Origin of the sequence: Amygdalobacter indicium, assembly GCF_029101545.1 — a bacterium.
GTDB classification, from domain to species: Bacteria; Bacillota; Clostridia; order Saccharofermentanales; family Fastidiosipilaceae; genus Amygdalobacter; species Amygdalobacter indicium.
On the sequence record NZ_CP118866.1, the window covers coordinates 530,001 to 645,343 of the forward strand.

The following is a 115,343-nucleotide window of genomic DNA, read 5'->3' on the forward strand; positions in this document are numbered from 1 at the left end:
ACCCGGTTAAGTTAAGAGCTTAATCAGCATAACATGAATCAATAGTGTTATGTGGTGAAACGAGGTGAACTGAAACATCTAAGTAGCCTCAGGAAGAGAAATCAAACGAGATTCCGTAAGTAGTGGCGAGCGAAAGCGGAAGAGGCCAAACCAAGAAACTTCGGTTTTTTGGGGTAAGGACTACGATATTGACTGTAGGAGTTAGCCGAATGAGCAGAAGGAAAGCTGAGTCCAAAGAGCGTAATAGTCGCGTAGGCGAAAACAAATACAGCATAGTAGGATCCGGAGTACTGTGAGACACGAGAAATCTTGCAGGAAAGCGGGGGGACCACCCTCCAAGCCTAAATACTACATGGTGAGCGATAGAGAAGAAGTACTGTGAAGGAAAGGTGAAAAGAACCCCGGGAGGGGAGTGAAAGAGAACCTGAAACCCTGTGTTTACAAGCAGTTAGAGAGCGTTAAAGCTCGATAGCGTACTTTTTGTAGAACGGTCCAACGAGTTATGGCATTTAGCGAGGTTAAGGACTAAAGGTCCGGAGCCGAAGGGAAACCGAGTGTGATAAGCGCGTAAAGTTAGATGTTATAGACCCGAAACCGGGTGACCTACCCATGAGCAGGTTGAAGGAGAGGTAAAACTCTCTGGAGGACCGAACCCGTATCTGTTGAAAAAGGTTGGGATGACTTGTGGGTAGCGGAGAAATTCCAATCGAACCCGGAGATAGCTGGTTCTCCCCGAAATAACTTTAGGGCTAGCCCAGTGACAGAGTCTTACGGAGGTAGAGCACTGAATGGTCTAGGGGCCTTACCAGGCTACCAAAACTTATCAAACTCCGAATGCCGCAAAGATAGAAACTGGAGTCAGTCAGTGACAGATAAGTGCCATTGACAAGAGGGAAACAACCCAGATCGTCAGCTAAGGTCCCTAAATTACAGCTAAGTGGAAAAGGATGTGAGTTTGCATAAACAGCTAGGATGTTGGCTTAGAAGCAGCCACTCATTAAAAGAGTGCGTAATAGCTCACTAGTCGAGTGAATTTGCGCCGAAGATAAACGGGGCTAAGCTGTATACCGAAGCTACGGAATCGAAAGATTGGTAGGGGAGCGTACTGTAAGCAGGAGAAGCATGATCGTGAGGACATGTGGATGTATCAGTAGTGAGAATGTTGGAATAAGTAACGAGAGCAAGGTGAGAATCCTTGCCGTCGAAAATCTAAGGTTTCCCGGGGAAGGTTCGTCCGCCCGGGGTTAGTCGGGACCTAAGACGAGGCCGAGAGGCGTAGCCGATGGATAACAGGTCAAAATTCCTGTACCACCGTTTCATGTATAAGAGAAGCAGGGACACAGGAGGATAGTAACGCTCACTGCAAAAAGAGTGAGTTTAAGCAGAATAACCGGTATGTAGTAAAGTACGCATACGGAAGGTAAGCTGTGATGAGGAGGGAAATCAAGTACCGAAGGTTATGATTCCACACTGGCGAGAAAAGCTGCTATTTAGTGGAAAGGTGCCCGTACCGTAAACCGACACAGGTAGATGAGGAGAGAATCCTAAGACGAGCGGGAGAAGCGTTGTTAAGGAACTCGGCAAATTAACCCCGTAAGTTAGCGAGAAGGGGAGCCTAAGAAATTAGGCCGCAGAGAAATGGCTCGAGCAACTGTTTAGCAAAAACACAGGTCTCCGCTAAATCGTAAGATGAAGTATGGGGGCTGACGCCTGCCCGGTGCTGGAAGGTCAAGGGGAAATGTTAGAGCAATCGAAGCATAGAACTTAAGCCCCAGTAAACGGCGGCCGTAACTATAACGGTCCTAAGGTAGCGAAATTCCTTGTCAGGTAAGTTCTGACCCGCACGAATGGCGTAATGACTTGAGCACTGTCTCAACAACGTACCCGGTGAAATTGTAGTACTTGTGAAGATGCAAGTTACCCGCAACTAGACGGAAAGACCCCATGGAGCTTCACTGTAGATTGTTACTGGGATTCGATATTATCTGTACAGGATAGGTGGGAAGCTGAGAACTTAGCTCGTCAGAACTAAGGGAGCTGTCGGTGGGATACCACTCTGATGATATTGAGTTTCTAACCAGTTACCATGATCTGGTAATGGGACAATGGCAGTCGGACAGTTTGACTGGGGCGGTCGCCTCCAAAAAGGTAACGGAGGCGTTCAAAGGTTTCCTCAGCACGGTTGGAAATCGTGCAACGAGTGCAAAGGCATAAGGGAGCCTGACTGCGAGACATACAAGTCGAGCAGATACGAAAGTAGGACTTAGTGATCCGGCGGTAGAAAGTGGAATTGCCGTCGCTCAACGGATAAAAGTTACCCTGGGGATAACAGGCTGATTCCTCCCAAGAGTTCACATCGACGGGGGAGTTTGGCACCTCGATGTCGGCTCATCACATCCTGGAGGGGAAGTCCCTTCCAAGGGTTCGGCTGTTCGCCGATTAAAGTGGTACGCGAGCTGGGTTCAGAACGTCGTGAGACAGTTCGGTCCCTATCTGTTGTGGGCGTTGGAAATTTGAGAAGAGCTGTCCCTAGTACGAGAGGACCGGGATGGACAAACCTCTGGTGCACCAGTTGTCATGTTTATGGCACAGCTGGGTAGCTATGTTTGGACGGGATAAACGCTGAAAGCATCTAAGCGTGAAGCCTCCTTCAAGATGAGATTTCCTAAACCTTTAAGGTTATAAGATCCCTGAAAGATAAACAGGTTGATAGGTCTGGAGTGGAAGACAGTAATGTACGTAGCGGACAGATACTAATGATCGAAAACTTGACCACAATTTCAACTCAAGTAAATCGTAGATGAACTTGGACTGAAGTTTCAGAGTGCTTTGAGCTCTATGTAGTTTTGAGGGTGTTTCACCCTTACCATTCCGGTGAAGATTACGAGGAGGCCACACCTGTTCCCATTCCGAACACAGAAGTTAAGCTCCTTTGTGCCGAAGATACTTGGCTGGAGACGGCCCGGGAAAATAGGTTTTCGCCGGATTTTTTTATGCTTTGAATGTCATTATTTCAGCGGAAGATGTTATTTTCCTGTTGTTATAATGACTTTTTTTTGTTATTATTACCTTAATAGTAAGTGGGGTATTATTAATGAGTTTTAAGATATTAATTGTTGATGATGAGAAAAATATTGTTGATGTCTTGTCTTCCGAATTGACGCGTGAAGGTTATCAGGTGCGGGCAGCATTTGACGGAATTCAGGCTTTGGAAGCTATTGATAAGGAAATACCCGATTTGATTATTTTGGATTGTATGTTGCCAGGTATTGACGGCCTTGATGTTTGCCGTCGGGTTCGTCAAAAGCATCAAATGCCCATTATTATGTTGACAGCTAAGAGTGAGGAAATTGACAAGGTTTTGGGCTTGGAACTGGGTGCAGACGACTATATAACCAAACCTTTCAGTTTGCGTGAGGTACTGGCACGGGTTAAGGCAAGTTTGCGTCGCTCCAATTTAGGCGAGATGGAAGCCAACGATTCCCGTGTTATGGTTTTCGGTGATGTCGAGATTGATTCGGATTGTTATGAGGTCCGGCGTAACGGTGTTAACCTGCATTTGACTTTACGTGAATTTGAACTTGTCCGTTTTTTGGCGACGAATGCCGGCCAGGTTTTTTCCCGCGAGGATTTGTTGTGTAAAGTATGGGGCTATGAATATTACGGTGATGTTCGCACTGTCGATGTTACTATTCGTCGTACCCGTGAGAAACTGGAAGATGGTCAAGGCGATTATCGCTACATTATGACTAAACGCGGTGTCGGTTATTTCTTTGAGAAAAATCCTAAAGTTGATTAATTGCCGTTATGTTAGTTGTACCTTTTTTGACCGTATCTCTCCAAGCCGCCTTATTTCTTGCAGCTGTTGTCTTACTTTATTTTATCGGCAGTCATTATAAGCTTATAGGTAACTTTTTTACGTCTTTTTTCAGCGGTGGGATTCTGCATTTTAAGCATGGAGAAGCCAACAAAGATCTTAATATGGAGCTGGCGGCTTTTTCTTCGTTGCATCTAGGAGTACTTTACTTTGATACCAACGGTAAATGTCGTTTCCATAATCGTAGTGCTTTGGAACTTTTGGACCTGAAAGAACCTCCCGGCTCTGTTACTGATATTTTAACGATGTTCGGTCATATTCAAGGGATTAAGAGCCTTTTTTTAATGCCTGTTAACGGCAAGTCGGTGACATTTTCTATCAGACCCGACAGATCGATTAATTTTGCTGTAAAAGTTAATATGCAGGATACACGCATTCTGAATACAGTTATTGTTGTACAGGATTTTACGCAGGAAGAATTACAAAATAAGCAACGCAAAGAATTTGTTGCCAATGTTTCCCATGAACTGAAAACACCGATTACAACAATAAAGGCTTATACGGAACTTTTGTTGGATTGGGGTATTAAGGAAAAGTCGAAAGAACAGATCGCCGATGATATTAAGAAGATTCGTGATGATGCGATGCGGATGGAAGCTTTAGTGGGAGATTTGTTATTACTTTCAAGCATCGACGGCAATCGGCGGCAGCCTAAGGTTGAACTGATTGAAGTTGAACCTCTGATTCATGATTTAATCGAAAGATTTTCTCTGCAGGCTGTTGAAAAAAATATTAAAATAAATTGCTATATTTTAAATAAAGTACCGATGGTTTTTGCAGAGGCTGAGTCGCTGGAAAGAGCTTTCGGTAATATAATAAGTAATGGAATTAAGTATGGTGTGCCTAACGGTAAGATCGACATATATATCAGCTGCTTGATTGATGATGTTACAATAAAGTTTGCTGATAACGGTATCGGGATCGCGCAGGAACATCTGCCTTATATTTTCAACCGCTTTTATCGTGTTGATAATTCCGGTACCAGGCAGCATGGCGGCACAGGTTTGGGCTTGTCTATTGTGCAGGAGTTAATAAAAATGCATCATGGAGAAATTTTTGTCCAATCAGTATTGGGTAGCGGTACCGAATTTACCGTGATTTTACCTTCTGAAGGCAGTATGTACCGTTCGACCATTGCCGCTGCGCATGATCCGGATTTTGAAAATGACTTGTGGTACAAGGCTGCCAAGAAAGAATTGCTCATACAAGCCAAGGAGTACGGTGTTAAAATTGACGATATTGCGAATGTCAGTGAAGCTGATTTGAAAGTTATTTTGGAACAGTAAATGTGGGTGAATAAATGACCAGTTATTATGTAAAGGGTGGAAATAGATTAAAAGGTGAAGTTGTTGTCAGCGGTTCGAAAAATGCCGCGTTGGCGGTTATTTCAGCTGCAGTTTTATTGGACGGACCTTGTGTGATTGAGAATGTCCCGATGATTTCGGATATTGTTTCTTTGGTTGAAATTATTCGTGATTTAGGTGCTTCGATAGAATTTAAGGCCGGTACTTTGAAAATTGATCCGCGGACTATTAATACTCATATAGTTACTAATACGAGAGCCAGAGAAATTCGCGCTTCTTATTATTTGTGGGGTGCGATTTTGGGTCGTTGCGGTAAGGTGCAGTGCTTTTTACCCGGCGGCTGTAATTTCGGAATGCGACCGTTCGACTTGCATATTAAAGGGTTTAACGCTTTAGGTGCTGAACATAATATAAGTTACGGTAAAATTAATTTCTCCGTTGAGCGCTGTTTAAGCGGTAATAAAATATATATGGATAAGGTCAGTGTCGGAGCGACGATGAACTTAATGATTGCTGCGACCAAAGCTTTCGGACGCACTGTAATTGAGAATGCCGCCCGGGAACCGCATATTGTCGATACGGCTAATTTTCTGAATGCCATGGGTGCACAAATTCGCGGAGCCGGTACGGATGTTATCAGAATTGACGGTGTTTCAACTTTGCCGGGGAATGAGACTTACTCTATTATTCCGGATCAGATTGAGGCCGGGACATTTATGATAGCGGCGGCGATCACTCAAGGTAATGTTAAGGTGAAAAATTTGATTCCGAAACATATGGAGCCGTTGACTTCCAAGTTCAAGGAGATGGGAATTCCGGTAATTTCCGGCGATGATTATTGCCATATAATAGCTGATGCTAAAGAGAATTTTCGCGCTACTTCTTTTATGACTTTACCTTATCCGGGCTTTCCTACCGACTTACAACCGCAGACTGTTGTTTTATTGACACAGGCTACAGGTATCAGCAGAATGTTTGAAAATGTCTGGGATAATCGTTTCCAGTATGTAGCGTATTTACAACAGATGGGAGCGCATATTCAATTGGCCGACAGAATGGCGATGATTGAAGGTCCGGCGAATTTGACCGGAGCTGTTGTGGAAGCACACGATTTGCGGGCCGGCGCTGCTATGGTGTTGGCGGCGTTAATCGCTCAGGGAGAGACTGAGATATATAAAGTCAGCAGTATTGAACGCGGATATGAAAATTTTGTTGAAAAATTGCGGGCTTTAGGTGCCGATATTGCCATCCGAAATGAATCCGATGCGGCTTTTTATTCACAGGCAGGAGATTGACCGGTCGTGCAAATTAATATAATCGCACTTGCAGGTGTCAAAGAGAAGTTTCTGCTGCCGGGGATTGCAGAGTGTATTAAGCGTCTGTCACGGTTCGCCAATGTAAAGATCATTGAAATTCCCGCATTGCCTGATGAAATTGAAACTGATAAAGCTTTGAGATTGGAAGCGGAAAAGGTCAAAAATAAGTTGTCTGCCAAAGCTTGCCGTGTCGCGTTAACGCCGGCCGGTAAAATTTTAAGTTCCGAAGATGTAGCGGCAGCTTTGCCGAAATGGTTTGAACGCGGTCAGGCTCAAATCGATTTTATTATCGGCTCTTCCAGAGGTTTGGATCGGGATTTGATCAAAGCCTGTGATTACACCTGGTCTTTCGGTCCTTTAACTTTAACTCACGGTTTGGCCCGTTATATAGTTTTAGAGCAACTGTACAGGGCTTTTAAGATTAATGCGCATGAACCATATCATAAATAATTCTGCGTGCTGTATTTAACAACTTTTTTACTTTTTTCCAGCTTACATTTACTATTCAAAAAAATCTATCTGCGGTATAATTGAACAGATTGCTTTTATAAGCAAATTTTGTTTTCTTGTGAAAGGAGGAGTATTGATGCCAACGTTCAATCAATTAGTTAAGCAAGGACGCAGTTCAAAGACTTACAAGCCTAAAGCACCTGCTTTGCATGTTAAGATGAATACTTTGAAGAAACGTACTTCTAATGTAGTTTCGCCTCAAAAACGCGGTGTATGCACAGTTGTTAAGACAACAACACCGAAGAAGCCGAACTCAGCTATGCGTAAGGTCGCTCGTGTTCGTTTGACATCCGGTTTGGAAGTTACTTCCTACATCCCGGGTATCGGTCATAACTTGCAGGAGCACTCAGTTGTTTTAATTCGTGGCGGTCGTGTTAAGGACTTGCCGGGCGTTCGTTATCATATCATTCGCGGTACTTTAGATACTGCCGGTGTAGCTAACAGAATGCAGGGCCGTTCAAAATACGGTGCTAAACGTCCGAAAGCAGCTAAGGTTAAGAAGTAATCGGATCAGGTTGAACTCAGATCAGTACTCACATATAGATGTGACGGCCTGACAATTGCGTGAGCAATATGAGTACCTGTGATGGCGATTAAGTTCGCACTATCATATTAAGGAGGGAAGACAAGTGCCAAGAAAAGGACATGTCCCAACAAGAGAAGTTCTTCCTGATCCTCTGTATCATGATGTTAGAGTCAGTAAGCTGATTAATAATGTCATGTTGGACGGGAAGAAAGGTTTAGCCCAAAGAATAGTGTATGAAGCATTCGCTATGGTGAATGAAAAATCAAACACTGAGGGCTTGGAAATTTTTGAAAAAGCTTTAGAGAATACAATGCCTCAACTGGAAGTTAAAGCACGTCGCGTCGGCGGTGCCAACTATCAGGTTCCGGTTGAAGTAAGACCTGAGCGTCGCCAGACTTTATCATTACGTTGGATCGTGGATTTTGCTCGTAAACGTAGTGAAAAAACTATGGTTGAGCGTTTAGCCGGTGAGTTGTTGGATGCAAGTAATGCTACAGGCGGTGCTTTCAAACGTAAAGAAGAAATGCATCGTATGGCTGAAGCTAACCGCGCCTTTGCTCACTACAGATGGTAATTGCATTTAATAAAGGAGTAGAGATTAATGGCAAGAGAGTTCTCACTTGAGAATACACGTAACATCGGTATTATGGCGCACATTGATGCGGGTAAAACCACTACCACGGAGCGTATTTTGTATTATACGGGCCGTATTTATAAGATGGTTGAAACGCACGACGGCGGTGCTACCATGGACTGGATGGCACAGGAACAGGAACGCGGTATTACTATTACTTCAGCTGCTACAACAGCTCAATGGCGTCATTGCCGTATTAATATTATTGATACTCCGGGGCACGTTGACTTTACTGTTGAAGTTGAGCGTTCTCTGCGCGTCTTGGACGGTGCGGTTACTGTTTTGGATGCTAAGAGCGGTGTTGAGCCGCAGACAGAGACAGTTTGGCGTCAAGCTGATCATTACGGCGTTCCGCGTGTTGTCTATATCAACAAGATGGACGTTACGGGTGCCGATTTTTATAAATCGGTCAAATCTATTTATGATCGTTTGCATGCTAATGCTGTCGCCATTCAAATTCCTATCGGTCAGGAAGATTCCTTTGCCGGAATTATCGATTTGATGAAGATGAAAGCTTACATCAATGACGGTGAAGACGGTAAGGTTATTAAAGAAGTTGAAATTCCTGCTGATTATGCGGAAAAAGCTCAAGAATGGCATGATAAGATGGTTGAGCAGATTGCTGAGTCCGACGATGAGTTGACGGAGAAATTCCTTGACGGTCAGGAAATCAGCAATGATGAGTTGAAGAAGGCAATGCGTGCCGCTACCTGCCGCTGCGAAATGGTTCCGGTAGTTTGCGGTTCGTCTTATCGTAACAAAGGCGTACAGGAAGTTTTGGATGCTGTTGTCGATTTCTTACCTTCTCCTTTGGATGTCCCTCACATTAAGGGTATTAATCCGGAGACAGAAGAGGAAGAAGAGAGACCTTCTGATGAGAATGCACCTTTTGCAGGCTTGGCATTCAAAATTGCTGTCGATCCGTTTGTCGGTAAGTTATGCTTCTTCCGTGTTTATTCCGGTCATTTGACTGCAGGTTCATATGTATTGAATGCTACTAAAGGTAAACGCGAGCGTGTAGGTCGTATTGTGCAGATGCACGCCAATCACCGTAAGGAAATTGATGAAGTTTATGCCGGTGATATCGCCGCTATTGTCGGCTTCAAAGATACTACTACAGGTGATACGATTTGCGATCCTGATCATCCGATTATTCTGGAATCTATGGAGTTCCCGGAGCCTGTTATTTCGGTAGCTATCGAACCTAAGTCGAAAGCATCACAAGATAAGATGATGATTGCTTTGGGCAAGCTGGCTGAAGAAGATCCGACTTTCAGAACTTATACGGATCCTGAAACAGGTCAGACAATTATCTCCGGTATGGGTGAGTTACATTTGGATATCATTGTAGATCGTCTGTTCCGTGAGTTTAAAGTTGAAGCCAACGTCGGTGCTCCGCAAGTAGCTTACAAAGAAACAATTCGTAAGGCGGTCAGAGCTCAAGGTAAGTTTGTACGTCAGTCAGGCGGTCACGGTCAATACGGTGACGCTGTCATTGAAGTTGAACCGAATGAGCCGGGCGCAGGTTACAGCTTTGAAAATGTTACTGTCGGCGGTGTTGTGCCGAAAGAATACATTGCTCCTATTGATGCAGGTATTCAGGAAGCGATGAAAGCCGGTATTTTAGGCGGATATCCTGTTGTTGATGTTAAGGTTAAGCTGGTTGACGGTTCGTACCATGAAGTTGACTCTTCTGAAATGGCATTTAAGGTTGCCGGTTCTATGGCTTTCAAAGAGGCTATGCGTAAGGCGGATCCTGTTTTGTTGGAACCGATGATGCGTGTCGATATTGTTGTGCCGGAAGAATACATGGGCGATGTTATGGGTGATATCAGTTCCCGTCGTGGCCGTATCGAAGGCATGGAAGCTTTGACAGGTGCCCAAAAGATTAAGGCCTTGGTACCGTTGGCCGAGATGTTCGGTTATGCTACAGCGTTGCGTTCCAAGACTCAAGGTCGCGGAACCTTCCAGATGCAGATTGATCATTTCGAGGAAGTGCCGAAGTCAATAATGGAAAAAGTATTAAAACATTAATTTGACGCAGAGATATACTTGCAAATTTTGTAAAAATCTTTAATATTATGATATAGGCGTTTGCCGATTGTCATTTTAATTGCGTTTAGCAAAAGGAGGATCCTTCACATGGGTAAGAAGGTTTATGAGAGAAATAAGGACCACGTCAACATCGGCACAATTGGCCACGTTGACCATGGTAAAACAACTTTGACAGCTGCTATTACAAAAGTTTTAGCTCTTGCTGGTGATGCTGAATACACATCATACGATAACATTGATAAGACACCGGAAGAGCGTGAACGTGGTATTACTATTAACTCCACACACGTTGAATATGAGACAGATAAGCGTCACTACGCTCACGTTGACTGCCCGGGGCACGCCGACTATGTTAAGAACATGATTACAGGTGCTGCTCAGATGGACGGTGCTATCCTGGTTGTTTCCGCTTCTGACGGTGTTATGCCTCAGACTCGTGAGCACATCTTGTTGGCTCGTCAGGTTGGCGTTCCGACAATCGTTGTTTTCATGAATAAAACTGACCAAGTTGATGATGCTGAATTGTTGGACTTGGTTGAGATGGAAATTCGTGACTTGTTGAATGAGTACGATTTCGATGGTGATAATGCTCCGATTATTCGCGGTTCAGCTTTGAAGGTCTTGGAGAGCACATCCACAGATATCAATGCTCCGGAATACAAGTGCATTGTTGAGTTGATGAAGGCTGTTGATGAATACATTCCGACACCGGATCGTCCTATTGATCAACCGTTCTTGATGCCGATTGAGGAAGTCTTCACAATTTCCGGTCGTGGTACTGTTGCTACAGGTCGTGTTGAGCGTGGTCAAATCAAGTTGAACGAGCAGGTTGCTATCGTCGGTTTGAACGATGAGCCGGTTAATACTGTTGTTACAGGTATTGAGATGTTCCATAAGAGCATGGAGTTTGCTCAGGCCGGTGAAAATATCGGTACTTTGTTGCGTGGTATTGCCCGTGACGGTGTTGAGCGTGGTCAAGTTTTGGCTAAGCCGGGTACAATTCATCCGCATACCAAGTTCGAAGGTCAAGTTTACGTTTTGACACAGGCTGAAGGCGGTCGTCATAAGCCGTTCTTTGACGGTTATCGTCCGCAATTCTTCTTCCGTACAACTGACGTTACAGGTTCAATTAAATTACCTGAGGGCGTTGAGATGTGTATGCCTGGTGACCATGTTAACATGGATATCGAATTGATTTACCCGATCGCTATTGAGCAAGGTTTACGTTTCGCTGTTCGTGAAGGCGGTCGTACAGTTGGTGCCGGTACAGTTGCTAAGATTTACGGCTGATATCAATTGTAATTATTTCACAAGGGTGGCTTGCGCCACCCTTTTTTAGTATAGGTGAGAAAATGACGAAAAAGCAGGATAATTCTACTAATTTATTCGATGAATATGCGCAGAGAATGCAGGATACGGCCGACGGAGCTTGGGAAAATTCCGTACAGGACGGCGATGTTTCCGAAGTTTTTTATGATCGCGCTACTTTGTTGAAATCTAAGAAGACGATGGTGATGCCGCAATTGACCGTGCGGAATAATTGTTTCTTACCTGCTATATGTGCGTCTTTTGAGTGTAAAGATTCACTTTCCAATAATGCCGCAGCGCAGGCTTTTGCCAATAACGGGTTGGTTTTTGTCGCCACTTTGGTGAGTGAAGATGAATTAGTTGATTTGGACAATTTTATACACACGCAGCCGTTAACTCATACGGTTTTACCTTGCGCTGTTTCACCTTATAAGGATTCGAATTTTACGATGTTGCATACAGGTGTTATAGCTCAGGTTCTGTCTTTACAGATGGATGAAGATAATAATTCGACTCGTGTTTTGTTACAAGGCTTGGTTCGGGCCGAACTATTGGAAATTCAGAGTGATGATAATATGGATTTGGTCAAGATAAAAGTTCTTAACGATAATACCAATTTATCGCAGCTTAAATTGCCGATTTATAACGGCCGGACAGGTTTTACTTTAACTGCCGGCAGTAAACTTAAAAAGAGCGATTTACAGGCTGTGCGGGATGTGTTGAATTTATATTTTCATAAATGGTTAATGGAAAATCGCAATCGCGATGATGCAGCGAAGATTATCGGTAACGAGGAGCAAATGCCTTTGGCAACATATATTGATTATATTGCCGAGCAGGTGCCGCTTTTTCCGCGTGAACGTTTGTTTTGCCTGATTATGCGCAATCTTTTGCTGCGTGTGTATAGTATTGTCGATTTTATTCAACGTGATTTAGGCTTAGGTTTGTTGCGCTCACAATTGGATAAAAAAGTCGGAGATATGATCAAAAAGGAACAACGCGATTATGTTATTCGCAATACGATTAAAGCGTTGAAGCAGCAACTTTCCGACAATACCGAAACTGATGAACTGGATAATTATAAAAAGCGTTTGGCGGAGCTGAATTTGTTGCCGGAAGTGCGGCGGCAGCTGGAAAATGTTTTGCAGAAGATTGCTAAGGCAGCTCCGAATAATCCGGAAGTTGCCGGTTTACAGGATTATTTGGATCTGGTTTTAAGTTTGCCGTGGGGAAAGTTGGCGCCCGAATGTTTCGATTTGCCGAAAGTACAGGAGAGCTTGGATGCGAATCATTTCGGCTTGGTTAAGGTTAAGAAGCGTATCGTGGAATATCTTGCTATGCGTCATTTGAAAGAAGCTAAGAAAAATTCCGCCGGGACTGTGGAGCTGTTATGTTTGATCGGTCCTCCGGGTATCGGTAAAACTTCCATCGCCCGTTCAATTGCGGCAGCTTTGAATCGTCCTTTGGCGACAATCAGTTTGGGCGGTGTAGATGATGAGGCGGAGATTCGTGGACATCGTCGCACTTATATCGGTGCTATGCCGGGAAGAATTATTAAAGCTTTGCAGACGGTAGACTGTGACAACCCGGTTATCCTATTGGATGAGATCGATAAACTCGGTATCAGCAGTAAAGGCGATCCGGCTGCGGCCTTGCTGGAAGTGTTGGATGGAGAACAGAACGATAAATTTAGAGATAACTATGTGGATTTACCTTACGATTTAAGCAAAGTTCTGTTTATCGTTACAGCTAACAGTTATGACACGATACCGCCGGCACTTTACGATCGGATGGATGTTATTAATTTGGATTCTTATACGGAAAACGAGAAGTTACAGATTGCCAAACGCTTTTTGTGGCCGAAACTTTTGCGTTCTATAAATTTGGAAGTTAATCAAATTAAATTAAGTGATACCTGCTTAAGAAATATTATTTCAGCTTATACGGCGGAAGCCGGTGTCAGACAGCTGGAAAGATGCTTAAAAACTATATGTCGTAAGTTGGCGGCTGATTTGTTGCTGCGTGACTCTGCCGGCACCATAACCGATTTGCCGTCACTGAGCATAGGCAAGAAAGATTTAGTCAATTATTTGGGGACTGCTCCGTATCAGGATGATGAATTGCATCGTAAAGATCTGGTCGGTGTAGTTAACGGCTTGGCCTGGACTTATATCGGCGGCGTAACTTTGGAAGTAGAAGTTAAAATCTGTAAGGGCAGCGGTAAAATCAATCTTACCGGCAATTTGGGTGATGTGATGAAAGAATCGGCAACGGTTGCCTGGACTTATATTATCAGTCAGGCGGATACACTTAAATTGAGTGATACGAAATGGAATGAACTGGATGTGCATATTCATATACCGGAAGGTGCTACCCCGAAAGACGGCCCTTCCGCCGGTGTAACTTTGGCGACTGCACTTTATTCCGCTTTGAGCGGGCGTAAGGTAAAACATAAGGTAGCGATGACCGGTGAGCTGACTTTGACCGGCAGAGTTTTTCCAATCGGCGGATTAAAGGAGAAATTGATGGCTGCTTACAGGGCGAAGATGGATACGGTAATTATTCCTAAGGCTAATGTAAAAGACTTGGATGAAGTAGATAACGAAGTGAAAAAAGTTTTACATATTGTGCCTGTAAAACAAATTGAAGAAGTTTGGCAAACGGCATTATTACCTTAAGATTGGTTCTGAACATGGAAAACAGCGGTCTGTTGGCGGTAAAATCGATGGTTTGTGCCGAATATACGGTGAAGAAATCGCAGTTCTTCGCTTATGCTTTGCCGTTGTATTCTTTGGCCGAGATTCCTGAGCGCTTAGCTTACGTCAGGGATCTGCATAAGGAGGCAAGACATCACGTTTATGCCTGGCAATATTATGATACGGTAGCTAAGCAACAATACAGCAAATTCAGTGATGACGGGGAACCGGCGCAAACGGCGGGCGCACCGTTATTTCATGTCTTGACGTCGCACGGTATAAATAATACGCTGCTGGTTGTATCACGTATTTTCGGCGGTATATTATTAGGTGCCGGAGGTTTGGTCAGGGCGTACAGTCAGGCGGGAAATGCTGTTCTGCAGCTTGCTGAAACCGTGCAGCTTGTCAGTTGGGCCGAATTTGAGGTTATTATCGCCTATGCTGTGTATCAACAGTTGCTTAATTATTTGCAGAAACAACGGGCGGTAATTGTGCAGCAGGATTTTTCCGCAAATGTAAAATTACGCTTTTTATTGCCTTTTACGGAAAAAGAAGTGCTGAAAAGCTATTTGCAGGAATTGACGGCAGCGGATTTTCAACTGCTTTATTTAGGCAGGAAAGAACTGTATTTGGAAAATAATAAATGAAAACAGGCTTTTTTTCAGGAAAATGTGCTGAATAGAGGCTTTTTTAATTGCTTAAAATGTAAAATTTGAGTAAAATAGATAGGCTATTATGCTCGCAGAGTGTAGGAAAGGATTAAAAGCTATGGCTAGATCGAAAATACGTAAGTCCCATAGTTGGAGTTTTTTTGTCGCTGTATTAGGTGTTGCACTGGCAACTGTTATTTGTTGGACAGGTCTGACAATTCCGTCGCCTAAGGGCAAACCTTTACCGATATACGGCTCCAAGGATATTCGTTTGGGAATTGATATTCGCGGAGGTGTGGAAGCGGTTTTTGCACCTAAAGATTACAATGGAGTACCGACAGACAGAGAGTTGAAATCGGTCGTTTCAGTTTTGGAGAAACGTTTGGACGGCTTGCAGATTCTTGATCGTGATGTAATTCCGGTACCGCAGTCGGGAAGAGTTATCGTACGTTTCCCGTGGAAATCGACGGAGAAGAATTTTAATCCCGAAGAAGCTATGAAGGAATTGGGACAGACGGCTCAATTAACTTTTAAAGATCCGGACGGTAACGTGGTATTAACGGGCAGTGATATTGCCAGTGCCGATGCTTTGGCCGATACGCGGGACGGCAGCAGTTTCGTTTCTTTGAATTTGAAGGCCGACGGGGCGAAGAAATTTGCTGAAGCAACCGGTCGTTTGTTGGGTAAAACAATTTCCATCAACATGGATGATACTCAATTGTCCGCTCCTGTAGTTCAGGCGAAGATCCTTGACGGTAAGGCCCAGATTACGGGAATGAAAGATGCTCAGAGTGCTGCTAAATTAGCGAACCAGATTAATGCCGGTGCTTTGCCGTTTTCTATTACCGCCATCAGTTCCAATGCTATTTCACCTAAGTTGGGCAGTAATGCTTTAAGCGTGATGATAATGGCCGGCTTTGTTGCCATGTTGATAATTTTCGTCTTCCTCCTGGAACGTTACAGAATAGCCGGTATTGTGGCATGTATTGCTTTGATAGCTCAGATTGTCGGTATTCTGTTGGCTATTTCAATTCCGCAGCAGACTTTAACTTTGCAAGGTATTGCCGGTATTATTTTGTCTATCGGCATGGGTGTTGATGCCAACATTATTATTTGTGAGCGTATCAGAGAAGAATTGCGTTCCGGCACCCCGACTCAAACAGCTATCCATTACGGTTTTGATCGAGCTTTCGCTTCTATTCTTGACGGTAACGTAACCGTTGCTTTTGCTTCTATCTGCTTGATGGTTTTCGGTACAGGTTCCATGCTTTCATTCGGTTACTCTTTGTTGACCGGTGTTATCCTGAACTTGTTCTGCGGCGCTTATTTATCCAATACCATGATGCGTTCTCTGGCCAACTTCAGAGCGATGCGTAAACCGAGCCTCTATCGGGTCAGCGATAAGATGATCAAAGAAGAGAGCACGATTCGCAGTGAAGAAAAAGATATGTATACTATTGCCAATCGTTTGGCACCTTTTTACGGTTTCAGTTTCTATAAAAATCGTCACCGTTTCTTAGGTTTCTCTTTGGCTTTGATAATTATCGGCTGCTTGGCTTGGGTTATCTTCGGCGCTCAATTGTCGATTGAATTCAAGGGCGGTTCGATTATTCGTTATACAGTTACCGGTGAAGGTGAAATTAATACGGAGAAATTGTCCGATATTGCCAGCGATAAGTTGGGTGTACCTGTTGTTGTTCAGGATTCCACTTCGGTTACAACGAAGGAGAGATCATTAAGTGTCAGCGTTTCAGGTAATAAAGCTTTGTTACCGGAGGATTTGGTTTCTTTGCGTGATACAATTTCGCAAAATGCCGGCAAAGATATTAAGTTGACGTTGGCCGATTCCAATGTTGTTGATCCTTATATCGGCCGGGAAACACTTTTCAACGGTTTATTGGCTTTGGTAGTTGCCGCGGTTTTAATTGTCCTTTATGTGTGGGTCAGATTCCGGCGTATTTCCGGTTTGTCGGCCGGTGCCTTCTCGCTTCTGGCTTTGTTACACGACGTGTTGATTGCTTTCCTGACTTTTATTGTGGCTCGTTACGCTTTGAACGATACGGTTATTGCGGTGGTTCTCTCCATTTTGGGTTGGTCCGTTAATGATACTATTGTTATTTTCGACCGAATCAGAGAGAATTCCAAACTCTTCGGTTCGAAAGTTAACTTGCCTGATTTGGTTGATTTGTCAATCAGAGAGTCATGTTCACGTTCCATTTATACATCATTGTGTTCCTTTATCGCAGTTTTAGTGGCCTTCGTTTTTGCACTGTTGAACGGTATCACAAGTATCGTCCAATTCAGTTTGCCGATGATGGTCGGTATTATTGTCGGTTCCTATTCTTCTGTTGCTTTGGCTACAGTTTATTGGGCACAATACATTGTCACGAAGAAACGGCGTTAATTTATTCACAATACAAATTGCGCTATAATTAGTATTGAACTAGCTTGCAGCTTTGCTCAGGCTAGTTTTTTTGTTAAAGGATGTGAAAGAACGATGCACTTTTTACCGGTAAAACTACAAATGGAATCATTGAATAATTCAGATGCTATCGATGCTGCTTTAGCTTCTTTGCCGTCTGAGAATTGGCAGGACAGCTTATTGGACCCTTTTGCTTTACCGGATATGGCGAAATTTATTACGGTATTGCAGCAGGCTTTAATAGAAAAGCGGAAAATTTTAATTTACGGTGATTATGATTTGGACGGTATGTCGGCGGCGGCAACGTTGTATCTGACTTTGTTACGGTTGAAATATGCTTTGCAGGAACTGCAGAATGCCGGAGAACTTGAAATAAATCCTAAATTGGCTGAATTTTTACAAAATTTGCAAAGCAGCGGGGATTTTTCCCAAATAGTAGCTCAGACGCGAACGGATGCCGGGCCGATTATTCAGGCTGATTATAATTTAGCCGTTTATATTCCCGACCGTTTGCAGGAAGGCTACAGTATCAGTGAAAAAGCTGTAAATTATATTATTTCGGAGAAATATGATCTTGTAATTACTGTTGATTGCGGCGTTAAATCGGCGGCGGAAATTGCAAAATTGAATAATGCCGGTATCACAGTTTTGGTAAGCGATCACCACGAATGTCCGGAGATTTTACCGCCGGCTGCAGCAGTAGTTAATCCGAAACGGGAAGACAGTGCTTATGAGAATCGGGATTTGTCAGGTTCGGCTGTTGTTTTGAAAATTGTGCAGGCTTTAGAACAATCATGGCGGATTAAAGGCTTGTTAACATCTGAAATTGTCGAAATTGCCGCTTTAGGAATAATAAGCGACGTGATGCAGCTTTCTTGGGAAAATTGCCTGATTGTCCGGATTGCTTTCAATAAAATAAAGGCAGGTAAAGCTCAAGTCGGTTTGGCAATTTTATTGCAAAAACTTAATTTAGCGCCGCAACGCCTGACATATGCCGATGTTGCTTTTTATATTTGCCCTAAATTTAATGCTTGCGGGCGAATCAGCGACCCTTATATCGGTTTAAGTTGCCTTTTGGCAGCAAAAAGTGATTTTGCCGATAAATGTGTGGCGGAATTATTGGCTGTTAATGAACAGAGAAAACTTATGACGGAAAAAGCGGCCGAACTTGCCGAAAATTACCTTTATGCTCACGCTGATGCTTTACAAAATACGATTTTATGTGTGCCTTTATCTGCCGTTCATGCCGGAATTATAGGTATAGTTGCTGCTAAATTGCAGGAAAAATATCTCAAGCCTTGTTTATGTTTCACTAATTCCGACGATTCGGAAAAAATATTGAAAGCATCCGGTCGCAGCTACGGCAATTTCGATTTGTATAAAGTTGTTAATACGCTTTTCCACAGGCGGCCGGAGCTGTTTATTAGTTTCGGCGGGCACAAACAGGCTGTCGGTTTAAGTATCAAAAGTGAAGATTTCCCGAAATTTACCGCAGCTTTGCAGGAGCTGGCCGCTAATGAAAATTTGCTGCCGGAAAATATTACTTACAAATATTCGGCAGCTGATAATTTACCCGATTTGCCGGAATTGTTGCAACGTAATGCGACGGAGCCGTACGGGCAGGGCAGAAGGGCGCCGATTTATCTTTATTGCGGAGCTTATCGAAATATTGCTGCTTTGGGTAAGGAAGGAAAACATGTGCGGCTGGAAACTGCCACCGGTAAGAAACTTCTGGCTTTTAATCGTCCGGAATTGCAAAAAATGTGCACCTTAACACCGAATAACATAGTTTTATTGTTGGAAGCCGGTATTAATGAATATCGAGGTAATTTAAGTGCGCAATATGTCATTAAAAATTACTGTTTGACTCCTCTTACGCATAAATTGCGCACAGTTATGAATTTGCAGGGGCTGAAAGCAACGACGATTTATCAAGTCCTTGTTGATTACTATTTAGTATTAAGCAAATTTTCCGCATCCGCTTTAGTTTATTTTTCCGATGCGGCCTTTGTCGCAACTTATTTTCCTCTCCTTCGCGCCTATCTGCATAATGAAATGCAGACGGAATACACTTTGAGCGTAACGGCCTCTATCCAGTGTCGGCAAATTTTAGCGGAATTGGGTATAATCAGCGTTTTTCCTCTGACAAATGAGGTACAATTACTTAAAATAAACAGATTACAGCAAAAGATAAATTTGCAGGCGGCCCCGAGCTATTGTCGTTGGGTGCAAAATGAAAATAAATAAACGATTAGTAGAGGAATAGGCGAAACGAGGTGTTGGAATGATGAAAAAAGATAAGACGGAACAGGAGCGGGAACAAGTACAGGAACAAGGACAGGATATTGAAAGGCCTTTACCGCAAGCCGATTCGCTTAAATCTGAACACATGCATGAAGTCAGCAGGCATGAACACAGTAAAATCCAACTTGATGATGTTGCTGTTTCGCACGACAGCGGTGTCGATCCTTTGACCGGTGTTTATTACGGCCAATATTTGGAGTTGATTCAATCCGCTTATATTAATTTAATTGAAGAATACCGGGAATATGCCGGCAAAGATGCGGATTTAAGCACAATCGAAAAGGCCTATATATTTGCAGCCCGGGCGCACGGCAATCAAAAGCGGCTGACAGGTGAACCTTATTTAATTCATCCTTTGACTGTTGCGCAGATATTGACGGGAATTGAGGCGGATGAAACGACAATTTGTGCCGCTTTGTTGCATGATACAGTTGAAGATACAGGTAGAAGTTTACAGGATATTGCGGAAAATTTCGGTTCGGAAATAGCTAAGCTGGTTGACGGTGTAACCAAACTCGGTAAGATGAGTTATGAATCGAAAGAGGATTTACAGGCTGAAAATTTCCGGAAGCTTTTTTTGGCGATGGCGGAAGATATCCGTGTCGTTTTGATTAAATTGGCGGACAGGTTGCATAATATGCGGACCTTAAAATCGCAACGTGATTATAAACAGGAAAGAATTTCCCGAGAAACTCTCGATATTTACGCACCTTTAGCCGACCGCCTGGGCGTATACATGTGGAAGTGGGAATTGGAAGATTTATGCCTGCTTTATTTGGATCGGGATGCTTATTATGAACTGGTCGGCGCCATTACCCAGAAAAGAGCGGAAAGAGAACGTTATCTGGATGAGATCATCAAGCACTTGAAAAAATTAATCGGCGAGATGAATATTAAATGCGAGATTGACGGTCGACCGAAGCATTTTTACAGTATTTATCGAAAAATGAAAACCAAGGGTAAGAACCTGGATCAAATATATGACCTTTTCGCCTGTCGCGTGATTGTCGATACTGTGGCCGATTGTTATTCTGTTCTGGGCCTGGTACATAAAACCTACACACCTATACCCGGCCGTTTCAAAGACTATATTGCTATGCCCAAGCCGAACATGTATCAATCTTTGCATACAACGGTGGTCGGACCTAAAGGTTATCCTTTTGAAGTCCAAATTCGGACGTTTGCCATGCATCGGACGGCGGAATACGGTATTGCCGCTCACTGGAAGTATAAAGCCGGTATTACGGAAGAGGCAGCTTCTTTGGAAGCTGATAATAATATGCCGTGGCTGAAGAATTTGGTCGAATGGCAAAAAGATTACAGCAATAAAGAATATATGGATTCTTTGAAAAGCGGTCTAATTGTAGAGGAAGTATTTGTTATTACTCCCAGAGGAGACGTTATTTCTTTACCGCAAGGATCTATTCCGATTGATTTGGCTTACGCTATTCACTCCGGCGTCGGTAACCATATGTACGGTGCCAAGGTTAACGGGAAAATCGTTCCTTTAACTTACGAGCTGCAGAACGGAGATATTGTTGAAATTTTGACTTCCGACAAAATTCAGGGACCGAGTCGCGATTGGCTGAATATCGTGAAAAGTTCTACAGCCAGGAATAAAATTACGCACTGGTTTAAAAAAGAGTTGCGTGATGAAAATATACAAAGAGGTAAGCAGCTGCTGGAGAAGGAAATAAAAAAAATCGGTTTCAGTCCGCTGCAATTGGTCAATCCCGAATATGCCGAAGCGATGTTCAAACGTTACAGTTTGCGGAACATGGACGATTTGTATGCCTCTATCGGTGATACAGCTTCCGGGTTGACAGCTACCAAAGTTGCGCCGAAGTTGCGGGATGCTTATCTGCGCAGCCTGAGCAGTACCCAGTTGGAGGAACTGGGATATTATATAAATCGTTACGGCAATTTGATTTATAATCCGATTGCCAAGCAGATTAAAGATGAAGTTGATCCGAACAACAGCAGCATAAATTTAGGCAAAGAAACGACTAAGCATAAACATAGTGATAATGATTTGGGTATCGAAGTTAAAGATATCGAAAATTGTAAAGTTAATCTTTCCCGTTGCTGCTCACCGGTTCCCGGTGATTTGATTATCGGTTATATTACCCGGGGACGAGGGGTAGCGGTTCATAGACAGGATTGTACGAATATTCGTTCTATTTTGGAAAAATCGGCTTCCAGTGTTCTGGAAGCGGAAAAAGCCAGCCGCCTGATTGAAGTCAGTTGGAATATTGCCCAACGTAAAGGCAATTATCCGGTGGCTTTGAAGATCATGGCTCACGATCGTTGGCATTTATTCGGTGATATTTCCAATGCTCTGGCGGATGAAAAAATTAATATTATTTCCGGTTCGATGAATGCTGTGAAAGATGTTACGGCAGTCCTGGATATAACAATTGAAGTAAGCTCGCAGGAGCAATATAATCGAGTCATCGGCCGCTTGAAGGCTATCCCCGATGTTATATCCGTCAGTCGGGCAAAATAAAAGCATGTTACAATATAGACCTGATGTGGAGGTACAGAATGCAAACAACTATTTTAATTTGTGATGATGATCCGATTGTTCATGAATCATTACGTTTGTATTTAACTAAAGAGGGGATGCGTTTGCGCTCAGCTTTTAATGGGGAAGACGGTCTGAACATTGTGAAGAAAGAAAAACCCGATTTAGTATTGGCGGATGTGATGATGCCGCAGATGACCGGTTTGGAATTGTGCAGAGAAATTCGCAAATTCAGTCAAGTACCTATTATGATGCTGACGGCGCGCGGTGAAGAAATTGATCGCATTTTAGGCTTGGAATTGGGAGCGGATGATTATATTGTCAAACCTTTCAGTCCCCGCGAGTTGATTGCCCGTATCAAGGCGGTTTTGCGGCGGACGGAAAATCATAATCAAACTGAGACTGATTCTGACGCTACGGACAACAAAAAGAACAAGTTGATTAATATCGGCAGTTTGCATTTGGATCTTGATCGATATACGGCCGATTATGCCGGCACACCGATTGAGTTTACGAAAAAAGAATTGGATTTGTTGAGCTTTTTGTGTTTACATCCTAATGAAACTTTTACGCGTGAGAAATTGTTGGAAAAGGTTTGGGGCTATGAATTCGGCGGTCAAACACGCACAGTAGATACTCATATTAAGCAAATTCGCCGGAAGTTGAGTGAGTTTAAAGTGCTGTTCAATCTTATGACGGTGCACGGGATCGGTTATCGAATCGATATGGACAAAGAATTGCAACAATAGTTAGCTTCCTGTGTTAAAGGGCCGGCAATTCACACTAAATTTGCGAAGGGGAAAGTATGAAAAAATTAACTATTTTTCAGCAGGTTATGATTCTGATTGTAGTCAGTTTGCTGTTATTTTCCTCTTTAATCTTCGGCTTTTTTTCCTACGCGACACGATTGCAGTTGCAGAAAAATCAGGTTACGGCGATGTTCACTACAACTAACAGTATAGTTAAGACAGTTAAAAGTATTTTCAGCTTGAATAATGAAGCGGCGCGCAGTCAGGAAAATTATTTGCGTTCGTTACCGGATGTTATAGCTTCGGATATTTTTATAGTTTACTTTGATCCGCAACGAGCAGCTAACATTTCTTCCGGTAAAACGGGCAAAATTCATCCGGAAATCAATTATAACGATACAATAAATTATTGCTTACGGGAAAATCACGGATACAGTGAATCTGAAATCAGCGAAATTATCTGGAAAATCAAAACGACTGTCAATAATTTACTGGTGAACGGCAGCAATTACAGTTTCGATATCAATCTTAATTCTCATAATAAATCCGGGAATGAATATGTCTGTACCGCCAGCAGCTTTAACGTTAATCGCCGCAGTGACAAAACGCATTTACGCGGGGCGGTATTTCTTGTTAAATCCAAGACTTTAATTCGCAGCAATTTGTTAGTTTTGAATTTGTCTTTGTTGATAGGTGTTTCACTTACACTTCTTTTAATGATTATACCTATTCTTCTGCTTGTTACGCGTTTAATTAAACCTTTAGTTAAAACGCGGGATGTTGCCTTGGCTATGCAAAAAGGCGATTTTACCCAACGGGCGGATGAAAATGCTCCGGCTGAAATAGGCGACTTAGCCAAAAGTGTCAATAAATTATCGTACAATCTGAATTTAACGCTCAGCTCTTTACACTTTGAAAAGAATCGTTTGCAGCAACTGCTGAATAATCTGGCGGAGGGTGTGCTGGCCTACGATGCTTCTTTGCTGTTAACGCATCAGAATCAGGCGATGTTGACCCTGTTTAAGCCGTATCTGCTTGAAGAACATAGATGGCCCGATAAGGGTCGGGCGGTTAACTGGCCGCAAGCTTTATCCTTGGAAAAAGAATTCAAGCAGGCTTTGTTGACCGGGGAAGCTGCTTCTTATAAACGCAGTTACGGTAAAATGATTGTCGCTATTGATATTTACGCTTTGAGCAACGAATTTAATAATATTGTCGGTGTTTTGGCGAGCTTCCGTGATATTACGGAGCAGGAAGAAAGAGAACAGACGCAAAAAGATTATGTTGCCAACGTTTCGCACGAATTAAGGACACCTTTAACGGCGATCAGAGCTTTAATTGAACCTTTGTGTGACGGGATAGTTGATAATGAAGAGGACAAATTACGCTATTATCATATTATTTTGGATGAAACGATGCGTTTGTCGCGCTTAATTAATCAGATTTTAACTCTCAGCCGTTTACAGGCGAAAAAAGAGAAAATTGCCTTGGAGGATTTCAGTGCAGCTGAACTTTTATTGACTGTTAAAAGCAAAATGTTACAGTTGGCTAAGGAAAAAGACATTGAATTACAGATACCGGAATTACCTGATTATCAGCCTGAGGCGGCAGATAAAGAGCAGGAACTTTACAATCCGGATGAATTGAAGGATTTCGATTTGCATAATTATTTGAATCATGATGTTCTTATTCAGGCTAATTTTGATTACTTGGAACAATTATTAATTATTTTACTGGATAATGCCATGAAGCATACGCCGGCCGGAGGTAAGGTGCAAATTGTTGTCAGTCGGGGAACGGGATGCATTGTTATATCTGTCGTTGACAATGGCGAAGGTATTGCAGCCGATCAACAGAAATATGTCTTTGAACGTTTTTACAAAATAGATTCATCCCGGGAACAAACGCGCGGCAACGGTTTAGGTTTGTCAATTGCCAAACAGATAGTGGAAAGTTTGGGCGGTAAAATTTGGTTGACAAGTCGTTTGCATCGCGGAAGTTGTTTCAGTTTCAGTGTGAAAGAGGGAGCAGAGGAAAGTGCAGAATAATAAAAGAGATAGAAAAGCGCAAGAATTAATTCGGACTTTAACGCAGGAAAATCGGGAAAAGCATCCGGGACAAGCTGTCAAACGGCCGAAAATTAGCGGTGATACTAATTATGTGGCTGTTGATCCTGCCGGTGAAAGGGTAAATAAATTGCTGGCCCGTTTAGGTATCTGTTCCCGGCGGGAAGCTGATGCTTATATTGCCGAAGGTCGCTTGACTCTTAACAGTCAGCCTGTTGCTTTAGGAACTAAAGTTACGAGCAGCGACGATTTAAAACTTGACGGTCAGCCGATTAAATTTAAGCAGCAAACGGCTGTTTATTTAGCTTTGAACAAGCCCTGCGGTATTGTTTGTACGACTGATTTACGAGAAAAGAATAATATTGTCAGTTATCTGGGACTGTCGCAGAGAATTTTTCCGATAGGTCGCTTGGATAAGGATTCTTCCGGTTTGATTTTACTTACTAATGACGGCGCGATTGTCAATGAAATCTTACGTGAACGTTATAATCACAGTAAGGAATACGAAGTTACCGTGGATCGACCGTATGATGCTCATTTTGTCGAACAAATGCAAAAGGGAGTGAAAATTCTGGGGCAAATAACCAAGCCTTGTCATTTGCGGCGTTTAACTCCGACTTCCTTCCGTTTAACTTTAACTCAGGGACTTAATCGGCAAATAAGACGGATGTGTCAGGCCTTAGGGTATAATGTGGTCCGTTTACAGCGGATCAGAATAATGCAAATTACTTTGGGTAATTTGGCTATCGGTGAATATCGTTATTTGACGGATAAGGAAATTGCAGTCTTACAGGCGGATTTAAGTCATAATCGGACAGTTACGTCGACGTCGCAGGAATAAAGTATGCCGGATTTAGCGAAAGTTACAGAAAAAATTATTAACGAGCGGCGGAGCAATAATTTATCGCCCTTGCCTGTTATATATGAAGATAATCATTTGCTGGTTGTCGAGAAATATCCTTTTATTTTGAGTCAACCTGACGGCAGTAAGAAAACGGATGCTTTGACTTTAGGCAAAGAATATATTCGCTTAGAATCGATTAAAGCCAATCGCCCCAAAAACGGCGGAATTTATTTAACTCCCTGTCATCGCCTTGATTATACTGTCGGCGGGGTATTGCTGTTAGCTAAAACAGATAAAGCCGCCGGTAGGATGCAGAAAAACGGCAATGGCGCTTTTATCAGCAAAAAATATGTGGCTGTAAGTGAAAGAAATACACAGGCGTGGGAATTACTGCAGAATAAGTTGGCCGAAGTTAAAATAGACGAGGATATTTATTATGTGTTAACCGGTTATGCCGCTAAAGATTCTAAGCAAATGAAAGCTGTTGTCCGCTTAAATGAGGCTCAAGGTTATAAGCCGGTATCTTTATTACTGCGCTTACTCGTAGATACACCGACAGCTTATATATGGCAAATAATTTTACAAACCGGACGTTTTCACCAAATTCGCGCTCAACTTGCGCTGGCGAATTTACCGCTGTTAGGCGATTATAAGTATAATCAACGGGATAAAGGCGAATTTTCCGGTCCTCTGCTGTGGTCGTATCAATTAGAGATAAAACATCCGGTAAAACCTGAAACTATGTGCTTTAACAGTTATCCTAAAGAACTTAATTTCGGCAAGTATGCGCAGATTGTTTGTAATGCTTTATGCCCCGGAAATAGAAGTTGTAAGTGAAATTTATAAAAGGGAAAATTGAGAAATATGAAAGAATTAATTGCTTCGGAAAACTATGATTTGCTGATTGTCGATGCCAACAGTTTAATTTATCGCACGCATTATGCCGCTTTGCAAAGTAATTTAACATGGCGGGGACTGCCGGTAGCTGCCACTTACGGCTTTTTCAATATTCTCTTAAAGACTGTACAGATGTACCCGACCAAGTATTTAGCCCTTTGCTGGGATGTGTCCAAGCAAACTTTCAGAAATGAACTTTTCCCCGAATATAAAGCCGGCAGAGCGCCGATGCCGGAAGAGCTGAAAGTTCAATTACCTCTGTTGCAAAATGCCTTACATTTGAGCGCTTTTGCTCAACTGGGCTATAAAGGTTATGAGGCGGATGATTTAATCGGCAGCTTGAGTTTTGCAGCTGCTGAAAAAGGGTGGCGCAGCTTAATCCTTTCAAGTGATAAGGATGATTTGCAATTGATTAATTCCAATGTTCAAGTTTTGATGCCTAAAGGCGGCGGCATTTATGAATTGTGGGATGAGGAGAAGTTACGCAGCGATTTCGGAGTAGACGGTAACGGTTGGTTGCAGATGAAAGCTTTAATGGGTGACAAATCCGATAATATTCCGGGAGTCAGTGGTATAGGTGTGAAAACAGCCGCCAAATTAATTGCCAAATATCAAACACTGGATAATTTGTTGGCACATTTGGACGAATTATCCGGTAAGCAAAAACAAAACATTGCAGAATCCGGCGCACAGTTGAATTTAGCTTTAAAACTTAGCTGTATTCGTTGCGATCTGGAGCTGTTCAATGAATGGGAAGAATTACTTAATCCCGGAATTAAGCAAAAGGAATTAGCGGAAATTTGTCAGCTTCTCCAATTTAATTCTTTGATTTCGCGTTACAATTTGCCGGTGCCGGCTGCAAAAATAGCTGTCGGACAATTAACCGATCCCGATTTTTTAGAAAACAAGCCGAATGAGGCTGTATGGCGCAGAAAAAGCGATAGTTGTGCGGATGTTAAAACAGAAGTCGAGGAAGCGGAGAGTTATGCTTCTGATTTAGACAAAGCCGATTCCCGTACCAGGCTGTTATTGGATTTTTTAACTTTAAATTATCGTTCGATCTTAACATATAATACGGGAGAAAGAACATTTATCCGTAATTTACTGCAGAAAATTCAAAACAAAGCGGCAAATTTGCCGTATTACAGTTTAGCTATGCCGTCGGTGCAGGAACGTAGAATTATTAAAACCGAATTGGAGACGGATACTGCCAACGAAGCGGCAAGTAAGGGCGCATGGATATATTTACCGTATTTGTGCGTAACAGAAGATACATTCTGTGTTGATTCCGATGTCAGACAGGGAATTTTGTGGAACAGCTCTCAACCGAATATTTATTACCAATTGTCGGCGGAAGCCTTGAGAGAATTTTTACTGAATTTGCAACACAAGCAACTGTCTTTCTGCGAACGGGAAGGTCAGGTATTCGAAGTACCCGGATTTTATACATTTTCATTGAAAGAGTTGCTTAAGTCCCTGAATTTATTTGAATTCAGAGCTGCTTTTCAAATAGATTGTGAAAACATTACAGAACAGGCATTAATGACCAAAAAAACCGAGAAGCGGGAATCTGACTTGGCGCTTCGAAAAGTCATAGCCGGTTCAGCCTGGGCGGATTTAGATTTACAGGCTTATGCTCTGGGTGTTCTGCAAACTGATTTATGGGCGGAATATCGCTGCCGGCATGAGCAACTTGAAGATGAAACGTATAAATTGGGGCAATTTTTGCAAGACTGTGTTTATTACCTCGATTTGTCTCTGTTGCAAATAATGTTGACAGATACTGCCGTTTTAGTTCATCGCATTGAACAACCTTTAGTTATAGTTTTGGCCGAGATGGAAAAAACAGGTATTAAATTGGATCAGGATGAATTGCAGAAGGCTGAAGATGCTTATTTATTGGAGATGGAGAAGGCGGAAAGGCAATTACTTTTTGCCGCCGGTAGAGAAATCAACTTAAATTCACCGGAGCAGGTGAGTAAATTGTTGTTTGAAGATCTGGCGATCAGCGCGCCGACAGATAAATTGAATAAATCCGGCTTTGTTTCAACCAAGAATGAATATTTACAGGAGTTGGCACCGTTTAATCCTGCGGTACGTGAATTACTCAATTACAGAAAATATCGGAAACTTCTTGATTTTGCCGTCGGCTTGGAGCAGTCGGTACAACAAGATTCAAGGCGGATTACGACCGAATTTCAACAGATGAAAACGGCAACGGGCCGCTTATCTTCACAGAATCCTAATTTACAGAATATTCCGGTTCGCTCGAACGTTAAAATAAGTTTGCGCTCAGCTTTTGTCGCCGATGAAAATGATTTATTGTTGGATATAGATTATTCGCAGATTGAGTTAAGAATTATGGCAGCCTTGGCTAATGATGAACATATGTTGCAAGCTTTTCAACAAGGTAAAGATGTTCACGCTGAAGTAGCAGCCCATATATTTCAGGAAGATCTTACGGCGGTAACGCCGGAGCAACGGACTAAAGCTAAGGCAATTAACTTCAGTCTTATCTACGGTGCTACAACTTTCGGCACGGCGAAGCGGCTGGGAATCAGTTTGGCGGAAGCTAAGGCCTATTTACAAGGATATTTTACAAAATATGCCGCGATCAAAGAATATATGAAAAAGCTGGTAACAACAGCACAGGCCAATGATTATATCCTGACTGCTTTCGGTCGTCGCCGCTATTTAGGCAAACAACCGGCGCATCAAGTCGTTACCGGGGAATTAAGCTTATATTTGACTGATTTGAGTAAATTACGGGAAAATCCGCCTGTAAGACAAAAGCCTTCTGCCAAAACATCAGCTGCCGATAATCGTATTATTATTAATACGCCTATACAGGGGACCGGAGCGGATATTATAAAACTGGCGATGCTTAAGAGTGCTTTGAAGATTCAAAAAGAACAATTGCCGGCGAAGTTGCTGCTGCAGGTGCATGATGAATTGTTATTTTCGATCGCCGGGAAGACAGCCGATAAAACAGCTGAGCAACTTCTGAAGTGTATGGAAAATATTACAAATATAGGCGTTGATTTGCAGGCGGCGCTGCATGTCGGGAACAATTGGGCAGATGTACATTAGAGAAGAGGTTATTTATGTTTGTTTTGGGAATTACAGGTGGAATCGGTTGCGGAAAATCAACTTTAGCCAAAATCTTTCAGGAATATTCCGTGCCGGTTTTAGACGCTGACAGAATTTCGCATGAAGTTACACAGGCAGGTTCACCGGTGTTAACGGAATTAAGGAATATTCTACCTGAAAATTGTTTTCAGGCCGATGGTAGTTTAGCTGCAGAAGAAACGGCACGACTGATTTTCAATAACAAAAAAATGCTGGATGCTGTGAGTTTACTTATTCATGAAGAAGTGACTAAAAAATTAATTAACGGAGTACAGCAGGCTAAGGAGGCCAAACTGCCTTTAATTGTTCTGGATGTCCCGCTTCCGGTTAAACAGGGATTTTTAGATCAATGCGATTATGTCGTAGTTGTTTGGGCAAATTCAGCTGAACGTTTGGAACGCTTGGAGAAACGCGGACTGAATAAGACAGAAGCCGAACAAAGAATAGCTTGTCAAATGAGCCGGGAAGAATATGCGAAAATAGCTGACCTTGTTATTGATAATAGCGGTGATATAGAAGATTTGTACAGAGCTTTTCATAAATTAGTCAAAGATGAGTTGAATAGTCGAGGTATTTTTTTACAGATACAAGCGTAAGTTCCCTAAAAATGGTTTCACTATAGCTTTAGTAAGATTTATTTTTAGCAGGTTGCACAAAAAAAGGAGCGTTTTTTGTGCGGTCTGTAGATTACTTGTGAATGCCTATAAAATTTACTGTCTTTTTAATGAATAGCGTGTTAAAGTGAAAACGATAAACCAAGTGGTTTAGGAGGGAATGCTTTATGTTAAGTGCAAAACAATTAAATCCTCATATGTAAAAGAATATTGTTAGATTAAAAAATATTCTTAGAAAGGAGAAAAATAGTGAAAAAACCTACATATAGCGAATCAGTTTGGATTTCATGGGTTTCGTTGCTTATTGAAATACTGTATATAATTTTGGTGTTATTAATTTTTCCTCCTAAGTATGGAAATGCTAGAACAGTTATTATGTTGGGGATAGGCATTATTTGCATGGTAGGAACAGTTGTATTCAGGATCAAATTTTGTAGATGTCCTAATTGCGATAAGTATATTTTTCGCTGTGTAAACCATCAATGTCCATTCTGCCAAAATTATCTTGATTAGATCATTTATTTTATACACAAATCTTTAGAACGAAAGCTTTGGGGATGGGAAGTTAAATATTTCTCATCTCCATTTTTTATTAGTTAATCGAAAAACGGTTAGATGCTTTTTGGTGCCGGAAAAAATCATGAATGGCGCAAAAACTGTAACGTACTTTCCACCAATGAACAGTCAAGGCGTCTTTTTGCAGAAAAAGATTTGAAAAAAACTCTTCAGATGGTTAGAATTAGATAATCAGATTAGTGGATAAACGCGCTTCAACATTGAAAAGTGTTCAAGTGAGGAAAGTCCGAGCACCGACGATCAAGGAACGCCGGATAACGTCCGGTAAAGGCGACTTTAAGGATAGTGCAACAGAAATAGACAGCAGCGCAAGCTGTGATGGTGGAAAGGCGAGGTAAGAGCTCACCGGAGCTGATAGGAGTCAGCTGCCATGTAAACCCCGTTCCGGTGCAACACCGTGGAAAGCGATAGATGATCGTACGCTTGAGGAGGTGGCTATGAGCTGTTTGGCAACAAACAGCACAGATAAATGTTTGTCCAAGACAGAACTCGGCTTACAGCTAATCTGATTATTTTTGAATGTATGAGGCTTAAATGTCGCATCACTATAGGAGATGTAACTTTTCCGCTTCTTTGGCTTGATTGTAACGAAACGGCAAAATAAGTGGGAAAATAGTATCGGGTACAAGTTATAAAGTTTATTAGTGCTATTATGAATTGTACTTACCTTAACAAGGAGTATGAATAGATGAAGAAAAGAAATCCGACAGGTCAGAATCCTAATAACTCTTTACCTAACGGCGATTCCAATCTGACACCGAATAATGGCGGTTTTGTTGATTTTACGGCAGAATCCGGAGCTGATAAAAATTTGAATAATATTGCGGCGCAATCTGAACAATTGACATCAGTTCCCGACAGCAGCACCGGTGCTTGGTTGCAATCGGAAGCACAGCGGGTACAACAGTCAGGGATTAAACCGGGCCGCAGAATGCATCCTAAGCGGGGCGGCAAAAAACGCAAACCGTTAGCTATTGCACTTAACGCCGTTATTGTTTTGCTGGTCGTTATAGGTATTTATCTTGTTTCCCGTCCTTTGATTTTGCAATGGAACCGTGACAGAAGTACGCAGGCTTTATTGCACGGCTTGGAAGCCAAGATGAGCGCCGGTAACAGCAAGGTTAATGAGACCTTGTGGGTCGATCCGAATGCCAATCCTATTAACGGCGAGGATTACGATTTGCCCCCGGGAGTTAATGCCGATGATTTGGTAATTAATGAAAAGAAGAACGACAAAGGCCAGGTATTGGTAGAAGCTATCGGTCGTATTATGATCGAATCCGTTAACATCAATTTGCCGATCGTCAAAGGTGCTACCGAAACGCCGCTTAAATACGGTGCCGGTTGGTATGACTATTCATCCAAAATCGGAGAAAAAGGCGGAAATGCCGTTATTCTGGCGCATCGTATGTTGACTTACGGCAGAATGTTCAATCGTCTGGATGAAGTAAAAAACGGTGATATCGTTGAAATTAACTACAATAACCAAAGCTACAAATACAAAGTCTTTGAATCATTCTCCGTTGATCCGAAACAACAGGATATGTATGAATTTTTCAAACCTTTGCAGAACGGTAAAACCGTTATAACTCTGGTTACCTGCTCCAAAGATGACGGCAAAACCCGTTTAATGGTGCGGGCGGAATTAGTCAGCTGATTGCCCGAGCTGTAAAGTGAATAAATGGCCGTCGATTGAATTCGGCGGCTTTTTTCGTTTACTTGAAATATTTCGTCAAATAGATTATAATTGCTCCGTTGCAAGGTTTTAACCTAATATTTGCACTGAGAGGAGTGATTAAGATGGCAGTTGTACGTGTAAAAGAGAACGAAACACTCGAAAGTGCATTACGTCGTTTTAAGCGTTCTTGCGCTCGCTCAGGCATTCTAGCTGAAGTACGTAAGCGTGAACATTACGAGAAGCCAAGTGTTCGCCGTAAGAAGAAACAAGAAGCAGCTCGTAAGCGCAAGCACTGATTGATTGAGCATTCGCCTGGTGGTGGGTGCTCATTTTGTAGAAGGAAACGTATCGAAGTGGTCATAACGGGCCTGACTCGAAATCAGGTAGTCCCGTTCGGGGCTCGAGGGTTCGAATCCCTCCGTTTCCGTAAAAAGCTCGCATTGCGGGCTTTTTTGTTTTTTGGACAAATTGCAGCAAAAAATCATTATAAGTATCTAAAAAGTAGTCGAAATCAATAAAAATGCCGCCTGCTTCCTGAAAGCTGCTATAATTATTTTATTGAGGCAGTTGTTTGACACTATTATTACACTGCCGTTAACAAATTTGCTGACGCTGATGTATTTGTCGGAAAAAGGCTGAACTATCTTCAGCTGAGACCTATAATATAAATTATGAAGAGGTGAAATTATGAAAGCGAGAATCCATTCTTTTGAAAGTTTCGGAACAGTAGACGGCCCGGGAATTCGCTTTGTTATCTTCATGCAGGGATGTCCGCTGCGTTGTTTGTATTGTCACAATCCCGATACTTGGTCAACTAAAGCAGGTACGGAATATGAACTGGAAGATGTCGTACAAAAGGTGTTGAAATACCGCAACTATATAAAGAACGGCGGTGTAACTGTCAGTGGCGGTGAGCCTTTGTTACAGATTGATTTTCTGATTGAATTTTATAAGCGCATGAAACAGGAAGGCATTCATACTTGCTGTGATACGTCCGGTTACCTGTTTACACCGCATAATCAGCCGAAGTTCGATGAACTGATTAAATGGTGTGATTTGTTCCTCTTGGATATAAAACAGATAGATCCGCAGAAACACATAATTTTAACCAGAGTTAAACATGATAACATTTTAAGATTTGCACGTTATTTGAGCGATCATAATAAAGCTATGTGGATTAGACATGTTTTAGTTCCCGGTTATACAGATGACAAAAACGACTGGATTAAGTTGAGACAATTTATCGACACCTTGAAGACCGTAGAAAAGGTGGAAATCTTACCCTACCATACGATGGGTGTTAATAAATATAAGATGATGAACATCAGCTATCCTCTTGAAGGCGTAGAACCGCCGAGCAAAGAGGTGGTAGCAATGGCCAGAGCTGTTGTGGAAAGGGGAGAATATGACAAAACAAGTTAATATTACTAATGATAATTTCCTTGAGGTTGTGAAAGAAGGTACGCATTTGGTGGAATTAAGCGGCGACGGCTGTTCCGGGTGTATTGCCCTTAAGCCGACGGTTATGCAGCTTCTGCCGAAATATCCGCAGATAACTTATCACTATGTGGTTGTTACTCATGAAACGTCGGATATTTGTCACAAATACGGTGTTGACAGAATACCTGCTTTGTTACTGTTGCACAACGGCGTTTTGGCAGCTTTGGTTAAAGGCTACCAACCTGAGGAAATTTTGGATTTGTGGCTGGAAGATCAACTCAGTCGTCTGAAATAATGCTCTGACATTTTAATAGAGACATTAATGATGATGAACTTTAATTTGACATTTTGCACATAATTTTGTCAGGCACTTGTAATTGCTATGTAATTTGTGCGAAAATAACTAAAAGTTGATCTCGATCACGAAAAAACTTGAGCAAAAGTTACATTGTAACTGCCGTCATTTTTTTGGATGACTGCAGTTGCTATACTTAGGCTACAGGTTAGATAGAGAGCAAATAAAAAGCCTGTACAAGGCATAGGAGGCAATAATGGAAGCTTACAGAAGTTTCAAAAAAGGTCATTGGATGGACACTATTAACGTCCGTGACTTCATTCAACGTAACTACACACCTTATGAAGGCGATGATTCCTTCTTGGAAGGTCCGACAGAGGCTACTAAAAAATTGTGGGATCAGGTAATGGAGTTGAATAAACAGGAAGCAGCAAAAGGCGGCGTTTTGGATGCTGATACTAAAGTTGTTTCTACTATTACATCACACGGCCCCGGTTATTTGAATAAGGACTTAGAGAAGATCGTCGGTTTCCAGACAGATGCTCCTTTCAAGCGCTCTTTACAACCTTTCGGCGGTATCCGCATGGCTGAAAGCGCACTGGAAGCTTATGGTTATAAAATTGATCCGGAAGTAGTGGAGATTTTCACTAAATATCGTAAAACACATAACCAAGGCGTTTTCGATGCTTATACACCTGCTATGAAAGCAGCTCGTCACTGCGGTATTATCACGGGTTTGCCTGATGCATACGGCCGCGGACGTATTATAGGCGACTATCGTCGTGTTGCGCTTTACGGTATTGATCGTTTGATTGAAGATAAGAAGCAACAATTGGAGATTTTGGAATCCCCGACTATGACAGCAGATATTATTCGTGATCGTGAAGAGATCAGCGAACAAATCCGCGCTTTGGGTGAGATGGCCGAGATGGCTCAGAGCTATGGCTTTGATATCCGTCGCCCGGCTGAAACGGCACAAGAAGCTATTCAATGGTTGTATTTCGGTTACTTGTCAGCAGTCAAGGAGCAGAACGGTGCAGCTATGAGCTTGGGCCGTACTTCAACATTCTTGGATATTTACATTCAACGTGACTTGGATGAAGGCACATTGACCGAGAAGGAAGCACAGGAATTGATGGATCATTTCGTTATGAAATTGCGTTTGGTCAAGTTCATGCGTACACCTGAGTACAACGCTTTGTTCTCCGGCGATCCTACATGGGTTACAGAGTCAATCGGCGGTATGGGCGTTGACGGTCGTACTTTGGTTACTAAGAACTCTTTCCGTGTATTACACACTTTGTCCAACTTGGGACCGGCTCCTGAGCCTAACATGACAGTTCTGTGGTCCCCGAGATTGCCGATCGGTTTCCGTCGCTTCTGCGCTAAGACATCTATTAAGACTTCTTCTATTCAATACGAGAGTGATGAATTGATGCGTCCTGAGATGTTCGATGACTATGCTATCGCTTGCTGCGTCAGTTCCATGATCGTCGGTAAGGAAATGCAGTTCTTCGGTGCTCGTGCTAACTTGGCTAAGTGCTTACTCTATGCTATCAACGGTGGTATGGATGAAAAGAAGAAGATTCAAGTTGCTCCTAGATTCGCTCCGATTACAAGCGAATATCTTGACTATGATGAAGTCATGGAGAAGTACACACAGATGATGGAGTGGTTAGCCGGCTTGTATGTAAATACATTGAACGTTATCCACTATATGCATGATAAATACTGCTATGAGCGTTCAGAGATGGCTTTGCATGATCGTGAAGTAAAACGTTACTTCGCAACAGGTATCGCCGGTTTGAGCGTTGTCGCAGACAGCTTGTCAGCTATTAAATACGCTAAGGTTAAGGTCATTCGTGATGAAGACGGCGTAGCTGTTGATTATCAGACAGAGGGTGATTTCCCGAAATATGGTAACAACGACGATCGTGTCGACTTGATTGCAGCTCATTTGGTCACAACCTTTATGAATATGATTCGTAAACATCATACTTATCGTAATAGTATTCCGACAATGAGTATCTTGACCATTACTTCTAACGTTGTTTATGGTAAGAAGACCGGTACAACACCTGATGGTCGTAAAGCAGGTCAACCGTTTGCTCCGGGCGCTAACCCGATGCACGGTCGTGACAGCAACGGTGCTTTGGCTTCCTTGGAGAGCGTTGCTAAGTTGCCTTATGACGATTCTCGTGACGGTATTTCAAACACCTTCTCACTCGTACCTAATTCCTTGGGTAAAGAAGAGTAAGGCGATATTAAATAGGTTAACTTGTTAGAGTTAAAATAGATATAAAAGAAGGAGATGTTGTCTTATGGCTAAAAGAGAAGACAATTTGGTAGAATTGATTGATGGTTACGTTATGGATGGTGGATACCATTTAAATGTTAATGTGTTCAATCGTGAAACATTGTTAGATGCACAAAAACACCCTGAAAAATATCCGCAATTAACCATCCGCGTCAGTGGTTATGCTGTTAACTTCAATAAGTTGACAAAGGAACAACAAGACGAAGTTATTGCTCGTACAATGCATGAGCATATGTAATATCACTCATATTCGGTGATGTAAAGCGGGGGATGTCGGCAACGGCATCCCCGCTTTTTATTTGAACAATAATTCAGCAATAATCCATTTTCTGCCGGGCAGTATTTTTTTTGGACTTGTACTTTATAATATAAGTACAGGCGGAGGATAAGCGAGATGGATACAGGGAAAAGTCAGGATTTGAAGTATCGTTTGGCTGCGGCATTAAAGCAATGCATGAGTAACAATAAGGTGGAGAACATTACTGTGAAGCAGATTGTTTCGACCTGCGGAGTTTCGCGCCAAAGTTTTTATCGTAATTTTATTGACAAATATGATTTAATTAACTGGTATTTCGATCGTTTATTAGCCCTTTCTTTTCAAGCTATGAGTGAAGGTGAAAACATCAGGAGCGGACTTTGTCGCAAGTTTGCTTATATTCGTGCTGAAAAAGTCTTTTTTGCGGCTGCATTTCGGGTGGATGAACAGAATAATTTGAAAGAGCATGATTTTTCCGCTATTCAAAATTTTTATCGTCATTTAATTCGCTCACGCAGTAATGAAGAACTTACGGCCCGGGATGATAAATTGTTGGAATTATATTGCCAGATGTCCATATATATGACTGTCCAGTGGGTTTTACACGGGATGGTGATGAGTGACAGCGAATTGGCCGATTTATTGATTGACGCTATGCCGCCACGGATTCACGAACTGTTTTTACGCTTGGAGATTTTGTAGTTGAGTTGGTCTTGAGTTGGCGAATAAGGAAAAAATCTCTTGTCAATTTGTGCAGATTATCCATTATATTTTGTGTATTTTGTCTAAAATAGCAGCATAATCCACAAATTTGTTACACAATTATTTTTCTGTAACTTACATAAATTCCTTTTCCTTGCTATTATATGAATGTAAGCCAAAGATAATTTTGGAACGATTGTTACAAATGTTCGGTCATAAGGAGATTAAAATTTATGGTTCACAAAATTTCACTTAACGGTACATCATATCATGGTGCAGGTGCAATTAAAGAGATAGTCAATGAGATAAAGTCTCGCGGCTTTCATAAGGTGTTTTTGACCTCGGATCCGGATTTGGTAAAATTCGGTGTGACGACGAAAGTTTCGACTTTACTCGAAGCAGCCGGTATTCCGTATGAACTTTATACGGAGATTAAACCTAATCCGACAATTGAGAATGTTCAACACGGTGTAGCTGCTTTCAAAAAGGCTGCAGCTGATTGTATTGTAGCTGTCGGCGGCGGTTCGTCTATGGATACTTCCAAAGCTATTGGTATTATTATTACCAATCCTGAATTTGCTGATGTGCGTTCTCTTGAAGGCTTATCTCCTACTAAAAATCCCTGTGTACCTATTATTGCTGTTCCGACAACAGCAGGTACGGCAGCAGAAGTTACAATTAATTATGTTATTACCGATGTTGAAAAAGAGCGTAAATTTGTTTGTGTCGACCCTCATGATATGCCTATTGTCGCTGTAGTTGATCCAGAAATGATGGCTTCGATGCCGCGCGGTTTGGCAGTTGCTACCGGTATGGATGCTTTGACCCATGCAATTGAGGGTTATACGACCAGAGCAGCTTGGGAAATGACAGATATGTTCCACTTGGAAGCTATTCGCCTTTTGTCCGGTAATTTCCGGGCAGCGGTTGCGGGAGATATGACAGCTAAGGCGAATATGGCATTAGGCCAATATATTGCCGGTATGGGCTTCTCTAATGTCGGTCTCGGCATTGCTCATTCGATGGCGCATACTTTGTCGGCCCATTATGATACACCGCACGGTATTGCTTGTGCGATGTTCCTGCCGATTTCTATGGAGTTCAACCGTGACTTTACCGGCACCAGATTGCGTGAAGTTGCTCGGGCTATGGGCGTTAAGAATGTTGATACAATGAGTCAGACTGAATATCGTCAGGCAGCTATCGATGCTGTTAAACAATTGACTTTGGACTTGGGTGTATCTAAGACTTTAGATAAAATTACCGAAGGCGATTTGGATCAATTGGCAACGGATGCCTTAAACGATGCTTGCTATCCGGGCAATCCGCGAGAGGCTACTAAAGAGCAGGTAATTGCGATGTTCCGCCAATTAATGGTGAAGTGAAACGCTGAATAGATGCTTCTGAAAGGGCGGCTGCGGCCGCCCTTTTTTTATATGGCTGTGCTAGAATAGTACTATTCGAAGGAGATACATATGGAAAAATGGGAGAAACTTTTGCAGGAATTCAAGGCCTTTATTGCTCGCGGCAGCGTTGTAGACTTGGCTGTCGGTGTTATTGTCGGCGGAGCTTTCTCGGCTATCGTCAAATCTTTGGTCAATGATATTTTAATGCCGATTATCGGCTTACTCCTGGGCGGTTTGAATTTCAGCAATTTGAGTTTCGGTTTGGGCGAAGCCAAGATTATGTACGGCGCTTTTTTGCAGGCTGTAATTAATTTTTTCATCATAGCCTTTGTTATTTTCTTTATTGTGAAGTTAATTAATTTAGTTTATAAGAAGCAGTCACAGGAAACGATTAAAACCGTGCCGGAAGACGTGAAATTATTAACTGAGATCAGAGATTTACTAAAAAAATAGACTTTCTCTTAAATTTACCTTGTGACATTCGGATTTAGAGAGATTTTCAAAGGAGGCAGGATGCAAAAAATATATTTAATGGTGCCGGTAAAGACATTATTTGATGAAAATGATAAAATTCAGGGCCGTTCCGATTCCAAAGTGAGTGAGACGGCAGAAGTACCGATAAAAGAGGCTAAGGATTATTTGCGCAAGCTGGGCGAAATTATTACTTGTGTTTCACCGCAGGAAAGAGCAATAGTTACAGCGAAACTTTGTCAAATTTCTCAATGGCGTATGGAAGATTATTTGACGGATTTTGATTTCGGCGTTTTTGAAGCGCAAAAAAATTTTTTGTTGCCGCGAGTATCCCGGAACGTGCCGGATGATTATGGTGATTTTTTCAGCTCTTACGGCTATGGCGGTGAAAGCAGTTCGGCGGTATCTGAGCGCTTGGAGACGGGAATAAAAAATCATATTGCCAAGTTGCAGAACAAAGAGGCCGATTTGCTTTATATAAGCGGGAAACATGCGATATACACTTTCTATCTTCACCATCGAGAACAGAACGGTAAGCTTTTACCTGCAAGCTTTTTTACGCCGGCTTCTATCCATACGTTTACATATAGTCAGGGAAATTTCAATTATGTTACTTCCGCTGTCTTTTCTCAGACAGTTCCTGTTGTCTCGGAAAGTGAGTATTATTCATGGTAAAAAAATTGTATTTGGTGCGGCATGGTGAAACCCAATTTAATAAATTGGATATTATTCAAGGGTCATGTGATTCTAAATTGACGGCAGCAGGTAGAGAACAGGCAGCTTCTTGCGGTCGACTCTTAAAAAAAGAAGGAATAAAGTTCGATCGGATTTTCTGTTCAATTGCTTTACGGGCTCGGGAAACGTTATCTTATATTACTGATCAGGAATACACTTATCTTTCCCAACTGAAAGAATGGGATTTCGGTTTGTTTGAAGGCGAAGGGCAATGTTTGCAAAGACCGGAAGTGTTCAACAATTTATCGCCTGACTTTTATGCGCAGTTCGGCGGTGAAAGTTTGACCGACTTTCAAAAAAGAATTGACGGGGCAATCAGAGATATTTTGACTGATACCGGAGATAATTTCCTGGTTGTGGCGCACGGTTGTGTCAATTGGGCCTTTTTTGAAATGGCAGTAAAACCGGATAATGCGCCGCCGGTGAAGTTTACTAATTGTGCTGTACAAGTTTATCGGCAGGAAGGCGAACAGTTTATTTACGAAAGAACGCTTGATCCTTTGAGCGAGTTATGATGAGGGCGACATGAGAAAAGAAGAAAATTCGGAAAAGTTGCTTTATTCCGACAGCTTGCTGAAAGTTCAATTGTTGTCGGCAGCCGACATGACTTCTTTGTTGGCAAAAAGTAACCGCAGATTGGGTGCTTATTTACGAAAAGAAAAGTTACATTTAGTGACGGCCGAGTCGTTGACAGCCGGTTCTTTGTCCGGGTATATAGCCGATATAAGCGGTGCGAGTGATTATTTAAGCGGAGCTTTTGTCTGTTATACTAATCAGGCGAAACAGACGCTTTTAGGTATACCTGCGCCGATGCTGGAGAAATATAGTGCAGTTTCAGCTCCGGTGGTTCAGAGTATGGCGAAAAACAGCTTGAAGCGCCTGCCACAGGCTGATATAGCGGTGGCTTTGAGCGGGTATGCCGGACCGCAGACTGCGAATTGGCAGGAAAAGGAAGCTTGCGGGACTGTGTATTTTGCGCTTGCTTTACCGCTACAGCTTATAGATAAATCAACTCAAGTTACATGCGCTGCAACTGATTGCATAGCTTGTGATTATGGCGACGATGTGGCAGTATTTACTTATAAAAAAATTTTTTCTCCGAAGAGAAATCTTGTGCGCTTGGCAGCCTGCCTGTTTGCAATCAGAGAACTTTCGGCAATATTGGCGATTTAATTAGAGATTGGAGATGAAGATAATATTGGACAACGGTAAGACCGCCGACAGACCTTTAATTCGCAGTAATTCTTTCAAAAAAGCGACAATTATTCTGATTATCGGTTTGTTACTCAGTAAAGTGACGGGACAGGCACGTGAAGTTCTATACGGGGTGGTATTGCAGAAACCGTATTTAACGGATGCTTATGTTCAGGGCTTTTTAATTCCCGACTTTATCTATGAACTATTGATAGGCGGTTCGATTCAGGCTGCTTTGATTCCAACTTTAGCGCAAGCTTTGGGAACTGAGCAGGAGAAAAAAGCTTGGTATGACGTTTCGACATTTATCAGTTTTTTCAGTATTCTGATGTTTATTTGCCTTTTGTTGCTGGAAATTTTTACTCAGCCTATATTATCTTTAATTAGTAAAAGCGAAAATTTAATCTTGACGGTGCAAGTGGCCCGCCGATTATTCCCGCAAACTTTTTTTATGATGGGAGCGGGTTTAACAATTGGCATATTGAATGCCCATAAATTATTTACCAAAACGGCCTTAGGACCGGGCTTGTATAATATTTTTGTTTGTTTGAGTTTAATATTATTGGGAGCAGCGTCTGAAAAGGCTTTATTGCAAGTGGCGTGGGGCATCAGTGGCAGTGCAGCAGTTTATTTTATCTGGCAATTATTTTTAGCGCGGCGAGTAATTACTCCCTTAAGATTGAATTTGCACTTTTCCCGTCCCGGTTTTCGGCGCCTTCTGTTATTAGCTTTGCCGACTTTATTTTCCGCATCTATTGCGCAATTGGGAAACATAATTTTACAAGCTTACACTAAAACGATGCCTGCAGGCAGTGCGACAGCGTTGAGGTATGCTTCGACTGTTTGGATGTTGCCGTACGGCATTTTTACCGTTGCTATCGGCCAGGTAATGTTGCCGACCTTATCAACATGTATCGGGCACAATGATCCGATTAAAGCCGGGCGGATGCTCAATAAAGCCTTGCGATTGGTTTTGCTTTTTGCTTTGCCTTCCGCCTTGATTTTCTATGCTTATCGCACGGAAATTATGGTAGGAATTTTCTGGTGGAAAAATTATTTACCTTCAAGTGCTGCCGCTAATCGGGAATATTATGATATTTTGGTTAATGCCGGCCGAATATTGCAATTTTATTGCCCGGCGATTATTTTTCAGTCGGTTATCTATATTTACAACTTTGCTTTTTATGCTCACAGTATTACCGTAATTCCTTTGGTGAATGCCGCCGTTTCCTTGCTGTTAACTTTAGGTTTGGGTTATATAGCGGAGCAACGGCAGGAGATTTCCGGTTTATCTTTAGCTTTTGCCGTTTCGACGTTGTTTATCGCCTTGTTGTTACAAGCTTTGTACCATCACCGATTTAAGCCTGAGAAATTACGTAATTTCGCTTATTTTATTTGGCAAAATTGGGTAGCTTTGACTATTTTGGCAATTTATCTGTTGGTTGAAGTGCATGTTAGCGCTCGGATTCCGTATGTTAATAAGCTGTTTTCTTTAGCGGTTATAGGTGCGCGCGCCCTCGTCGCTTACGCTGTTTATTTAGCGGCAGCGTATCTTGTCGGTATCAAAGAAATTAAAGAAATCCGGCATTTATGGCATTAGGAGAAGAGAAGAGAATGCAGACAACTGTAAAAGATAATAATAAAGGAAAGTTAAAACAAAGATTACAAAAAGTTCGGGCGCGCAGAATTTATCTGTTGGGTAGCTTGGTTGTTTTGCAGTTTATCTTTTTTGTCGTTATTTTTTTCACCGTGCAAAATAATGCTATGCGCTTTTTCAGTTTAGGCAATTTCCTTATTTTTCTTGCTCTCGCCTGGTTCATTATGACCAGACATATGACTAATTCCGCCAAATTGAGCTGGTTATTGTGTGGTGCGGTGGCTCCGGTTTTTACTTGGCTGTTTTACGGCTTTTCTGTCAGTAATTTACTGCAACGGCGAACCCTTTTAGCGCAAACTTTCAGTAAAGAAAGAATTTTTGTCAGCTATTTTCATAAAGAAGGCCGGAGCTTGATGGCTCGTTTAAGACCTTTATTACAGGCGGAAGGCCTGGGCAATTTTTATGAGATTGCCGCATTAGCTTTTCATCATAACGGCAGTAAAATTTATTTGAATCAGAAAGTTGAATATTATCGTTGCGGAGAAGAGGCCTGGCCGCAGATTAAGGCGGCAATTAAAGCGGCCAAAGTTCACATCTGTATCGAGTTTTATATTATAAAAAACGGCACGATGCTGGAGGAAATGCTGGATTTACTCTGTCAAAAGTTACAGCAGGGAGTAGAAGTTTATTTATTGTATGACGGTGCCTGTGATTTCCTGCTGAATTTTGATTTGGCGCGCACTTTGAAAAATCAAGGTGCGAAAACTGCGGTGTTTATGCCGATAAACGGTAGATTTACCATGGATCATAACCATCGTAACCATCGTAAATTAATTATTATCGACGGGGAAACTGCTTTTACCGGCGGCATAAATTTGGCTGATGAATATATTAATTTGCGCTCGCCTTTCGGTTATTGGAAAGATGCCGTTATCTCCGTGCAGGGGGAAGCAGTTCAACGTTTACAGGGATTTTTCCTGGCGGATTTTTTGGCAAGTTGTTCGCAAGATGACGAAAAAATTATTGCTAATTTGATTAATGCCGATTTAGCGGCTTTTAATTCCAGTCAGGCAAATTTGAATTTAACTGTCAATATGCGGGATTACGACGTGAAATTATTAAAGCGGCGGGACAAACACCAAGATAATTGGGAAAATAAAAATCAATTGCTGCCGGCCTGGAAGAAAAATCACGGGCATAAAAGCGGGCATGAGTTCCTGCATTTAAGTACTAAAGAATTGGATCGCCAGAACGATATACCGTGGGGACGCCGACAAAGTGAAATTAAATTTACCGGCGGAGATATGCCCGCCATCCCGAATTTGCCTTGGGAAAATTTGCTCGTCCCTTATGCCGATGCTCCCAGTGTCGGTAATTCTCTGGCTGAAAATATTTATTTACAGGCTATCTACAGTGCGACAAGCTCCTGTCAGATAATGACGCCCTATCTTATCCTGGGAGATGAATTGTTGCGTGCTTTAACAGTAGCTGCCAATCGCGGCGTTAAAGTGGAAATATATTTGCCTTACATTGCCGATAAAAAAATTATGCAGGTTCTGGCACGGGCTGCTTATCCGGTTCTATTGCAAGCCGGTATAAAAATTTATGAATTTCTTCCGGGATTTATTCACTCTAAAGTATTGCTGATTGATCAGCAGATAGCAGTTATCGGCAGCGTGAATTTCGATTTTCGCAGCATGTATTTGAATTTTGAGAACGGTGTTATAATCTACGACCGGATTCTGGGCGAAAAAATTGCAGCCGATTTTCGGACTATCAGACCGGAATGTAAGCAGGTGGACTTGGCGTATTGCCAAAGCTTGAGTATCAGCGATAAAATTTGGGGTATTGTTTTACGGCCGTTAGGTCCGTTGTTGTAATTAAGTTGATCGCAGCAGGCCGATTAGAGCTGAAAAAAGCCTTATGCTTCGAAGAGGCATAAGGCATGATTTTACTCGAATTTCCCGAAAATCAGAGGGCTTTGGTGGCATTCTTGAGCCAATTTTTCTCATTCTCATTCAGGAACGGAGAAATTTTCTCATAGCAGGCTTGATGGTAATCATTCAACCACTTAATTTCAGCAGCAGTTAAATATTTTTTATCTATTGCCCGCAACTCGAAAGGCACATAAGAAACAATTTCAAAACGATAGAACTCACCGTGCTCATTTTGGCAATCTTTCACGGTTAAAACATCGTTTTCAATCCGGATACCGTGCTTATTGGCCTTGTAAATACCCGGCTCTACCGTGGTTAACATGCCTAATTGCAAACTTACCTGATTGGAACGGGTCGAAATTGACTGCGGACCTTCATGAACATTCAGGCAATAACCGACACCGTGACCGGTACCGGACTTGTAATCGGTTCCCGTTTGCCACATAGGATAACGGGTAATGCCGTCCAAACTGATACCTGTAGTGCCGCGCAGGAAACGGGCGCTCATTGTATCGACACAACCTTTAACTACGTGAGTGTAATCGAAAATCTCTTCTTCTGTCAGAGGACCGACAGCTTGCGTCCGGGTAATATCGGTTGTACCGCCGTAATATTGACCGCCGGAATCATGAAGGAAGAAGCTCTTATTTTGTAAAACTGCCTGTTTCTCAACGGAAGCGGAATAATGTAACATTGCGGCATTATCTTTATAAGCTGCAATAGTTTCAAAACTGGGTTCGATGAAACCTTCCTGTTCCTGGCGATATTCCAACAGCTTGGCGGCACAGTCCAACTCTTTAATTTCGTGTTTGCCGATATTCTGATCCAACCAGCACATAAACTTGCAAATAGCGGCGGAATCTTGGAGGAAAATGCCTTTCAAATTAGCAATTTCCGTCGGATTTTTAACAGCTTTCTGATAAGTTGAAATATTAATTCCGTCGACCAGGGAATAATTGCTGCTTAAAATTTGATAAATTCTATAATTGACCATCGAACTTTGAATGTATACCTTCGCAGTCTTAGGTAAAGCGGCAATATCCTGATAAATTTGCTCGTAAGGTAAAAGCGTTACCCCTTCAGCCTGTAAATTTTCAGCCAAAGCGGTCGGAATTTTATCCGGATCGGCATAAAGGAAGGCCTGTTCCGGAGTAATCAAAGCGAAGCTGAGCAATACAGGACAGCAGGGAATATCAAAAGCCCGAATATTGTACAACCAACAAATGTCATCCAGCGAAGAGATAACCGAATAATCGGCATATTTTTCCTTGAGACGTTGACGGAAATCGGCCAATTTATCGGCAGTACGGCAACCTGTAAACTTCAATTCATGCAGCCAAGCCTGCTCCTTGGAGACTTGCGGCCGATCAGCTGTCCATAATTGCCCGATTAAATCGACATCGACCAATTCAAAATCGTGTGCCTGAAAATCTCTGAGGTAAGCATTAATTGTTTGCGCCGGTAAGATTGCGCCGTTAAAACCGATGCGACTGCCGTTCGGTAAAGTTAATAAAAATTCTTTGACAGTAGGAACATTCGGCCAGTTCATCTTCATCATTTGAAATTCCGTGCCGGCAATTTCTTTTTCACAGCTGATCCAATAACGGCCGTCAGCCCAAATCAAAGCCTTGTCCGGTGTGACAACCACAGTTGAATTTTCACCGCTGAAATTACTGATCCATTCCAAAGTCCGATAGTGATCGGCAAAGTATTCACTTTGATGGTCATCGCCGGTGACTTCAATAAAAGCTGCCAGATTATTGTCCTGCATCAAGCGCCTTAACGCTTGTAATTTTTCTGCATTATTCATCTTATACCTCACTAAAAAATTTTTGCCATAGCAAATATTCCTTTAATTATACACCGATGCCGGCAAAACAATAATAGAATTACGATCTTTGAGCAAAAAAACAAAAAAAAAACGATTTTTTCCAAAAATAATAAATATAAAAATACTCACGATGCCTTTGAAATCCCCGTTTTATCGAGAAAAACGTTCGAATTATGCTTCGAAAAATAAAAATTACTTAATTTGCTTTTTGCCCTAATATCCAGCAATCTAAAGTTGTTATCCGGTTTGATTGAGAATGGAGGGAAGTAATATGAAAAATTGCATAGAAGAGTATCGTCGACCCTTGGATTTGTCCCAATACAGATTGGGCAAGAAAATCGGTTTATCACGGGTAACGGTCAATAAGATTGAAACGTGTAAAATAATTCCTAATTTAAGTATCGCGCATGCTATCGCCGCCAGCCTCGGAGTATCAATATATGAAATTTTTGATTTGGACGGCAGCGGTACTTTTACTTGTCCTTGTACCCTGAAGAAAAAGCGAAAAAGAAGACGCAGCAGAAAGACATGCGAAAATGTCAATCCGGCAGCGGAGGCGGCAGGACAGAAAGCTGATAAAAAGGGTAAAAGCGTCTGATTTTCTCCGCCTTTTATTTATTTTGTGCCAAATTGCAAATTTAAGGCTTTTTCATGTTAAACTATAAATGTTGTTGAAGATAATATTAGGACTGAAACAGATTTGATTAGTTTATTAATAGGAGCAGAATGGGTTTATTTAAGGTTTTAGATTTGTTGGGGGGCGTGGCACTGTTCCTGTACGGCATGCATGTCATGGGAAGAGGTTTGACGCGGCTGGCGGGCAATAAATTACAAGGCTTATTGGAGAAATTGACAGCCAGTAAGATTAGAGCTTTAGCCTTGGGTGTAGCTGTAACCCTGTTGGTTCAATCAAGCGATGCGACGATAGTCATGGCTATCGGTTTGGTAAATTCCAATATAATGGGGTTATTGCAGGCTTTATACGTTGACGTGGGTGCTAATATCGGCACGACAATTACAGCCTGGATATTATCGTTGAACGGCCTGGACAAAGGTGCTTCGGCTTCTACCATTTTTTATTATCTCAATCCTTTAAGTTATTTGCCGCTTTTGGCTGTCGTCGGAGTTATATTTGTGGTATTTATCAAAAATACTAAAAGGTATAACATAGGCTCGATTATGCTGGGCTTTGTCCTTATAATGTACGGCATGGATGTGATGAAAGCGGCAGTCAGACCCTTGCAGGATTCCGCTAATTTCAGTAAGTTTATGCTCAGTTTGGGAAATCCTTTTACAGCGATTTTGTTCGGTATTCTTATAACTGTTATTATTCAAAGTTCCTCGGCGTCAATCGGTATGCTGCAGGCGTTTGCTTTACTCGGCCTGATAGATTTTAAGTTGGCGATTCCCGTTATATTAGGTTGTAATATCGGAACTTGCGTTACTTCTTTAATATCTGCCGTCAGTGCCAATAACGACGGTAAATGTGTAGCGTTAACAAATTTTGTTTATAAGATTGACGGCGTTGTCATTTTGGGCGGCGCCTTTTATTTGGTCAATTTATTTTACCCTTTACCTTTTATGTTTTTTCCTGTTACTCCGGTCGGTATTGCTATTGTGCATAGTACATTCAACATTATCAATGCCGCCTTACACTTTCCTTTCATGTATTGCCTAGCCGACTTGGTAAAACGTTGTCTGCCGCAAAAAAGAGTTAATACTTCACTTGCCGATATGCAGATGGATACAGCTTTGAAAGCTCTTGATGATCGTTTCCTCAATACGCCGGCTTTTGCTGTTCAACAGAGTGTCCAAACGGCACTTTTGATGGGTAATTATGCTAAATCGGCAATGTATAAAGCCGTAGCTTTAATCGAAAATTATAAAGAAGAAGAGTTCGTACAGGTCGATAAATTGGAGGAACTGACAGATAATATCGAAGATGCGCTGGCGCAATATACTTTGAAATTATCGACTCACAGAATGTCGGATGCCGATAATAATTATTTAACCATGGTGATGCAAAGCTTGTCTTATTTTGAGCAAATCGGCGATCGAGCTTTAACTATTGCCAAAGCGGCGAAAGAGATGCATACCAAAGGCCTGCAGTTTTCCGCTGGAGCCTTGGCGGAATTGCACGTTTTGGAAAAAGCGGTTTTTGAAATTATGGAACGGACGTTCGATGTTTATAAAGAACAGAATGCCGCCAAAGCCAAGATGGTAGAACCTTTGGAAGAAGTTATCGACTATCTTGAAAGAAAAGTCAAGAACCGTCATGTCAGACGCTTGCAGTTGGGTTTATGTACGATTGAACTCGGATTTATTATGAATGATATTACAAGCAGTTTGGAACGTACCTCGGATCATTGCTCGGCTATCGCTCTGTCAACCGTCGAAGCTAATTGCAACGAATTCGGAGCCCATGCCGTAGCTTTGGAATTAAAGGAAGAAAATCCGAGTAAATTTAAAGAATTGTACTTAAAGTGGAAAGATGAATATCGCTTGCCGGCTGCCGAGGCGATGAATGTGAAAAAAATGTAGCATTTTTATAAAAGGCTGACCGAAGAAATTCCCGTTTGCAAAATTGTGGATATAATAGGCTGATGAAAACCAAGAGCTGTTATAGCAGCATGATAGGAATAATTATCATGCAGAAACAGAGGTGTTATTATGAAATACGAAAAACAATTGGCAACGGTTTTGAGCGCCTGCTTGGCTCTATCTGTCACTTTGACGCCGTTGGCTGCAGATTTGCCGCAGACTGACAAGAATTCTCAAGGTAACGTGGCAGCTGCAAACGATCAGGAAAAAACAGCGAAACAGGAACCGAAAGACAAAAAGGCGGATTCAGCTGCCGACTCGCAAAAGAATGGCGATAACAAGAAAGAAAAGTCGGTTACTTCCGTCACTTCAACTACTGCAAATTCGCCGAAACAGACGACAAAGAGCAATAAGTCCGGTCTGGAAAAAGTGCAGGAACAGGATGCCGGTAAATTCGAAGTAGTTTGGAAGACGCCGGTGGTTGTATACGGGGCTGCTTTGTCGATCAATGAAATCAGTCGGACCAGAGAATTATTCGGTTTGGGCAATGTTAACGCTTTAAGTGAAACAAGTGTGGACAGCCGTGATTTGTATCGCTACTTGGGCAGCAGTGCCGTTGACGGCGATATGATTTCTTCAGTTGCCGTACAGAAACGGGAGAAAGGCTTCGGAGTTCGCGTAAAAATCGTAACACCGAGTATGATTACGCAAATTACGGATGCTATGTATACCAATGCGGCCATTTCCGCCGGTGTCAGCGACTGTCAGATTTTAGTAGCTTCAACTCGTCCGGTTACAGGCGAGTCGGCTCTGGCCGGTGTTTATAAAGCTTTTGCTTTGAAAGGTGAAACTTTCAATTCCAAGCAGATGCAGGTTTCGCAGGCCGAACTTAATACGGTTAACGCTATAAATCAAAGCAATGCCAAAGTTAAGGGATACAACAAAGCTTATATGGACAAAGTTATTTTGGACACCAAATTGGCTATGCAAAAACGGGCCGGACAATTAGGTACAGGTTTGGCTGCCGGCGAGATTACCAAAATTATTAATGCGAATTTGAGCAAGTACGGTTTAGGAAATATTGTTAAGAGCAATCAGGTTGAAGCTTTAACCAAATTGTTTGAACGTTTCCAAAATACTGATGCTATCAATTCTCCGGTAGTGCAACAACAGTTACAGATATTAAGCAGTAAACTGCAAACTGTTTTCGACCAATTCTATCAGGATGCCAAGAAGGCAGGATTCTGGGATCGAATTGTCAAGTTTGTGACGGATGTTTGGGACACGATAATGGATAGTGTCAATAAACTTTCCAAGTGAAATTTTCTTAATTGATTTTCTTAATTAAGAAGGCAATATTGCAAAAAGCAGTCAGGTCGAACTTGGCTGCTTTTTGTATATATCTTTTAATTAATCTTACTCAAGGGGATAAAAGCCGGTCGTTTAGCATCTGTATCGTTGCTATCGAAACAAAGCGCATATTCGCCGGTGGGTAATTGTAAATAAATGACCGAATCGCCATTCTGATAACGCGCTACTACCTGTTCGTTGTATTTGGGTTTTTGCGGCAGAGCGGAAGCTTGGTATATTTCTCCAATTTTAAGTTTACAGCTGCCGCTTTTGATTTTTACTTTATTCAAAGCTGTAGCGGCACATATCCGGGGCTTATATTGACTTTTATCAAGAGTCCCGAGACTGTGGGCCATACCGGAAATTTTATATTGCTCTTTTTCTTTATCATATTTCAGATAATAAGTGGAGCTGTCCAACCAATTGTAATCAGTGAAAATTATACCGCCGTTCTCAATATCTGTTTCGGGAAAGCGATTATCGAAGTAACCGATTAACCAGCCGCCGCAAGTAATAATGCCGCAGTTTTTTAAAGTGTCGGGTAAATTGCTATCTTGGAGCAGGCTGCCGAGAGTACGATAAAAAATAGTATGACTTTTAACATAAAGATCATCACCGTCTCTTTGAATTGCAATATCAGGCAATGCCGCTCCGAGATATTTACTTACTTTTTGCGTCGAATCGGCAGTACTTTGCAATTGACTGCTGCTCGAGTCATAATGCACAGTATTTGTCGTGGTCGGAGTAAAACTGATGTTATCGGCAAAATATTCCCGCAGTAATGTGTTTAAGCTTTCCAAGTCGACAGCAGTTTTGCTTAATTTGTCGGAGGCTTCATAAAACAGGCGCTCGCTCAGCCAGGCATTATCGTTGAAATTGACTTCGTAATTACTTTTGTTCAGAGGGAATGCTATGAGCTTTTGGAGCAAAGAGAGTGCTTCAAGTTCCTGTTTGCTGAGATTATCAGTTTGAGCGTCGAACATATAACTGCGCGCATCGCCCAATAAGTCGGCCAACTTGCCTGTTCGCCTGATATTAAGCGGAGATTTGGGCAAATCTGCAATTACACCTCTACGCCCGTTGCTTTCCGATTCAAGATCCGGCGGCGGGGGAGTCGGCGGTTCGAAAATTGTTTTTTTGTCACCGGTCAGAGGATTATAGCGCACGACTTTCGGCTTGTCATATATGGAGTTATCTTTTATTCCGTAAGTTAAAGAGGGAGTTTTGGGAGCTTGAACTTTACTTTCCTGCAAATTAACGGGCTGTGCTTTTCCTTGACAGCCGCAAAGTAACGCCGTTGCGAGCAGCAGCGCACCCAGTTGTTGTAACTTTGCTTCAGATTTGTATTTCATAATTGCTTCTCCAAGTGTAAGTGCAAATATAAATTTAATTATTAAGTATAAACTGCAGAACTTGCGTGAATGTTACGCCGTCTTTGCAAATTCTACGCTGCCGGGTTATCAGTGCAATTGCACAAATATTTTCGTCCTTTTTATATGCCGAAATGCGTTTCAAATCACCGAATTATTGAAAAAATAATGTTATAATAAGTTATTAGGTAAGTATTTATCAAGTTTATCGAATTTTAGGAGGAATACTAAAATGGCAAAAACAAAAGTTATTGTAATCGGTGCTAATCATGCCGGTACAGCCGCTATTAACACCTTAACTTCCAGCTATCCTAATTGTGAAGTTACTGTCTACGATCGCAACAGTAATATCAGCTTTTTAGGTTGCGGTATGGCCTTATGGATCGGTGGCCAGATAAGTTCCGGTGACGGTTTATTCTATAACAGCCCGGAAAAAATGGAAAAAGCGGGAGCCGAAGTTCATATGCAGGCTGAAGTTCTTCATGTTGATCCTAAGGCTCAAACAGTAGAAGTCCGTTTGCATAACGGCCAAACAGTTGTTGATCATTATGATAAGTTGATTTTGGCTACAGGTTCGTTGCCGATTGACCCTCCGGGAATTGAAGGCTTGGATTTGGAAAACGTGCAGCATGTGAAGATTTATCAGGATGCCGAACTGGCAATTAATACTTTGGCAACTAAGAAAATTGAAACAGTGGCGGTTGTCGGTGCCGGCTATGTCGGCGTAGAATTGGCGGAAGCTTTCAGACGTCACGGTAAAAAAGTTAAATTGATCGATATGGCCGACCGCGCCTTATCAGCTTATTACGACCGGCCATTTACGGATTTAATGGATAAGAATCTGGCAGACCACGGCATTGAATTATGCTTCAATGAAAAAATTATTAAGTTTGTCGGAGAAAACGGCGTACTGACAAAAGTTGTGACCGACAAAGCGGAACATGCTTGCGATATGGCTGTTTTGGCTATCGGTTTCCGTCCCAACACCGCTTTGATGAAGGATCAGCTGTCCACTTTCAAAAACGGTGCATATATCGTTGACCGGCATCAACAGACAAGCGATCCTAATATTTATGCTATCGGTGATTGTGCTACGATTTATGATAATTCACAAGAAGCTTGGGCTTATATCGCTTTAGCTACAAATGCCGTCAGAAGCGGTTTGGTAGCAGCTCATAATGTCGGCGGTACAACTCTCGATGCTATCGGTGTCCAGGGCTCCAACGGTATTAATATTTACGATTTGAAGATGGTATCGACCGGATTGACTTTGGAAAGAGCGGCCAAAGTCGGTATCGAAGCGTTGGCGACGGATTTTGAAGACTTGCAACGTCCGGAATTTATGGAAGTTGATAATCCTAAAGTTAAAATCAGAATTGTTTACCGTAAGGATAATCGCCAGGTTATCGGTTGTCAGATGGCTTCAACTTATGATATGAGCATGGGAATTCATATGTTCTCTTTGGCTATTCAGGAAAAAGTAACGATTGACCGCTTAGCTTTGACTGATATTTTCTTCCTGCCGCATTTCAATAAACCCTACAACTATATTACTATGGCGGCTTATACTGCTAAATAATTACAGCTTGAACTGTAATAAAGGCACGAGCTCCGGCAATTTTCTGTCGGGGCTTTTGCTTTTATAGCCTCTCCTTGCTATCATAAAATTCATGCGAGGTGAGATATGCAGATTTATGTTATCGGTCCGATTAAAGTTACTTTAAGCAAGATTCGCGATTTAGGCGAAACAGCTGCCTTAAGGTCCGAATTTGAGCGGAACTTGGGGACCTGTATGCCTTTAGCGGCAGCTAAAAAGTTGGAATATAAAATTTTGAAACGTTCTTTGGATTTAAGACAGAAAATGCAGGCCGGATTTGTCTATAAATTAGCAATTAATAATTTAAGCGATTTTTTGCCGCTCCCCCGCTTGCAACGCCTGCTGAGTAAGAAAATTATCCAAATAGAAAAGGCTAACTATGTCTGGCCTGAAACTTTGCAAAATTTGCGTACCTTGCGTCCGGAGAGTCAAAAATATTTGGCAAATGAAAGTAAAAGACCGGTAGTTGTCGGCTTCGGCCCGGCTGGAATTTTCGCGGCTTTAATTTTAGCTGCTGCCGGGATGCGACCTTTAGTTTTGGAACGGGGGAAAAAAGTCGAGCAGAGAATTGAGGATTTTGCTTTATTTCAAAAAAAGGGAATATTGCAGGAAGAATCCAATGCGCAATTCGGTGAAGGCGGTGCCGGTTGCTTTTCCGACGGTAAACTGGGAACGAGAATCAAAGATGACCTTTTAAGCCTCGTTTTGGATATTTTAGTGTATTACGGGGCCGATCCGAGTATTTTATGGCGACAGAATCCGCATATAGGAACGGATAAGTTGCGGCCTTTGATTAAGAAAATTCGTGAGGCAATTATAGATTTGGGCGGCGAGATTCAATTTCAAACGAAATTAAGCGATTTACAACTTTTGCCTTTGAAAAATGCCGCTGCCGGAGGAGAAAACGACTCGCAGGAAGTTTATAAGCTTATAGGCCTGGAGACAGTCAGCGCCGGCACAAAACGAAATATTGCCTGTGAACAGCTGATATTGGCACCCGGTCACAGTGCGCGCGATATCTATCACATGTTGGCACAGAAAAAACAGTCAATGAGTGCTAAACCTTTTGCCGTCGGTTTTCGTATTGAGCAGAAACAAAAGGCGGTTAATCGGGTGCAGTACGGTAAAGAAAACGAGCTTATGCTATGTGAAATGCTGGGACCGGCAGAGTATCATTTGGCTTGTAAAGTACAGGTGCAGGGGGAGGAACGACGTGTTTACACCTTCTGTATGTGTCCGGGAGGAGAAGTTATCTCCGGGACATCGGAAAAAGAGAGCTTGTGCGTTAACGGTATGAGTTATCATGCAAGAAGCGGCGAGAATGCCAATGCTGCAGTTATTTGTGCTGTTAATGCCGGAGATTTGGGCGATGATCTGTTTGCCGGTTTAAAGTTCCAGGAGCGGATTGAACGGGCGGCGTATAAATTAACTGCTTCTTATGCTGCGCCTTATTGCACGGTGGAAGATTTCGTCAAGTCACAATACAGCGGTGAAGAATATGAACGGATAATTGCGGCTGCACCGTATGCTGAAGATCGAAATGAAGTTAAGGCAGATCAGGAATTAAAATCTTGGTGTGAAGAAAAAGTACAAGTCAGCTATTTACCGCAAGCTGAAAAATGTAACTTGGGGCAGTTATATCCGCCGCTTGTCAGCCGGGCATTAGCCTTGGGAATTTTACAACTGAATCAGCAGATGGCTTGCTTTGCCGCCAGAAAAAGTACTTTAATCGCTCCTGAAACTCGAACCTCGGCTCCTATCAGAATTGAACGGGATAAAAAAACTATGTTGGCGGAGAAGTGCGTCGGCCTTTATCCGTGCGGCGAAGGTGCCGGTTATGCCGGCGGAATAAGTTCGGCAGCTGTCGACGGAATTAAGGCGGCGCAGAAAATGCTGCAAAATTTGTTGAATTTGGCAGATGATTGGACGATTAATTATAATGAACGGGAATAAGCTTTTTTCGTAACAGGAAGAGAGAGCTTTAAACTTCGCAAGTTTGCCGGAATTTTTGCAGCTGCACATTTTCAACTTGCATTTATCTGAACAAGATGCTACAATATATCAGCATTTATGTAAGCAACGTCAACAAAGGAGGTGTAAAGCATGCCTAATCTAAAGCAAGCTATTAAGCGTGTCAGTATCAATTCGAAGAAGACTGAGATTAATAAGAACAAGATGAGTGAAGTTCGCACGGCCGTTAAGAAAGCCCATGTTGCCGTTTCTACAGCTAGTGAAGGCGCAATGGATTTAGTTCGTTCCGCTCAGAAACAGATTGATAAATTAGCAGGCAAAGGCAAGATGAAGAAGAACACAGCTGCTCGTCGTGTCTCTCGTTTGCAGAAGGCTTTGAATGCTCAAGCCAAGTAATAATTTTTGGGAAAAGAATTATGCAGGAACCGTAAGTGAATTTTCGCTTACGGTTTTTTTGCTGTTCGAAAACGCTTTTTTATTGCTATTAACATGTTAATGTTGGCTAATTTACCGATTTTATTTAGGCAAAATGTCAAATTTTATTTTTACTGCTTGTCAGAGAATTAAAAACTTTTTAATATTTATTTAACCCGGTTCGCTCGAGTCTTCGAGTAAAAAATAAGGGATGTAATTAGGGAGATGGAGTTATGCGTACAAAAATTGGTACAAAAGTATATGATACTGAAAAGAGTCAGTTGATTGGTGAACAGGTAGTCGGTCAATATTGTTCGGCCGACGGCTTCGAAGAGCGCTTGTATCGTAAAGCTGCTCACGACTACTTTATTTACGGATTGGGCGGTTCGTTGTCACCTTATCCGCAAGAAACCTTATTGAGCTTGTCATTAGCTGATGCGACGGAATGGATGCAACGTATACTGGGGGCGGAAAGAGCCACCGAGATTTTGCAGGCTGATGAAGCGGAGCTGGCCAAAAAAGCTGAAGTTAAGGCAGCTAAAGCTACCAAGACAAGTAAGACGGTAAAAGAAACAACAGAGAAAAGCACAAAATCCTGTTGTAAAACCGGTCGTTCCAAGTGCAAAAAGTAATTGCTTACTTTAATGGAAAACAGGGCAGACAGGGTAAGAAAAACGGCAAGTTTTATCTTACCTTGTTTTTGTCTGCTTTCATTTCTCTAGTTTTCATTTTTAGTTTAATTAATATTTACGTTTATTGTGCAGGCGCTCGCTATATTTTGACGCGAAATACGTTGCAGCGGAGCGCTTATAATTACATTTTGGTTCTGGGCGCTCGTGTTTATGCGGATGATACGCCGTCTTTAATTTTGCAGAATCGTCTGCAGGCGGCAATCACAGCCTATCGCTATAAACCTGTTCCGATTATTGTTTCCGGCGGGGTCCGATCCCTTTATAATGAACCGCGCGTGATGCGGAATTATTTGTTGCAGGCCGGTATTCCGGCAAAAGATATAATAGCGGATGAGCAGGGCGATAATACAATAAAAAGCTGTCTGAACTATCGACATAACTACGCTGAACGGACACTTTTGCTGGTTACAAGCGATTATCATGCGCCCAGAGCCTGCTTTTTGGCTCGTAAATTGCAGATTGCAGCTTATGCTTTCACGTCTTCTACGGCTAATTTGTCTCCGGCTACCCGTATTTATAATTTTGTGCGTGAATTCGGCAGCCGGATAAAAGCTGCGGTTAATATTTATTTGGATCAACGACTTTTTAATTGAATTAATTGACCAATTTACTGTATTTTTCCGTCAGATTATCATAGATTCTGCGGGCCAGATTATAGAAATAGTCATTACGATAAGAAGTGATCTCTCCCTTATCAATTGCCTGCGCCAATTCGGGCAGTAACGGTATTTGCCAAGTTAAGGGGGCGTTTGTTATTTGCGCCAGCTCGGATAATTTCGAAGGTCCGAAAGGCTCCTCTTTACTGTGGCAGTTATTGCACTCGAAATAAGCATAATTTTCCACTACAGCCAGAAGCGGAACATGCAATTTCTCCAACAATTTGATTGATTTTTCAACTATGGTAGTTACGAGCATTTGCGGCGAGGTAACTACGACGGCGGCAGTTATCGGCAAAGCTTGGAAAACTGTCAGCGGTACATCGCCGGTGCCCGGAGGCATATCAATCAAAAGAACATCCAAATCCCCCCAAACAACATCAGTCCAAAATTGTTTAATAGCAGTATTGATAATCGGTGCCCGCCAAGAGACAGGATCATCCTGATTTTCCAGAACCAAATTCATCGACATTATTTTAATGCCGTTGTCGGCAAGCACAGGCATCAGACCTAAAGCGGAAGCGTAAGCGTGTTCGTGCAGGTTAAAAGCCGTCGGAATTGAAGGTCCGGTAATATCGGCGTCCAAAATGCCTGTTTTTAAGCCGAGATTCTGCAATGCCGCAGCTAATGTCGCTACGATCATCGATTTGCCTACACCGCCTTTACCGCTGCTTACCGCCAGAACGTATTTGATCTTACTGTGGCGATTCATCATTGCCGATTGGGACGGTAATTGCGCCGGAGCGGCCTCCCGATTGCTGACTTGATTGTCAACTTCTTCTTTGTCGATCAAAGCTTCCGCAGCCTTTTTTTCAGCTAAAAGTTGAGCTTTCGTGCGCGGCATTTTACCTTTATACCAACTGGTTTTAGCAATCCTTGGACGATTGTTAATTAAATCGCTTTTATCATTCTCCGGAAAATCTGTCATTGAAACCTCTTTTACACCGTCGCCTGACCGAGTTGTGCGCAGACGGCTATTTTTACTTGCCAAGTTTGTTATAATATTACAAAGCCTTTTATGATTATAGAAGTAAATAGCTTAAATGTCTAAGATTTATTACGCAAAAGTGCCGACTGAAGGAGATAATTTTATGAATTATAAGTCACTTATAGCAAAAACGCTTATGCCTTATGTTAATTTGTCGGAAGCCGAGATAGCTGCTCTATTGGAAAATCCGCCCAAAGCGGATTTAGGAGATTCCGCTTTTCCCTGCTTTAACTTGGCCAAAATTCAGCACAAGTCTCCGGTTGCTATCGCTCAGGAATTGGCAGCCTCAGTCACAGCCGATTTACCTGAATATTTGCAGACGGTGAAAAGTACCGGACCATATGTTAATTTCTTCTACAATCAAGCTTATTTTATTTCCGAGAATATCAAAGAAATCAATACGGCTGCAGCTCATTACGGCCAAAACGACACAGGCAAAGGTCAAACGGTTTTGCTGGAATATTCTTCACCCAACATTGCCAAGCCTTTTCATGTCGGTCATGCTTTTACTACTATTTTAGGGGCTTCGTTGGCGCGCTTGTACGAAAGTCAGGGATATAAAGTAGTTCGTCTTAATCATTTAGGTGATTACGGGACGCAGTTCGGCAAATTGATTGTCGCTTATGAAAAGTGGGGCGATGAAGCTGCTTTACAAAAAGATCCGATTAATGAATTGTTGCGCATCTATGTAAAATTTCATCAGGAAGCAAAAAAAGATCCGTCTTTGGAGACTGCAGCACGCAGCAAATTCAAAAATTTGGAAGACGGAAAAGAATATGAGACCAAGTTATGGCAACGTTTCAAAGATCTATCTTTAGTCGAATTTAATCGGATTTATCGTCGTTTACATGTTGATTTTGATTGTTGGAACGGGGAGAGCTTTTACAGTAATTTAATCCCGGATGTTGTTGAAGATTTACGCTCCAAGCATCTGCTGGAAGAGTCGGAGGGAGCACAGGTTGTCCGTTTGGATGAAGAGAATTTACCGCCCTGTCTGGTGCTTAAATCCGACGGGACTACAATCTATGCCAGCAGAGATTTGGCTGCTATCATGTATCGCTACAAACGTTGGCACTTTGCTAAAAATATTTATGTTGTAGGTATACCGCAGGCCTTACATTTCAAGCAGGTTTTTGCCGTTTTGAAAAAAGCCGGTTATGACTTTGCCGATAATTGTGTGCATGTCGGTTTCGGTTTAGTTAAATTTCCCGATGCCAAATTTTCCACGCGGGAAGGTAAGGTTGTGCTGTTGGAAGATTTGCTGAATGAAGCTGTTAATAAAACAGCGGAAATTATTCGGGCCAACAATGCGGAACGTCAACAGGAAATGAGCGAGGCGGAAATTGCGCAGACTGCCGAAAAAATCGGCGTATCGGCGATTATGTATATCTTTCAGAAGAGCGGACGTGAACGGGATATAGTTTTCGATTGGCAGGAGATTTTGAGCTTTGAAGGAGATTCCGGTCCTTATTTGCAATATACTTACTCAAGAGCTCAATCAATATTGCATAAGGCGTATAATATACCGGCAACCGAACCTTTGCCGGCGACGGATACAGCTGATGCGGCCGCTATAAATGCAGCTGCCGTGCAGGGCTTGAATTTGAATGAAAGTACATATGCTCTGGTCAAAGAACTGGCGAAATACAGTGAAGCGCTTACCTTAGCCGTCAAGCAGAATGAACCTTTTGTTGTGACCCGCTGCCTGAATAGTATTTGTCGTGCTTTTAACCGCTTTTATACCAATACGCCTATTTTGAAAGCCGCTGATGCTGAAAAAAGAGTTTTGCTGGCCGTTTGTCGGGCGACAGTACAGGTTTTGGCGAACGGTATGCAAATGTTAGGTATGGATACGGTAGATAGAATGTAATGAGGTTGGCAGTACCGGGATGGATTCGTTCAATACAGCTTTAAGTTCAGCCGACGTTGCACATTTGCAGGATTTTTCCGCGATTAGCTATCGGCGCTTTGATGTACCGACTTTGATTGCTTGCGGGCGGAAATTGCCCGAACAATTGAAAAATGCCGAAAATTCGGCTGATAAATATGCTGTTTTGCGCCAATATGATCAACAATATCGTGCTTATGTGCAGTCAGTCAGCCAGGTAATATTTTTAATGGCCGATTCCGCCGGTGAACCGTCTTATCAGGAGGAGCTGGATTACTACACCGGCCAATTGACAGCTGTGCATGATGCGAATGTTTTGGCGAAATTGAGTATTTTACGCGGCGACTTGGAAGAGTTGGTTAAATATACGGGTAAAAGATATTTGATTGATTTGCAAATGCAGTATTTCCTGCAAAAGCCGGAAACTTTGCAAATTAATGCCGAGCAGAAAACTGTTTATCGGAAATTGCAGAGCTTATTTCAAAGCTTAAATTACGGCCAGGCGGAATTAACGTTGAGACAAAAGCTGCAGTTAACGGAATCTTTCAACGAGTTACTGAAATTACGCCTGCGGAAGGCTAAAATGCTGGGCTATAACAATTTCGGCGAACTGGCAATGTCATTGGCAGCCGGCGCGGAATTGGAAACGACCAAGTTACGTACCGTACGTTTAGCGGTGCAGAAGTATCTTGTGCCTTTATACAAGGGGCTTTTACAAAAATTTTCTTTATACGAGCACGGCAAGGTTACATTTGCTTCTCAAACGCAAATGTTTGACGGCTTTATCCGCTTGTTGAACGGGAGTTTGCCGCCGGCAGCGAGCGATTTTTTGCGAGAAATGCAGGCAAAGGGTTATGTGCGCATCAAACCGGCGGACGTTAATCTCCCTAAAATCAGGCAATTACCTGATGCTACGCTGTATTTGGCTAAGGAACGACTGCCGCTGATTTTGCTGCACAAATTTGATCATATCACCGATTGGTCGGACTTATTCGAAGAGCTTGCCGGCAGTGAATTTATTCGGCAAAATTCCGGGACTGATACTTTGGTGGAAAACGAATTGCCGGATCAGGCTTTTCGTATTTATGCCGGGCATGTCCTGGAGAGCTTCTGCTTTGAGAACGGCAGCAAAATTTGGGGACCGACTTATTTCTATCGCCGAGTATTGCAAATCTTGGAAGAACTTCTTTATGTTTGTCTGTTTACGGAATTCCAGGAACAAATTTATTTGGCCAATATCCAACTTAACGGCGATACAATAAGTCTATGTACCAATTTATACAGCAGCTTACATGAGCTGTATTTTCCGGGCTTAAAGCGTTATCGGCGCTTAATTCAGCGCCGTAATTTTTCCGAAATAATGAAGGAGTCATTTTATCAGCAGCTTAATGTTTTACTGAAATTGTCGGCTTTGATGATGTGGGATAAAAGTTCCCTTTCTCCTTCAGCGGATGAGAAATTGGCGGCATTTTATTCGCTTTTGCAGTTGGGGGCCAATTATACTGCAGTTGAAGCGATAAATTTGTTGAAGTGGCCGAGCGCTTTTGACGATGATGCCATTAAAAGATTGGCATATAAGTTGGCGTATCGCTTGGAAATTAATGAATTAAATCATCGTGTAGATTAGGAAAAGTTATATATGGATCTTGACTTTCAATCTTTTATCAGTCAATTACAAAATTCGCTTGCAGCATATGTTGAACCGAATTTTTGGCCGCAATTTCAAGCTGCTTATCGCGAGAAACCTTTAAGAGCATTAAGGGTCAATATGTTGAGAGCGGCAGCCTGCACTCCGGATAAATTAATCGGACAAGCGGCAGATGCGGTCGAGAAAAAAGATTTAAGAAAAGCAGCCTCCGATTTCCTGAACAATTGGCCGGAATTTCAGAACCTGAAAAATCTCTGGCGCCCGGTTCCCTGGGCTCAGGACGGATTTTATGTACCGGAAGAAGCAGCTGATTTTATCGGTAAATGCCAAGCTTACAAATTGGGTTTATTTTATCTGCAGGAAAGCTCTGCCATGTTGCCGGCTAATATTTTATCTGCTACAGCAAATGATAAAGTTGCCGATTATTGCGCCGCTCCGGGAGGTAAATCCGGCAAAATTGCAGCAGATTTAAGCGGCAGCGGCTGTTTAATTTCCAACGATATTTCGCTTAGCAGAGCCAAGATTTTATTGCGCAATTTGAATGAAGCGGGCGTTTGGCACAATTCAGTCCTGAACGCCGATTTAGAGGAATTGGCACGTTTATTACCCGATTACTTTGACAAAATAATTTTGGATGTGCCCTGTTCCGGTGAAGGTATGATCAGAAAAGATAAAAAGGCGTTGGCGGCACGCTTGGCTAAAGATGTTAATGAATTTTCCCACCTGCAATATCGCCTCTTAAATTTAGCCTGGTCCACTTTAAAAGCCGGCGGTCGTCTTGTTTATTCTACCTGTACTTTCAATGTGCAGGAAAATGAGGCTGTAATTAATGAGTTTTTAGAGAAACACAAGGAGGCTACCATCCTGCCGATAAAGCCTGAAATCAGTCAGGCGGCGGGGATAAGGCCGGCTTTTGCCTATGCGCATAATTCCGCATTAACAGCAGGATTGCGTATATTTCCGCAAGACGGTTACGGAGAAGGCCACTTTGCCGTATTATTGCAAAAAAACACAGGCTGCAACTTGGACGATTCAACCGAATTGTCGATCGGCAGTAAGCCTGTTTATGCGCCGTTCATGACGGTAGTGGATTTGAACAAAAAGAATATTATATCGGCCAAGAAACGACAGCCTGCTGCTAACTTGAAACTTACGCGGGACAGCAGCCTGCAATTGAATTATCAGCAGATAACTGATCTGCTGCAAAAATTTTCTACTGCTTATTTAAGCCCTGAGCTTGCTGCAGCCTATTGTCAATTATGGTCCCGCTATCCGTATTTCAAACTGATCGGAGACTCTTTGGAGTGGCTGATTGACCTGCCTGAAATTCAACCGGCAGGAGTTAAAAAACAGAAAGAACATAAATCTTTACACGTGTTGAGCGAAGGCATTTGGCTGGGACAAATTAAGGCTTTCAAAAACGGCTGCAAATTTGTACCTTCCCATAATTTTGCCCTGCTTTTACACAGTAATCAGACAGTTTATGAAGTAAAAACGACGCTTGCCGACGGTATATATGACCGTATTCTGCAAGGGCAGAGTTTAACTATAGATATGATACAGCCATTTTACAGCCAACGAAACGACTTGGAACTTAAAAACAGCATTTACGCCCTATTGACAGTTGAAGGGTACGGCGCTTGCTGGTTGCAAATAACAGCCGATACCGTAAAATCTCTCTATCCGCGTAATTGGTTACAGTAACTTGTTATGTGTTAGAATTAGATAATCAAGAGCAAAGAGGCGGAGAATGGAAAAACTGATTATAGCGACAACTAATCAAGGCAAGTTGAGGGAATTTCGGGATTTATTGCAAGACTTCGATTTGGAAATATTATCTTTGGCAGATTTGAATTATATGGAGAATGTTAACGAAACAGGTACGACTTTTGCTGAGAACGCTCAGATTAAGGCCGCCAATATTTTTCGCTTCTATCCTGAATATTTTGCTTTGGCGGATGATTCGGGCTTGTGTATTACGGCTCTGGATAACCAACCGGGTATATATTCTGCCCGCTTCGGCGGTGAAAACACTTCGTATCGGCAAAAATTCAATTTAATTTGGCAGGAATTGGCCGCGAGACAAGTGCCGCCGAATAAATGGCAGGCTCATTTTACGTGTAACTTATGCCTGATTTGTCCTTGGGGTGATGTTTATCATTATGAACGGGAATTTCACGGCCAGATAATTGCTGAAGCTCGAGGTGAAGACGGCTTCGGTTATGATCCGATATTTTATTTACCTGAATACGGTAAAACGGCGGCCCAGTTGCCCTTGGCTTTGAAAGATAAAATAAGTCATCGTGCTTTGGCAATGAAAGCTCTTTTGGCTGATTTGCCCCATATCCTTAATAAGAGGTAAATTATGTTTTTAATGATTCGAGAAAGTTGGCGTTTGAATAAATTCCCTAATAGAAGGCTTTTACTGATATTTGCGCTGATATTTGCAGCAGCTGATTTCTTGTTTTATCAGTTCCCGATCGGTAATCCGCATATCGCTTACAGTGAGCAGCTGCTGCAACTTGATTTTCAACAATTACTGCAGACTTTGCAAAAATTACAGGAGCAACATTTACTGCAAAACATTATCACGTTCGATAATTGGATTAATATAGTCGCCAATATTATCTTTCGTTTCATCTTAATATTGTTGAGTATATTATTCGTCAGTTGGCAAATATCTTCTTATCGTCACACGGCAAGCGGCAAAGTTCTGTGGCGTTTCTTAAGCGGTCAATGGAAAATCTGGGCTTATTTTGTCGTATTGTTGCTGATTTTTATGTTGTTGGCCCGATTGTTCATCGCTTTACCGACTTTAGCCTTAGTTCTGCTGTTGTTTTTTGTGACGCAGTATTTATTTGTCCCGATTTTATTAGCCGATAAAGGCTGCAGTCTCAGTGCCGCCTACTTCATGTCCCGTAAAATGACGGGAGGTTTTAAGCTGAATATTTTGGCTAATTTATTATTTACTTACGTGGTTATTAAATCGGTACCGTTTTTGATTTTATTGTTCCTGCCTTTACCGGAGTTTGTACATAATATTTTGAATGCCTTAATTAACACGCTTTATATTTTAGTGACAGCTAAAATGCTTTATATTTATTACTTTTATCTGACGGAATACTTTTATCCCCAGATACGCAGTCTGGGCTTGATAGACAGCGAACCTTTTTGGCAAAAATTGAACAGCTTTGTTTATCCTTTTCACAGTGAAACGGAAAAAGGACAATTACTGAAACAATTACGGGAACAGGACTCGGTACAAAATGAATTGGAACAGCTGTTTCGGCAACGGGATTTCGCCGATTTTAAGCAAAAGGTACTGGAAGTTGAATTACCTTTGAAAAAGGAGGTAAATTCCGAGGAAAAGACGGACGAGCGAGAAAGCGGGGAACAGAAAAGCGCCGGGGAAACATTAACACCGGCAGATAAATATGCCAGAGTTTTGGCCAACAGAGAAATAATTAAAGAAAAATTGCAGGCACTTTTGCAGCAGAAAAATTTAATATTGGTTAAAGCTGCTTATTTGGACAACGCCGTCCGGGCGATTGAAGAAAATTTATATTCTCCCAATCGTTCAGCAAGCATTAATTTGCAAAGTCTCATTAATAACGAATTGGAACATTTACAAAGGTGCGAACAGGCAGTTGCCGCCCCGAGTGCTACTACAGCTACGGAAACAGAGGAAAAGAACAATGATTGATACACACGAATTACAATTACAAATTAACGCTTTGAAAGAAAAATTGCAGCCGCTGAAAAATGCATTGCATATCGATGCACTGGCAAATTATATTGAAGAATTGGAAGCCGTAACGCAGGAACCTGACTTTTGGAACAATGTCGAAAAGGCAACTTCGGTACAAAAGGATTTGACCGATATGAAGAAACGGCTCAACGGCTTTGAAAATTTACAGCAGCAAATAGGCGATTTACACGTCGGCTTGGAACTGGCGGCTTTAGCGGAAGCGGAAGAGCAGGAATCCTTATTACAGGAAGTTCAAAACGGTATTAAACAATGGCAGGAAGTTTATACGGAATTGCATTTGGAAACGCTGTTTACCGATAAGCTGGATGATAATAATGCTATTGTAACTTTACATGCCGGCGCCGGCGGAACGGAAGCTATGGATTGGACAGAAATGTTGTATCGTATGTACAGCCGTTTTGCCGAACAGATGAATTTTGAATTGCGGGAATTAAATATGGTTGACGGGGAAGAAGCAGGCATTAAGTCCGTCAGTTTCAGTCTTAAAGGTAAACATGCTTACGGTTGGTTGCGCTCGGAGCACGGAGTTCATCGCTTAGTCAGAATATCGCCGTTTGATGCTTCCGGTCGAAGACACACAAGTTTTGCATCTTGTGAGGTATTACCGGAATTATCTACTGAAATCGAGATTAAGATCAGACCGGAAGATTTACGGGTCGATACATATCGTTCCACCGGTAAAGGCGGTCAACACGTTAACAAAACCGATTCTGCCGTTCGCTTAACGCATTTACCTACCGGTATTGTCGCAGCCTGTCAAGCTGAGCGCAGTCAGATTCAGAATAAAGAAACAGCTATGAAAATGCTGCAGGCGAAGTTATATAAATTGGCGCAGGAAAAACAAAAAGAGTCAATTGATGATTTGAAGGGCGAACAATTGGAAATAGCTTGGGGTTCTCAGATCCGTTCCTACGTTTTTTGTCCTTATACTCTGGTTAAAGATCATCGTACGGAATACGAAGAGATAGATGTGGAAAATGTTATGAACGGACATATTCAGGGCTTTGTCAATGCTTATTTAGAACAGAAGGCCGGATTAAAACAATGTCTCAATTAGCAAATAAAATTATTATTATCGGCGGTAGTTTCAACCCTGTCCACCTCGGCCATTTGAAATTATTGGCCTTAGCCTGTCAACAGGAAAAAGCGGCTGAAATTCTGCTTTTACCGGCAGCTGTTTCTCCTTTTAAGTTAAATGCCGACTTTTCCTTTGCCGCTTATAGACGCTGTATGTTGGAAGCGGCTTTAAATGATGTCACGGATTTAACAATTCCTCTGGCTTGTTTGAGTACGGCGGAAAGGCGTTTAATTAATAAGATGAAGGAAGATGGAAAAATTAAGATTTGCGATCTTGATCTGCAGTCTTTACCGCCTTCGTATACGATTAATACTTTAAGAAAATTACAGAAACAATATCCGCATGCCAAATTGATTATGATGGGCGGCTCGGATTTGTTGCCTTCTCTGGGAGAGTGGCATGAACCGGAAAAATTAGCTGAAATAGCCGATTTTTTGCTGGTTACCCGCCCGGGTTACGGGCAAACTGATTCTGCAGGCGGCGGAGAGAAAAAGTTTAATTTTAAGATTAAAACTTTAATTGCCGATATGCCGGATGTCAGTTCTGCCGCCTTGCGTCGGCAACTTGAGAATTTACCTTTATTGCCGCCTTACAATATTACAGCTTTGACCCCGGCGGTATACAACGGTATAACTTTGCAGCAGGCGGCTTATCGGGATTTGTCTAATTATTTAACGCCTGCGACTATAGCTTATATTGCACAACAAAGATTATATCAACAACCTGACTGGCGCTTGTATTTGTCCGGCGCGGAGCAGAAACTTTTCGGCGAAATTCTGCTATATCTGGGACAACATTTAAATTGGCAGAGATATACCCACTGCCTGAACGTTATGAATATGGCGGCAGCTTTAACTCTGGCTTTAGAAAAATCGGGTTATGATTTTAAGACGGCCAAATCTTGGGAGAATCTTAACTTAATTGCTTTAAGGCAAAACTTAAAAAATCCGTTTGCTGCCGTAAATGTAAATTCCTCTGCGAACGTCGTTGTCGGTGCAGCGAAATTAAGCATATTTGTGCGTCAGGCTTTAATTACCGGACTTTTTCACGATGCCTGCAAATACGAAAAATTGACCGATTACCCGGAATTGGCCGCTACATTGTCGAAAGCTGACCTTGCTTGTACTCAAATGCAGCACGGACCGATAGCCGCATATGTTTTGCAGCAAAAATTCGCCTGTCAGGATGAATTGGTACTTAATGCTCTTTATTATCATACGACTTTACGGCCGCAGGCGACTTGGTTGGATAAGGTTGTTTACATAGCTGATAAACTGGAATTCGGGAGAAGATACAGTGATGTTCCGCTCTTGCGCCAAAGCCTTAATTCAGGATATGATGAAACTATCAAAAAGATTTTGCGCAAGTGCATCAGTATTAACAGGAACAAAAGGGCCTTCTGCCATCCTCTGTCACAGGCGGCGTTGGATGATTTGCAGAATAATAAATAATTTAATGAGGTAGATAATTATGAACGGATCGGAATTAGCTGAATTAATTAAGAAAACGCTTGAGGATTACAAAGGACAGGCCGTTGAGCTGATTGATTTACAGAATAGGAGCAGTTTGTGTGATTATTTTGTTATCGCTTCGGCCAACTCCGAACAACAGGCCCAAGGTTTAGCCGGCTTGCTGGAAGAAGAATTAGCCAAGCTCAAGATTTTCCCGCGGGTTAAGGAAGGCTTGGACAGCCGCCGCTGGATATTGCTCGATTATGATACTGTTATTGTTCATATCTTTCACAAAGAAGAGCGCGATTTCTACAATCTGGATAAGTTGTGGCAGGCGATTCCCCCGAAAAAATAAGTTTTTTCCCGCCTTATCGGTGATTGATCGGCGCTGAATTCCAATTTGAATTTTTGTATAAATTCAGTTTATCGCTACGGCAGATGATTGCGTATTATAAAGTAAAAGAACGGCCATAAAAAGGAGATTATTCTATGAAACGCTTTTACTTACGCCATCGCCGCAGCTTTTTATTAGCTGCTTTATTACTTATACTCTTCTCCGCCTGGGCTTTATATCTGAGCGGCAATGAGGTAACGGATAAGGCTTTCAACGCTGTACAGACCGTTACTCCCTCGTTCAATAGGAAACTGCCGAATTTACCGAATGAATTCAGGCGCCGCTCAACGATGGAAACTTGCAGACTTGAACAGAAGGCTGAAATTACAGTTGATATCAAAGGTGCCGTTCAGCGCAGCGGTTTATATAAATTGTCTGTCGGCGCCAGCTTACACGAATTGATTGAAAAAGCCGGCGGGTTCACAGCCGCAGCTGCCCGGGAATATATTAATTTAGCTATGACACTGCAGGACCGTTGCCTTTATCGTATCCCGGATACAAACGAGATCAGACAACTGGAACAGGAGGGAATTAATGTGCTGAAACCGGGAATTTGGGAAGTATTGCCGCCGGTATATCGCCAAAAACTGCCTAATCAACCGGAAGCGTTGAATCCGAATTCGGTGCAAGTTTCCCGGCAATCCGGCTGCCTGAAGCAGCTTAACTTAAATACCTGTACTTTAGAAGAACTGAGTGAAGTGCCATATGTGGGCAGAAAATTGGCGGAAAAAATAATAGCATATCGTCAAACTCACGGACATTTCAGCAATTTAACGAATTTACTGCAGATTTCCGGGATTAAGGAACGTAAGCTGCAACAAATAAAAAAATATTTAGCGGTGAATTAAAGTCCGGCTGTAAGAAGCTGAATTTGGCGGGAATGAGGTTTAATTCGTCGAGATGTTAACAATAATTAACATTTTCCTCGGCTTTTATATTTTTAGCGGGAAAATAAAGGGAAATACAAGGAAAACTACTTTAATTACAGAGTTTGCATTCACCGGGATTAATAGTCGCGAGCTAATACACGTCGCTTGACAGGGAAGCTGTTATTTGCTAACATTAGTAATGCAGTTCGGGGGTATAGCTCAGATGGGAGAGCGCTTGAATGGCATTCAAGAGGTCAGCGGTTCGATCCCGCTTATCTCCACTCTTTTTAAGAGAAGATGGAATGGCTGCTACAATCGAGTAGGAATTGTTGCATTGATGCTCATGTGACGAAATAGGTAGACGTAACGGACTTAAAATCCGTGGGTTAACAGCCATACCGGTTCGAGTCCGGTCATGAGCATATATATCGCGGAGTAGAGCAGTTGGTAGCTTGTCGGGCTCATAACCCGGAGGTCGTAGGTTCAAGTCCTGCCTCCGCAATTATCGAAGGATTACAGTTTTTCTGTGATCCTTTTTTCTTTCTGTCCGAGTCGGAGGAGCGGGGCGAATCTGTTGAAGTTTAGAGAAAATTAATATTTATCGCAGACAGAACAGAGGGAAATTAGTATAATGTGAACATGTTTAGTCAATTATTCAGTCTTATAAAGAAATATGTGCCTTTGCATTTAGCGGTTTTCGTTATAGCCTGTTGTCCCTTTATTGAAGTTAAGGGTTCTATACCTTTAGGTGTTATTGCGGGCTTGCCTGTTTGGCAAAGCAGTTTTTGGGCTTATTTAGGTTCGATGTTGCCTGTACCGTTTATTCTTTTCGGATTTAACTACATATTGGCTTTTTTAAAAATTTGGCATAGAACGATGCAAAAAGCTGAAAAATTGGAAGCGGATATCTATGCTAAACGAGATTTGATCGATCGTTACGGCTATTTGGGATTATTTGTTTTTGTCGCTTTGCCGATTCCCGGAACAGGCGTTTGGAGCGGAGCTTTATTGGCCAGTTTGTTAAAACTGAAATATTTGCCCTCTTTGATTTTAATAGCCTTAGGTAATGCTGTCGGAACTTGTTTGATTTACGGCTTGACTTTCGGTGTCAGCTCGTTATTTAAGTTGTTCTTTTGATCTTAAGAGATGATCTTAAGAGATAATTTGACTGATTATTCCGCCGCCGAGAATATAATCTTCCAGATAGAAAACTGCCGATTGTCCGGGAGCGATACCGGAAACGGGATGACTCAGCTCAACTCGACATTGCAGAGCGTTAAGCGGTGTGATCTTGGCTTCTACCGGTTTTTGATTGTAACGAATTTTTACCGGACAGATTATACTTTCGTGCAGGCTTTCTACAGCCATAAATTTACATAAGTCGGCAATAAATACGGATTTTAAGCTTTCAGCATAAGTTCCGAGAACGATTTCATTTTTTTCGGCTTTGATTGCCAGCACATAGGCACGATAACCTAAAGCAATATTCAATCCGCGACGTTGCCCGACTGTATAACGGGTCAAGCCTTGATGTTTTCCCAAAATATTACCGTGAATATCAACAAAATTACCGGGCTTTGCAGCTTTTTTGGTCCGGGCCGCAATAAAATCGGCGTGCGTTCCTTCAGTTACGAAGCAAATGTCTTCACTATCTTTTTTTCTCGAAATTCTGGTAAATCCGGCATCAGCCATCAGCGCCCGCACATCACTTTTTTTGTATTCGCCCAAAGGAAAAAATGTATGCTGCAAGTTTTCCTGACTTAGACTATACAGCACGTATGATTGATCCTTATCTAAATATAGAGACTTCTGAATTGTCAATCTGCCGTTGGACAACTTTTTGATGCGCGCATAATGACCGGTAGCAATAAACTGAGCTCCTATCATGCGACTGCGTTGCCACAAACCTTCCCATTTTAATTTTTGATTACAAATAATACAAGGATTGGGTGTCCGACCGGCTTGATATTCCCGGACGAAATAATCGACGACTTCCTGTTCGAAACTACGCTTGAAATTCATGACATAAAAAGGCACACCCATTTGAATGCAGGCTCTGCGGGCATCGGATAAAGCGTCCAAATCACAACAACCGCCGTGACTGGATAATTCATCTTTGCCGCTTTCCTGCCATAATTTCATACTGATCCCGATAACTTCATAGTTTTGCTGTTTCAATAAGTAAGCAACAGCGGTAGAGTCTATACCGCCGGACATACCTACAACCACTTTGGGCTTATCTGTCACCGGCAGAATAATGGAAGGAGCCGGATTGGAAGCTTGATTTGAAGTGTTATCCTGCAACATACTGTCCTTATTAAATGTTATTTTTACCTGATTTTATGCTAAATTTTTTAAGGCTGCAATGACCTGATTCACTTCTTCCGCAGTATTTTCGTAACCTAAAGTGAAACGCAGGGAACTTCCTGCCTGCTCCAAGGACTTGCCCATAGCCAACAGAACAGGACTCGGATCCAGAGAACCGGAAGCGCAGGCGGAACCGTGAGAAGCCAAAATATCGGCAAAATCTAGCAAAATCAAAGCTTCTTCGCCGGCTACATCGGGTAAACAGACATTGATGTTATTAACCAGGCGACGGGTCAAACTGCCGTTAATTTGACAAGCGGGGAAATTCTCCCGTAGTTGTTGGATGAAATACGCCTGTAAATCGGCAATATGTTTGTGAAATTCGTCATAATGCTGCAAATGAAAATCAATTGCTGCACCCATAGCGGCAATCAGCGGTACAGGCACAGTGCCGGCCCGCCTTTCTCTTTCCTGACTGCCACCCAGGATGAATGCAGGTAAATTGAATTTATTTCGCTTGTCTTCATTCATGTAAAAAGCGCCGATACCTTTAGGTCCGTTGAACTTATGGCCCGAGAGACTTAATAAATCGACAGCAGCTGCTTTGACATCAATATTTTCATGCATAAAAGCCTGTACGGCATCGGTATGGAACAGCGTATGCGGCCGTTCACGCAGCAGAGCACCGATTTCGGCGATCGGTTGTAAAGAACCTACTTCATTATTGGCAGTCATAACGGAAACCAGAATAGTTTCAGGACGGAGCAATTTTTCTAAAGCCTGCAAATCGACGATTCCTTCGGCATCAACCGGCAAAATACTGACTTCATACCCGTGCCGCCGGTAAAATTCGGCGCACTTACTTACAGCCGGATGCTCAATTGCACTTATTATTATGTGCCGGCCGTAATTGCTTAAAGCCTCCGTTGCCGTATAAAAGGCCCAATTATCGCTTTCACTTCCGCCGGAAGTAAAATATACTTCATTGTCGCTGCAGTTGAGAACTTTAGCAATCTTTTCCCGAGTCTGAGCGATGACATTGCGATCGGCATCAGCGGCTTTGTAGGAAGAAGAAGGATTCAGACAATGTTCACTCCAGTACATTAAGGCTTGTAAAGCCGGCTGACACATTTTGGTGGAGGCGGCGTTGTCGAAATAAATCATACGATTCTCCCTTCGTAACGAACCGATTGCAGTATTACAACTGTCGATTATGAACTTGAATAATAAAAAACAGCTCCGCAACGGGAGCTGAAGCAAGTGAGGGGAATCGAACCCCCATAATCAGCTTGGGAAGCTGATGTTCTACCACTGAACTACACCTGCGTTCCTTAATTATAGAGGAAAACAATCCTCTTGGCAAAGCGACTTTTTAATAATCGGTAAAGACAAATTTTCTCTTTCTTTATTACCTCTAAAAGCTGAATCCGGGTGCTATAATTGTTTGTATTAATGGAAATATTTTACAGGGAGAGATATTTTTATGGATTATCAAAAGGAAGCATTGCGCAAACATCGCGAGTGGGCAGGAAAAATTGAAATTAAAACCAGAGCACCGTTGGATACGGCGGAAGCTTTGGCTTTGGCATATACACCGGGTGTTGCGGCACCTTGTTTGGAGATAGAGAAGAATCCCGATCTGTCTTTTACTTATACGAGAAGATGGAACACTGTCGCCGTTATCACTAACGGTACGGCAATCTTGGGCTTGGGTGATATAGGACCTGTTGCCGGTATGCCGGTTATGGAAGGTAAGGCAGCCCTGTTCAAAGCTTTCGGTGACGTTGATGCTATACCGTTGTGTGTCAACAGCAAAGACGTAGATGAGTTTGTTCATATTGTTGCCGCTTTGCAGGGAAGTTTCGGCGGCGTTAATTTGGAAGATATCAAGGCGCCGGAGTGTTTTTATATTGAGGAAAAACTGAAGAAACTTTGTGATATTCCTATTTTCCATGACGATCAGCACGGAACAGCCGTAGTAACTTTGGCGGCTTTGATCAATGCAACAAAATTTGTCGGTAAAAAAATACCTGATCTGAAGATTGTTATGAACGGAGCCGGCGCTGCAGCTGTTGCTATTTGCAAACTTTTGCTGTCTTACGGTTGCCGGAACATTACTCTGCTTGATCGCCACGGTGCAATTTATGCCGGCAGAGATAATTTGAACGATGTGAAGAAGCAAATGGCTGAAGTTACCAATTTGGAGCATGTAGCGGGTGATTTGCAGACAGTCATCAAGAACGCCGATGTGTTTATCGGAGTTTCCGCTCCGCATGTGTTAACGCCGGAAATGGTTCGGACGATGAATCGGGATGCGATAGTTTTTGCCTGCGCCAATCCTATACCTGAGATTATGCCTGATTTGGCGTTACAGGCAGGAGCTGCGGTTGTAGCAACCGGTAGAAGCGATTTCCCGAATCAGATTAATAATGTTTTGGCTTTCCCGGGAATTTTCCGCGGCGCTTTGGACGTGCGGGCGAAAGAAATTAACGAAGCGATGAAATTGAAGGCGGCGGAAGCGTTGGCGGCTTTAGTGACCGATGCTGAATTGAAAGCGGATTACATTTTACCGCAGGCTTTCGATCACAGAGTGACGGAAAAAGTAGCGGAGGCTTGTAAACAGGCGGCTATAGACAGCGGTATTAATCGCGTTTGATTTGCAAAAAGCGCCGGTCAGCCGGTGCTTTTTTGTATCTTGCAGTAAAGAAGGTTGTGTTATGAAATATAGAGTTGAAACGGACAGTTTGGGTGAAGTACAGGTACCGATGCAGCGCCTGTATGCCGCTCAGACGGAAAGAAGTTTGCATAATTTCAGCATCGGGCAGGAAGTCATGCCTTTAGAGGTGATTAAAGCCCTGGTTTTAATTAAGACGGCTGCGGCCGATATTAATCTTAAACGCGGTTATATTCCTGTATCTGTCGGTACAGCAGTAAGTTTTGCGGGCAAGCTGATAATGGATAATTTTACGTGCTTTGTACCCGAGTTTCCTTTACATGTTTGGCAAACGGGCAGCGGGACGCAAAGCAATATGAATGTCAACGAAGTTATGGCCAACTTGGCTACTTTATTTCTCTATCTGAAACAGGAACAGCCGACGCTGAGCGATGCCGCTGCGGCCGAACAACTGTTGGATTTGCTCGGGACGGAGAAAGTTGGTGAATTATTGCAGAAAGCGGAAATAAAGGTCCTTCCGAACGATCATGTCAACTGTTCCCAATCATCAAACGATACTTTCCCTACAGCTATGCATATCGTCGCTTATTCCGATTTAGCACAGCTGAAAATCAGTTTACGGCGGATGATTAAGACCTTTGGTCCGTTAATTTCCCGTTATAAACATACATATAAGTCTGCCAGAACCCATTTACAGGATGCCGTTCCTATGTCTTTCGGTCAGGAATTAAGCGGTTGGCAGGCTCTGTTGATTGAAGCGGAAACGGCAATTAAAAATATTGAACCGTCACTTTTAAGTGTAGCTTTAGGTGCGACAGCTTGCGGAACAGGTTTGAATACACCTGATAATTTCAGCGAAGATGTTTTGCAGTTAATCAATGAATTGTTGCAGGAAAGAGAGGGGAATTTAGCTGCCGTCAGTCCGTTTGCTTTCCGGAAAAGTACTAATTTGTTTGCCGCTTTAAGCGGTAAAACGGCATTAACAGCCTGCCACGGAGTTTTACAGGCTTTAGCAGCCGACTTGTTCAAAATCGCTAACGATATCAGATATTTGGCTTCCGGCCCGCGCCTGGGTTACGGTGAAATCAAAATTCCGGCTAATGAGCCCGGAAGTTCAATAATGCCCGGAAAAGTTAATCCGACTCAAGCCGAGGCTATGACCATGGTGGCGACTCAGGTAATTGCCAATAATCAGGCGATAGCTATGGCTGCAGCTAACGGCCAATTTCAGCTGAATGTCTACATGCCTTTGGAAATTTACAATTTCCATCAATCCTGTCGCTTATTGAATGAAACAATTTTAAGTTTTACGGATCATTTACTGGCCGGCTTAGAAGCTAATTGTGCTAAGATGCAGGCCAATTTTAACGCTTCTTTGATGAATGTAACGGCTTTAAGTCCTAAAATCGGCTATAAGAAAGCAGCTGAACTGGCACAGGAAGCGCATAAGAACGGTTTGACACTGTTGGAAGTTGTTTTGAAAAATAAATTGATGAGTCGGGAAGAATATGAGAAATTGATGGACCCGGAGAAGCTGAGCTACCCTCACGGCGAGATGCTTTCCTGAATTATGTGGTGCGACAACAATCTTGGTAATAAAATAGTAATTTTTTCCGGATATAATCAGGTGAATTGTCGCACTTCCGTTTGCTCTTGCGCAGGCGGAACAAGTTGCAATCTGAATTGGTAAAGTAGGTACAGTTGTGATGACGGGATATGAGGGAAATAGTAAGACTGTCAGTGAACAGGATTTAAGACGTCAGCTTATTGCCAAACAACATTTAGGCGGTTTAGCCGCATTAAAAGTTTTGGCGCTGGTAGCTGTTTGTGCTTATCATCTGCGTTCCGATATTTTTGTCGGCGGATTTTTTGCTGTTGATTTATTCTTTGTTATTACTGCTTATTTGACAACTCAGAAATTATTGCAAAATTGGCAGAAACTGCAGCTGCGCCGCTTTTATTTGCATCGCCTGCATACTTTGTGGCCACCTCTGGCAGTTATGTGTACATTCGTTCTTTTGCTTGCTTTTTCAGCTGTTCCGAAGTTGATGCAAAATATTTTACCTAATTATTTGAGCAGTTTGGTATTCATGAATAATTTCTGGCAAATATACTTAGGTGATTCTTATTTTGCCGAAGCTGTCAGCCCTTCAGCCTTTAAGCATTTATGGTACATAGCAATATTGGGGCAGATGACAATAATTTGGCCGGCAGTTTTTAAGTTATTTGCTCTTTGCCATCGCAGTCGTTTAACTTTGCAGAAAAATTTAAGCAGATTTTTGCTGGTAGTTATTATTCTTTCTGCAGCTTTCATGTTTTTTCAATATAAACCGGGCAGCGATCCGACTGTAGTTTATTACAGCACTTTAACCAGAGCATATGCTTATGCTGTCGGCGCTTTGGCAGGTGTGCTTTTCCCGGTAGAGAAATTGAATTTTCTTGCTTATGGGACATCTTATCCTGATTTGACGGGAAAATTGCAATTGCGCAGTCATGTCCGCTTTTTTGACCTTGCAGTTTTGCCTTTGCTTTGCATTGTACCTTTACTTTGGTTGATTCTGCCGGCCGATTCGCCCTTCGTATATCGCGGCGCTTTGTTGATAAATTCACTCTTGTGTGCAGCTTTAACTGTATGCGTTATGTTGCCGCAAACATGGTGGGGACGTTTCTTTGACAGCCCCGGTTTCCGTTATGTGGCCAAGAAGGCTTATGAATATTATCTTTGGCAATATGCAATTATGATTCTGTTGCGGGAAGGTTTGACAACTGTCGCTTTGGATCGGAATGTTATATTGATTATTAATATTGTTTTGACTGTCATTGCAGCGGAACTTGCATATCGTTATGTTCATGCTTTCAAATGGCACTCGTTGAAGCAGGAATTTACAGACGGTAAAATCCGCCTGCAAACTTTAGCACGTTTAACGGTTGCCGTCTTCTTTTTGTGCGGTATTGTCCCGGCTCTGTTAAATTCCAAACCGGTCTCTTTGGAAGCCGGACAGGCTTATCGTGAACAAATAAAGCAGGCAGCTTTGACACAGGAACAGGTAGCGGAGGAAAACGAGCAGCAACCGGAAACGACACAGGAAACTGCTAAGGCAACTCCGGCCCCGACAGAATCTGCTCAAACTCTGAAAAATGAAAAAGGTCCCTATGATCTGGCCACAATGCAAAAAATGACAGAAAGCGATTTGACAGCGGAGGAGAAGCAGGCATTGAGCGAAATTCAAGTTTCGGCAGTCGGAGATTCCGTCCTTTTAGGCTGCTCCAATGCCATCACTAAATTAATCCCGCATTTCCGTTATCGTGCCAAAGAATCGGCGCAAGTCGATCAGGCCGTAAAAGAACTGCAAAAAATGGCTGATAATAAAAAATTGGGCGATATTGTTTTGCTGGCAGTCGGTCAAAACGGCTTTTTCACGCGCCGGCAGGCGGAAACCTTACTGAAAATTGCAGATGGGCGGCCGGTGCTGGTATATACCATATATGTCGGCAAAGAATGGGAAGGCGCAAATAACAAAATTTGGCAGGATTTGGCACAGGAACATGCCGAATTGGAATTAATTGATTGGCATACCTTAGCCAAGAACAGACGCAATTTGTTATGGGATGGTATTCACCCCAATAATGACGGCCAAGTTATTTATGCGCGTCTTTTCGCTCGGACTTTATTGAGAAGATTAGGCAAAAGTACAATATAGACCAAGATTAAAGGAGAATTATAAAATTGAATACATTTAAGAAAGCAGTTGCTATTACTTTGACAGCAGCATGTATGTTACCTTGTATAGCTTGTAACCGGGGAACGGACTTAATAAGCATAGATAAACGAAATACTCAAACTACCAAGGCGCAGGCAGCTTTGCATGAATCTCAGACACCGACAACAACAGCCAAGGAACAGAAGTCGCTTTTGGAAATTTTGCCTTTGCAGGATGAGAAGGGAGAAAAACTGAACAAGAAAGCCTTTACAGGTAAGAATGTCTATGTGATTTTTTGGACTACTTGGTGTCATTATTGCAAAGCTGAGCTGGAAGATTTGAAAATTATCAGTGAGCGTTATAAGGAGCAGGAAAATTTAACATTTTTGGCGGTCAATGTTTTAGATGAAAAAGAAGAAGCCGGCAATGCCAAGAAATATTTTTCCGAGCACGGGATTAATATACCTTTGGCTTTTATTAAACAATCCGCAGCTTCAAGCTTAGGTATCAGCGGCTATCCTTTCAATTTAATTCTGAATTCCGCTGGTAATTTGCACAGCTTGAAATATCGTGATAAACGCTCGATTAAATATTTCTTTGCTGCCGATAAAGAGCAAATCGACGGATTTATCAAGCAAATTTTGGAGGCTTAATTGAACACTTATATACTACTATTTTTACAAGGAATAATTAGTTTCTTTTCACCTTGTATTTTACCTTTGCTGCCTGTTTATTTAATTTATTTAGCAGCAAATGCCCGTCAGCGTCTGCAGCGTCGCCTGATTAATATTGTTGCATTTATTCTGGGATTCAGCGGCATTTTTGTAGCCCTGGGAGTTTCGGCTGCCGGTCTGGCCCGGGTCCTCTTGAGTAATCGTATTTTATTGACGCAAATTGCCGGTTGTCTGATTATACTTCTGGGAATTTATTATATGTTTTATCAATCTATCATGAAAAGTGCACTTAAACGTCAACTTGATTATTTTTTGCTATCCATCGGCTGGAACCGGAGCGGATTAATCCTTGATAAATTGAAAGAAAAGGCGCTCAACGAAAAAGAAAAAACTCATTTTTGGGGTGCTTTACTTTTCGGCGTCGCCTTCAGTTTAACAGCTTCTCCCTGCATATCGCCCAATTTGAGTTATGCCCTGTTGTTGGCGGCCGAAAGCAGTACGGCTTACCAGGGAGCATTATTACTATTGTTATATAGTTTGGGAATGGCTATACCTTTTATGTTGGTAGCTTTTTTTGCCAATTATTTGCAGGGTATCCTGCAACATTTTGCCCGTTACACTAATATCTGTCAGAAATTGGCGGCAATATTAATGATTATTGTCGGATGTTTCCTTTTGAGCGGCACGTTACATACATATTTAATATCAATTCAAAAGTTATTCAGTTGAACCGGATGAACCGGAAAAGTAATACGAAAAAACAATAATTTTAGGAGAAATGCTATGCGAGCTTTAATACAACGAGTTAAAGAGGCTGAAGTAGCTGTAGACGGTCAAAGAATTTCAGCTATTAAGCAGGGACTTTTAATTTTTTTGGGCGTATCCGACAGCGATAATCGGACTGTAACTGAAAAATTCTGGCAAAAAATTAAAAATCTCAGAATATTTGAAGATACCGACGGCAAAACCAACCTGAGTTTGAGCGATATTTCCGGCAGTGTACTTATAGTTTCACAATTTACCCTGTATGCAGATTGTCATAAAGGTAATCGTCCGAGCTTTGTAAATGCGGGTAAACCGGATCATGCGGCGGAATTATATGAATATATGTTATCTCTGGCAGCTCAGGATATCCCGAATGTCGGTCACGGCAAATTCGGTGCCGATATGCAGGTAAGTATAATCAACGACGGTCCGTTTACGCTTTTCCTGGACAGTGATGAATTGAAAATTCAACCCGTGCAGTAAGCTGTATTGTAACAGGAGGTATTATGAAGCGCGAAGAACTGACAGATATTAAAGAAGTTGCCGCCAAATTGAATTTAAGAGCAAACGAGCTGCAACAATACGGTACGTTTGCGGCTAAGATAGCGTACGATTGGCAACAGGATAATTTGCCCGAGGCAGGTAAACTGATTTTGCTGACTGCAACTTCACCTACGCCGGCCGGTGAAGGTAAAACGACGACAGCTATCGGTTTGATAGATGCTTTAGCTAAACTGCATAAAAATGTTTGCGGCGCTTTGCGCGAGCCTTCCATGGGACCGACTTTCGGCTTGAAAGGCGGCGCTTGCGGCGGCGGCAAAGCTCAAGTTTTGCCGGCGGAGGATATTAATCTGCATTTTACCGGTGATTTGGCTGCAATTACACAGGCGAATAATTTATTGGCCGCCTGTTTGGATAATCACATTTATTGGGGCAACAGCTTACAAATTGATCCGCAACGTATTTTGCTGAAAAGGGCGCTGGATATGAATGATCGCTCTTTGCGCAATTTTACTTATACGATTAAGCAGCCGGCAACTGTTCCTAATGCTCAAACTTATGTTATCAACGGTTCTTATACAATTACGGCGGCAAGTGAACTTCTGGCTATCTTCGGTCTGGCGAAAGACTTTGCGGATTTGCGTTATCGTTTAGATCATATGGTATTAGCCTATAACTTTGCCGGAGAGCCTGTTTATACCCGGCAACTTAAGATAACGGATGCTTTGTTGACAATATTGCAGACAGCTTTTAATCCTAACTTAGTCCAAACGGCGGAGCATAATCCGGTATTGTTACACGGCGGAGCATTTGCCAATATTGCTAATGGTACTAATACTCTGGTTTCCACGAAATTAGCCTTGCGTTTAGCTGATTATGTCGTAACTGAAGCAGGCTTCGGCTCCGATTTAGGCTTGGAAAAATATTGCGACTTGTTGGCAGCTCCGAACAACTTGCATTTGGCGGCAGTTGTCCTTGTCAGCAGTTTACGGGCGTTAAAGTATCAGGCAGGAATAAAGCCGGATGATTGGCAGAAAATTAATCTTGAAGCTGTACGCAAAGGCTTCGCCAATCTGCAAAGACACATTGAAATTGTTCGGACTTTTAAGCGTAACCCGTATGTTTGCCTCAACGTTTTTCCGGACGATAATATGGAGGAAATTAATTATTTGCAAAGCTTACTGCAGGAGAGAGGCATAAAATTGTATGTTTCGCATGTTTATGCTGCCGGCGGCGAGGGAATATTACCTTTGGCCCGGGATTTATGTTGCGATTTGGAGGAAAATCCGAGCCGGAATACCTATAATTTACAAGCTGAAACTTCAGATTTTAAAGAAAGAATCGAGCTGATAGCGAAAAAGCTTTATGGTGCGGCTGCCGTTGAATTCAGCGAACAAGCTCAGGCCGATATAGCGGCAATTACGCGGCAGGGTTGGCAGAATTTACCTGTATGTATAGCCAAAACACCTTTATCTTTTACTGATAATGCCAAAAATCTCAACGCGCCGCAGAATTTTGTTCTGACTGTGACAAGCCTGAAACCTTATACAGGCGCCGGGTTTATTGTCGCTGCCTGCGGTAAAATTCTGACATTGCCCGGCTTGCCGGCAGATCCGGCAGCTTGCCATATGCGCTGTTTGTAAGTTGGAAAAGTCGTTGGCATTTACCGGAAATAAGTATAAAATACGAAAATAATTGAAAGGTGGAAATAATATGCGAAAAATTATCAGTTCATTTTTGGCACTTGCCCTGTGTTTGGGGATGACAGCTTGCCATACCGTCGCACCGGAAGTTGCCGCATATCGCAAACATGTACAGTCATTTGACAGCTTGGATTTGCAACAACTGAAAGAGAAAAATAAAAATAAGGAAAGCTTTTTTGTTTATATAGGTAGAGAGAATTGCCCTTATTGTGTAAAATTGGTACCTGAGCTTCTGACAATCCAAAAGAAGTTGAATATTAAGTTTTATTATTTGAATGTGATTAAACCTAATAAGGAAACGGATGCCTTCTTTGACGAGTTGAAATTGGAATATGTCCCGTCAATCGTCTACAGTTTCGAAGGTGAGTTCCACAATATACCGCTGGACTATGATTACGTTAAGAAGAACGGCGTTTATGAGTCGAAGAAGCTTTATCAGGACTTGAAAGAGGCGGTGGATCTGACCAAGCTGTTAAAAAACGCTCCTGCAGCTACGGAAAATCAGAAAAAATAGGTCCAAATAGTGACGAGTTTATACTTAGAAAAATTTATACACTATTATTTAACAATTGCAGGCAGCTTTATTTTAAGCAATATCTACAATAAATCGGTTGATAGCCGGCAGCATTTGTGCGAAATGTATAAATCGACAAGAAAAATTCGTTAAATGCTTGCACTCGAATTTATGGTTTATTAAAATTTAGACAATTATTTTTTAGAAAAAAATAAGGAGGTATTTATGAAGAAAAGACTTATTGCTTCTCTCGTGGTTGCAGCATTAGCCTTAACTGCTTGTTCCACCGGTAAAAGTGGTACGAACGGCGGTAACAGCAATTTTAAGACTGATTCGTTAACTGTAAGTGAGGATTTCGATTTGCAGAAATTGGATTATACAGTTACCGATAAGAATTCCGATCACGAATTTGTATCGAACCTTGTTGATACGTTATTGGAAAATGACCGCTTAGGTAATTTGATTCCTTCGTTGGCAACAGAATGGAAAGCTAATGATGACAAAACAGTTTGGACCTTCAAATTGCGTGACGGTGTTAAGTGGTACACAAACACAGGTGAAGAATATCCTAAGGCTTTAACTTCCGAGGATTTTGTTACCGGTTTACGTCACGGTGCTGACTTCAAATCCAACATGTCCTGGTTGCTCGAAGGCCTTATCAAAGGATATAAAGAGTATTGTGCAAGTAAAAAGACAGATGAAGACTGGGCTAAAGTCGGTATCAAAACACCGGATGAGAAAACTGTTGTGTATGAGTTGACTCATACAGTACCTTATTTTGAAACAATGGTTACATACGGTGTATTCTCTCCGGTTAAGAAAGAATTCTTGGAGTCCAAGGGTGAAGGTTGTAAACTCGGTGCTCCGGATCCGAAAAAATGTGATTTCGGTAAAGCAACACCTGACTCAATCCTTTATAACGGTTGCTTCCTCTTGTCCAAATATCAGGCTAAGTCTGAAGCTGAATTAGTACAAAATGCTAATTATTGGGATAAGAAGAATGTTCATTTGAAGTCCGTCAAATATATTTACAGCGACGGTTCCGATATGTATGCCGGTATTAAGAACTTTGAAGCCGGTACAACAGCAACAGCCGCTTTGGTTGCTGCCTGGAAAGATTATGACGTTTACTTGGAAAAATACAAAAAGTATGCGTACCTTTCTATGCCTAACGCTTCAGCTTTCGGTGTAATTTTCAACATGAACCGTAAGTCCTTCAAGCAGACCAAGTATGCTAATGACGAGACTTTGCGTAAGAACACACGTGAAGCTGTTCTGAATGAGAACTTCCGTAAGGCTTTGCGTTCCGCTTTCGACGCTGTGGCATGGTTGGGCAGTAACGCTCCTGAAGTTGTTGCTAAAGCTCAGATTCGTAACATTAACAACTTCCCGGATGCAGGTACAACTAAAGACGGTACATACTTCGAATTGGTTGAAAAGGCCTTTACAGAACTTAACGGTAAGCGCGTTAACTTGAAAGACGGTCAGTATCCGTGGTTGAACAAAGAAGAGGCTATGAAATACATCGAAAAAGCAAAAGCTGAAGGTGTTAAGTTCCCTGTTCATTTGGATCTTCCGGTAGCTGAAACTCGTAAAGATTTGGTTAACAAAGCTAACTCCATCGCCCAATCCGTTAAAGAGAATACCGACGGTAACATCTTGGTTGAGCCGGTATTGATGGATAGAGAAACTTTGACCAACGTCGCATTCCAGTTGGCCGATCCTGCTAAAGCAGATTATGATATTTCAACCTTCTCAGGTTGGGGCCCCGACTACGCCGATCCTAAGTCCTTCTGCGATATCTTCAACGCTGTTGACGGTACATATTTGAAGAACATGGGCTTGCAACCTGGTGACAAGGACAAAGAAATCAAAGATAAGATCGGTATGTCCGAATATACCAAGATGGTACAGGCAGCCGACAAGGTCACAACAGATATGGATGCTCGTTACAAAGCATACGCAAAATGTGACGCATTCCTGTTGCAAAAAGCTTTCTTCCTGCCCAACTCTCAACAAACACGTGGATTGGCTATTTCCAGAGTTAAGCCGTTCACAAGATACTATGCTCCTTACGGTAAAAACACCAACTGCTGGAAGGGCTTGGAATTACAAAATAAGATGGTAACAGCGGAAGAATTTGCTAAAGCCCAGGACGCTTGGGAAAAGGCAAGAGCTGCATCTAAAAAATAATATTGCTGCTTTTCACATTAAGTAGTATTATTAACTGTACTTTAAGCATAGGGGCGTGCCCACCAAGGCTCACCCCTTGCTTTATATCAAGGGAGCATTTATGAGACGATATATTTTAACAAGATTGCTCAAATCAATTTTTGCGATTTTTATTGTCGTGGCAATTGTCGTTACTATGGTTTTCACCATGATACCGAGATCGAATATCTTTGCTAAAGATACGATCATTAATAAACTCAATGGCAATCAATTGTATTTGTATAAGATGTCAACGTTAAGTAGCTTAGGCTATCTTTCTTTTTATACTCAAAATGAGATGTGCTCAATCAAATCCGATAAGTATGATGAGTGTAAAAAGGTAGGCAGTGCCGAATCCAAACGCGTTTTTGAAGAGTTTGTCAAAAAAGGTTATACGCTCAAAACTTTAGATCAGGGCGGTGATCTTGATGGACAAACTGTTGCTTTCAGGGATTATAAGCCCTATGAATTAATCGCACGTTACTTCGGCAATCTATTCTTCGTTGACCATCTATATCGTGTAAATGATCCTAAAAACAAAAACATGAAACGATACTACAGCTTCGGCGGTAATGCCGGTAACTGGGGTCTGCAATGCTCCGGCTGTACGTATAAATATCAAGTGTATTTCAATAGTCAGTTCCCGTTCATCCATCAAAATGTTATCGCATTGAACTTCGGTAAATCTTATCCGACCTTCTCGGGTGTTAATACGATGGAAGTTATCGGCTCGCCTCAAGGTAAGCCCAAGCCTTTCAAACAGATTATGCCTTCAGGTAAGGAAATGGTCAGTCCGATTTTGCAGGGGACTTGCCGTTATAAATACACTGTCGATGAGTTGGACAAACAGAAATTCAATGATAATTATGCCGATTGTATGCAGGCTAATGAAGCGCCGTCAATGATCGTTACTTCTTATCTCTTCGGTATATTATCTCTGCTTATTGCTTATTTAATTGCAATTCCGGCAGGTATTGCAATGTCACGTAATAAAGGCAAATTCCAGGATAAATTGGGTATCCTGTACATTAATTTGTTAATTGCTATTCCGTCTCTGGCCTTTATCTTCTTGATGAAATATTTAGGTTTTGTTATCGGCATGCCTGATTCTTTCCCGCAACTTGGGTTCGGCAATGTCAAATCTTATGTAATGCCGGTTGTTATTTTGGGCCTTTTGTCTACACCGGGAATCATGATGTGGTTAAGACGTTATATGATTGACCAGTCCAATTCCGATTATGTTAAATTTGCCCGTGCTAAAGGTTTGTCGAACAGAGAAATTTTCAAAAATCATATTTTGAAAAATGCTATTATTCCATTTGTTAACGGTATTCCTTCTTCTATCATCCTGGCTATTTCAGGTTCGGTTATTACAGAAACTGTTTTCGCTATCCCGGGTATGGGTAAGATGTTGCCTGACGCTATTACTTCGGCCAATAATACCATGGTTATCACATTGACCTTTATTTTTACATCGTTGTCGATTTTCTCCGTTTTCCTCGGTGATATTTTGATGACATTGGTTGATCCGCGAATTTCTTTGGATTCCAAGAAGGGAGAATAATATGGCTGATAATAGAGTTACTGATCCTAGATTTGAATTTGTTAATGTTGATGAGTCTATTTCCGAGAGAATAGCTGCACCGGAATACTCCTACTGGAAGAGTGTTTTCCGCAAGTTTTTCTCATCTAAAGTTGCAATATTTATGATGCTCATAGTTATTGCCATTTTGTTGATGTCGATTATCCATCCGATGTTCTCGCATTATGATCATTTGAATCAACAATATGTTAATGATCGCAGCATGCACTTTATTTCGCCGAATTGGAAATATCCGTTCGGTACGGATGATGTCGGACGTGACTGTTTTGCTATGTTGTGGTCCGGTGCCCGTACCAGTTTGTTTATCGCTTTTTCAGCTACTATTATTACCAACTTTATCGGCATAATAGTCGGTATGTTCTGGGGATTTTCGAAAAAAGTCGATAAAGTTATGATTCAGGTTTTCAACGTGGTCGCCAATATTCCGTTTACTTTGATTGTTATGGTTATTGCTTTCGTGGCCGGTGCCGGTATCTGGCAGTTGATTTTCGCCTTATCCGTTACCTCGTGGATCGGTGTTGCCTACTTTATTCGTGTTCAGGTTATGATTATTCGTGACCGGGAATACAATCTGGCCTCCCGTACGCTCGGTTCCAGTACAACAAAGATAGTTATGCACAATATTTTGCCGTATCTGATTTCAGTTTTGGTAACGGCTTTATCCCGCGATATTCCGTCCTTCATTTCCTACGAGGTTTTCTTGGGCTTCATCGGAGTCGGCTTAACCCAATCCAAAGCTTCCCTCGGTAGAATTGTGCAGGAGCATTCACTTTATATGCAATCAGCTCCGTATTTGTTCCTGATTCCGGTATTTATCACGGCTTTAATTTCTATTTCTTTGTATATCGTCGGTCAAACATTAGCTGATGCTAGTGATCCTCGTAATCATATGGTTTAGGAGCGTAATATGAGTGATAAAAATATTATTCTTTCAGTAAAAGATCTTGAAGTAAAATTCAAAGTCCGTGATCGTGTTTTAACGGCTATCCGTAATATTTCTTTTGATTTCGAAGAAGGAAAAGTTGTGGCCATTGTTGGTGAGTCAGGTTCGGGAAAATCCGTTTTTACGAAAACCTTTACCGGAATGTTGGATATTAACGGTATCATCTCACATGGTTCGATTATGTTCGAGGGCCAGGATTTAGCTAAGTTGGTGAAGAATTCCGACTGGGAAAAAATTCGCGGTAAAAAAATTGCCACTATTTTCCAGGATCCGATGACTTCACTTAATCCTGTACGTACTATCGGTTACCAAATTTCCGAAGTTATTATCAAGCATCAGAACAAAACACCGGCCGAAGCGAAACAATTGGCGATTGAATTGATGCACCGCGTCGGTATCAAAAATGCCGAAAAACGTTACGATGAATATCCTTTCATGTATTCAGGCGGTATGCGTCAACGTATTGTTATCGCTATTGCTTTGGCTTGCCGTCCGCGAATTTTGATCTGCGATGAGCCGACAACAGCTTTGGATGTTACAATTCAAGCTCAAATTATAGCTTTGATTAAAGATTTGGCAGCAGAGTACGGTTTCACGACAATTTACATTACCCACGATTTGGGTGTGGTTGCCAATGTTGCCGATGTTGTAGCCGTTATGTATGCCGGACAGTTAGTAGAGTACGGTACTGTCGAAGAAGTTTTCTATGATCCCAAGCATCCATATACCTGGGGTCTGTTATCCTCCTTGCCGCAATTAGGGGAAAAGAATGACGAACTTTTCGCAATTAAAGGAACACCGCCCTCATTGTTCAACACCATTAAGGGCGATGCTTTTGCGCCCCGCAGCAATTATGCGATGAAGATTGATTTTGAAGAAGAGCCGCCGCTGTTCCAAGTCAGCCCGACCCATTTTGCCAAGACCTGGCTTCTGGATGAACGGGCACCGAAGGTGGAGAAACCTGAACTGATTCGTAATTTACATGAAAAAATGATTGCCTTAACCTCAAAAGGAGGAGTTTACAGTGAAAGAGATTAACGAGCAAAAAGAAGTACTCTTGGATGTAAGACACCTGGAAGTTACATTCACCAACAACAATAAGAGATTTCGGGCTGTTAAAGACTGCAATTTCCAAATTTACAAGGGTGAGACTTTTTCCCTGGTCGGTGAATCGGGATCCGGTAAAACTACAATCGGACGGGCAATTATCGGTCTTAATCAAACCTCCGACGGAGATATTATTTATAAAGGAAAAAAGATTAACGGTAAGTTGTCCAAGCAGGAAAAGCATCATTTGGTAAGAGAAATTCAAATGATTTATCAAGATCCTGCCGCTTCTTTGAACGAAAGAGCAACTATTGATTATTGCGTCGGCGAGGGTTTGGATAATTTCAAGTTGTACAAAGATAAAGAAGAAAGACGGGCCAAAATTGATGCGGCTTTGGAAACAGTCGGTTTGTTGCCGGAGCATAAATCCCGTTATCCGCATGAATTTTCCGGCGGTCAACGGCAGCGTGTAGGTATTGCGCGGGCCATGGTTATGGAACCTGATTTTATTATTGCCGACGAACCTATTTCTGCTCTGGATGTTTCCATTCGGGCCCAGATTTTGAATTTCATGAATAAGTTCAAGCGGGAAAAGGGTTTAACTTATTTGTTCATTGCGCACGATTTGTCCGTTGTTCGTTATTTCAGTGATCGTATTGCGGTTATTTATAAAGGCCGTATTGTTGAAATTGCGCCGACGGAAGAGCTTTTCGCTTATCCGTTACACCCGTATACACGTTCCTTATTGCAATCGGTACCGATGCCCGATCCGCGTATCGAAAAGTCCAAGGAGCTGGTTATTTATGATGAAGACGGCCGGGATTTGTCGGGTGAGAAGCCGAAATTACGTCATATTCGACCGAATCATCTGGTATTTATGAATGATCGTGAAATGGCTGAGTACGAGGTAAAATTACAAGAGATGGAAGCCGAAAGAAAATAAAAGCATAGCGGCAATTTTTGTGTTAAAATCTGTTGAGGTTCAATTCTTCAGCAGATTTTTAATTTCTAAAGGAGTAAGTTTTGGATAGTTTTAATCATAATTGTCGTTTGTGTGATAAGGATGCTTCCCAGGTTGTCGAGAAAATTAAACACGATTTATCCGAAGCCAAACCGCAATATAACAGCTTGAAAACAAGTTTTCTCAAACCTGCCAAAGGGCAGAAGTTATCTTTTAACAGTTTCCTCAGTTATGTACGGGGACAGGGAGTGCATATCAGCGGTACCGATCAATGTTCCAGGGTTAAGACTCTGATTAAAGATTACGCGTTAATTAATTTAGGTACGCTCATAATGACTATCGGTGTGACTTTCTTTAAGTTCCCGAACAATTTTGCCATGGGCGGAGTCACCGGCTTTTCCGTAGTTTTTGCTCGCCTGGTTCCGCAAATTTCCGCCGGCACAACAACAATTGTCCTTAATCTCGTCTGCTTAGCGCTCGGTTATATTTTCTTAGGGCGCAGTTTCGGCTTCCGCACAACTTATTCGACTTTATTGATGAACGCCCTGATTGTAGTCTATCAAAAGTATTTTCATCTCACTAAGCCTTTGACGGACCAACCGTTGCTGGAACTGAGTTTTGCCGTACTTTTGCCTTCAATCGGCGGCGCCTTGCTCTTTTATGCCGGCGGTTCGTCCGGCGGTACGGATGTAATAGCCATGTTGATGAAAAAATACAGTAACGTCAATATCGGCAACGCTCTGGTTTATTCCGATTTTTTGATTACATTCAGTTCGTTCCTCGTTTTCGATATTCGCACCGTTTTACTGTCTATTTTGGGTATGCTGGCGCGCGGTTCCATGGTTGATGCGGTTATGAACACTTTAACCATGTCCAAATATTTTATTATCGTTACCACCAAACCTGATATTATCGGTGATTATATTACTTTAGTTAAGCATAGGGGAGCGACCAAATTGCAAGGAGAAGGTTATTTTACCGGGCAGAAGCAGACAGTATTTATTTGTGCCGTCGGTCAATATCAAGCCGGATTGATGGCCCGTGAAATTCGCAAATTGGACGAACATGCTTTTATTCTGTTGACCAGTACCAACGAAATTTTAGGTAACGGTTTTAAGGACACGTTCCGTTAAGCATATGCAAATTTTCAGTTAAATAGGCACCTATACTGCGAAAAATGCGTTATAAATAGCTTTATGGAGACGAATCGTCGATTTTGCGCAGAAGGAGGACAACATGCAGTTAACCAAACTATTTAAGCTGAAACTTTCATCCTTTCAAATAATAATTTTAGGTTTTGCACTCCTGATAGTCAGCGGCGCGTTATTGCTGATGTTACCCATAGCCACGGTCAGCGGAGAGGTAACGCCGTTTGCAGATACGCTGTTTACAGCCACTTCGGCAGCCTGCGTGACGGGACTGGTTGTCCGTGATACGGGAACTTATTGGTCGATTTACGGTAAAACAATAATTCTTCTACTTATTCAAATCGGCGGTTTAGGTGTTGTTACTATTGCCGCCTCTCTGACCTTGCTTTCGGGGAAGAAAATTTCGCTGATGCAGCGCAGTTGGATGCAGGATGCTATATCCGCTCCCAGTGTAGGGGGAATTGTTCGTTTAACTAAATTTATCCTACAAGGTACCTTCATTATTGAGTTGGCAGGTGCTTTAGCTTTAATCCCGGTTTTCTTGCCGGATTACGGCTTTCGGGGCGTATTTCTGGCCATTTTTCATGCCGTATCGGCTTTTTGTAATGCCGGCTTTGATTTACTCGGCCGTAATAATGATTTATATCCCTCTTTGGTGCATTATCGGGCTAATTATTGGCTGAATATTGTTGTTATGCTGTTAATTATTATTGGTGGTATAGGATTTTTAACATGGCAGGATATTTGTCAGAAACGTTGGCATTTCAGGCGCTATCGCTTACAAAGTAAAGTTATTTTGCTGATTACCCTGTTATTGATTATTTTTCCGGCGATTTTCTTCTATTATGTTGATTTTGCCGCTTTACCTACAGGCGAAAGAGTGATTACGTCGTTATTTCAGTCCGTAACTCCGCGGACCGCCGGATTCAATACTGTCGATATTATGAGTATGAGCGACAGCTCCAGAGCAATTATTGTCTGCCTGATGTTGATTGGCGGTTCACCCGGCTCAACTGCCGGCGGTTTCAAAACTACAACTTTAGCTTTGTTGTTTGCTAATGCCTTTGCCGCCTTCCATCGCAAAGAAGAACCGATATTGCTCAATCGACGAATTGAAAATCCTATTATCAGAACGGCAGCAACGATATTTTTAATGTATCTGCTTTTGTGCCTGGGTGGAGCAATATTTATAAGTACATACGAGAGTTTGCCTTTGTTTACGTGTATATATGAAACGGCATCCGCTGTCGGTACCGTCGGTTTGACTTTAGGCCTGACGCCTAATTTACATATCGCATCCAAACTGGTTTTAATTGCGCTGATGTTTTTAGGAAGAGTCGGAGCTATGACCTTGATTTTTGCAGCTTTGAATGAAAAGAAATTGATTAATTCCAAATTACCGAAAGAACAAATTATGGTAGGTTAGGTGTAACATGAAGAATATTTTATTAATCGGTTTAGGACGTTTCGGCCGCCATATTGCGATGCAACTGGCTGAAGAAGGCCATCAGGTTATGGCCGTCGATTTTAACGAGGGTAGAGTGAATGCAGTCATGGATTATGTCACCAATGCCCAAATCGGTGACAGTACACAGGCTGATTTTCTCCGTTCCCTGGGTATTGGCAACTATGATGTTTGCTATGTAACTATCAGCGGCAATTTCCAAAATTCTTTGGAAACGACCTCTTTATTGAAAGAGTTGGGCGCCAAATTCGTTATTTCCAGAGCGGAAAGAGATGTCCAAGCGAAATTTTTGCTGCGTAACGGAGCCGATGATGTTGTTTACCCTGAGAAACAAATGGCTAAATGGGCTGCGATTCGTTATACGGCGGATCACGTTTTCGGTTATGTTGAGTTGGATCAGGACCATGCCATTTTTGAAGTGGAAGTGCCGGAAAAATGGGTCGGTCATACAATCGGCGAGCTTGATGTCCGCCGTTTATACGGCATAAATATTCTGGGAATAAAAAAAGACGGCAATACCGATGTCGTTGTTACTCCCGCTACCAAGCTCACGCCGGATGTTACTATACTTGCTTTAGGTGAGTACAAAGCTTTACATAAGTGCTTCGATATCTGATTTTTGTGCAATTGCTGAAATAATATGCGCATTTTAGTGGATTTATTAGGCAATTATGTGCATATCTGTGATAATCTGATATAATTACCATATATAACTTAGTTTATCAGTGGGGAGAATACAATGGATCAAGCTTACTTGTTTAATATTGGCGAGAACTTTGAGAGTTATAACTTTCTCGGTGCTCATCGGACTCGAGAAAATGATCAGGACGGCTATGTTTTTCGCGTTTGGGCACCCAATGCCCAGGCTGTAACTGTTTTCGGTTCATTTAACGGGTGGAATAAATTTGAGTACTTTATGCACAAAGATTGGGCAACAGGCATATTTTCACTGTTTATTCCCAATTTAGCCGATTGGACACGTTACAAATATTGTGTACAGCAGCAAAGCGGCAATTGGGTGGATAAGATTGATCCTTTCGGTCGCCATTTTGAAGAAAGACCAAGTACAGCTACGATTTTGGTAGGTGAAGGCGATTATGTCTGGCAGGATGAAGAATTTTGTCGGCAAAGAAAATCAGTATTCGATCCGCAACCTTTGAATATTTATGAAATGCATCTTGGCAGTTGGATGAAACATTGGGACGGTAATTGTTACAGTTATCGTGACTTAGCTGAGAGATTACCCGATTATTTGAACGATATGGGCTACAATGCCGTGGAGTTTATGCCGGTAACTGAATATCCGCTGGATGCTTCTTGGGGCTATCAGGTAACGGGATATTTCGCTGCCACGTCGCGTTACGGGACACCGAATGACTTGAAATATCTGGTTGATTGTCTGCATCGCCATGGAATCAAAGTTATTTTCGACTGGGTGCCGGCTCATTTCCCGAAGAATGAGGTGGGCTTGGCTCGCTTTGACGGTACGCCGCAATTTGAATATGCCGATCCTTTGAAAGGTGAACAACCCAGTTGGGGTACATATATTTTCGATTTTGCCAAACGTGAAGTACACAGCTTCTTAATTTCTTCCGCTAATTTTTGGATTAAAGAGTTCCATGGTGACGGTATTCGTGTCGATGCAGTTTCCGCTATGCTTTATTTGGACTTCGATAAACCTAACGGCAGCGTGCGTAATGTCTATGGCGGTAATGAGAATCTGGAAGCGATAGATTTCTTACGCCGGGTAAATTCTATTTTGCGTGATCGCTATCCGTATTGCATGTTAATTGCGGAGGAATCGACAGCTTATCCTTCGATTACCAAGAGTGCGCAGGACGGCGGCTTAGGTTTCACCCATAAGTGGAATATGGGTTGGATGCACGATACATTGGACTATTACAGCTTGGATTACCTTTATCGCGTCTATCACTACCATATGTTAACTTTCTCGTTGACTTATGCTTTCAGTGAGAACTTTGTCTTACCTTTCTCACACGATGAAGTCGTACACGGCAAAAAGTCGATTTTAGGCCGACAGTTCGGCGATTTATGGCGGCAGATGGCCAGTGCCCGTTCTTTGTACGCCTGGCAAATCGGTCATCCAGGAGCCAAACTTAATTTCATGGGCTACGAGTTGGGGCAGTTCGCCGAATGGAATTTTAATGAACAAATCGACTGGTATTTGTTGGAATATGAACATCACGCCAAATTACATAATTACATTCGCAAGTTGAATCACTTGTACTTATCCGAACCGGCTTTATGGACCAAGGAACATGATTGGTCCGGATTTAAGTGGTTACAGGTCAACGATGCCAAGAATTCCGTTTATGCCTATGCCCGCTTTGCCGACAAACCGGAAGATACCTTGGTCTTTATCTTCAATAATACACCGGCGGTTTTGGACGATTATAAATTGGAATTGCCCTACTACGGTAAATATGAAGTTTTGCTGAATTCCGATGATAATGAGTGGTACGGTTCCGATAACTTGGGTAAATTGCAGGAAATTCAAACGGTTACTTTGGATGCGGCTGCTGCCAAACAGAATTACGATCTGACAAAAGAAAAATTTGATAAAAAATTGCAGAAGTTCTCGAAAGAGCATGCCGAAATGAAGAAGAAGCTTGCCGCACTTAAAGAAGAATACGTTGATTTGTTGCTGGAACAGGCTAATTACGGTAAATTGATGACGATGACTCGAGATGATATTCAGAATCTGCATTATCCGGAATTGAAATACTACTCTTTACCTGATTTGGCGATGACCGAATTGCAAACTTTGACAAGTCCTTATGCCAGCTGCGACATTAAGTTGCCGCCGTTATCAGTCTTGATTTTAAAGTACAAGGGTAACTGAAAATCCGTTGTCTATTGTCGATAACAGCAAAAAATGCCGCCATCAGGCGGCATTTTTAATTATAAAAAGCTGGAAATCAGAATCGAACTGACGACCTACTGATTACGAATCAGTTGCTCTACCGACTGAGCTATTCCAGCGAATAATACAAAATTATTATAAGGGAAAATTCCGGCTTGTCAAATTAGCAGCGGATTTTGGTATAATAGGAAAAGATAGAAATTGGAGAATTTATGAATAAAACAAATAGTAACAATGTGAAAATACCGGGCGGCAAACGAATCCGCTTCAAAACATTTAAGCCGCAAAATAATATTAAACCGCAGCCGATCGGACCGGTGACGAATAAATTGGCGAACGAAAATAAAGAAAAGCGTAACGGGAAGAACTTGCCGCTCATAGCGACCAAGACTCCGGTTAAAAGCAGCAAGGCGCCGTTATTTGCTCACGGCAGCAGAATAAGAATAGCTAAAAACAAGTTATTACAAAAGAATCAAATTCGCCCGTACAAAAGAACTAAACTGAAGTTGTTGTATCGGCCGAATTTATCGCCGCAGTTGGAGTTTTTAAAACTGGCTGACAGTGAACCTAAATTTAACACCTATGAAAATCGTTTTCAAAGAATGATGTCTGTTCAGACACCTCGTTCGGTCAGTAAGCAGCTGCCGAAAGCACCGCAGGGAGCGCTTAAAATTATCCCTTTAGGCGGTCTGTGTGAAGTGGGTAAAAACTTAACATGCTATGAATACGAAAATGAGATTATAGTTGTTGATGTCGGCGTGAAGTTTCCGACAGAGGATCATCCGGGAATAGACTCGGTTTTGCCTAACATGCAATATCTTTACGATAATAAAGATAAAATCAAAGGTATTTTTATTACCCACGGACATGAAGATCATATAGGCTCAATTGCCTGGCTGATGGAAAAGGTTAAAGCCCCTATATTTGCCGGCCCTCTGGCTATCAAATTAATTGAGAAAAAATTGAAAGAGCGGAACTTAACTAATGCCTGTCGTGATTTACATGTTTGTCATAGCGGTGAAACTGTAATAGCCGGTAAATTTAAGGTGGAATATATTCATGTTAATCACTCGATTGCGGATGCCTTCTCTTTGGCGATTTTCACTCCGGCCGGAACAGTTATTCATTCAGGTGATTTTAAGGTGGATTTTACGCCGATAAACGGACAGGCGATTGATCTGCAACGTTTTGCCGAATTGGGCAAAGAAGGCGTTCTTCTTTATATGTGTGAGAGTACGAATGCGACCAAAAACGGTTATACGATGTCGGAAAAAACTATCGGTCGGTGCTTTGATGATTATTTCCGGGAAGCTGCAGGCAGAATCTTTGTTTCTACTTTCTCGAGCAATGTTGATCGGGTGTCTCAAGTTATCTCCGCGGCCGAAGCTTATAATCGTAAAGTTTGTCTTTTAGGACGTTCGATGCAGTCCGTTTTCCAAGCTGCCTTTGACTTGGGATATATTAAAATTAAGCATAATACTTTAATTGATTTAAAAGATATTCATAAATATAAGCCGCAGGAACTGTGCTTCATTATGACCGGCAGTCAGGGAGAGCCTTTAGCTGTTTTAAGTCGAGTTGCTTATTCGGAGCATCCGGCCATCAGTATCAAAGAAGGCGATACCATTATTTTGAGTTCTTCTCCCATCCCCGGTAATGAACGTTCAGTTGTCAGGGTTATTGATGAGTTGTATAAACACGGTGCTACGGTTATATATAATCAATTGAATGAAGTGCATGTTTCGGGGCACGCTTCAAGAGAAGAATTGAAATTGATGCACAGCATTATCAAACCGCGTTACTTTGTTCCGGGACACGGTGAATACCACATGCTTTATGAACATGCTAAATTAGCGCATGAATTGGGGCAACCGTGGAATAATATTTTTATTATGCATAATGGTGACGTCCTTTCTTTGAAAGACGATTTTGCCGCTATTACCGGATATGTACCGGGTAACGACGTTTTGATTGATGGCAGCACCAGAACTTTGGCTAATACCAAAGTTATTCAGGAACGTCATACTTTAGCTGATAAGGGCTTAATCGATCTGGCCTTTGCTGTAAATGAATTGAACGGTGACCTTTTGGGTGAAGCGGAAATTAAGACTGTCGGTTTTATTTTTGAAACCGACAAGGGAATTGAACATAATTTTAAAGAGGTAATCAGTCGGGAAATTCAGGCGGCGAAGAAGAGCGGCAAACCGTTGGCAACATTCTTGACCTCAGATTATTTCCGCCAAAAACTTTTAGCTTATTTACATAAAGCGACGGGGAGAGAAGCTGAAATAATTATTAGTATTGTCCCTGTACGTCTGCGATAAGTTGTGTTATAATATCAAAGTTATTTGCACCTAAACAGGTGCCCTCGCCTGATATTTTCAGGCCAATGTCCGAGAGGAGGTGAAGTCATGGATCGTAACTATGAATTAATGTTTGCATTAGTTCCGACTTTAGATGAGGAAGCTTTGAAGCAAGCTGTAGAGAGTATTGAAGCTTTAGTTAGCTCCAACGCTACAATTACATCTTCCGAAGCTGTCGGTAAGCAACGTTTAGCATACGAAATCAATGATTACAAGGAAGCTTATTATCATGTTGTTAAATTCCAAACAGCCAAAATTGAGCATCCGAAAGAAATTGATCGTTTGTTGAAGATTAATGAATCTGTTCTGCGTTTTATTATTGTTCGTCAAGACAAGTAATTGGAACGCGAAAGTTGATGGAGGCAAATAATAATGAATAAAGTTATTTTGATGGGTCGCTTAACTAAAGATCCGGAATTACGCCGGACCAACACGAGCGGTATACCTGTGGTTTCTTTTACTTTGGCGGTTGATCGTCGCTTCAAATCACAAAACGGTGAACGCGAGACTGATTTTATTTCGTTAATTGCTTGGCGTCAACAAGCTGAATTTGTTGCCAAATATTTGCATCAAGGCTCTAAAATTTGCGTAGTCGGCACCCTTCAAACTCGTAGTTATGAGAAGAACGGTGAGAAACGTTATGTTACGGAAGTGGTAGTTGAAGAGGTTTACTTTGCTGAAAGTAAAAACGGCAGTGCTCAAGGCTCCAATTCTGCCGCGAACTATACGCCGACAGCTAAAGCTCAGGGACAGGCTCCCGTACAGGCTAATGATGCCTTTGACATGGATAACGGTGACGAATTCTTTAAGACTTCAGGCAGTGATGATGTTCTGCCGTTTTCTTTATAACTAATGAAGGAGTTACAATATGGCTGAAAATCGCAGTTTTCGTCGTCCGCATCGTATGCGCAGAAAAGTTTGTCAGTTCTGTGCCGACCATGTGGAAGTAATTGATTACAAAGATGTCAATACTTTAAAGAAATTTATTACTGAAGCGGGCAAGATTTTACCGCGTCGCAACAGCGGCAACTGTGCTAAACACCAACGTCCGTTGGCTGTAGCAATTAAACGTGCCCGTTTTATGGCGCTTTTACCTTTTGTCGGTGAGTAGTTTATCTATCTGTTGATAATTGATTTAGTCCTCTTTTGCACTTTTTAAGTTGCTTCGGAGGACTTTTTTATACTTGGTTTTTCTTTTCTTAAATTACCGATTTTTTTGTTTTATTTGGTAATTCTATCGTTTCACTAAAACAATATATGCATGTGCACAAAATTGTCCCTTTCTCTTGCACTAAACTTAGTTAATTAGTATAATTTAAGAAATTAAAGGAGTAGAGAGTTATGTGGGCTATTGTAGGAACATGGCGTATGGCTTTAGAAGGTATTACTAAGGCTGCCGGTGAACTGTCTGCGGGCAGAAGTGCCGGGGACGCTTTGGAAATTGCCGTTAAAGAAACGGAAGATTATCCTTATTTTAAGTCCGTCGGCTACGGCGGTTTACCTAATGAGAATATGGAAGTCGAGCTGGATGCAGGTTATATGGACGGCGATGATCTGACTGTCGGTGCTGTAGCCGGTATCAAAGATTTTGCTAATCCTATCTCCGTTGCCAGACGTTTGTCACTTGAAAAATGCAATAATTTTTTGGTAGGTACGGGCGCTGAAGCTTATGCTTCCAAATCCGGTTTTGAGCGTAAAACTATGCTGACTCAAAGAGCAAAAATTCATTATTATAATCGTCTGAAACAGGAACAGAAAGAGAGCAAAGCGGCAAATTTGAAACCGTATATCGGTCATGATACCGTAGGCATGGCCTGTTTAGATCAGGCACAGAAAATTTGTGTTGCTACGTCAACTTCCGGCTTGTTTATGAAACGCCCGGGACGGGTAGGAGACAGTCCGCTTGTCGGCTCCGGTTTCTATGCCGATTCTGCAATCGGCGCAGCTACGGCGACCGGTTTAGGCGAAGATATTATGAAAGGCCTGATTTCATACGAAATTGTGCGTTGCATGGAAGAAGGTATGTCGGTTCAGGCAGCTTGCGAAATGGCTGTCAATAAGTTGGATTTGCGTTTAAAAAAGATTAACGGTACGGCGGGTGATATTTCAGTTGTCGCATTGGATAAAAAAGGTAATTTCGGTGTAGCAACCAATATCAGCGGCTTTTCTTTTGTTTATGCTTCTGAAAAAACGGCGCCGACAGTATATGTCACGGAATTGAAGGAAGGACATACTTTGTATACGCCGGCTAAACAGGAATGGTTGGATGAGTATATTAAAACTCGAACCGCACCGTTGAAATTATTATAAAAAATTGAGGGAGATTTATATTTATGGAAGATATGGAAATGATTTGCTGTCAGATAATAGCTCAGGCCGGTACGGCGAAATCATCTTTTATTGAAGGTATGCGGGCAGCGCGCGGCGGTGATTTTACTCGCGCCGAAAAATTATTAAGTGAGGGCAATGCTGCTTTCGCCAAGGCTCATGATGCGCACAGACAATTATTGGTCAAAGAAGCTAACGGCGAAAAAATCGAATTTTCTTTGCTGTTGTTACATGCGGAAGACCAATTGAATTCGGCCGATATCTTTAAGACTGTCGCTGAAGAAAATGTAGAAATGTTGCGAGTTTTATTGCGCAAATAAGTGCTGCGGAAAGAAATCGCTTATGGCTTTTAAACGTTTGTGTGCCTTTGTTTTGGACTGGTATTTATCGTCTTTGATTGTCGAAGCGGCAATCAGATTGTTAAGCTACCTGTTGCAATTGTCGCCGAAGTTAAGTATCACATCCGCTTACATTGAGATAAGCGTTTCATTGGCAGTTGCTTTCATTTATTATGTGCTCTTACCCTACGGCGGTAAGACGGCCGGGACTTTGATGATGCGCCTGTTTAATTTGGCAATTGTTGATTACAAAACAGCAGCTAAGCCGAAGTTCGGTGCCTTGTGCAAGCGCTTTTGCTTCGCCGGTTTTCTGCTGCAGGGGTATTTTTATTCTCAATTCACAAGGACATGGGAAAATTTACAGCATATTATAAATGTAAAAGAACTGATGTGGTTGGATCAGGCATTCTTAATTGCTTCAGTCGTTTGCTTATTGCTGACCATTTACTTAGGTATAAAAAACAAAAAATTTGACCGCTCGATACAAGACTGTATAGCACAGACAAAAGTAATCGTGCCGGTTTGAGGGAGTAATATGAAAAGAATTTATTTGTTTTGTGATAACGCTATGTCTACCAGTTTGATGGCTGCCAGAATGCAAAAAGTTGCAGATGCACATAATTTGGCGGTCGAAGTCAAGGCTTTTTCGCAGGCGCAGTTGGAAGACATCATTACGGAATTTCATCCGGACGCGGTTTTATTAGGACCGCAAGTCAAACACATTTATGAGAAGGTCAAGGAGAAATACGGACACTATGGAATGCCGATTTTCGTTATTGATCCGGATGATTATGGTCAGATGAATGGTGAACGCGTATTGAAGCGTGCCATATTAGAAATTAAGAAAGGTAGGAATGAAAAATGTTAAAAGAGCTTGATAAAATATTAGGCCCTGTTGCTAATTCCTTGTCCAAAAACAAAGTTTTGAGTGCTATCCGCGACGGATTTATGGTTTCCGTACCGGTAGTTATTGTCGGTTCCTTGTTTTTGTTGATTTCCAATTTCCCTATTAGCGGATATGAAGAGTTTATGGCGAGAATTTTCGGACCGACATGGTCGGAATTTCTCGGACGTGTAACAGCTGTAGCTTTTGACTGCGTTTCGTTGATGTCAACTTTAGCTATCGGTTATTGTTATGCTGCCGAACTCAAATTGACGAATAAAATAGCCGCCGCTCTGGTCGCTTTGGTTTCGTTTTTGATTGTTACGCCGCAAACTCATCTGACTCATGTAAATGAAGCCGGTAAGGCTTTCAGAGGATTTTCCTTCGGCAACTTCGGTACTGCCGGTATTTTCCTCTCCATGATTATCGCTATTATTTCAGTCGCTATATTTTCCTGGGCTTATAAGCGCAAATTGGTTATTAAGTTGCCTGACGGTGTACCGCCGGCAGTTATGGACTCTTTTGCCGCTTTAATTCCTGCCGCTATCGTGATGATCATTTTCTTCTTTGTCGGTATAATTTTTAATGCGACATCTTACGGTTATGCTCATAGCTTCATTTATGAAGTTTTGCAGGCGCCTTTGGTCGGCTTGGGCAAGAATAAATTGTTTGAAGTTATTTATCAGTTCCTGTCAACGCTGTTCTGGTTCTTCGGTATTAACGGCCCGGCTGTTACCAACACCATTTTTGCGCCGATTCACAAGGCTTTAACCTTGGAAAATTACGAAGCTGCCAAAGCCGGTTTGGCTATGACCAATATGTTTACCGCCGGTTTCTCCGATTTCTTCTGTAACTTCGGCGGCGGCGGTTCTACTTTAGGCTTAGTTATAATGATGGCGTTTATCGGCAAATCCAACAGAATCAAGATGCTCGGCCGCTTATCTTTGCCTGCCGGTATTTTCGGTATCAACGAACCGATTATTTTCGGCTTGCCGATTGTGTTGAACCCGATTATGTTGGTACCTTTCATCTTGACTCCGGTTGTCAATACCGTCTTGGCTATTATCGCAACCACCATCGGATTTGTTCCTATTACTTCCGGTGTGCAGCTGCCTTGGACCATGCCGATATTCTTCTCCGGCTATTTGATCAGCGGCTCCTTTACGGCTGTCATTTTGCAGGCTGTGTTGTTGATTGTGGATATGCTTCTGTATTTCCCGTTCTTAAAGTTACTTGATAATAAATATTTGGAAGAAGAAAAGGCCAATGCTGACAAAAAGGATGAGTTGGATGATTTGTCCTTTGACGATTTGACCGTATAATGAAGGCGAAAAATGAGAATAGTTTTAATTTTTGATCAGGGTTTGGCCGGTGCCGGCGGAAAGAGTAATCCCAACATCGGTTTGACCCTGGCTAAAGGCGGAATCGGTTCGGCTTTAATGCTTGAACCGCATTTCCGGAAAATCGGAGCGGATGTGCTGGCGACGCTTTATTGCGGCAATCAGTATTATGATGAAAATGAGCAGGAAGTTGTGCAGAAACTGACGGCGATGGTTATGAAAATTAAGCCTGATGCCGTAGTTTGCGGACCTTGCTTTAATTTTCAGGATTTTGCCAAAATGGCGGCGGAAGTTACCCTTTCCATAAAGACACGGACCGATATTCCGGTAGTCACGATGATGGCGGCCGAAAATACGGCGACAATTGATGCTTATAAAGACAAAATCAGCATCATCAGGATGCCGAAAAAAGGTGGCGTGGGTTTAAGTGAAAGTTTGGACAATTTAGCTGAGTGGTTGCGGATTAAATTAAATGATCCGGTACACCTGGCTGATTTGGAAAAACAAATTTGTTATTAAAAGAAAAAACTGCCGTTTTCGGCAGTTTTTTTCAAAATCAGGTTAATAGGTGGAGAAAATTAATGAGTATAAGTTTAGTGGCTATTCAGCAGGAGCTGAAGCGTTTATATCCTCAAATGCTGGAAGATTATCGGCGCTTGATGATGATTCCCAGTAAAAAAAGTGCGCCTTTGCCCGCAGCTCCCTTCGGAGCGGCGTGCGCCCAAGTTCTGCAGGCAGCTTCAGATATTTGTCGGCGCGAAGGTCTGATAACCGGTAATGTAGATAATTATATGGTCTACGGCCAATACGGCACGGGAGAAGAATATGTCGGCATGTTCGGACATCTTGACGTAGTAGAAGAAGGTGTCGGTTGGGATAGACCGCCTTATGCTGCTGTAATCGAGAATAACAGAATGTACGGTCGCGGAGCTTTGGATAGCAAAGGCCCGAGTATTGCCGCTCTGTATGCTTTGATTGCTCTGAAAAACCTGAAGATGCAGCCGTTACGTCCGATCAGAATGATATTCGGTGCGAATGAAGAAAGCGGTATGGCAGATATGGATTATTATTTGCAGCACTGCAAGGCGCCGGTTATGGGCTTTGTACCCGATAATAAATTTCCGGCAATTTACGGTGAAAGAGGCCGGGCTGTTATTCAAATCAGCGGTCCTGTCAAAGAATTTAATGATTTTTTCAATAATTATCTTTTACGCTTGGACGGCAGCGGTAAAACTCTCGGTATTGCCTGTTCCGATGAGCATTTCGGCAATTTAATCGTACGCGGGGTGAAACTCGTGGAAGTTAATGGTAAAACCGCAGTTAATTTCAGCTTGTCAATACCTGTTTGTGATATTAAGTCTATTTTATCTAAATTAAAATCGACAGCGGGAAATTTGACAGTTGAACTTTTAAGCTTTACTGAATGGGCCTTAAAAAATCCGAATTCCAGTAATGTGCAAGCTCTACAAGCTGCTTATACGGAAGTTATGCACGATTCTGCAACTATTACGACGACAACCGGCATGACTTACGCGCACAAATGTCAAAGCGTAATTCCTTTCGGACCGTCATTTCCGGGACAAAACGGCATTGCGCATTTACCGAATGAATGGTTTGACTTGGACGATTTGATGAAGTGTTCTGAGATATATGCCTACGGTTTGGCAAAATTGAATGAAGTTACAAAAATTATACCTTCATAATAGATAACAGGAGGACTTCTTATATGGCAATCAAAACGGAAATATGCATAGATAGTTATGCAGGAGCGAAAATAGCGGCAGATTTGGGCTATACAAGTGTGGAAATTAATTCCGCTTTGGACTTGGGCGGTTTGACACCGTCTCTAGGTTTGGTACGCGAGATATGTAATAACCTTAAGATAGAAAAAAATTGTATGTTACGCCCGCGCGGCGGCGGATTTTGTTATACCGCTTCCGAATATGAAACGATGCTGGCTGATTTGGATATTTTGTGCAAAGAAAAGATTGACGGTATTGTCTTCGGCTTTTTAACTGCTGATTATCATGTCGATATTGCCCGTACGGCAGAGATGATTACCAGAATTCATCAAGCCGGGCTGAAAGCAATTTTTCATCGAGCCTTCGACAATACAATTGATCCGAAGCAGGCTATAGAGACTTTGATTCAATTACGGGCGGACCGTTTATTAACAAGCGGTCAGGCGGGTACGGCTATAGAAGGTGCGGACTTATTAGCGAAATTGCAGGCCGAATACGGACAGGAAATTGAGTTGGTAGCCGGCGCCGGTGTTAAAGCGAAAAATGCCTTGCAATTATTACAGAAAACGAAGGTTAATTATATTCACTCCTCCTGCCGCGTGAAAGCTACGGATGTAACGAGTAAATTGAATGTCTCTTATGCCATATATAATGATTATCCGACAAATTACTTATGCACCGATTATAATTCAGCTGAAGCTTTACGGGCTGTAGTTGCCGATTATCAAAGTTGAAACGGCGCTGTAAATAGGGAGCGAAAATAAAAAATTTTGGGCGGATTGTTGGATAAATCCGCTTTTTTTTGCCTAAAATAACCAAAAATTAGGGCGGATGAACAATTAAAGTTGACAACATATGAGCCTTAGTGTATAAAAAGAATTGTGAGTTGTTTGTGCAATGTGTACTAAAACTTAAGAGAATAACGGTTTGAGTATAGTGAATTGTACAAATAAAATACATTTGAGGAGAAAAATTATGAATCTCAAGAGTATGTTGGAAGAGAAATTGACACCGATTGCTTATAAACTTGCAACCAACAAAGTTTTAATCGCAATCCGTAACGGTTTAGCCTTAAGTATGCCTTTGGTTATGGCCGGTTCTTTGTTGATGATTATTGCCAGTTTCCCGGTGCAACAATGGAAAGATTGGTTGAAGTTAACCGGTATAGCAACCTATTTGTGGAAAGGTGTCGACAGCAGCTTCGGTTTAGTCAGCTTGGTTGCCGCTTTCGGTATTGCTTATGACTTTGCTAAACAACATGATGTTGACGGTATTTCCGCCGGTATCATTTCTATCGGTTCTTTTATCACCTTAACACCGTTTGTGCAGGATAAAGAACAGGGTATGGCCGGTGTACCGACCAAATTCCTGGGCGCCAGCGGCTTGTTTGTTGCTATTATCATCGCTTTATTGAGTACTTTGATTTTTATCTGGTTTATAAAACGTAATATTCAAATAACTTTACCTGATACCGTACCGCCGGCTGTCGCTCGCAGCTTTTCCGGCATTATCCCCGGTATCGTGATAATTTCGGCTTGGTTGGTTCTATTTGCCGTACTGGAAGCTTCCGGTTTACCGAATTTGCATCTTTTGATACAGGAAGTTTTAGGTAAACCTGTCAGCCTGTTTACCAACAATTTGTTGGGAACTTGCGTAGTTGCCGGCTTGAACGGTTTGTTCTGGTTCGTCGGTGTACACGGTGCCGATACTGTCCATACTTTCTTCGGTCCGACCTGGACGGCTAATATTCAAGCTAATATGGATGCTTTCATGGCCGGTAAACCCTTGCCTTACATTGTTACCAATCCGTTTATGATGAACTTCGTTTATTTGGGCGGCGGCGGCGCAACTTTAGGTTTGGTTATCGTTTTGGCCGTTTTGGCTCGGCGTAAAGGCGCCAGCAAGCAGGCGAAAGCCTTAGTTCCCATTACTTTCGCTCCCGGTATTTTCAATATCAATGAGCCGACAATTTTCGGTGTACCGATTGTTTTGAATTTTAAATTGTTGATTCCGTTTGTTGTTACACCTATTGTTAATGCTATAATTACTTATACAACGATGAGTATCGGTCTGGTACCTTTGACAATGGCGATGGCTACTTGGACCATGCCACCTGTTTTGAGCGGCTTTTTCGTAACCGGCAGCATTCGCGGTTCGATTTTACAAGTCGTCCTGATCATTATTGATGTGTTGATTTATATGCCATTTGTTCTTAATTTGGAGCAGGGCTATAAGAAAATGGAAATGGAAAACGGGGAAGTTAAATGAAAAAGATAATGTTGGTTTGCTCCGGCGGTATGAGTTCCAGTTTGTTGGTTACCAAAATGGAGAAAGCTGCCGCAGCTGCAGGAGAAAAAGTTGAAATTTTTGCAGTTGGCGAAACTAAAGCCTTGGATTTACTCAAGGGCAGTACAGATATTAATGTTGTGCTTATCGGTCCGCAAATTCGTTTTGTTGAACCGGAATTTAAGAAAGTGATAGCCGATCGCCCGATAAAATTACAAGTTATCAATATGATGGACTATGGTATGATGAACGGGGAAAAGGTTTTTCAGGCGGCTATGAATTTGCTGAAGTAGCTGCAAGTACAATTTGATTTCGGAAACAGCGCTATAACGTCTGTCGGCGGTAGCGCTGTTTTGTTATAATAAGATGAGATTAAGCAAATGAGGGAGATAAAGTATGAAGGTAATTTTACTGGCTGATGTGAAAAATGTCGGCAAAAAAGATACAATTCTTGATGTCAGCGAAGGTTACGCCAATAATTTTCTTTTGAAAAAGAAGTTGGCAGTTTTGGCGGATAATAAGAACTTAAATTTATTACAACAAAAAAAAGGTTCGGAAGATGCTAAAGCGGCCAGAGAGAAACAGGCGGCATCGGAATTGGCGGCTACAATTAACGGAAAAACTTTCGTTTTAAAAATGAAGGCCGGTGAAGGCGGTAAGCTTTACGGAGCTTTAACCGCTAATGATGTTGCTGAAGTTTTGGAAAATTCCGGCTATAAAGTTGATCGTCGGGCTATAAGCTTGAACGGAAATATTAAAAACATCGGTAGAGTCACTTGCCATTTGAAACTTTATCGCGGTGTAACTGCTGAAATTAATGTGAATGTTGAAGCTCTTTGAGGGAGATTGACCGCATGACGGAAGCTGACTTTATAAACGAGACGAATAATATCGGAGATACGCCCAAAGTACCGTACAATTTGGAGGCTGAGAAAGCTGTTTTGGGCTGTATGTTGGCCGGTAAGAATTATTTGGCAACATTGCTGCCTTTATTAAACGAGGGCGATTTTTATGCAGCCAGACATCAAATTATTTTTAAGGCGATTTGTCGACTGGTAAATGAACGTAAAGCTGTAGATGCTTTAACTTTAGCCGATAAATTGGAAGCTTCCGGTCAGCTGGAGGAAATCGGAACGATGGCCTATATCGACGAATTGGCTAACGCTCCCAGAATTTTGGAAAATGCGCAGCAATACGCCAAATTGGTACACAGTAAAGCCGAATTGCGGCAGTTGCAGCAGGCTTTGCAGGAAGTAACGGCACTTTTGCAGAAGAGTGACAGTGCGGAAGAGGTGATGGACAGCCTTGTATCCAAGCTGCTGCAGATCCGCAAGTTATCCAAAGATAGCGGTTTACAGGCGATTTGGCCGATTATGGATGAAACTTTGGCCTATTTACAAGAAATTGATAAATCGGGCAGTCGCTTTCGCGGCTTGAAAACTTATTATCCTTCGCTGGACTTGGCTTACGGCGGCTTGAAACCCGGTTCTTTGAACATTTTAGCTGCTCGACCGGCGATGGGTAAATCGGCTTTAGCTGTAAATATAGCCTGTAATGTCGCCTGCCTGGCCAAATTACCGGTAATAATTTTCAGCTTGGAGATGAGCAAACAGGAAATTTCCATCCGCCTTATGTCGGGAATCAATTTTATCAATGCTTCCGATTTCAACAAGCCGCCTTTTCCACAGGAATTTTGGTCCAAAGTATCAGAAGCTGCCATTAAATTTTATGATGCACCGATTTATATTGACGATCGTCCCGGCATAACCCCTTTTGAAATTTTGAGCAAGGCCAGACAATTAAAATTGGAAAAAGGTTTAGGTTTAATTGTTGTCGACTATCTTCAGTTGATGCAGTCGGATAATCGCAGTGATTCGAGACAACAGGACGTTTCCGATCTTTCACGTAATCTCAAACTTTTAGCCAAAGAACTGGAAGTGCCGGTAATTGCCCTCTCGCAGCTTTCACGTGCTTGTGAAGCCCGGCAGAATCGCCGGCCGATATTATCGGATTTGCGGGAGTCAGGTTCAATTGAACAGGATGCCGATACGGTAACTTTTATTTATCGTGATTCTTATTACAAAGAAAAAGAAGAAGGCATTACGGAAAATTCTGCTGTTAGTGAGGCGGAGATTATTATTGCCAAAAACAGGCACGGAAAAACAACAACTGTTAAGTTGAACTGGATGCCGGATTATACATTGTTTGCCGAGAACAGCAATTTGGAGGCGCCGCCTGAAGCCCATAATCAGGATTTTGACGAATTTACACCCGATAAATTGAGCCCGAACTTTTTGCCGCCTGTAAGCTCCGAAACTGCGGCCACTTCGTCTACAGCCGAAGAAGTCGTACCGGATTTACCTTTTTGACGTTGCTCAGGCAACAAGTGGAGGCTGGGCATTAATATGGCCGATAAATTGACGAAAAAATTTTTAGAGCAGTTAAATAATTTTGTAAAAGACAGACAACCGGAAAAAATTTGGCTTGCCTGTTCCGGCGGCCCTGATTCACTAGCTCTGCTTTGGCTTTTAGCTGATAATTTGCCGCCTGAGATAAGTTTGAACGTTTTACATGTTTGGCATAATTTACGTGCGGAAGCGGAAGCGGAATATTACAAATTAGCTGCCTCTTTACCTAAGCGAGTGCAGAAATTTCAGGCTTTTTATGCTGACGTTAAGGCCTATGCGCACGATTGCAATTTAAGTGCTGAAGTTGCTGCCAGAGAATTAAGGCGTTCAGCTTACGCATATTGTACGAACGGGGAAGAAAAAGCATATGTTTGTTTGGCTCAACATGCCGATGATCAGGCCGAAACAATAATTTTGCACGTCTGTAAGGGGAGCGGCATGAACGGTTTATGCGGTATAGCTTCTTTAAAAAGACATTTAACGGCGCCTGAAACTGTAAAACAGATTAAAAACGCCGGTTACTTAAAACTTGTTACGGGAACTTGCGCAACCGAGAGACAATTTAGTGAGTTAAGTGCTTCAACTCTGAACAACGCCTGCTTTTATACGGCCTGGCGTCCGCTATTACCTTTATTGAAAAAGGAATTGCTTGAATATGTTAAAGCCCGCAAACTCGATTATTCGGTGGATCGGACCAATTATGACCCTCATTATGAGCGCAACTTTATTCGTCTGCAGCTTTTACCGGCTTTAACTGAGCGCTTCCCGCAGACTGTCGAAAAATTAGGTAATTTGGGCGCTACGGTTGAGCGTACTTTGCAGGCGACAGATTATTTGTTGGCTAATAATGCACAGATAAAAAAAGTCAGGGACTTATCCGATGCGCAAAAATTGGAGGCGGGAGAAAAAGTTTTGGCTCTATCTTTTCTTGCAGCGGATAATAAAAGCGTTTTTTTAACTTTGCCTGAAACTGTCCGCAACCTTTATTTAGAACGGCAACTGCACAATAAATTCCCGGATTTGCTTTTATCAAGAACACAATACAATAACATACAGCATTTATTTAATCTTGCTCTCTACCGTCCTTGTAAAGATTTACGGCTTATAATTTTACGTAAAGATTGTTTAATGTTGCTGATCGATCGCTTGCTGTTAATATATTCGTCGCCGCACTTTAATTTTTCGCACGCATCGTTTGACCGCTCGCTGATATATAAGAAGTGTCGAAAATATTTTTTAGAACATTATGCCGTAATTTTACCTTTAAAATCCAACTGGCGACGTTATTACCGCCTAAGCGGAGAATTGCCCGAAAATATGTGCCTGCGTACCATCCTGCCGGGTGACTATTTTAACGTCAATACCGCAAATTCCTGCAAGCGTCGCCTGCTTAGCGATTATTTGCACAAAAGCAACTTACCGGAATTTCTCTGGCCGGAATTATTGGTTCTTTCCGAGAAAAATAGCCGACATTTGTACCATCTGTTTTACAAAAATTTAACAAAATGGCAGACCTTCTCTTTATTATCAAATGACAAAAAACTGTAGTCGCAGGCTATTTGTGTTAAAATTAGACGTACTTCGGTTAAAGGAGAATAGGCATGACTCAGAGTAGGTTACCAGGTAAATTTTCGGAAATTGGCGGTATGTATCCGGCACATTTGTTGATTAGTCAGGACGAATTGACAGCTATGGTACAACGTTTAGGTAAACAAATTACGGAAGATTATTGTGGGAAACAAATTTTATTGGTTTCTATATTGAAAGGTTCCTTCATTTTTTGCAGCGATTTGGTACGGGCGATTGATTTGCCGACGACAGTGGAATTCATGGCATGCAGCTCCTATGGTGACGGTACGAGCAGCAGCGGTAAAGTTAAAATTATTAAAGATCTGGATTGTGATATTAAAGATAAGCATGTAATACTGGTTGAAGATATTGTAGATACGGGATTAACTTTAAGTAAGTTAAAGGAAGTACTGTCTTTACGTCATCCGGCCAGCTTGAAGATTTGTACGGCGTTCGATAAACCTGTTAAACGTAAAGTTGAACTCCATCCGGAATATGTAGGTATTGAAGTCCCGGATGAGTTTATTATCGGTTACGGCCTGGATTATCAGAATTACTATCGTAATCTGTCGGAAATTTATGCCGCCAGACCGGTAGAAAATTAAATTGGAGTTGTTATGTTTGAAAAAGAAAAGCGAAAAACTAGAGGCATAAGACCTAATATCGGCACTTTTCTGTTGCTGATTCTGTTTGCGTTCATTGCAATATACTACTTTATGGGTGATAAAGAACCGGACACCGATTTGTCTGCAATTTTACAGTTGGTGGATGACGGTAAGGTCCAACATGTAGATATTGTTAATAATAAGATTTCCGTTAAATTGATTGATACGCGGAAAGCCAAGCAGCCGGAGACAACTGTCACCGGAACTTCAGATGCTTCCTCGAATAACGATTCTTTGTTGAATATATTGGCTAATAATAAGCAGACGGACAAAAATAAAATTGTTCTGGACGGCAGAACGATAAATAAGTATGTTTCACCCAACTGGATGAATTTATTACTTGAAAAGTTGGAAAAAGCCAAAGATAAATACGGCTTAACTTATAACTATACCGAACCTATAAGTCTCGGAGCCATGACCAATGTTATATTAATTTTGGTAATGTTGGGTCTGTTGGCATTTTCAATGTGGAATTTATTCTTCCGGCAGATGGGCGAAGGGAAAAACCCTCTGAACTTCGGCGGCAGTAAAGCTAAAAGAGTTGATTTGAGTACCGACCCTGTGACTTTTGCCGATGTGGCCGGAGCCGATGAAGAAAAAGGTGAAATGCAGGAAATTGTCGATTTCCTGAAAAATCCGCAAAAGTATTATGCCCTCGGAGCTAAAATTCCGCGCGGTGTCCTTTTAGTCGGCCCTCCTGGTACCGGTAAGACTTTGTTGGCCAAGGCTGTCGCAACGGAAGCAGGTGTACCTTTTTATACCATTTCCGGTTCCGATTTCATGGAAATGTATGTCGGTGTCGGCGCTTCCCGTGTCAGAGAGATGTTTAATGAAGTCAAAAAACACACGCCGGCGATTATATTTATTGATGAAATTGATGCTATCGGTCGTCAGAGAGGCTCCGGTTTAGGCGGCGGCCATGATGAAAGAGAGCAGACTTTGAATCAGATCCTGGTTGAAATGGACGGTTTCAGTTCAACTCAGGGAATTATAGTTATGGCGGCCACCAACCGTCCTGACATTTTGGATGCAGCTTTGACCAGACCCGGTCGTTTCGATCGGCAAATTACTGTTTCACCGCCTGATATTCAAGGGCGTGAAGATATTTTGGCGGTACATGCCAAAGGTAAAAAATTGGCCAAGGGTATCGACTTACGTGAGATTGCCCGTATTACTCCGGGCTTTACAGGTGCCGATTTGGCTAATTTGCTGAATGAAGCGGCATTGTTGGCGGCGCGTAAAAATGCCAAAGAAATTACATATTTTGATATTCAGGATGCAATATTCAAAGTGATGCTCGGACCGGAGAAGAAAAACCGCATTATGAGCGAAAAGGAGAGAAGTATTACCGCGCACCACGAAGCCGGTCATGCCATTATGGTGCGGGCCATGAGTGAAACTGAAAGAGTTGAACGCGTTTCTATAATTTCAGCCGGTCAGGCGGGCGGATATACAGCCCATAAGCCCTTTGAAGATCTGTATTATGCCAGCAAGGATCATTTGTTGCAGAATATTATGATTGCTCTGGGCGGCCGCGGCGGCGAGCAATTGATTTTCAAACAAATAACTACCGGTGCTTCCAATGATTTGGAAAGCTGTAACAAGTTGGCCCGAAAGATGGTTACCGTTTACGGTATGGCCGAGCATATGGAAAATCTGGTATTCACGGAATCGGACGATATGTTTATGGGCCACGGTATCGGGCACAGTCACAGCTTCAGTGAACATACGGCACAACTTATCGACAACAATGTTAAAGAAATAATTGATGCAGCTTACAAGCGGGTTATGACCTGCTTAAGTCAGCATGAGACGGCTTTGCGGAAAATTGCAGAGCGTTTGTTGGAAGTGGAACGTATTGATGAGGTAGAGTTTGAAATCCTTTATTTGGAGAACACACCGCCGGAGATTTTAGCTTTGGATGCTGTTAACCTTGGAAGAGAGCAGATGATTAAAGACGGCTTGTTGCCGACCAAGGATAATTTAGCGGAATTCAAGGAAAAGTATGCGGCCCAAAAAGCTGAAACCGAGAAGAAAAGAGCTATGGCGCAATTGCAGGCTGCTGAAGTTCCCGATTTAACTGAAGCTTAAAAATAAGTCGGCGGCTGTTTGCCGCAGCGCAATAAGCGTAATAAAAAGCACATGGACTAACCATTAACGGTAATTTCCATGTGCTTTTTCATTTATCTTATCGGCAATTATCGGCAAGCGACAAGAGCAATAAGACTGTTGTTACAATTTCTCGTCAGCCAATCTCTGACCGACAGCTCTGACTTCCTCCGGCCCTAAGAATAGGACCAAATCACCGGGGTGACACAATTCCGCTAAACGCTTTTTTATCTGCTCATAATCCGGTTGCAATTCCGCATGCCCGCCGGCAGCATTGATAGCGTCGACCAGCATCTGCGAGCTGACACCGAAATCGCTCTGCTCCCGGTCGCTGAAAATATTCATGAACAGAACATGCTCCGCATTTTTCAAGGCATCGACATAATCCGGGAAAAGATTCTTTACGCGACCGTAGGTTAACGGTTGATAAACAACATAGCGATGCTTGTACGGCAGCTTGGCGGCAGCCATAATTGTAGCTTTAGTTGCTGTCGGATGATGGGCGTAATCGCCGACAATCGTCGCTCCCCGGAAAGTTCCTTTAACTTCAAAGCGCCCGTCAGCGCCGTGAAATTCAGCCAAAGCTTTAACTATAGTTTCAATATTGGCGCCGTATAAATCGGCTGCCGCTAAAGCCGCCAAAGCATTCAGGACATTATGGCGTCCGGGAACTTGTAATTTTACTTTCGTTAAGAATTGGCCCTGTTTATAAAAATCGAACTCGGGATAGCCGGCGTTATAAGTTAAATTAAAAGCCGCATAATCAGGTAATTTATGTTCCGCCCACATTCTGACCAATTCATCTTCACTTGTATTTTTAATTTCGGGATAATTGTCCGAATCGATGATATTGAAACTGTAAAGATTGACGTGGCCGTTTGCTTTTTCCGCCCGCATACGAGCAGCAGCTTCCAGACATTTATCAATATGCTTACCTCGATCGAGCACAATCAGCTGACCGTCTGCCGGAATATTGGCGATAAAGCGGGCAAAGCAATTGATGAGATTGTCCATGGTTTTGAAATAATCCAAATGATCATTGTCAATGTTCAATAAAATAGCTGTACTGCTGCGGAAATTGAGTAAACTGGAATTATATTCACAAGCTTCCGAGATTAAAAGCTCTCCCGGTTTACCGGAACGAACTGTGGAACCGTTAAAAGCACTGAATTCCGCTCCCAAATGTACGGACGGATCGAAGTTATCCGCAATCAGCATGGAAGATAACATGGAAGTTGTTGTCGTTTTACCGTGAGTGCCGGCGACGTTAATCACCTTGTTGTAATATCTTGTCAACCAGCCGAGAAATTCCGCCCGATCGATAATCGGAATACCTAATTCCTCGCAACGATTCAATTCCGGATTCGGTCGTTTAATAGCAGCCGTATAAATAGCCGCATCAGGGCCGAAATCATCAATCCACATACTATGGTGACTGTAATGAATAGTAATATTCAATTCTTTACTTAAGCGATCTGTTCGATCATTCTCGTGCGGATCGGAGCCGGCAACTTCATAGCCCAAATTGTGCGCCATAATAGCCAGACCGCTCATACTTATACCGCCGATGCCGACAAAAAACAAACGCGCATTGGCCGGTAAATCTTTTAATGAGTGTGGATGCATTGTTTCCATAGAAAAACCTCTTTCTTTTATAATGATAACATATGTAAGGAACTTTGAATTGCCGGCGATATTTTTAGTATAATAAGCGGAGAGCAAAGAGGGGTAGAAGACAGTGATTAAATACCGTGTGATTGCTATTTCGGAGACGGGAGCAGTCAGAGATAACAATGAAGATAATCTTTATCTTAATAGTGAATGGCGTCATGGCAGTGAAGTCAATGTACCTTATTGGCACTATTTGGATAAGACTGCAGATGCTTCATTGTTTGTCGTTTGTGACGGCATGGGGGGAGAAAGTTACGGTGAGGAAGCTTCATTAATTGCCGTTTCCGGTTTATCGGCCGTAGAAGACCGCTTAATTCACTCTTCCAAGCAGGATTTTGCAGAATTGATGCAGAGTTACCTGCTTATGGTTAATCAGGAAATATGCAATCGCATACGGACACATCACGGATTGAGAATGGGCACGACATTTTCTTCGCTGCTTATTCGCCATCGGACCGCCCGCTGTATTAATTTGGGCGACAGCCGAATTTATCTGTACCGTCGAGACAAGTTGAGACAATTGACGGTCGATCAGACGCAAGCGCAGAAATTGGCGGATTTAGGTCTGATCAGTCAAAGTGAAGTTAAAACGCATCCGGAGCACAATCGGCTGGTGCAGCATCTGGGCATATTTCCGAATGAATATAATTTGGAACCGGCTTTATCACCTGAAATCGAATTGGCCGTAGGCGATTGCTTTCTTTTATGCAGTGACGGATTGACCGATATGCTGTCGGACGAAACTATTCGAAAAATTTTATCTACGAGTAAAGATATTAAATTGGCGGCGGAAGATTTAGTCCAGAAAGCGATAATTGCCGGCGGTAAAGATAATATAACCGTTATTTTGTTGCGAATAGATAATATTAGTGATGAAAGACTGATGAAAAGCGGGCGGATTAAAACGGTTGCGCCGACGCAAGCAGCGGTAAAAACGGTGCTTAACCTGGAAGATACGCGGCAAAATCCTTTAATGAAGATGCGCCTGAATGAAAATTTATTGC

94 protein-coding genes, 6 tRNA genes, 2 rRNA genes and 1 other RNA gene (2 of these 103 cut by a window edge) are annotated in these 115,343 nt (G+C 42.1%); 95 read left to right on the plus strand and 8 right to left on the minus strand.

Annotated features, from left to right (window positions below):
• From PYS60_RS02175 to PYS60_RS02355, 37 genes are all read left to right on the plus strand, one after another.
• Positions 1 to 2,776 (plus strand): 23S ribosomal RNA (locus PYS60_RS02175) (it extends 125 nt beyond the left edge of the window).
• 94 nt (positions 2,777 to 2,870) lie between these two features.
• Positions 2,871 to 2,987, plus strand: a 5S ribosomal RNA gene (gene rrf / locus PYS60_RS02180).
• A gap of 107 nt (positions 2,988 to 3,094) precedes the next feature.
• Positions 3,095 to 3,799 (plus strand): response regulator, encoded by a 705-nt coding sequence (locus PYS60_RS02185; RefSeq protein ID WP_315570437.1) that lies wholly within the window; start codon positions 3,095 to 3,097, stop codon positions 3,797 to 3,799.
• 8 nt (positions 3,800 to 3,807) lie between these two features.
• Entirely contained in the window at positions 3,808 to 5,163 is a 1,356-nt protein-coding gene (locus PYS60_RS02190) for a sensor histidine kinase (protein WP_315570439.1), read from the plus strand.
• Positions 5,164 to 5,177: 14 nt separating this feature from the next.
• A complete protein-coding gene (gene murA / locus PYS60_RS02195) occupies positions 5,178 to 6,476 on the plus strand; it encodes a UDP-N-acetylglucosamine 1-carboxyvinyltransferase (RefSeq protein ID WP_315570441.1) in 1,299 nt (432 codons plus the stop codon).
• Positions 6,477 to 6,482: 6 nt separating this feature from the next.
• Positions 6,483 to 6,947: a 23S rRNA (pseudouridine(1915)-N(3))-methyltransferase RlmH gene (locus PYS60_RS02200; RefSeq protein ID WP_315570442.1), complete on the plus strand. Its 465-nt coding sequence runs from the start codon at positions 6,483 to 6,485 to the stop codon at positions 6,945 to 6,947.
• A gap of 136 nt (positions 6,948 to 7,083) precedes the next feature.
• Entirely contained in the window at positions 7,084 to 7,512 is a 429-nt protein-coding gene (gene rpsL, locus PYS60_RS02205; RefSeq protein WP_315570444.1) for a 30S ribosomal protein S12, read from the plus strand.
• Positions 7,513 to 7,636: 124 nt separating this feature from the next.
• A complete protein-coding gene (rpsG, locus tag PYS60_RS02210; RefSeq protein WP_315570446.1) occupies positions 7,637 to 8,107 on the plus strand; it encodes a 30S ribosomal protein S7 in 471 nt (156 codons plus the stop codon).
• A gap of 27 nt (positions 8,108 to 8,134) precedes the next feature.
• Positions 8,135 to 10,201, plus strand: coding sequence for an elongation factor G (fusA, locus tag PYS60_RS02215; protein ID WP_315570447.1), 2,067 nt, complete (start codon positions 8,135 to 8,137; stop codon positions 10,199 to 10,201).
• Positions 10,202 to 10,309: 108 nt separating this feature from the next.
• Positions 10,310 to 11,512, plus strand: a complete 1,203-nt coding sequence (tuf, locus tag PYS60_RS02220; RefSeq protein WP_315570449.1) for an elongation factor Tu — start codon at positions 10,310 to 10,312, stop codon at positions 11,510 to 11,512.
• Positions 11,513 to 11,574: 62 nt separating this feature from the next.
• A complete protein-coding gene (lon, locus tag PYS60_RS02225; protein WP_315570451.1) occupies positions 11,575 to 14,208 on the plus strand; it encodes an endopeptidase La in 2,634 nt (877 codons plus the stop codon).
• Positions 14,209 to 14,222: 14 nt separating this feature from the next.
• Positions 14,223 to 14,873: an IMPACT family protein gene (locus PYS60_RS02230; protein WP_315570453.1), complete on the plus strand. Its 651-nt coding sequence runs from the start codon at positions 14,223 to 14,225 to the stop codon at positions 14,871 to 14,873.
• Between the two features lie 121 nt (positions 14,874 to 14,994).
• Positions 14,995 to 17,280 (plus strand): protein translocase subunit SecD, encoded by a 2,286-nt coding sequence (gene secD, locus PYS60_RS02235; protein WP_315570454.1) that lies wholly within the window; start codon positions 14,995 to 14,997, stop codon positions 17,278 to 17,280.
• A 120-nt stretch (positions 17,281 to 17,400) separates the two neighbouring features.
• Positions 17,401 to 19,545, plus strand: a complete 2,145-nt coding sequence (locus tag PYS60_RS02240; RefSeq protein ID WP_315570456.1) for a single-stranded-DNA-specific exonuclease RecJ — start codon at positions 17,401 to 17,403, stop codon at positions 19,543 to 19,545.
• 37 nt (positions 19,546 to 19,582) lie between these two features.
• The gene (locus PYS60_RS02245) at positions 19,583 to 22,108 is read left to right on the plus strand and encodes a RelA/SpoT family protein (RefSeq protein WP_315570458.1); all 2,526 of its coding nucleotides are present in this window, start codon (positions 19,583 to 19,585) and stop codon (positions 22,106 to 22,108) included.
• 38 nt (positions 22,109 to 22,146) lie between these two features.
• Positions 22,147 to 22,875: a response regulator transcription factor gene (locus tag PYS60_RS02250; RefSeq protein WP_315570460.1), complete on the plus strand. Its 729-nt coding sequence runs from the start codon at positions 22,147 to 22,149 to the stop codon at positions 22,873 to 22,875.
• 56 nt (positions 22,876 to 22,931) lie between these two features.
• Positions 22,932 to 24,923 carry a HAMP domain-containing sensor histidine kinase gene (locus PYS60_RS02255; RefSeq protein ID WP_315570462.1) on the plus strand — a complete coding sequence of 664 codons (1,992 nt, stop codon included), beginning with the start codon at positions 22,932 to 22,934 and terminating at the stop codon, positions 24,921 to 24,923.
• Positions 24,913 to 25,782 carry a pseudouridine synthase gene (locus PYS60_RS02260; protein ID WP_315570464.1) on the plus strand — a complete coding sequence of 290 codons (870 nt, stop codon included), beginning with the start codon at positions 24,913 to 24,915 and terminating at the stop codon, positions 25,780 to 25,782. Before PYS60_RS02255 ends, PYS60_RS02260 begins: the two co-directional genes overlap by 11 nt.
• Before the next feature lie 3 nt (positions 25,783 to 25,785).
• Entirely contained in the window at positions 25,786 to 26,622 is an 837-nt protein-coding gene (locus PYS60_RS02265; protein WP_315570466.1) for a pseudouridine synthase, read from the plus strand.
• A 27-nt stretch (positions 26,623 to 26,649) separates the two neighbouring features.
• Entirely contained in the window at positions 26,650 to 29,772 is a 3,123-nt protein-coding gene (polA, locus tag PYS60_RS02270) for a DNA polymerase I (RefSeq protein ID WP_315570468.1), read from the plus strand.
• A 14-nt stretch (positions 29,773 to 29,786) separates the two neighbouring features.
• Positions 29,787 to 30,407, plus strand: coding sequence for a dephospho-CoA kinase (gene coaE, locus PYS60_RS02275; RefSeq protein WP_315570470.1), 621 nt, complete (start codon positions 29,787 to 29,789; stop codon positions 30,405 to 30,407).
• A gap of 765 nt (positions 30,408 to 31,172) precedes the next feature.
• An RNA gene (gene rnpB / locus PYS60_RS02280) (RNase P RNA component class A) lies at positions 31,173 to 31,514 on the plus strand.
• A gap of 175 nt (positions 31,515 to 31,689) precedes the next feature.
• Positions 31,690 to 32,658 (plus strand): class D sortase, encoded by a 969-nt coding sequence (locus PYS60_RS02285; protein WP_315570472.1) that lies wholly within the window; start codon positions 31,690 to 31,692, stop codon positions 32,656 to 32,658.
• A 143-nt stretch (positions 32,659 to 32,801) separates the two neighbouring features.
• Complete coding sequence (gene rpsU / locus PYS60_RS02290) at positions 32,802 to 32,975, plus strand: 30S ribosomal protein S21 (RefSeq protein WP_066713789.1); 174 nt, start codon at positions 32,802 to 32,804, stop codon at positions 32,973 to 32,975.
• A gap of 43 nt (positions 32,976 to 33,018) precedes the next feature.
• Positions 33,019 to 33,106: transfer RNA gene (locus PYS60_RS02295), tRNA-Ser, on the plus strand.
• Positions 33,107 to 33,363: 257 nt separating this feature from the next.
• Complete coding sequence (gene pflA / locus PYS60_RS02300) at positions 33,364 to 34,101, plus strand: pyruvate formate-lyase-activating protein (RefSeq protein ID WP_390866550.1); 738 nt, start codon at positions 33,364 to 33,366, stop codon at positions 34,099 to 34,101.
• Positions 34,085 to 34,414, plus strand: a complete 330-nt coding sequence (locus tag PYS60_RS02305; protein ID WP_315570475.1) for a thioredoxin family protein — start codon at positions 34,085 to 34,087, stop codon at positions 34,412 to 34,414. Before pflA ends, PYS60_RS02305 begins: the two co-directional genes overlap by 17 nt.
• A 256-nt stretch (positions 34,415 to 34,670) precedes the next feature.
• Positions 34,671 to 36,671 carry a formate C-acetyltransferase gene (gene pflB / locus PYS60_RS02310; protein ID WP_315570477.1) on the plus strand — a complete coding sequence of 667 codons (2,001 nt, stop codon included), beginning with the start codon at positions 34,671 to 34,673 and terminating at the stop codon, positions 36,669 to 36,671.
• A gap of 64 nt (positions 36,672 to 36,735) precedes the next feature.
• Entirely contained in the window at positions 36,736 to 36,969 is a 234-nt protein-coding gene (locus PYS60_RS02315; protein WP_315570479.1) for a glycine radical domain-containing protein, read from the plus strand.
• A gap of 156 nt (positions 36,970 to 37,125) precedes the next feature.
• Positions 37,126 to 37,689 (plus strand): TetR/AcrR family transcriptional regulator, encoded by a 564-nt coding sequence (locus tag PYS60_RS02320; RefSeq protein ID WP_315570481.1) that lies wholly within the window; start codon positions 37,126 to 37,128, stop codon positions 37,687 to 37,689.
• 233 nt (positions 37,690 to 37,922) lie between these two features.
• Positions 37,923 to 39,074, plus strand: a complete 1,152-nt coding sequence (gene fucO, locus PYS60_RS02325; protein ID WP_315570482.1) for a lactaldehyde reductase — start codon at positions 37,923 to 37,925, stop codon at positions 39,072 to 39,074.
• A gap of 90 nt (positions 39,075 to 39,164) precedes the next feature.
• Entirely contained in the window at positions 39,165 to 39,548 is a 384-nt protein-coding gene (gene mscL / locus PYS60_RS02330) for a large-conductance mechanosensitive channel protein MscL (RefSeq protein WP_315570484.1), read from the plus strand.
• A 60-nt stretch (positions 39,549 to 39,608) separates the two neighbouring features.
• Positions 39,609 to 40,241 (plus strand): histidine phosphatase family protein, encoded by a 633-nt coding sequence (locus tag PYS60_RS02335; RefSeq protein WP_315570499.1) that lies wholly within the window; start codon positions 39,609 to 39,611, stop codon positions 40,239 to 40,241.
• Complete coding sequence (locus PYS60_RS02340; protein WP_315570501.1) at positions 40,235 to 40,816, plus strand: histidine phosphatase family protein; 582 nt, start codon at positions 40,235 to 40,237, stop codon at positions 40,814 to 40,816. Before PYS60_RS02335 ends, PYS60_RS02340 begins: the two co-directional genes overlap by 7 nt.
• 10 nt (positions 40,817 to 40,826) lie before the next feature.
• Positions 40,827 to 41,474 carry a CinA family protein gene (locus PYS60_RS02345; protein ID WP_315570503.1) on the plus strand — a complete coding sequence of 216 codons (648 nt, stop codon included), beginning with the start codon at positions 40,827 to 40,829 and terminating at the stop codon, positions 41,472 to 41,474.
• 13 nt (positions 41,475 to 41,487) lie between these two features.
• A complete protein-coding gene (locus PYS60_RS02350; RefSeq protein ID WP_315570505.1) occupies positions 41,488 to 43,095 on the plus strand; it encodes a lipid II flippase MurJ in 1,608 nt (535 codons plus the stop codon).
• A gap of 14 nt (positions 43,096 to 43,109) precedes the next feature.
• Entirely contained in the window at positions 43,110 to 44,972 is a 1,863-nt protein-coding gene (locus PYS60_RS02355; RefSeq protein WP_315570507.1) for a phospholipase D-like domain-containing protein, read from the plus strand.
• A gap of 91 nt (positions 44,973 to 45,063) precedes the next feature.
• On the opposite strand, the gene PYS60_RS02360 is transcribed toward PYS60_RS02355, so the two are convergent.
• On the minus strand, positions 45,064 to 46,839 hold the full coding sequence (locus PYS60_RS02360; protein WP_315570509.1) for an aminopeptidase P family protein: 1,776 nt from the start codon (positions 46,837 to 46,839) through the stop codon (positions 45,064 to 45,066).
• 292 nt (positions 46,840 to 47,131) lie between these two features.
• Here PYS60_RS02360 and PYS60_RS02365 point away from each other — a divergent pair, with 292 nt between their 5' ends.
• The 3 genes from PYS60_RS02365 (at position 47,132) to PYS60_RS02375 (ending at position 50,721) form a co-directional block, all read left to right on the plus strand.
• Positions 47,132 to 47,458, plus strand: coding sequence for a helix-turn-helix transcriptional regulator (locus PYS60_RS02365; RefSeq protein WP_315570511.1), 327 nt, complete (start codon positions 47,132 to 47,134; stop codon positions 47,456 to 47,458).
• A 128-nt stretch (positions 47,459 to 47,586) separates the two neighbouring features.
• The gene (locus PYS60_RS02370) at positions 47,587 to 49,401 is read left to right on the plus strand and encodes a Na/Pi cotransporter family protein (protein WP_315570513.1); all 1,815 of its coding nucleotides are present in this window, start codon (positions 47,587 to 47,589) and stop codon (positions 49,399 to 49,401) included.
• Positions 49,402 to 49,530: 129 nt separating this feature from the next.
• Positions 49,531 to 50,721: a DUF1002 domain-containing protein gene (locus PYS60_RS02375; RefSeq protein WP_315570515.1), complete on the plus strand. Its 1,191-nt coding sequence runs from the start codon at positions 49,531 to 49,533 to the stop codon at positions 50,719 to 50,721.
• A gap of 86 nt (positions 50,722 to 50,807) precedes the next feature.
• On the opposite strand, the gene PYS60_RS02380 is transcribed toward PYS60_RS02375, so the two are convergent.
• Positions 50,808 to 52,103 carry a hypothetical protein gene (locus PYS60_RS02380; protein WP_315570517.1) on the minus strand — a complete coding sequence of 432 codons (1,296 nt, stop codon included), beginning with the start codon at positions 52,101 to 52,103 and terminating at the stop codon, positions 50,808 to 50,810.
• A gap of 250 nt (positions 52,104 to 52,353) precedes the next feature.
• On the opposite strand from PYS60_RS02380, the gene nox reads away from it, so the two are divergent.
• From nox to PYS60_RS02405, 5 genes are all read left to right on the plus strand, one after another.
• Positions 52,354 to 53,700 (plus strand): H2O-forming NADH oxidase, encoded by a 1,347-nt coding sequence (gene nox / locus PYS60_RS02385; protein ID WP_315570519.1) that lies wholly within the window; start codon positions 52,354 to 52,356, stop codon positions 53,698 to 53,700.
• A 105-nt stretch (positions 53,701 to 53,805) separates the two neighbouring features.
• Entirely contained in the window at positions 53,806 to 55,671 is a 1,866-nt protein-coding gene (locus PYS60_RS02390) for an NAD(P)/FAD-dependent oxidoreductase (protein ID WP_315570521.1), read from the plus strand.
• A 150-nt stretch (positions 55,672 to 55,821) separates the two neighbouring features.
• On the plus strand, positions 55,822 to 56,085 hold the full coding sequence (rpsT, locus tag PYS60_RS02395; RefSeq protein WP_315570523.1) for a 30S ribosomal protein S20: 264 nt from the start codon (positions 55,822 to 55,824) through the stop codon (positions 56,083 to 56,085).
• Between the two features lie 251 nt (positions 56,086 to 56,336).
• The gene (locus PYS60_RS02400; protein ID WP_315570525.1) at positions 56,337 to 56,735 is read left to right on the plus strand and encodes a hypothetical protein; all 399 of its coding nucleotides are present in this window, start codon (positions 56,337 to 56,339) and stop codon (positions 56,733 to 56,735) included.
• The gene (locus PYS60_RS02405; RefSeq protein WP_315570527.1) at positions 56,723 to 57,388 is read left to right on the plus strand and encodes a SanA/YdcF family protein; all 666 of its coding nucleotides are present in this window, start codon (positions 56,723 to 56,725) and stop codon (positions 57,386 to 57,388) included. The genes PYS60_RS02400 and PYS60_RS02405 overlap by 13 nt, the downstream gene beginning before the upstream one ends.
• A 1-nt stretch (position 57,389) precedes the next feature.
• On the opposite strand, the gene PYS60_RS02410 is transcribed toward PYS60_RS02405, so the two are convergent.
• Positions 57,390 to 58,379 (minus strand): Mrp/NBP35 family ATP-binding protein, encoded by a 990-nt coding sequence (locus tag PYS60_RS02410; RefSeq protein WP_315570529.1) that lies wholly within the window; start codon positions 58,377 to 58,379, stop codon positions 57,390 to 57,392.
• Positions 58,380 to 58,542: 163 nt separating this feature from the next.
• On the opposite strand from PYS60_RS02410, the gene argS reads away from it, so the two are divergent.
• The 13 genes from argS (at position 58,543) to PYS60_RS02475 (ending at position 70,673) form a co-directional block, all read left to right on the plus strand.
• Positions 58,543 to 60,309, plus strand: a complete 1,767-nt coding sequence (argS, locus tag PYS60_RS02415; RefSeq protein ID WP_315570530.1) for an arginine--tRNA ligase — start codon at positions 58,543 to 58,545, stop codon at positions 60,307 to 60,309.
• A 19-nt stretch (positions 60,310 to 60,328) separates the two neighbouring features.
• The gene (locus tag PYS60_RS02420; RefSeq protein ID WP_315570532.1) at positions 60,329 to 61,954 is read left to right on the plus strand and encodes a gluzincin family metallopeptidase; all 1,626 of its coding nucleotides are present in this window, start codon (positions 60,329 to 60,331) and stop codon (positions 61,952 to 61,954) included.
• A 12-nt stretch (positions 61,955 to 61,966) separates the two neighbouring features.
• Positions 61,967 to 63,679 carry a hypothetical protein gene (locus tag PYS60_RS02425; RefSeq protein WP_315570534.1) on the plus strand — a complete coding sequence of 571 codons (1,713 nt, stop codon included), beginning with the start codon at positions 61,967 to 61,969 and terminating at the stop codon, positions 63,677 to 63,679.
• A gap of 46 nt (positions 63,680 to 63,725) precedes the next feature.
• Complete coding sequence (gene rdgB / locus PYS60_RS02430) at positions 63,726 to 64,337, plus strand: RdgB/HAM1 family non-canonical purine NTP pyrophosphatase (RefSeq protein ID WP_315570536.1); 612 nt, start codon at positions 63,726 to 63,728, stop codon at positions 64,335 to 64,337.
• Between the two features lie 3 nt (positions 64,338 to 64,340).
• A complete protein-coding gene (locus tag PYS60_RS02435; RefSeq protein WP_315570538.1) occupies positions 64,341 to 65,678 on the plus strand; it encodes a hypothetical protein in 1,338 nt (445 codons plus the stop codon).
• Complete coding sequence (prfB, locus tag PYS60_RS02440) at positions 65,671 to 66,801, plus strand: peptide chain release factor 2 (RefSeq protein ID WP_315570540.1); 1,131 nt, start codon at positions 65,671 to 65,673, stop codon at positions 66,799 to 66,801. The genes PYS60_RS02435 and prfB overlap by 8 nt, the downstream gene beginning before the upstream one ends.
• On the plus strand, positions 66,789 to 68,273 hold the full coding sequence (locus tag PYS60_RS02445; RefSeq protein WP_315570542.1) for an HD domain-containing protein: 1,485 nt from the start codon (positions 66,789 to 66,791) through the stop codon (positions 68,271 to 68,273). The genes prfB and PYS60_RS02445 overlap by 13 nt, the downstream gene beginning before the upstream one ends.
• Positions 68,274 to 68,292: 19 nt before the next feature.
• Positions 68,293 to 68,628 carry a ribosome silencing factor gene (gene rsfS / locus PYS60_RS02450; protein WP_315570544.1) on the plus strand — a complete coding sequence of 112 codons (336 nt, stop codon included), beginning with the start codon at positions 68,293 to 68,295 and terminating at the stop codon, positions 68,626 to 68,628.
• A gap of 134 nt (positions 68,629 to 68,762) precedes the next feature.
• A complete protein-coding gene (locus PYS60_RS02455; RefSeq protein ID WP_315570546.1) occupies positions 68,763 to 69,515 on the plus strand; it encodes a helix-hairpin-helix domain-containing protein in 753 nt (250 codons plus the stop codon).
• 229 nt (positions 69,516 to 69,744) lie between these two features.
• Positions 69,745 to 69,817, plus strand: a tRNA-Ala gene (locus tag PYS60_RS02460).
• Between the two features lie 58 nt (positions 69,818 to 69,875).
• Positions 69,876 to 69,958 (plus strand) — tRNA-Leu (locus tag PYS60_RS02465).
• A gap of 7 nt (positions 69,959 to 69,965) precedes the next feature.
• Positions 69,966 to 70,038 (plus strand) — tRNA-Met (locus PYS60_RS02470).
• A 137-nt stretch (positions 70,039 to 70,175) separates the two neighbouring features.
• Positions 70,176 to 70,673, plus strand: coding sequence for a COG2426 family protein (locus tag PYS60_RS02475; protein WP_315570548.1), 498 nt, complete (start codon positions 70,176 to 70,178; stop codon positions 70,671 to 70,673).
• Between the two features lie 15 nt (positions 70,674 to 70,688).
• Here the strand turns inward: PYS60_RS02475 and mnmA are convergent, their stop codons facing one another.
• The 3 genes from mnmA to PYS60_RS02490 all read right to left on the minus strand — a co-directional run bounded on the left by mnmA (position 70,689) and on the right by PYS60_RS02490 (position 73,169).
• Positions 70,689 to 71,843, minus strand: coding sequence for a tRNA 2-thiouridine(34) synthase MnmA (gene mnmA, locus PYS60_RS02480; protein ID WP_315570550.1), 1,155 nt, complete (start codon positions 71,841 to 71,843; stop codon positions 70,689 to 70,691).
• 33 nt (positions 71,844 to 71,876) lie between these two features.
• The gene (locus tag PYS60_RS02485; protein ID WP_315570552.1) at positions 71,877 to 73,007 is read right to left on the minus strand and encodes a cysteine desulfurase family protein; all 1,131 of its coding nucleotides are present in this window, start codon (positions 73,005 to 73,007) and stop codon (positions 71,877 to 71,879) included.
• Positions 73,008 to 73,098: 91 nt separating this feature from the next.
• A tRNA-Gly gene (locus tag PYS60_RS02490) sits at positions 73,099 to 73,169 on the minus strand.
• Positions 73,170 to 73,326: 157 nt separating this feature from the next.
• Between PYS60_RS02490 and PYS60_RS02495 the strand changes: the two genes are divergently transcribed.
• From PYS60_RS02495 to glgB, 17 genes are all read left to right on the plus strand, one after another.
• Positions 73,327 to 74,499 carry an NAD(P)-dependent malic enzyme gene (locus PYS60_RS02495; RefSeq protein WP_315570554.1) on the plus strand — a complete coding sequence of 391 codons (1,173 nt, stop codon included), beginning with the start codon at positions 73,327 to 73,329 and terminating at the stop codon, positions 74,497 to 74,499.
• Between the two features lie 61 nt (positions 74,500 to 74,560).
• On the plus strand, positions 74,561 to 76,084 hold the full coding sequence (locus PYS60_RS02500) for a class II fumarate hydratase (protein ID WP_315570556.1): 1,524 nt from the start codon (positions 74,561 to 74,563) through the stop codon (positions 76,082 to 76,084).
• Between the two features lie 139 nt (positions 76,085 to 76,223).
• Positions 76,224 to 78,218: an acyltransferase family protein gene (locus PYS60_RS02505; RefSeq protein WP_315570558.1), complete on the plus strand. Its 1,995-nt coding sequence runs from the start codon at positions 76,224 to 76,226 to the stop codon at positions 78,216 to 78,218.
• A gap of 26 nt (positions 78,219 to 78,244) precedes the next feature.
• Positions 78,245 to 78,871 carry a TlpA family protein disulfide reductase gene (locus tag PYS60_RS02510; protein WP_315570560.1) on the plus strand — a complete coding sequence of 209 codons (627 nt, stop codon included), beginning with the start codon at positions 78,245 to 78,247 and terminating at the stop codon, positions 78,869 to 78,871.
• Positions 78,872 to 79,621 carry a cytochrome c biogenesis CcdA family protein gene (locus PYS60_RS02515; protein WP_315570562.1) on the plus strand — a complete coding sequence of 250 codons (750 nt, stop codon included), beginning with the start codon at positions 78,872 to 78,874 and terminating at the stop codon, positions 79,619 to 79,621.
• Positions 79,622 to 79,675: 54 nt separating this feature from the next.
• Entirely contained in the window at positions 79,676 to 80,140 is a 465-nt protein-coding gene (gene dtd, locus PYS60_RS02520) for a D-aminoacyl-tRNA deacylase (RefSeq protein ID WP_315570564.1), read from the plus strand.
• A 23-nt stretch (positions 80,141 to 80,163) separates the two neighbouring features.
• Entirely contained in the window at positions 80,164 to 81,801 is a 1,638-nt protein-coding gene (locus tag PYS60_RS02525) for a formate--tetrahydrofolate ligase (RefSeq protein WP_315570566.1), read from the plus strand.
• Positions 81,802 to 81,871: 70 nt separating this feature from the next.
• Positions 81,872 to 82,375 (plus strand): thioredoxin domain-containing protein, encoded by a 504-nt coding sequence (locus PYS60_RS02530; RefSeq protein WP_315570568.1) that lies wholly within the window; start codon positions 81,872 to 81,874, stop codon positions 82,373 to 82,375.
• 225 nt (positions 82,376 to 82,600) lie between these two features.
• The gene (locus PYS60_RS02535) at positions 82,601 to 84,568 is read left to right on the plus strand and encodes an ABC transporter substrate-binding protein (protein WP_315570570.1); all 1,968 of its coding nucleotides are present in this window, start codon (positions 82,601 to 82,603) and stop codon (positions 84,566 to 84,568) included.
• A 100-nt stretch (positions 84,569 to 84,668) separates the two neighbouring features.
• A complete protein-coding gene (locus PYS60_RS02540; protein WP_315570572.1) occupies positions 84,669 to 86,150 on the plus strand; it encodes an ABC transporter permease in 1,482 nt (493 codons plus the stop codon).
• A 1-nt stretch (position 86,151) separates the two neighbouring features.
• On the plus strand, positions 86,152 to 87,087 hold the full coding sequence (gene oppC, locus PYS60_RS02545) for an oligopeptide ABC transporter permease OppC (protein ID WP_315570574.1): 936 nt from the start codon (positions 86,152 to 86,154) through the stop codon (positions 87,085 to 87,087).
• Positions 87,088 to 87,096: 9 nt separating this feature from the next.
• Positions 87,097 to 88,170 (plus strand): ABC transporter ATP-binding protein, encoded by a 1,074-nt coding sequence (locus tag PYS60_RS02550; protein ID WP_315570576.1) that lies wholly within the window; start codon positions 87,097 to 87,099, stop codon positions 88,168 to 88,170.
• Positions 88,157 to 89,122: an ATP-binding cassette domain-containing protein gene (locus tag PYS60_RS02555; protein WP_315570577.1), complete on the plus strand. Its 966-nt coding sequence runs from the start codon at positions 88,157 to 88,159 to the stop codon at positions 89,120 to 89,122. The genes PYS60_RS02550 and PYS60_RS02555 overlap by 14 nt, the downstream gene beginning before the upstream one ends.
• Before the next feature lie 80 nt (positions 89,123 to 89,202).
• Positions 89,203 to 90,273, plus strand: a complete 1,071-nt coding sequence (locus PYS60_RS02560) for a YitT family protein (RefSeq protein WP_315570579.1) — start codon at positions 89,203 to 89,205, stop codon at positions 90,271 to 90,273.
• A gap of 103 nt (positions 90,274 to 90,376) precedes the next feature.
• Entirely contained in the window at positions 90,377 to 91,714 is a 1,338-nt protein-coding gene (locus PYS60_RS02565; protein ID WP_315570581.1) for a TrkH family potassium uptake protein, read from the plus strand.
• A gap of 7 nt (positions 91,715 to 91,721) precedes the next feature.
• Positions 91,722 to 92,369 (plus strand): potassium channel family protein, encoded by a 648-nt coding sequence (locus PYS60_RS02570; protein WP_315570584.1) that lies wholly within the window; start codon positions 91,722 to 91,724, stop codon positions 92,367 to 92,369.
• Between the two features lie 123 nt (positions 92,370 to 92,492).
• Positions 92,493 to 94,616: a 1,4-alpha-glucan branching protein GlgB gene (gene glgB, locus PYS60_RS02575; protein WP_315570586.1), complete on the plus strand. Its 2,124-nt coding sequence runs from the start codon at positions 92,493 to 92,495 to the stop codon at positions 94,614 to 94,616.
• 67 nt (positions 94,617 to 94,683) lie between these two features.
• Here glgB and PYS60_RS02580 read toward each other — a convergent pair.
• Positions 94,684 to 94,756: transfer RNA gene (locus tag PYS60_RS02580), tRNA-Thr, on the minus strand.
• Between the two features lie 93 nt (positions 94,757 to 94,849).
• On the opposite strand from PYS60_RS02580, the gene PYS60_RS02585 reads away from it, so the two are divergent.
• From PYS60_RS02585 to ftsH, 19 genes are all read left to right on the plus strand, one after another.
• A complete protein-coding gene (locus PYS60_RS02585; RefSeq protein ID WP_315570588.1) occupies positions 94,850 to 96,961 on the plus strand; it encodes a ribonuclease J in 2,112 nt (703 codons plus the stop codon).
• Positions 96,962 to 97,048: 87 nt separating this feature from the next.
• Complete coding sequence (gene rpsF, locus PYS60_RS02590; protein ID WP_315570590.1) at positions 97,049 to 97,339, plus strand: 30S ribosomal protein S6; 291 nt, start codon at positions 97,049 to 97,051, stop codon at positions 97,337 to 97,339.
• 33 nt (positions 97,340 to 97,372) lie between these two features.
• Positions 97,373 to 97,849, plus strand: a complete 477-nt coding sequence (locus PYS60_RS02595; RefSeq protein WP_315570591.1) for a single-stranded DNA-binding protein — start codon at positions 97,373 to 97,375, stop codon at positions 97,847 to 97,849.
• A 19-nt stretch (positions 97,850 to 97,868) separates the two neighbouring features.
• Positions 97,869 to 98,111: a 30S ribosomal protein S18 gene (gene rpsR / locus PYS60_RS02600; protein ID WP_315570593.1), complete on the plus strand. Its 243-nt coding sequence runs from the start codon at positions 97,869 to 97,871 to the stop codon at positions 98,109 to 98,111.
• Positions 98,112 to 98,341: 230 nt separating this feature from the next.
• Positions 98,342 to 99,310: a N(4)-(beta-N-acetylglucosaminyl)-L-asparaginase gene (locus tag PYS60_RS02605; RefSeq protein WP_315570595.1), complete on the plus strand. Its 969-nt coding sequence runs from the start codon at positions 98,342 to 98,344 to the stop codon at positions 99,308 to 99,310.
• A gap of 23 nt (positions 99,311 to 99,333) precedes the next feature.
• On the plus strand, positions 99,334 to 99,648 hold the full coding sequence (locus PYS60_RS02610; protein WP_315570596.1) for a PTS lactose/cellobiose transporter subunit IIA: 315 nt from the start codon (positions 99,334 to 99,336) through the stop codon (positions 99,646 to 99,648).
• A 22-nt stretch (positions 99,649 to 99,670) separates the two neighbouring features.
• Positions 99,671 to 100,192 carry an RDD family protein gene (locus PYS60_RS02615; RefSeq protein ID WP_315570597.1) on the plus strand — a complete coding sequence of 174 codons (522 nt, stop codon included), beginning with the start codon at positions 99,671 to 99,673 and terminating at the stop codon, positions 100,190 to 100,192.
• A 9-nt stretch (positions 100,193 to 100,201) separates the two neighbouring features.
• Positions 100,202 to 100,534, plus strand: coding sequence for a PTS sugar transporter subunit IIB (locus PYS60_RS02620; protein WP_315570600.1), 333 nt, complete (start codon positions 100,202 to 100,204; stop codon positions 100,532 to 100,534).
• Complete coding sequence (locus tag PYS60_RS02625; protein ID WP_315570602.1) at positions 100,528 to 101,871, plus strand: PTS sugar transporter subunit IIC; 1,344 nt, start codon at positions 100,528 to 100,530, stop codon at positions 101,869 to 101,871. The genes PYS60_RS02620 and PYS60_RS02625 overlap by 7 nt, the downstream gene beginning before the upstream one ends.
• Positions 101,872 to 101,883: 12 nt before the next feature.
• Entirely contained in the window at positions 101,884 to 102,408 is a 525-nt protein-coding gene (locus PYS60_RS02630) for a GrdB-related putative oxidoreductase (RefSeq protein WP_315570604.1), read from the plus strand.
• 62 nt (positions 102,409 to 102,470) lie between these two features.
• Positions 102,471 to 103,592, plus strand: a complete 1,122-nt coding sequence (locus PYS60_RS02635; RefSeq protein ID WP_315570606.1) for a Sapep family Mn(2+)-dependent dipeptidase — start codon at positions 102,471 to 102,473, stop codon at positions 103,590 to 103,592.
• A 23-nt stretch (positions 103,593 to 103,615) separates the two neighbouring features.
• A complete protein-coding gene (locus tag PYS60_RS02640) occupies positions 103,616 to 104,365 on the plus strand; it encodes a copper homeostasis protein CutC (protein WP_315570608.1) in 750 nt (249 codons plus the stop codon).
• A gap of 241 nt (positions 104,366 to 104,606) precedes the next feature.
• Positions 104,607 to 105,899 (plus strand): PTS sugar transporter subunit IIC, encoded by a 1,293-nt coding sequence (locus PYS60_RS02645; protein WP_315570610.1) that lies wholly within the window; start codon positions 104,607 to 104,609, stop codon positions 105,897 to 105,899.
• On the plus strand, positions 105,896 to 106,210 hold the full coding sequence (locus PYS60_RS02650) for a PTS sugar transporter subunit IIB (RefSeq protein ID WP_315570612.1): 315 nt from the start codon (positions 105,896 to 105,898) through the stop codon (positions 106,208 to 106,210). The genes PYS60_RS02645 and PYS60_RS02650 overlap by 4 nt, the downstream gene beginning before the upstream one ends.
• Positions 106,211 to 106,313: 103 nt before the next feature.
• Complete coding sequence (rplI, locus tag PYS60_RS02655) at positions 106,314 to 106,757, plus strand: 50S ribosomal protein L9 (protein ID WP_315570614.1); 444 nt, start codon at positions 106,314 to 106,316, stop codon at positions 106,755 to 106,757.
• A 14-nt stretch (positions 106,758 to 106,771) separates the two neighbouring features.
• Positions 106,772 to 108,286, plus strand: a complete 1,515-nt coding sequence (dnaB, locus tag PYS60_RS02660; protein WP_315570616.1) for a replicative DNA helicase — start codon at positions 106,772 to 106,774, stop codon at positions 108,284 to 108,286.
• A gap of 36 nt (positions 108,287 to 108,322) precedes the next feature.
• Complete coding sequence (locus PYS60_RS02665) at positions 108,323 to 109,873, plus strand: tRNA lysidine(34) synthetase (RefSeq protein WP_315570617.1); 1,551 nt, start codon at positions 108,323 to 108,325, stop codon at positions 109,871 to 109,873.
• Between the two features lie 53 nt (positions 109,874 to 109,926).
• Complete coding sequence (gene hpt, locus PYS60_RS02670; RefSeq protein WP_315570619.1) at positions 109,927 to 110,499, plus strand: hypoxanthine phosphoribosyltransferase; 573 nt, start codon at positions 109,927 to 109,929, stop codon at positions 110,497 to 110,499.
• A gap of 12 nt (positions 110,500 to 110,511) precedes the next feature.
• Complete coding sequence (gene ftsH, locus PYS60_RS02675; RefSeq protein WP_315570621.1) at positions 110,512 to 112,650, plus strand: ATP-dependent zinc metalloprotease FtsH; 2,139 nt, start codon at positions 110,512 to 110,514, stop codon at positions 112,648 to 112,650.
• A gap of 141 nt (positions 112,651 to 112,791) precedes the next feature.
• Here the strand turns inward: ftsH and PYS60_RS02680 are convergent, their stop codons facing one another.
• Entirely contained in the window at positions 112,792 to 114,303 is a 1,512-nt protein-coding gene (locus tag PYS60_RS02680; protein WP_315570623.1) for a UDP-N-acetylmuramate--L-alanine ligase, read from the minus strand.
• Between the two features lie 103 nt (positions 114,304 to 114,406).
• Between PYS60_RS02680 and PYS60_RS02685 the strand changes: the two genes are divergently transcribed.
• On the plus strand, positions 114,407 to 115,343 hold the 5' portion of the coding sequence (locus tag PYS60_RS02685) for a PP2C family protein-serine/threonine phosphatase (RefSeq protein WP_315570624.1). The gene runs 671 nt beyond the window's last position; only the first 937 of its 1,608 coding nucleotides appear in the window; the start codon lies at positions 114,407 to 114,409; its stop codon lies off the right edge, out of view.

Bases quoted from the DNA above. Each gene is read 5' to 3' on its own strand.
- PYS60_RS02185 (WP_315570437.1), top strand. From the start codon at position 3,095: ATGAGTTTTAAGATATTAATTGTTGATGATGAGAAAAATATTGTTGAT.
- PYS60_RS02190 (WP_315570439.1), top strand. From the start codon at position 3,808: ATGTTAGTTGTACCTTTTTTGACCGTATCTCTCCAAGCCGCCTTATTT.
- murA (WP_315570441.1), top strand. From the start codon at position 5,178: ATGACCAGTTATTATGTAAAGGGTGGAAATAGATTAAAAGGTGAAGTT.
- rpsL (WP_315570444.1), top strand. From the start codon at position 7,084: ATGCCAACGTTCAATCAATTAGTTAAGCAAGGACGCAGTTCAAAGACT.
- fusA (WP_315570447.1), top strand. From the start codon at position 8,135: ATGGCAAGAGAGTTCTCACTTGAGAATACACGTAACATCGGTATTATG.
- tuf (WP_315570449.1), top strand. From the start codon at position 10,310: ATGGGTAAGAAGGTTTATGAGAGAAATAAGGACCACGTCAACATCGGC.
- lon (WP_315570451.1), top strand. From the start codon at position 11,575: ATGACGAAAAAGCAGGATAATTCTACTAATTTATTCGATGAATATGCG.
- PYS60_RS02230 (WP_315570453.1), top strand. From the start codon at position 14,223: ATGGAAAACAGCGGTCTGTTGGCGGTAAAATCGATGGTTTGTGCCGAA.
- secD (WP_315570454.1), top strand. From the start codon at position 14,995: ATGGCTAGATCGAAAATACGTAAGTCCCATAGTTGGAGTTTTTTTGTC.
- PYS60_RS02240 (WP_315570456.1), top strand. From the start codon at position 17,401: ATGGAATCATTGAATAATTCAGATGCTATCGATGCTGCTTTAGCTTCT.
- PYS60_RS02245 (WP_315570458.1), top strand. From the start codon at position 19,583: ATGATGAAAAAAGATAAGACGGAACAGGAGCGGGAACAAGTACAGGAA.
- PYS60_RS02250 (WP_315570460.1), top strand. From the start codon at position 22,147: ATGCAAACAACTATTTTAATTTGTGATGATGATCCGATTGTTCATGAA.
- PYS60_RS02255 (WP_315570462.1), top strand. From the start codon at position 22,932: ATGAAAAAATTAACTATTTTTCAGCAGGTTATGATTCTGATTGTAGTC.
- PYS60_RS02265 (WP_315570466.1), top strand. From the start codon at position 25,786: ATGCCGGATTTAGCGAAAGTTACAGAAAAAATTATTAACGAGCGGCGG.
- polA (WP_315570468.1), top strand. From the start codon at position 26,650: ATGAAAGAATTAATTGCTTCGGAAAACTATGATTTGCTGATTGTCGAT.
- coaE (WP_315570470.1), top strand. From the start codon at position 29,787: ATGTTTGTTTTGGGAATTACAGGTGGAATCGGTTGCGGAAAATCAACT.
- PYS60_RS02285 (WP_315570472.1), top strand. From the start codon at position 31,690: ATGAAGAAAAGAAATCCGACAGGTCAGAATCCTAATAACTCTTTACCT.
- rpsU (WP_066713789.1), top strand. From the start codon at position 32,802: ATGGCAGTTGTACGTGTAAAAGAGAACGAAACACTCGAAAGTGCATTA.
- PYS60_RS02305 (WP_315570475.1), top strand. From the start codon at position 34,085: ATGACAAAACAAGTTAATATTACTAATGATAATTTCCTTGAGGTTGTG.
- pflB (WP_315570477.1), top strand. From the start codon at position 34,671: ATGGAAGCTTACAGAAGTTTCAAAAAAGGTCATTGGATGGACACTATT.
- PYS60_RS02315 (WP_315570479.1), top strand. From the start codon at position 36,736: ATGGCTAAAAGAGAAGACAATTTGGTAGAATTGATTGATGGTTACGTT.
- PYS60_RS02320 (WP_315570481.1), top strand. From the start codon at position 37,126: ATGGATACAGGGAAAAGTCAGGATTTGAAGTATCGTTTGGCTGCGGCA.
- fucO (WP_315570482.1), top strand. From the start codon at position 37,923: ATGGTTCACAAAATTTCACTTAACGGTACATCATATCATGGTGCAGGT.
- mscL (WP_315570484.1), top strand. From the start codon at position 39,165: ATGGAAAAATGGGAGAAACTTTTGCAGGAATTCAAGGCCTTTATTGCT.
- PYS60_RS02335 (WP_315570499.1), top strand. From the start codon at position 39,609: ATGCAAAAAATATATTTAATGGTGCCGGTAAAGACATTATTTGATGAA.
- PYS60_RS02340 (WP_315570501.1), top strand. From the start codon at position 40,235: ATGGTAAAAAAATTGTATTTGGTGCGGCATGGTGAAACCCAATTTAAT.
- PYS60_RS02345 (WP_315570503.1), top strand. From the start codon at position 40,827: ATGAGAAAAGAAGAAAATTCGGAAAAGTTGCTTTATTCCGACAGCTTG.
- PYS60_RS02350 (WP_315570505.1), top strand. From the start codon at position 41,488: ATGAAGATAATATTGGACAACGGTAAGACCGCCGACAGACCTTTAATT.
- PYS60_RS02355 (WP_315570507.1), top strand. From the start codon at position 43,110: ATGCAGACAACTGTAAAAGATAATAATAAAGGAAAGTTAAAACAAAGA.
- PYS60_RS02360 (WP_315570509.1), bottom strand. From the start codon at position 46,839: ATGAATAATGCAGAAAAATTACAAGCGTTAAGGCGCTTGATGCAGGAC.
- PYS60_RS02365 (WP_315570511.1), top strand. From the start codon at position 47,132: ATGAAAAATTGCATAGAAGAGTATCGTCGACCCTTGGATTTGTCCCAA.
- PYS60_RS02370 (WP_315570513.1), top strand. From the start codon at position 47,587: ATGGGTTTATTTAAGGTTTTAGATTTGTTGGGGGGCGTGGCACTGTTC.
- PYS60_RS02375 (WP_315570515.1), top strand. From the start codon at position 49,531: ATGAAATACGAAAAACAATTGGCAACGGTTTTGAGCGCCTGCTTGGCT.
- PYS60_RS02380 (WP_315570517.1), bottom strand. From the start codon at position 52,103: ATGAAATACAAATCTGAAGCAAAGTTACAACAACTGGGTGCGCTGCTG.
- nox (WP_315570519.1), top strand. From the start codon at position 52,354: ATGGCAAAAACAAAAGTTATTGTAATCGGTGCTAATCATGCCGGTACA.
- PYS60_RS02390 (WP_315570521.1), top strand. From the start codon at position 53,806: ATGCAGATTTATGTTATCGGTCCGATTAAAGTTACTTTAAGCAAGATT.
- rpsT (WP_315570523.1), top strand. From the start codon at position 55,822: ATGCCTAATCTAAAGCAAGCTATTAAGCGTGTCAGTATCAATTCGAAG.
- PYS60_RS02400 (WP_315570525.1), top strand. From the start codon at position 56,337: ATGCGTACAAAAATTGGTACAAAAGTATATGATACTGAAAAGAGTCAG.
- PYS60_RS02410 (WP_315570529.1), bottom strand. From the start codon at position 58,379: ATGACAGATTTTCCGGAGAATGATAAAAGCGATTTAATTAACAATCGT.
- argS (WP_315570530.1), top strand. From the start codon at position 58,543: ATGAATTATAAGTCACTTATAGCAAAAACGCTTATGCCTTATGTTAAT.
- PYS60_RS02420 (WP_315570532.1), top strand. From the start codon at position 60,329: ATGGATTCGTTCAATACAGCTTTAAGTTCAGCCGACGTTGCACATTTG.
- PYS60_RS02425 (WP_315570534.1), top strand. From the start codon at position 61,967: ATGGATCTTGACTTTCAATCTTTTATCAGTCAATTACAAAATTCGCTT.
- rdgB (WP_315570536.1), top strand. From the start codon at position 63,726: ATGGAAAAACTGATTATAGCGACAACTAATCAAGGCAAGTTGAGGGAA.
- PYS60_RS02435 (WP_315570538.1), top strand. From the start codon at position 64,341: ATGTTTTTAATGATTCGAGAAAGTTGGCGTTTGAATAAATTCCCTAAT.
- prfB (WP_315570540.1), top strand. From the start codon at position 65,671: ATGATTGATACACACGAATTACAATTACAAATTAACGCTTTGAAAGAA.
- PYS60_RS02445 (WP_315570542.1), top strand. From the start codon at position 66,789: ATGTCTCAATTAGCAAATAAAATTATTATTATCGGCGGTAGTTTCAAC.
- rsfS (WP_315570544.1), top strand. From the start codon at position 68,293: ATGAACGGATCGGAATTAGCTGAATTAATTAAGAAAACGCTTGAGGAT.
- PYS60_RS02455 (WP_315570546.1), top strand. From the start codon at position 68,763: ATGAAACGCTTTTACTTACGCCATCGCCGCAGCTTTTTATTAGCTGCT.
- PYS60_RS02475 (WP_315570548.1), top strand. From the start codon at position 70,176: ATGTTTAGTCAATTATTCAGTCTTATAAAGAAATATGTGCCTTTGCAT.
- mnmA (WP_315570550.1), bottom strand. From the start codon at position 71,843: ATGTTGCAGGATAACACTTCAAATCAAGCTTCCAATCCGGCTCCTTCC.
- PYS60_RS02485 (WP_315570552.1), bottom strand. From the start codon at position 73,007: ATGATTTATTTCGACAACGCCGCCTCCACCAAAATGTGTCAGCCGGCT.
- PYS60_RS02495 (WP_315570554.1), top strand. From the start codon at position 73,327: ATGGATTATCAAAAGGAAGCATTGCGCAAACATCGCGAGTGGGCAGGA.
- PYS60_RS02500 (WP_315570556.1), top strand. From the start codon at position 74,561: ATGAAATATAGAGTTGAAACGGACAGTTTGGGTGAAGTACAGGTACCG.
- PYS60_RS02505 (WP_315570558.1), top strand. From the start codon at position 76,224: ATGACGGGATATGAGGGAAATAGTAAGACTGTCAGTGAACAGGATTTA.
- dtd (WP_315570564.1), top strand. From the start codon at position 79,676: ATGCGAGCTTTAATACAACGAGTTAAAGAGGCTGAAGTAGCTGTAGAC.
- PYS60_RS02525 (WP_315570566.1), top strand. From the start codon at position 80,164: ATGAAGCGCGAAGAACTGACAGATATTAAAGAAGTTGCCGCCAAATTG.
- PYS60_RS02530 (WP_315570568.1), top strand. From the start codon at position 81,872: ATGCGAAAAATTATCAGTTCATTTTTGGCACTTGCCCTGTGTTTGGGG.
- PYS60_RS02535 (WP_315570570.1), top strand. From the start codon at position 82,601: ATGAAGAAAAGACTTATTGCTTCTCTCGTGGTTGCAGCATTAGCCTTA.
- PYS60_RS02540 (WP_315570572.1), top strand. From the start codon at position 84,669: ATGAGACGATATATTTTAACAAGATTGCTCAAATCAATTTTTGCGATT.
- oppC (WP_315570574.1), top strand. From the start codon at position 86,152: ATGGCTGATAATAGAGTTACTGATCCTAGATTTGAATTTGTTAATGTT.
- PYS60_RS02550 (WP_315570576.1), top strand. From the start codon at position 87,097: ATGAGTGATAAAAATATTATTCTTTCAGTAAAAGATCTTGAAGTAAAA.
- PYS60_RS02565 (WP_315570581.1), top strand. From the start codon at position 90,377: ATGCAGTTAACCAAACTATTTAAGCTGAAACTTTCATCCTTTCAAATA.
- PYS60_RS02570 (WP_315570584.1), top strand. From the start codon at position 91,722: ATGAAGAATATTTTATTAATCGGTTTAGGACGTTTCGGCCGCCATATT.
- glgB (WP_315570586.1), top strand. From the start codon at position 92,493: ATGGATCAAGCTTACTTGTTTAATATTGGCGAGAACTTTGAGAGTTAT.
- PYS60_RS02585 (WP_315570588.1), top strand. From the start codon at position 94,850: ATGAATAAAACAAATAGTAACAATGTGAAAATACCGGGCGGCAAACGA.
- rpsF (WP_315570590.1), top strand. From the start codon at position 97,049: ATGGATCGTAACTATGAATTAATGTTTGCATTAGTTCCGACTTTAGAT.
- PYS60_RS02595 (WP_315570591.1), top strand. From the start codon at position 97,373: ATGAATAAAGTTATTTTGATGGGTCGCTTAACTAAAGATCCGGAATTA.
- rpsR (WP_315570593.1), top strand. From the start codon at position 97,869: ATGGCTGAAAATCGCAGTTTTCGTCGTCCGCATCGTATGCGCAGAAAA.
- PYS60_RS02605 (WP_315570595.1), top strand. From the start codon at position 98,342: ATGTGGGCTATTGTAGGAACATGGCGTATGGCTTTAGAAGGTATTACT.
- PYS60_RS02610 (WP_315570596.1), top strand. From the start codon at position 99,334: ATGGAAGATATGGAAATGATTTGCTGTCAGATAATAGCTCAGGCCGGT.
- PYS60_RS02615 (WP_315570597.1), top strand. From the start codon at position 99,671: ATGGCTTTTAAACGTTTGTGTGCCTTTGTTTTGGACTGGTATTTATCG.
- PYS60_RS02620 (WP_315570600.1), top strand. From the start codon at position 100,202: ATGAAAAGAATTTATTTGTTTTGTGATAACGCTATGTCTACCAGTTTG.
- PYS60_RS02625 (WP_315570602.1), top strand. From the start codon at position 100,528: ATGTTAAAAGAGCTTGATAAAATATTAGGCCCTGTTGCTAATTCCTTG.
- PYS60_RS02630 (WP_315570604.1), top strand. From the start codon at position 101,884: ATGAGAATAGTTTTAATTTTTGATCAGGGTTTGGCCGGTGCCGGCGGA.
- PYS60_RS02635 (WP_315570606.1), top strand. From the start codon at position 102,471: ATGAGTATAAGTTTAGTGGCTATTCAGCAGGAGCTGAAGCGTTTATAT.
- PYS60_RS02640 (WP_315570608.1), top strand. From the start codon at position 103,616: ATGGCAATCAAAACGGAAATATGCATAGATAGTTATGCAGGAGCGAAA.
- PYS60_RS02645 (WP_315570610.1), top strand. From the start codon at position 104,607: ATGAATCTCAAGAGTATGTTGGAAGAGAAATTGACACCGATTGCTTAT.
- PYS60_RS02650 (WP_315570612.1), top strand. From the start codon at position 105,896: ATGAAAAAGATAATGTTGGTTTGCTCCGGCGGTATGAGTTCCAGTTTG.
- rplI (WP_315570614.1), top strand. From the start codon at position 106,314: ATGAAGGTAATTTTACTGGCTGATGTGAAAAATGTCGGCAAAAAAGAT.
- dnaB (WP_315570616.1), top strand. From the start codon at position 106,772: ATGACGGAAGCTGACTTTATAAACGAGACGAATAATATCGGAGATACG.
- PYS60_RS02665 (WP_315570617.1), top strand. From the start codon at position 108,323: ATGGCCGATAAATTGACGAAAAAATTTTTAGAGCAGTTAAATAATTTT.
- hpt (WP_315570619.1), top strand. From the start codon at position 109,927: ATGACTCAGAGTAGGTTACCAGGTAAATTTTCGGAAATTGGCGGTATG.
- ftsH (WP_315570621.1), top strand. From the start codon at position 110,512: ATGTTTGAAAAAGAAAAGCGAAAAACTAGAGGCATAAGACCTAATATC.
- PYS60_RS02680 (WP_315570623.1), bottom strand. From the start codon at position 114,303: ATGGAAACAATGCATCCACACTCATTAAAAGATTTACCGGCCAATGCG.